The organism is Brenneria roseae subsp. americana (assembly GCF_003115815.1).
GTDB classification, from domain to species: domain Bacteria; phylum Pseudomonadota; class Gammaproteobacteria; order Enterobacterales; family Enterobacteriaceae; genus Brenneria; species Brenneria roseae.
The window spans coordinates 173015-253877 of sequence record NZ_QDKJ01000007.1; the positions used below are offsets into that span (position 1 = coordinate 173015).

The 80863-nt window shown below is 53.0% G+C and carries 74 protein-coding genes and 1 pseudogene (1 of these 75 only partly in view); 31 read left to right on the top strand and 44 right to left on the bottom strand.

Annotated elements, in window-relative coordinates; all coding sequences use genetic code 11:
* The 5 genes from B4923_RS10965 to ibpA form a co-directional block, all read right to left on the bottom strand.
* Positions 1-634, bottom strand: the beginning of a protein-coding gene (locus tag B4923_RS10965; protein WP_109054403.1) for a sensor histidine kinase. 980 nt of this gene lie to the left of the window's left edge; the window shows 634 of its 1614 coding nt (coding positions 1-634); its start codon is at positions 632-634; its stop codon lies off the left edge, out of view.
* Positions 635-786: 152 nt separating this feature from the next.
* Entirely contained in the window at positions 787-2199 is a 1413-nt protein-coding gene (locus B4923_RS10970) for a DASS family sodium-coupled anion symporter (protein WP_109054404.1), read from the bottom strand.
* Between the two features lie 590 nt (positions 2200-2789).
* Complete coding sequence (locus tag B4923_RS10975; protein WP_109054405.1) at positions 2790-4448, bottom strand: putative transporter; 1659 nt, start codon at positions 4446-4448, stop codon at positions 2790-2792.
* Between the two features lie 249 nt (positions 4449-4697).
* Entirely contained in the window at positions 4698-5153 is a 456-nt protein-coding gene (gene ibpB / locus B4923_RS10980; RefSeq protein ID WP_109054406.1) for a small heat shock chaperone IbpB, read from the bottom strand.
* A 144-nt stretch (positions 5154-5297) separates the two neighbouring features.
* Positions 5298-5711 (bottom strand): small heat shock chaperone IbpA, encoded by a 414-nt coding sequence (gene ibpA, locus B4923_RS10985; protein ID WP_109054407.1) that lies wholly within the window; start codon positions 5709-5711, stop codon positions 5298-5300.
* A 277-nt stretch (positions 5712-5988) separates the two neighbouring features.
* Between ibpA and B4923_RS10990 the strand changes: the two genes are divergently transcribed.
* Together B4923_RS10990 and B4923_RS10995 are read left to right on the top strand one after the other, a co-directional pair.
* Positions 5989-6354 carry a YceK/YidQ family lipoprotein gene (locus tag B4923_RS10990; RefSeq protein WP_109054480.1) on the top strand — a complete coding sequence of 122 codons (366 nt, stop codon included), beginning with the start codon at positions 5989-5991 and terminating at the stop codon, positions 6352-6354.
* A gap of 288 nt (positions 6355-6642) precedes the next feature.
* Complete coding sequence (locus B4923_RS10995) at positions 6643-8247, top strand: ABC transporter substrate-binding protein (RefSeq protein ID WP_109054408.1); 1605 nt, start codon at positions 6643-6645, stop codon at positions 8245-8247.
* A gap of 21 nt (positions 8248-8268) precedes the next feature.
* Here the strand turns inward: B4923_RS10995 and B4923_RS11000 are convergent, their stop codons facing one another.
* A complete protein-coding gene (locus B4923_RS11000; RefSeq protein ID WP_170116044.1) occupies positions 8269-8976 on the bottom strand; it encodes a GntR family transcriptional regulator in 708 nt (235 codons plus the stop codon).
* A 194-nt stretch (positions 8977-9170) separates the two neighbouring features.
* Between B4923_RS11000 and B4923_RS11005 the strand changes: the two genes are divergently transcribed.
* The 6 genes from B4923_RS11005 to B4923_RS11030 are packed head-to-tail and all read left to right on the top strand — an operon-like array spanning position 9171 to position 14623.
* Positions 9171-9767, top strand: a complete 597-nt coding sequence (locus B4923_RS11005; RefSeq protein WP_109054410.1) for a peroxidase-related enzyme — start codon at positions 9171-9173, stop codon at positions 9765-9767.
* Between the two features lies 1 nt (position 9768).
* A complete protein-coding gene (locus B4923_RS11010) occupies positions 9769-10974 on the top strand; it encodes a MalY/PatB family protein (protein WP_170116045.1) in 1206 nt (401 codons plus the stop codon).
* Between the two features lie 21 nt (positions 10975-10995).
* The gene (locus tag B4923_RS11015; protein ID WP_109054412.1) at positions 10996-11733 is read left to right on the top strand and encodes an aspartate/glutamate racemase family protein; all 738 of its coding nucleotides are present in this window, start codon (positions 10996-10998) and stop codon (positions 11731-11733) included.
* 28 nt (positions 11734-11761) lie between these two features.
* On the top strand, positions 11762-12883 hold the full coding sequence (locus B4923_RS11020; protein ID WP_109054413.1) for an NAD(P)/FAD-dependent oxidoreductase: 1122 nt from the start codon (positions 11762-11764) through the stop codon (positions 12881-12883).
* Positions 12843-13151, top strand: a complete 309-nt coding sequence (locus tag B4923_RS11025) for a (2Fe-2S)-binding protein (RefSeq protein WP_109054414.1) — start codon at positions 12843-12845, stop codon at positions 13149-13151. The genes B4923_RS11020 and B4923_RS11025 overlap by 41 nt, the downstream gene beginning before the upstream one ends.
* Positions 13148-14623, top strand: coding sequence for an NAD(P)/FAD-dependent oxidoreductase (locus tag B4923_RS11030; RefSeq protein WP_109054415.1), 1476 nt, complete (start codon positions 13148-13150; stop codon positions 14621-14623). Before B4923_RS11025 ends, B4923_RS11030 begins: the two co-directional genes overlap by 4 nt.
* Positions 14624-14703: 80 nt before the next feature.
* Here B4923_RS11030 and B4923_RS11035 read toward each other — a convergent pair whose 3' ends face one another.
* Both B4923_RS11035 and B4923_RS11040 read right to left on the bottom strand, forming a co-directional pair.
* A complete protein-coding gene (locus tag B4923_RS11035; RefSeq protein ID WP_109054416.1) occupies positions 14704-14940 on the bottom strand; it encodes a hypothetical protein in 237 nt (78 codons plus the stop codon).
* 34 nt (positions 14941-14974) lie between these two features.
* Positions 14975-15331, bottom strand: a complete 357-nt coding sequence (locus B4923_RS11040; protein ID WP_170116046.1) for a NirD/YgiW/YdeI family stress tolerance protein — start codon at positions 15329-15331, stop codon at positions 14975-14977.
* A gap of 212 nt (positions 15332-15543) precedes the next feature.
* Here B4923_RS11040 and B4923_RS11045 point away from each other — a divergent pair, with 212 nt between their 5' ends.
* Genes B4923_RS11045 through B4923_RS11055 form a run of 3 tightly spaced genes read left to right on the top strand, consistent with a single transcriptional unit; the run spans position 15544 to position 18020 of the window.
* Entirely contained in the window at positions 15544-15897 is a 354-nt protein-coding gene (locus tag B4923_RS11045; RefSeq protein WP_170116047.1) for a PepSY domain-containing protein, read from the top strand.
* Positions 15898-15922: 25 nt separating this feature from the next.
* The gene (locus tag B4923_RS11050; RefSeq protein ID WP_109054419.1) at positions 15923-16585 is read left to right on the top strand and encodes a response regulator transcription factor; all 663 of its coding nucleotides are present in this window, start codon (positions 15923-15925) and stop codon (positions 16583-16585) included.
* Positions 16578-18020 (top strand): sensor histidine kinase, encoded by a 1443-nt coding sequence (locus B4923_RS11055; RefSeq protein ID WP_109054420.1) that lies wholly within the window; start codon positions 16578-16580, stop codon positions 18018-18020. The genes B4923_RS11050 and B4923_RS11055 overlap by 8 nt, the downstream gene beginning before the upstream one ends.
* Positions 18021-18159: 139 nt before the next feature.
* Here B4923_RS11055 and yidA read toward each other — a convergent pair whose 3' ends face one another.
* The 3 genes from yidA to B4923_RS11070 form a co-directional block, all read right to left on the bottom strand.
* Positions 18160-18978 (bottom strand): sugar-phosphatase, encoded by an 819-nt coding sequence (gene yidA, locus B4923_RS11060; protein WP_109054421.1) that lies wholly within the window; start codon positions 18976-18978, stop codon positions 18160-18162.
* A gap of 186 nt (positions 18979-19164) precedes the next feature.
* Complete coding sequence (locus B4923_RS11065) at positions 19165-20607, bottom strand: 6-phospho-beta-glucosidase (RefSeq protein WP_109054422.1); 1443 nt, start codon at positions 20605-20607, stop codon at positions 19165-19167.
* 67 nt (positions 20608-20674) lie between these two features.
* A complete protein-coding gene (locus B4923_RS11070) occupies positions 20675-21016 on the bottom strand; it encodes a PTS lactose/cellobiose transporter subunit IIA (protein WP_109054423.1) in 342 nt (113 codons plus the stop codon).
* A 262-nt stretch (positions 21017-21278) separates the two neighbouring features.
* Here B4923_RS11070 and B4923_RS11075 point away from each other — a divergent pair, with 262 nt between their 5' ends.
* The 3 genes from B4923_RS11075 to B4923_RS11085 all read left to right on the top strand — a co-directional run bounded on the left by B4923_RS11075 (position 21279) and on the right by B4923_RS11085 (position 26125).
* Positions 21279-22295, top strand: a complete 1017-nt coding sequence (locus B4923_RS11075; protein ID WP_109054424.1) for a LacI family DNA-binding transcriptional regulator — start codon at positions 21279-21281, stop codon at positions 22293-22295.
* Positions 22296-22594: 299 nt separating this feature from the next.
* The gene (locus tag B4923_RS11080; RefSeq protein ID WP_109054481.1) at positions 22595-24601 is read left to right on the top strand and encodes a methyl-accepting chemotaxis protein; all 2007 of its coding nucleotides are present in this window, start codon (positions 22595-22597) and stop codon (positions 24599-24601) included.
* A gap of 333 nt (positions 24602-24934) precedes the next feature.
* A complete protein-coding gene (locus tag B4923_RS11085; RefSeq protein WP_109054425.1) occupies positions 24935-26125 on the top strand; it encodes an MFS transporter in 1191 nt (396 codons plus the stop codon).
* Between the two features lie 144 nt (positions 26126-26269).
* On the opposite strand, the gene B4923_RS11095 is transcribed toward B4923_RS11085, so the two are convergent.
* Positions 26270-29038: a winged helix-turn-helix domain-containing protein gene (locus tag B4923_RS11095; RefSeq protein WP_109054427.1), complete on the bottom strand. Its 2769-nt coding sequence runs from the start codon at positions 29036-29038 to the stop codon at positions 26270-26272.
* 192 nt (positions 29039-29230) lie between these two features.
* On the opposite strand from B4923_RS11095, the pseudogene B4923_RS11100 reads away from it, so the two are divergent.
* Both B4923_RS11100 and B4923_RS11105 read left to right on the top strand, forming a co-directional pair.
* Positions 29231-29422: pseudogene (locus B4923_RS11100) on the top strand (dihydrolipoyl dehydrogenase); the annotation flags it as partial.
* A gap of 40 nt (positions 29423-29462) precedes the next feature.
* The gene (locus tag B4923_RS11105; RefSeq protein WP_109054429.1) at positions 29463-30242 is read left to right on the top strand and encodes an acetoin reductase; all 780 of its coding nucleotides are present in this window, start codon (positions 29463-29465) and stop codon (positions 30240-30242) included.
* Positions 30243-30394: 152 nt separating this feature from the next.
* Here B4923_RS11105 and gyrB read toward each other — a convergent pair whose 3' ends face one another.
* The 4 genes from gyrB to dnaA all read right to left on the bottom strand — a co-directional run bounded on the left by gyrB (position 30395) and on the right by dnaA (position 36555).
* On the bottom strand, positions 30395-32812 hold the full coding sequence (gyrB, locus tag B4923_RS11110; RefSeq protein ID WP_109054430.1) for a DNA topoisomerase (ATP-hydrolyzing) subunit B: 2418 nt from the start codon (positions 32810-32812) through the stop codon (positions 30395-30397).
* A gap of 18 nt (positions 32813-32830) precedes the next feature.
* Positions 32831-33916 (bottom strand): DNA replication/repair protein RecF, encoded by a 1086-nt coding sequence (gene recF, locus B4923_RS11115; RefSeq protein ID WP_109054431.1) that lies wholly within the window; start codon positions 33914-33916, stop codon positions 32831-32833.
* A gap of 133 nt (positions 33917-34049) precedes the next feature.
* A complete protein-coding gene (gene dnaN / locus B4923_RS11120) occupies positions 34050-35150 on the bottom strand; it encodes a DNA polymerase III subunit beta (protein ID WP_109054482.1) in 1101 nt (366 codons plus the stop codon).
* Between the two features lie 4 nt (positions 35151-35154).
* Complete coding sequence (dnaA, locus tag B4923_RS11125) at positions 35155-36555, bottom strand: chromosomal replication initiator protein DnaA (protein ID WP_109054432.1); 1401 nt, start codon at positions 36553-36555, stop codon at positions 35155-35157.
* Positions 36556-37255: 700 nt separating this feature from the next.
* On the opposite strand from dnaA, the gene rpmH reads away from it, so the two are divergent.
* The 5 genes from rpmH (at position 37256) to mnmE (ending at position 41124) form a co-directional block, all read left to right on the top strand.
* Positions 37256-37396: a 50S ribosomal protein L34 gene (gene rpmH, locus B4923_RS11130; protein ID WP_004093983.1), complete on the top strand. Its 141-nt coding sequence runs from the start codon at positions 37256-37258 to the stop codon at positions 37394-37396.
* Positions 37397-37414: 18 nt separating this feature from the next.
* Positions 37415-37774 (top strand): ribonuclease P protein component, encoded by a 360-nt coding sequence (gene rnpA / locus B4923_RS11135; RefSeq protein WP_109054433.1) that lies wholly within the window; start codon positions 37415-37417, stop codon positions 37772-37774.
* Entirely contained in the window at positions 37738-37995 is a 258-nt protein-coding gene (gene yidD, locus B4923_RS11140) for a membrane protein insertion efficiency factor YidD (protein WP_009115145.1), read from the top strand. The genes rnpA and yidD overlap by 37 nt, the downstream gene beginning before the upstream one ends.
* A gap of 2 nt (positions 37996-37997) precedes the next feature.
* Positions 37998-39632, top strand: a complete 1635-nt coding sequence (yidC, locus tag B4923_RS11145; RefSeq protein WP_109054434.1) for a membrane protein insertase YidC — start codon at positions 37998-38000, stop codon at positions 39630-39632.
* A gap of 127 nt (positions 39633-39759) precedes the next feature.
* Positions 39760-41124, top strand: a complete 1365-nt coding sequence (gene mnmE, locus B4923_RS11150) for a tRNA uridine-5-carboxymethylaminomethyl(34) synthesis GTPase MnmE (RefSeq protein ID WP_109054435.1) — start codon at positions 39760-39762, stop codon at positions 41122-41124.
* 240 nt (positions 41125-41364) lie between these two features.
* Here mnmE and B4923_RS11160 read toward each other — a convergent pair whose 3' ends face one another.
* On the bottom strand, positions 41365-42321 hold the full coding sequence (locus tag B4923_RS11160; RefSeq protein WP_109054436.1) for a LysR family transcriptional regulator: 957 nt from the start codon (positions 42319-42321) through the stop codon (positions 41365-41367).
* Between the two features lie 110 nt (positions 42322-42431).
* On the opposite strand from B4923_RS11160, the gene B4923_RS11165 reads away from it, so the two are divergent.
* On the top strand, positions 42432-43262 hold the full coding sequence (locus tag B4923_RS11165; protein ID WP_109054437.1) for an SDR family oxidoreductase: 831 nt from the start codon (positions 42432-42434) through the stop codon (positions 43260-43262).
* Positions 43263-43342: 80 nt separating this feature from the next.
* Here B4923_RS11165 and B4923_RS11170 read toward each other — a convergent pair whose 3' ends face one another.
* The 4 genes from B4923_RS11170 to B4923_RS11190 form a co-directional block, all read right to left on the bottom strand.
* Positions 43343-43747 (bottom strand): RidA family protein, encoded by a 405-nt coding sequence (locus B4923_RS11170; protein ID WP_109054438.1) that lies wholly within the window; start codon positions 43745-43747, stop codon positions 43343-43345.
* A gap of 295 nt (positions 43748-44042) precedes the next feature.
* Positions 44043-44870 (bottom strand): arginase family protein, encoded by an 828-nt coding sequence (locus B4923_RS11180; protein WP_109054440.1) that lies wholly within the window; start codon positions 44868-44870, stop codon positions 44043-44045.
* 138 nt (positions 44871-45008) lie between these two features.
* Positions 45009-45881, bottom strand: coding sequence for a DMT family transporter (locus tag B4923_RS11185; protein ID WP_109054441.1), 873 nt, complete (start codon positions 45879-45881; stop codon positions 45009-45011).
* A gap of 236 nt (positions 45882-46117) precedes the next feature.
* Positions 46118-46969, bottom strand: a complete 852-nt coding sequence (locus tag B4923_RS11190; protein WP_109054442.1) for an SDR family oxidoreductase — start codon at positions 46967-46969, stop codon at positions 46118-46120.
* A 129-nt stretch (positions 46970-47098) separates the two neighbouring features.
* On the opposite strand from B4923_RS11190, the gene B4923_RS11195 reads away from it, so the two are divergent.
* Positions 47099-47455: a winged helix-turn-helix transcriptional regulator gene (locus tag B4923_RS11195; RefSeq protein ID WP_109054483.1), complete on the top strand. Its 357-nt coding sequence runs from the start codon at positions 47099-47101 to the stop codon at positions 47453-47455.
* 131 nt (positions 47456-47586) lie between these two features.
* Positions 47587-48012 carry an organic hydroperoxide resistance protein gene (locus tag B4923_RS11200; protein ID WP_109054443.1) on the top strand — a complete coding sequence of 142 codons (426 nt, stop codon included), beginning with the start codon at positions 47587-47589 and terminating at the stop codon, positions 48010-48012.
* A gap of 118 nt (positions 48013-48130) precedes the next feature.
* Here the strand turns inward: B4923_RS11200 and B4923_RS11205 are convergent, their stop codons facing one another.
* From B4923_RS11205 to B4923_RS11215, 3 genes are read right to left on the bottom strand one after another with little or no spacing between them, the layout of a single operon-like run.
* Positions 48131-48790, bottom strand: coding sequence for a DUF799 domain-containing protein (locus B4923_RS11205; RefSeq protein ID WP_109054444.1), 660 nt, complete (start codon positions 48788-48790; stop codon positions 48131-48133).
* Positions 48787-49146 (bottom strand): DUF4810 domain-containing protein, encoded by a 360-nt coding sequence (locus B4923_RS11210; RefSeq protein ID WP_109054445.1) that lies wholly within the window; start codon positions 49144-49146, stop codon positions 48787-48789. Before B4923_RS11210 ends, B4923_RS11205 begins: the two co-directional genes overlap by 4 nt.
* 20 nt (positions 49147-49166) lie before the next feature.
* Positions 49167-49838: a CsgG/HfaB family protein gene (locus B4923_RS11215; protein ID WP_109054446.1), complete on the bottom strand. Its 672-nt coding sequence runs from the start codon at positions 49836-49838 to the stop codon at positions 49167-49169.
* Positions 49839-50543: 705 nt separating this feature from the next.
* Here B4923_RS11215 and aegA point away from each other — a divergent pair.
* From aegA to B4923_RS11230, 3 genes are all read left to right on the top strand, one after another.
* Positions 50544-52565: a formate-dependent uric acid utilization protein AegA gene (gene aegA / locus B4923_RS11220; RefSeq protein WP_109054447.1), complete on the top strand. Its 2022-nt coding sequence runs from the start codon at positions 50544-50546 to the stop codon at positions 52563-52565.
* Complete coding sequence (locus B4923_RS11225; RefSeq protein ID WP_109054448.1) at positions 52565-53083, top strand: 4Fe-4S binding protein; 519 nt, start codon at positions 52565-52567, stop codon at positions 53081-53083. The genes aegA and B4923_RS11225 overlap by 1 nt, the downstream gene beginning before the upstream one ends.
* A gap of 343 nt (positions 53084-53426) precedes the next feature.
* Entirely contained in the window at positions 53427-54170 is a 744-nt protein-coding gene (locus B4923_RS11230; protein ID WP_109054449.1) for a 4'-phosphopantetheinyl transferase family protein, read from the top strand.
* A 109-nt stretch (positions 54171-54279) separates the two neighbouring features.
* Here the strand turns inward: B4923_RS11230 and B4923_RS11235 are convergent, their stop codons facing one another.
* On the bottom strand, positions 54280-55617 hold the full coding sequence (locus B4923_RS11235) for an NCS2 family permease (RefSeq protein ID WP_109054450.1): 1338 nt from the start codon (positions 55615-55617) through the stop codon (positions 54280-54282).
* A gap of 398 nt (positions 55618-56015) precedes the next feature.
* Between B4923_RS11235 and yieH the strand changes: the two genes are divergently transcribed.
* Complete coding sequence (gene yieH / locus B4923_RS11240) at positions 56016-56681, top strand: 6-phosphogluconate phosphatase (RefSeq protein ID WP_109054451.1); 666 nt, start codon at positions 56016-56018, stop codon at positions 56679-56681.
* A gap of 5 nt (positions 56682-56686) precedes the next feature.
* Here yieH and B4923_RS11245 read toward each other — a convergent pair whose 3' ends face one another.
* From B4923_RS11245 to B4923_RS11255, 3 genes are all read right to left on the bottom strand, one after another.
* Complete coding sequence (locus tag B4923_RS11245; RefSeq protein ID WP_109054452.1) at positions 56687-57415, bottom strand: amino acid ABC transporter permease; 729 nt, start codon at positions 57413-57415, stop codon at positions 56687-56689.
* A 1-nt stretch (position 57416) separates the two neighbouring features.
* Positions 57417-58169: an amino acid ABC transporter permease gene (locus B4923_RS11250; RefSeq protein WP_109054453.1), complete on the bottom strand. Its 753-nt coding sequence runs from the start codon at positions 58167-58169 to the stop codon at positions 57417-57419.
* 106 nt (positions 58170-58275) lie between these two features.
* Complete coding sequence (locus B4923_RS11255; RefSeq protein ID WP_109054454.1) at positions 58276-59112, bottom strand: ABC transporter substrate-binding protein; 837 nt, start codon at positions 59110-59112, stop codon at positions 58276-58278.
* Positions 59113-59423: 311 nt separating this feature from the next.
* Between B4923_RS11255 and B4923_RS11260 the strand changes: the two genes are divergently transcribed.
* Complete coding sequence (locus tag B4923_RS11260; RefSeq protein ID WP_109054455.1) at positions 59424-59933, top strand: Lrp/AsnC family transcriptional regulator; 510 nt, start codon at positions 59424-59426, stop codon at positions 59931-59933.
* A 40-nt stretch (positions 59934-59973) separates the two neighbouring features.
* Here B4923_RS11260 and B4923_RS11265 read toward each other — a convergent pair whose 3' ends face one another.
* Both B4923_RS11265 and B4923_RS11270 read right to left on the bottom strand, forming a co-directional pair.
* Complete coding sequence (locus B4923_RS11265; protein WP_109054456.1) at positions 59974-60990, bottom strand: 1-aminocyclopropane-1-carboxylate deaminase; 1017 nt, start codon at positions 60988-60990, stop codon at positions 59974-59976.
* A 222-nt stretch (positions 60991-61212) separates the two neighbouring features.
* Positions 61213-61698, bottom strand: a complete 486-nt coding sequence (locus B4923_RS11270; protein WP_109054457.1) for an Lrp/AsnC family transcriptional regulator — start codon at positions 61696-61698, stop codon at positions 61213-61215.
* A 224-nt stretch (positions 61699-61922) separates the two neighbouring features.
* Here B4923_RS11270 and B4923_RS11275 point away from each other — a divergent pair, with 224 nt between their 5' ends.
* A complete protein-coding gene (locus tag B4923_RS11275; RefSeq protein ID WP_109054458.1) occupies positions 61923-62936 on the top strand; it encodes a DMT family transporter in 1014 nt (337 codons plus the stop codon).
* A gap of 39 nt (positions 62937-62975) precedes the next feature.
* Here B4923_RS11275 and B4923_RS11280 read toward each other — a convergent pair whose 3' ends face one another.
* The 14 genes from B4923_RS11280 to glmU form a co-directional block, all read right to left on the bottom strand.
* Positions 62976-63905 (bottom strand): LysR family transcriptional regulator, encoded by a 930-nt coding sequence (locus tag B4923_RS11280; protein ID WP_109054459.1) that lies wholly within the window; start codon positions 63903-63905, stop codon positions 62976-62978.
* 163 nt (positions 63906-64068) lie between these two features.
* A complete protein-coding gene (locus B4923_RS11285) occupies positions 64069-65505 on the bottom strand; it encodes a M20 family metallopeptidase (protein WP_109054460.1) in 1437 nt (478 codons plus the stop codon).
* Positions 65506-65741: 236 nt separating this feature from the next.
* Positions 65742-66632 carry an ATP-binding cassette domain-containing protein gene (locus tag B4923_RS11290; protein WP_211313946.1) on the bottom strand — a complete coding sequence of 297 codons (891 nt, stop codon included), beginning with the start codon at positions 66630-66632 and terminating at the stop codon, positions 65742-65744.
* Complete coding sequence (locus tag B4923_RS11295) at positions 66629-67618, bottom strand: ABC transporter ATP-binding protein (protein WP_109054461.1); 990 nt, start codon at positions 67616-67618, stop codon at positions 66629-66631. The genes B4923_RS11290 and B4923_RS11295 overlap by 4 nt, the downstream gene beginning before the upstream one ends.
* Before the next feature lie 10 nt (positions 67619-67628).
* Positions 67629-68561 (bottom strand): ABC transporter permease, encoded by a 933-nt coding sequence (locus tag B4923_RS11300; RefSeq protein ID WP_109054462.1) that lies wholly within the window; start codon positions 68559-68561, stop codon positions 67629-67631.
* Between the two features lie 9 nt (positions 68562-68570).
* Positions 68571-69488, bottom strand: a complete 918-nt coding sequence (locus B4923_RS11305; RefSeq protein WP_109054463.1) for an ABC transporter permease — start codon at positions 69486-69488, stop codon at positions 68571-68573.
* A gap of 74 nt (positions 69489-69562) precedes the next feature.
* Positions 69563-71095, bottom strand: a complete 1533-nt coding sequence (locus B4923_RS11310) for an ABC transporter substrate-binding protein (protein ID WP_245929556.1) — start codon at positions 71093-71095, stop codon at positions 69563-69565.
* 703 nt (positions 71096-71798) lie between these two features.
* Entirely contained in the window at positions 71799-72545 is a 747-nt protein-coding gene (phoU, locus tag B4923_RS11315) for a phosphate signaling complex protein PhoU (RefSeq protein ID WP_109054464.1), read from the bottom strand.
* Positions 72546-72557: 12 nt separating this feature from the next.
* On the bottom strand, positions 72558-73334 hold the full coding sequence (pstB, locus tag B4923_RS11320) for a phosphate ABC transporter ATP-binding protein PstB (protein WP_109054465.1): 777 nt from the start codon (positions 73332-73334) through the stop codon (positions 72558-72560).
* Between the two features lie 51 nt (positions 73335-73385).
* On the bottom strand, positions 73386-74273 hold the full coding sequence (gene pstA, locus B4923_RS11325; RefSeq protein ID WP_109054466.1) for a phosphate ABC transporter permease PstA: 888 nt from the start codon (positions 74271-74273) through the stop codon (positions 73386-73388).
* The gene (gene pstC, locus B4923_RS11330) at positions 74273-75232 is read right to left on the bottom strand and encodes a phosphate ABC transporter permease PstC (protein ID WP_109054467.1); all 960 of its coding nucleotides are present in this window, start codon (positions 75230-75232) and stop codon (positions 74273-74275) included. The genes pstA and pstC overlap by 1 nt, the downstream gene beginning before the upstream one ends.
* A 147-nt stretch (positions 75233-75379) precedes the next feature.
* Positions 75380-76420 (bottom strand): phosphate ABC transporter substrate-binding protein PstS, encoded by a 1041-nt coding sequence (gene pstS / locus B4923_RS11335; protein ID WP_109054468.1) that lies wholly within the window; start codon positions 76418-76420, stop codon positions 75380-75382.
* Positions 76421-76704: 284 nt separating this feature from the next.
* Entirely contained in the window at positions 76705-78534 is a 1830-nt protein-coding gene (gene glmS, locus B4923_RS11340) for a glutamine--fructose-6-phosphate transaminase (isomerizing) (protein ID WP_109054469.1), read from the bottom strand.
* Between the two features lie 189 nt (positions 78535-78723).
* A complete protein-coding gene (gene glmU, locus B4923_RS11345) occupies positions 78724-80094 on the bottom strand; it encodes a bifunctional UDP-N-acetylglucosamine diphosphorylase/glucosamine-1-phosphate N-acetyltransferase GlmU (protein WP_109054470.1) in 1371 nt (456 codons plus the stop codon).
* 218 nt (positions 80095-80312) lie between these two features.
* Between glmU and B4923_RS11350 the strand changes: the two genes are divergently transcribed.
* Entirely contained in the window at positions 80313-80765 is a 453-nt protein-coding gene (locus tag B4923_RS11350) for a VOC family protein (RefSeq protein ID WP_109054471.1), read from the top strand.
* Positions 80766-80863: the final 98 nt, after the last annotated feature.

Below are 80863 nucleotides of genomic sequence, written 5' to 3' on the forward strand. Positions count from 1 at the left end.
TGGATATTTCGAACGGTTCAAAGCCCAGCATAATCCGTTTGAGCACCTTCACCAGAATCAAGGTTCCCAACCAGCCAACCAGCGCCCCGGCAAGGATGGCCCACGGGATCATCCAGCGGTTATCACTGATAACTTTTTGCACGCTGGTCAATGCAATGCCTAGCGCAACCACGCCGACCTGCCGATGATCGTAGTCAAACACTGGCGTAAACACCCTCAACGCCGGATCAAGCGTGCCACGGTTAATCGAGGTGTTTTCCACCCCCAGCAGCGAGGGATAAATGTCGCGACCGGCAAAATATTCACCAATCCTTTCCGGTTCCGGATGACTGTGACGAACGGTATCCATATCGGTGACGGTAACGAAGAGCAACTGATTACGCTGACGGACCATTTCTGCCGCCCTTTGAACGTCATCCGGATTTCCAAAGCCCTTCAGGTCATTAATAACCGCAGGGGAAGCAGCAAAGGTACGGGCAATCGAGAAGGCTTTTTCCCGCAGATGATCTTCTGATAATTGATTGATGCGAAAAAACAATAAGGAGTACACCATCAACAATACTGCGCCAAGCACAACAGAAACCATTAGAAACACCGACGTCCCTAACTTCAACGGTGCTTTTTTCTTGCTCATGTCGCTCTCCAGAATAACCATCATGACACCGTTATCTTATACTGTTTCGCCACTTTTCGCGTATTGGGATAAACGCGCCAACCACGGGTGGTTGAGCGCGTTATATGAGAAAGGAACTAGAATAAAGCTGAAGACAAAGGCGCTATCTGGCCTTACCAGAAACCAAGCAGTTTCCACCACATGCCGCCCACACCAAACCAGATTGGAATGATGACCAGGCTGACAAAGAAACCAATCTTCCACCAGGTGCTCAGCGGCACGTAACCACAGCCAAACAGAATCGGCGCCGGTCCACTGGAATAGTGGGTCGTGGACATAAACAGGTTACTGAAAATACCGAAAACCAGCACGGTCAGCATCGGTGGCGCACCTGCCGCCAGCGCAATCGAAACAAAAATCGCATACATCGCGCTGATGTGGGCAATCGCACTCGCCATCAGATAGTGGCTGTAGTAGTAAACCAGCAGCAGCAGGCCGAGCATCGGCAGCCAGTGCATACCGCTTACCGCATTACCTGCCAGCCCCCCCATCCAGGCAATCAAACCCAATTTATTAAGCTGTCCTGCCAGCGTCATCAGCACGGCGAACCAGACAACGGTGTGCCACGCTTCCTTTTCACCGACCACGTCATCCCAGGTCAGGGCTCGGCTGAGCAGCAGCACACTCAACCCCGCCAGCGCCGTCAGAGTGGCATCAATGTTCAGCGTAGAACCTAGTACCCAGAACGTCACCAGACCGACGAAGACACCTAATACGACCCATTCATCGCGGCTCATCGGCCCCATTTCACGCAGCCTTTCGACAGCAATAGCGCGCATTTCTGAGGTTTTCTTCAGTTCCGGCGGATAGAAGCGGTAAATCAGATAAGGGATCAGCGCCAGTGACAGGAAACCAGGCAACAGCGTGGCCAATGCCCAATCGGTCCAACTGATATGAATACCGAACTGAGACGCCAGCTTGGCAACCATCGGGTTGCCCGCCATGGAGGTCATGAACATCGCCGACGTTACGGCGTTACACTGGAAAATGGACTGCACCAGGAAAGCGCCGATACGACGCTGCGTGCCTTTTTCCGGCGTTGAGTCATACGCTTCGGAAATGGAGCGGAACAGCGGCGTGATGATCCCGCCACAGCGTGCGGAGGTGGAGGGCATGGCGGGCGCAAACAGTAAATCGGTGAATACCAGTCCATAAGCCAGGCCCAGCGAGCTATTACCCAGTTTACTGATAAACAGCAGACCGATACGGCGGCCAAAACCGGTCTTAATAAATCCGCGGGAAATAAAGAACGCGCAGGCAATCATCCAGATGGTCGGATCGCTGAATCCCGCCAAAACTTCTTTAATGGATAACAGACCGAGGATTGCGACAGACGTCAGGCTGAACATTGCCATGGCGCCGAGAGGATAAGGCGAGAGAATCAGGCCGACAACCGTGGCAATAAAAATCGCCATTAAATGCCAGGCATCGGGTTTAACCCCTTCAGGAACCGGGAGTAACCATAACCCACCGGCAATACAAAGTATGATCAGGAGCTTTAGCAACCTGCTACTATTTGCAGACATAAGAACACCACTCTTCATTAAAACGAATTCTCTAATTCACGACGGATGTCCCGTGCGGAAGCGTTGGTGTTTCTTTTATTCTTCCTTCATCATCCAGCAGGTTAATGTGATATTAACGAGCACAACAGGAAACATCTGTGGAAAAAAAGGACGAGAAAATAATCGGTCAGGGTACTTTTCTCGTCCTATCAAATCGAATAACTAATGAAAATATAATATTATAAAGCGATCTGAAAATAGCATTACTTTAATTACTAAATGTGATTATTAGTTTATTTATTAATTCTTTTTTAGGATAATGAGTAAAATAAAAAACCTTTAAATTCAATAATAATTGACAATTAAAGAACATAAAATTAACTTGAATCCGCCTTACAAACCCAATATAAAAATCACATTATGTGAAAGGGCGTTATATTCCTTTTTACCGCCAACCATTTATACAAATTTATTTATTTTAAACACAATATTCCCATTAAATAAAAATAATTAAGGAGAGGAATTTTCCCCTCCTTAATTGGCTTTATTTTTTATCCTGACGATAACATTTCAGCACGCTTTTTAAGCTAATTGCTTTCCCGCCGTGTGCGCTACATCGCCCAGAACAGAACGGCCAGCAGTTGGGGTGACATAATGCGTAAAAACATCGCCAGCGGATAAACCGTGGCATAGGAAAGCGCTGCGGCGCCACTGCTGGAATGCAATCCATTCGCAAACGCCAGCGCCGGCGGATCCGTCATTGAGCCGGCCAGCATGCCGCACAGCGTCAGATAATTCATATTGCCGACCGTTCGCGCCAATACGCCGACAATCAGCAGCGGAATAATGGTAATCATAGCACCGTAGCCGATCCACCACAGCCCATCGCCATACAACAGGGTGTCGATAAAATCACCGCCGGATTTCAGCCCCACCACCGACAGAAACAGCACAATGCCCAGTTCACGCAGCGCGAGGTTAGCGCTGGGGGGCATAAACCAATACAGCTTACCAATGCCGCCGATTCGCCCAAGGATCAGCGCGACCACCAGCGGCCCTCCCGCCAGCCCCAACCTTAAAGCGACGGGAAACCCCGGAATAAACAGCGGAATAGATCCTAGCAGAACGCCCAGACCAATCCCGATGAATACCGGCAACATTTGTACCTGCTGAAGCTTCTGCTGCGCGTTTCCCACGATATCCGCCACGGCATCAATGGCGGACTTTCGCCCAACCAGATTCAGGATGTCCCCGAATTGCAGACTGGCATTGTGACTGGCGACCAGTTCGACGCCAGCACGGTTCAGGCGGGAAATGACCACATCGTAGTTTTGCTTCAGGTTCAGCTCACGAATCCGGCGCCCCAGCACCTTCTCGTTGGTCACGACCACCCGCTCAACATGCAAATCGGTACCACGGGTCGATAGCGATGTATCCACTTCCTGACCGATCACCAATCGCGCCTGTTCCAGATCGTTTTTCGTCCCGACCAGATGCAAATAATCACCCTGTTGGATCACCGTCGCCGGAGAAGGCACCATCAGCTCATCGCCACGCTTCAGGCGAGAGCACACGATCGTGTCATTGTTCAAAATGGGAACATTCTGAATCGCCAGCCCCTGTAAATTGGCGTTCGTTACCGACACGTTCATCGTAAGCAGCTGTTCATGATGCTGCCCGCTGTGGTTTTCAAACTGTTTTGCCTCCGCATCGATCGCCACGCGAAACAGAACCCGCAACAGCCATATCACCAGCAGGATGCCGCAAATCCCCAGCGGGTAAGCCATGGCGTAGCCCATGCCCATTTGATTTACCATCGCGCTGCTGGAGCCGAGATCGGTCAGGATTTGCTGACCCGCGCCAAGTGAAGGCGTATTCGTGACGGCACCCGAGAAAATCCCGAGAATAATGGGAAGAGGAACATTGAAAATTTTATGAATCCCGACGGTTACCAGGCAGCCGAGAAATACCGTCAGAATGGCAAAACCGTTGAGACGCAAACCAGAAACACGCAAAGAAGAGAAAAAACCCGGACCGACCTGAATACCAATGGAATAGACAAACAGAATTAAGCCGAACTCCTGAATAAAATGCAGCATGTCGCTATTCAGCGTGAACTGATAGCTCTGGGCAAAATGCCCGACGATGATCCCTCCGAACAAGACCCCGCCAATCCCTAAACCTACACCGTAAATCCGCCAGTTACCGATCCATAAGCCCAGAACAGCTACCAGCGCCAGCATACTAACGGTAAGCGCGATATCACTCATACCCTGTATCCTTTTTGTGCGGACTTATCCTCTTGAGAAAAAAACAAAAGCCGACAACTCGTCTGAGTTTGGGCTTTTACTGCCATTGATTCTGTCAGAACGGTTCGGGGGGAAACGTGGCGGGCAGCACAAAAAAAGCCGGAAGCGTTTTTTGACGTCGCATCGGGGACGGCGGGCCATAAAAAATGCCCGCGGCTTAGCTAAGTCGCGGGCACAATAAACAAAACCGGGATCGTTAACGCCGTCGGATTACCCGTTAGATTCACTCTCTTCGGCTGACTGGGTTAACGCCGGCCGGCTACCGCCAATCGCAATCCGCTGCGGTTGCAGCGCTTCCGGTACTTCACGCACCAGATCAATGTGCAACAGGCCGTGTTCAAAATGTGCGTCGGAGACATGCAGATGCTCCGCCAGGGTAAAACTCAGAGAGAATGGCTTCAACACCAGCCCCTGATGCAGGTATTCCACTTTTTTCTCTGCCGGCGTCGGGTTGCCTTTCACCGTCAGGCGCGGGCCTTCTACCTCAATATCCAGTTCGCTTTGCTGGAATCCCGCTAAAGCCAGTGTGATGCGATAATGGTTATCGTCTTTTTTCTCAATGTTATACGGAGGGAACTCAATCGGTTCCTGACCGCCCATCGAACTGGCTAGTTTGTCGAAACCAATCCACTGACGCAGCAGCGGTGATAAATCATAGTTACGCATAATATTTACTCCTTCTGTGAAGCGAGACAATCTCTCCCGGTCGCGACGAAGCGCGGCTGGGTTCGCCCCCATTCGGCGGACGAAACAGGTTTAATCATTTGTTTTACTGCCATACCGTCGCCACTGACGGCAGGTCAACGTCGGTTATTTGATTTCAATCCGACGCGGCTTCATCGTTTCCGGCACGATACGCTCCAGATCGATATACAGCAGACCGTTTTGCAGATTGGCGCCTTTCACCTGGATATGCTCTGCCAACTGGAACTTGCGTTCAAAATTGCGCTCGGCAATGCCTTGATACAGGTAGTTGCGGGCCGTTTGTTCACCAGCATGCGCGCCTTTCACAATCAACAGGTTGTCATGCGCGGTAATATCCAGTTCCTGTTCGGCAAAACCGGCGACAGCAATGGCGATACGGTATTGGTTTTCGTCAACCAACTCGACGTTGTACGGGGGATAGCCGCCATTACTTTGGGCCTGACCGCTTTCCAGCAGATTAAACAGGCGATCAAAACCGATAGCGGAACGGTAAAGCGGAGAAAAATCAGGGTTACGCATAAAACAGCCTCCTAAAATATTCAGCGAGGATTAACAATCAGCCTTCCATCAGGACAGGCGCCGCCTGAACAGATACCCTTACGGCATATCCTTTTTGTCAGGCTTATCATCAATATGGTGACCCCTCTCAGACTTTCAATGGCGTGAAAAGAAAAATTCGTGCTTTTCATGCAAAATTCACCCATAAATCGAGTGTTATCACATACACTCAATAATGCGACAGACAAGGTACCGTCGCATAACAACTGCCTATCCCCGGATGGACGATACGATTATCATGCGAAAAAAGACCATGCTGAAAAGTGCCTTCTTCTCTTTCATCATCACCGGCAGTGGTATTGCGTCGCTCAGCGGCTGTTCCAGCGTGATGACGCACACGGGGGGAGACCAGGGATATTACCCCGGTACGCGCGCCAGTATGAATATCTTGCGCGATGACGATACCAGTTGGGCGATGATGCCGCTGGTGGTGCTTGATTTGCCGTTTTCCGCCGTCGCCGATACGCTGTTGCTCCCCTATGACTATTACCGGCTGGGGAGTAATAACACGTCTATGCGCGAACGCGTTTTACACGGCGAGCAAGAGAATCAACCGACCGATCCACAGACCGTATCCCCTCCGCCGGCTCACCATCCGCTTTAAGCCCGCGGTTTACCCCCTTATGCGGGCCGATCTTCTGCTCATCATGCCGTCGTAACGACAGCGATTTTTCCCGCTATCCACGTTCAATCCGCCCGCACAGCAAGGCCTGCGCGCTTTTGCAGTTTCTGAGAATCGTTATCCCATAAAGTTTATACAATATAAAATATATATTTGTTAGGTTGAATTCTGTTCACAAGCACAAGCCAATACCAATAGCGCCCAACCACTTTCAAAGTGCAGGAAGTCCGGAAAGATGGCAGGGCAGAACAGAATTCATCAGGGGGTTTTATGTCATGGTTCACCCAACTGTCCCGCTGGGGACGATATACATTACTGGTTTTAAGTCTGACGGCGGCGCAGGCTCTGGCCGATACGCCGCAACGTGGCGGCACGCTGACGTTAATACTCTCCAGCGAACCCTCTTCACTGGTCTCTTTGGCAACGGTGGCGCAGCCGGCCATCGCCGTCAGCGGCAAAGTCAGCGAAGGTTTGCTGACATACGACTACGATCTCAACCCGCTACCGCAGTTGGCGACGTCCTGGGAAATCAGCCCGGACGGCAAAACGTATACGTTTCATTTGCGTAAAGGCGTGAAATGGCATGACGGACAGGACTTCACCTCGGCGGATGTCGCTTACTCCATTCAATTGCTGAAGAAAGTGCACCCGCGCGCCAGCAGCACTTTTGCCAACGTGGCGGATATCAAAACGCCCGACCCGTTAACCGCCGTGTTTGAGCTTTCCCATCCCGCTCCGTATTTACTTCGCGCATTTGCCGCGGGCGAAACGCCAATTATTCCCAAACATATTTACGACGTTGCCGGCACGGACCCGTTGAAAAGCGCCAACAACAACGCGCCGATTGGTACCGGCCCGTACATATTCAGCGAATGGGTGCGCGGCAGTCACATTGTGTATAAACGCAACCCGAACTATTGGGATAACCCGAAACCCTATATCGATCAGCTGATTGTGAAATTCTCGCCGGATGCCGTTGTGCGGTCGCTGGCGCTGGAAACCGGTGAAGCGGATATCGCCTACCGGACTCCGGTCGCCCTGAGTGATATCGCGCGGCTGAAAAAAGAGGGGAAACTGGGCTTTGAAACCAAAGGGAACAACTACTCTTACAGCGTGGCGTCACTGCAATTCAATCTGGACAACCAATACTTTAAGGATCTCAGAGTACGTCAGGCGTTTTCACACGCGATCGATCGTGATGCGCTGCTGCGAATCGCCTATTTTGGGCAAGGCGTCGTCACCGCATCGCCTATCGCTCCCGGATTGAAAACCTTCCACGATCCATCGCCGTCGCCTTATCCGTTTGATATCGATGCCGCCAACCGTCTGCTTGATGAAGCGGGTTATCCACGCGGCGCCGATGGCGTCCGTTTCCCTATCACCCTCGACTACAACACCTATGACGACGCGTTTCGCCGTATTGCTGACTTTACCCGCTCGTCATTGGCAAAAATCGGGGTGGCGATAACCCTGCGCTCATCCGATATTTCCACGCACACCAAACGCGTTTACACCGATCGCGATTTTTCACTGGCCGTTGGCATGTTCGCCAATCTGTACGATCCGACAGTCGGCGTACAGCGTCTTTACTGGTCGAAGAATTTCCGCATCGGACTGCCATTCTCCAATGCTTCCCACTACGTCAATCCGGAAGTCGACCGCTTGCTGGAAGCCGCACAGACGGAAAATGATCCCGCAAAACGTATCGAGCAATTTAACGCATTCCAGAAAATCGTGATGCACGACGCCCCGGATATCAACCTGATATCGCCGCTGTTCATCACCATCTACAACCCGCGCGTGCACGATCACTCGCTCACCGCCGATGGCGTGGAAGGGAATTTATCGGGCGTGTGGGTGGAGCCTAAACGCTAAGGTGTTTGCTGGCAGGCGGGGTTATTCTCCCGCCTGCTCGCGCAGCGAAAAACGCGCGCCGTTCAGATGTTGCGAAAGCAGCGCCGCACCGCGTTCGCCATCCTGCTCGACGATGGCGCGCAGAATTTCCGCGTGCTCTTCCGCCACCACTTTCCAGTCGCCACGGCGATCGTTAAGCTGGTTACCTTTAAAACGGATACGGTAAAGACGGGCATTCAGATTGGCATGCACCTCGATCAGTGTCTCATTGTGCGAGGCGCGTACCAGCGCCAGATGAAACGCCTGATTGGCATGAAAATAGCGCAGTGACTCGCCTGCGTTGAACGCCGCCATCAACGCTTTTTCATGCTGCTGCAACACCTTGATATCGGCTGGCGTCGCATGCCGGGCCGCCAGCCTCCCCGCCAGTTTCTCCATTTCGGTATAGACCACCAGCATATCTTCCACTTCACGCGCATCCAGCGATGCCACAACCACCCGTTTGTTTGGCTTCATATCCACCAGACGCTGGGCCGCCAGCATTTTCAGCGCTTCGCGCAGCGGCGTCTGGGAGATTTGCAGGGTTTCACAAATCGACTGTACATTAATGGGATCGCCGGGCTTCAGGATGTCCTGAATAATTAAATCGCGCACATAATCCGCCACCTGATCAGTGAGCGGCCGACGATCTACGGTTACCGCGGGAAGCGTAACCACGCCATCCTGTTCTGAGTCATTCATCTGTGCCATAGCGTCCTCAATGCCGCCAGCATCCCCGATTCCTGACGGATATTCACCGCAGAAAATCCCACACGGCATATGCAATAAATGGGAATGGATAGCTGATAAAGTTTATACAATATAAAATATATATTTGTTAATTTGACTGCAACTTAGCCAACGGACGTTGGCTTGTCAACGTCAAAAAACAGAAGGAATTTCCCATGAGTAAGCCCCGTAATGAATCTGGCGAACAACCGGCTTCCCTTTCATGGCTTAAACTGGCGGAAACACCATTGACCGGCGACGTTCTGGACGTTATCGAGCGTACCGCAGCCAAAGTCGGCCACCGCCGCAATACGCAATTGATTCTGGCTCATTATCCAGATTTGCTGATTGCGCAAGACGCGCTCAGCCGGGCATTGAACCAGCCGCAAGACAGCGGACTAACCGCGCAGGAAAGAGAGTTAATCGCCGTCGTCGTCAGCGCCGAAAATCGCTGTGCTCCGTGCGTTTTCGCCCACGCCGCCACGCTGCGCCAGATCAGCGGCGATCCGGTGTGGGTTGGTCAGATTGAAGTCAACTATCGCCATGCGTCGCTGACCTTACGCGAGCGGGCATTGGCCGACTATGCCCGGCAAATCACCCAGGCGCCGCAAAATATCGAGCCGGAACATCTGGACGCACTACGTCAGGCCGGGTTGACCGAGCGGGATATTCTGGACGCGGCGGCCATCGCCAGCTATTTCAATTATAGCAATCGTCTGAACAGCGCACTTGGCGTCAAGCCCAATGTCGAAGCCTATCTGGACGCCCGTTAAAATGAGTTCATCCTTTGATTCTCGTTTGGCCCAGCAGTTCGCCGAGCAAAATATCCTGCCGCTGGACGTCCTGCGCCGTCGGCAAAGCATGAAGTGGCAACATTATGCGCTCGATATTTTACCCGCCTGGGTCGCGGAAATGGATTATGCCCCGGCACCGGCGATTACCGATGTTCTGCGCCACTGGCATCAGGATCAGGACACCGGCTACCCTTACCGCCAGCGCGATCGCGCCGAACACGCGCTGGCTCGGGCGTTCAGCCGCTATATGCAGCGGGACTTTGGCTGGGAAACCGATCCGACAAACGTGCTGGCGGTAAATGAACTGGTTCAGGCGGTTTACCTGCTCCTTCTGGCATTCAGCGAGCCGGGCGACGGCGTGTTATTGCAAACGCCCAGCTACCCGCCTTTTTACGATGCCATTCGCGAAACCGGCAGGCGCTTACAGGCCAGTCCGCTGGTGGATAACGGACAAGGTTACGAAATCGATTTTGACCATCTTGAGCGCCAGATCGACGCCAGCACGCGCATTCTCCTGCTATGTAATCCCCATAACCCTACCGGACGGGCCTTTCGTCGGGAAGAGCTGGAAAAACTGGCGGCGCTGGCAGAAGCCCATGATCTGCTGGTGATCGCCAATGAAATCCATGCCGATCTGGTTTTACCGGGTCATCAGCATATTCCGTTTGGTTCGCTGCGCCCGGATCTGGCATCCCGCACCGTGACGCTCAATTCGGCCAGCAAAAGCTTTAATATCGCGGGATTACGCTGCGGGCTGATGTACTTTGGCGACGGCGAGCTAAAACAGCGCTTCACCCGGCGGCTTCCCGCCAAAGTGCTCGGCTACCCTTCCGGCGTTGGCATTGATGCCACCGTCGCGGCATGGGATCGCGGACAACCCTGGCTGACGGGCTTACAGCACTACCTCTACGAGCGCCGCGAGCAGGTGATCGCCACATTACAACACGCTTTGCCTGCCGTAAAAGTGTACGCATCGCAGGCAACCTACTTTGCCTGGCTTGATTTCAGCGCATTATCGCTGCCCACTGCGGCGGGCAGCCATTATCTGCGACACGGCAAACTGGCGCTCAGCGCCGGGGAAACGTTTATTCCATCTGGCGGGTCGTTCGCCAGACTCAATTTCGCCACGTCAAAGCAGATTTTGCAGCAGATACTGGAAACGCTGATCGACGCCACGCCACACTGAGACCGCACCGGAGAGAAAACGATGAGCAACGATCCCCGTCCTGACCGCGCCACCTCCGCTACCGTCGGGATCCTGATGGTAAAAACGCATTTCCGTCGCTATCTGGGTGACATTGGCAATGCCGAAACCTGGTCCTTCCCCGTACGTTATCGCGTGGTGGAAGAAGCCATCCCCCAACGGATGGGGCATCTGGATCAGCACAATCTGTTGGAACCGTTTAAGCGGGCGGCGCAATCGCTGATTGATGAAGGCGTCGACGGACTGACCACCAGCTGCGGTTATTTATCCTATTATCAACAGGAACTGGCCGCCTGGTCGTCGGTGCCGATCGTCACCAGTAGCCTGCTTCAGTATCCTTTGGTGGAACGATTATTACCGGCGGGAAAACAGCCGTTGATTCTGACGTTTGACGATCGGACGCTGCGGGGAGATTATCTGGAAAAAGTCGGTATCCCGACTCAGGCCGCCGTGACCGGCATGCCGCCGGATTCGGAATTTGTCCGTTCTATCCGTCAGGGGGATGACGGCGTTTCCTATGTCACGCTGGAACAGGAAGTGCTGGCAATGGCCAGGCAGGCGCTACTCCGCTTTCCCAACACCGGCGCGCTGGTGCTGGAATGTACTAATCTCGCGCCGTTCAGTGCCTCGCTGCATGACCATCTCGGTCTGCCGGTATTCGATACCGTTACGCTGGTGAACGGGTTTCAGGCGGCATTACAGCCCAGGGCTTATGATGGCGGTGAAAAATGGTGTATTTAGTCAACGAACATCGGCGGTGTAACCCGCGATGAACGATCGGCATTACGATGTTGTGGTCATCGGCGGCGGAATTGTCGGTCACGCCGTGGCTTATGGGTTGAGCCAGAAAAAAATCAGCGTAGCGATTTGTGATGGCGGCGACAGTGATTTTCGCGCCTCTCGCGGTAATTTCGGTCTGGTCTGGGTGCAAGGCAAAGGGCTGACATGTCCGCCGTATAATGAATTATCCCGGCTGGCCTCCCAGCAATGGCCGGATTTCGCCCAGCGCCTACAGACAGAAACCGGTATCGATTGCGGCTTTCGCCGCCCCGGCGGATTGAATATCTGCCTCAGCGCCGACGCGCTGGCGCAGGCTGAGCAGGCAATGCGGCAATTGCAACGCGGCAATCCCTCATTCTGCTATCAGGTTTGGGATTCTGCGACGTTACGCCGGCATGTGCCGGTCATTGCACCACAGGTGGCGGGCGCCATCTATTCCCCTCATGACGGCCACGCCAATCCTTTGCTGACGCTGCGGGCGCTGTCGCACGCGTTTATACAGGCCGGCGGCCGCTACTTTCCCAATACGCCGGTCAACGACATTGAGCGCGACGGCGCCAATTTTCGCCTGCATACCGCACAGGGAGAAATCCGCGCCCGGCGGATCGTGTTGGCGGCGGGACTGGAAAACACCCGGCTCGGCATGCAGGTGGGTTTACCCATTCCGATCGAACCGGTACGCGGACAGGTGCTGGTCACCGAACGTCTGGCGCCCTTGATTGACTATCCCAGCAACATGTTGCGTCAAACGCAGGAAGGCACGGTGATGATCGGCGACTCACATGAGCATGTCGGCCTGAATAACGGTACGCGGCCGGATATTCAACGTGGTATGGCGCAGCGAGCGCTGACCGCATTCCCCGCGCTGGCCAATGTACGTATCGTGCGCACCTGGGGAGCATTGCGCATCATGACGCCAGACGGTCTGCCGGTATACGACACGTCCGATAGTCATCCCGGCGCGTTTGCCGTCACCTGTCACAGTGGGGTCACGCTGGCGGCGTTACACAGTACTCTCCTGCCCGACTGGATACTCGGCGGGAAACTTCATCATCTTTTTGAGGCGTTCAATGTCCAGCGATTTACTCTTTCACCCTCTGCCGTCAGTTGACGCCACGGTTGTCACCATTTGGGTTAACGGCAACGCATTGCCGGCGCGATCTGACTGGACGATCGCCGCGGCGCTGCTCGCCAACGGCTTGACGGCCTGTCGGACAACGGCCATTGATGCACAGCCTCGCGGGCCTTTCTGCATGATGGGAAGTTGTTTCGAATGCCGGGTTACCGTCGATGACGTACCGAACATTCAGGCCTGCATGACGCCAGTGCGTGCCGGCATGCACATTGCGTTTCCACAGGGAGCCAGGACAGTACAATGAATACGACTGACGCGATGATGCAAACAGCAGATGCACACTCTTTTGAGCCGGACGCCTCCCGCACACCCGACCTCAAGCAGAATAACATCGATTTATTGATCGTCGGCGCCGGTCCCGCCGGGTTAAAAGCGGCGCAGGAGGCCAGTCAGGCAGGGCTGAGCGTCTGGCTGGCGGATGAAAACCCGCTGCCGGGAGGACAAATCTATCGCCACGTCACCCGCTCGCCCATCAGCCATGCAGACGCCATTTTCGGCCCCGATTACCGTGCCGGACGTCAATTGGCCGGACAGGCATTTTCGCCGCGGATTCGCTATCTGCCCAACACGCTGGTCTGGCAAATCACGCCGGAGAAACAGGTTTTCCTGCTGGAAAAAGGCGAGACCACCCGTAACTATCAGGTTCAGGCACGCTTCGTTTTGCTGGCGGTTGGCGCGCAGGAGCGCACGTTCCCGATGCCGGGCTGGACGCTGCCGGGCGCCATGACCGTCGGCGCGGCACAATTGCTGATGAAATCCGCCGGTCTGTTGCCGCCGGCAAAAAGCGTACTGGTGGGAAACGGCCCGCTATTGCTGCTGTTTGCCACGCAGGTTATCCGGGCAGGCGGGCGTATTCAGGCGATTCTGGACACCAGCACGCCGCGCCATTACCTGCGCGCCCTGCCGTTTCTACCCTCGGCCCTGCGCCACACGTCAGGCTATCTGTACAAAGGCTGGCAGCTGTTGCGCGAAATAAAACGGGCGCGTATTCCTTATTTCTCCGGAGTCAGCAATCTGGCGATCGAAGGCGAAGCGCAGGTGAGCGCCATCGGTTTCACCCGACGGGGTAAAACGCACCGGCTGGAAACCCCCACGGTGCTGAGCCACATTGGAGTGACGCCCGCCACCCAACTGGCCAATGCCATGGGCTGCCGGCTGCAATGGAACGCGCAATATCAATATTGGGAACCCTGCCTGGATGCGTATCTACAATCCAGTCAGCGGGGAGTTTACATCGCCGGCGACGCCAGCGGTATCGTCGGCGCCGCGGCGTCGGCGCTGAGCGGACACCTCGCCACGTTGGGTATTTTGCAGGCCGCGGGCGTCATCAGTCTTCAGGAACGGGACAAACAGGGGCATGATTTACAGGCAGCGTTGCACAAGGAACTGACCATCAGGCCCTTTCTTGCCGCGTGCTATCCCGTACCGCAAGCGGCTTGCCAACCCGCGGATGATGTGATGATTTGCCGTTGCGAACAGGTCAGCGCCGGTGATATTCGTCTGGCGGCTAAAATGGGATGCAGCGGCGCCAACCAGCTCAAAGCCTTTACCCGCTGCGGGATGGGACCGTGTCAGGGACGCATGTGCGCGCAAAATGCCGCGCAGTTGCTGGCTCATACGCAACAGCGCGATATGTCGGAAGTGGGTTATCAGCGCAACCGCTTCCCCATCAAACCCATTACGCTGGCTGAACTGGCCCAGAGCGGGGAAGAGTAACGAAATCAGGCACAGCCACGACCAAAAGCGGCTTGAATCCGTTAATTTCACCCATGCCGGCAATGCGACGTCAAACCGCTTTATATATCGTGATGCGTTTTTTTCCATACTATCATTCTGGATGACATCGCTTGCCAGACAGCGCGATCGTTGCTGTTTTTCCACCTCGGCATCCCAGCGGAAACCATCACCTTATTGAGGACGCCGTGTTGGGCCAGCAACATCCGACCGGCCAGTTCCAGTTGATCGGCCTGCATCAACGGCACCAGTGAGATTCGCAGCAGCATCAATCCGGCCAGAACAAGACGGTAGCACATGTCCTTCCCTCCTCACCGTTCAGCACGGAAGCGCTCAGTCCGCGACCCGAATATTCATTACCTTTATCTTGTTAAAACTAACGAATTCCCGATCATATTTTCCAGCGATCTCAATGGTTGATTTATCATCGATTCGAAGATTGATCGGCCACCGTTTGTGATCGATTTTGATTAAAATCGTTCCCGTGCCATCACTGAATTCATACAGATCGTCATAATAGGCCGCGCGTCTGATGATATTGCCTTTCAGAACCACGTAGTCATGGTCGCGCCCATATTCAAGCAGCGTTTTGACGGAAGTGGGTGAGCCATTGGGGCCGATATATTGCGCCCAGGCAGCGGAACTGCTGATGGCCAGAATGAAGGCGCCAATAATAAAATGTGATTTCATGTTATATCCCTTCTGGTTAAACGCGGTGACAGTTACCGCAGAAAGCGACGCTGTCGCTGCTATGGGAAAAGAATAAATGAACGAAAATGAACGGCAGGTGAATACTGAAAAAGGCGCTCGGCGGCGAATACACGCCACCGCGGCATTGTTCATGTCAGGTTCATTTTCATGTTGTCAAAATGTCCTATGCGTTCTCTGCCACAGGTACGGATATGAAAAAAAGCGGATTTTCGCGCTACCTCTCTCTTTACCCAATACTGTTTATGGTTGCTCCGACCCTTCATGCCGGATCGGCTTTGGCAGGGGACAAACACGAGCAGGATTTGGCTCGCTCGGCGTTGCAGTCAGGCCAGGCGATCCCTTTTGCCACCGTGCAGTCGCGGCTGATGGAGGAGTGCCAGTGCCAGGTATTGGAAGCCAAGCTGCATTCTGAAAAGAAACATGACGACAAATGGTTTATCTACGAGATTAAAGCCATTACCCCGAACGGGCGGATCGTAAAGCTGGAGATGGACGCGCGTTCCGGCAATATCCTGCGCATGAAAAACAAGGGCTGGAAGAATTGAGAACAAAAATAAAGGGAGCGTGCAGATGAAGATCCTGGTGGCGGAAGACGACATGACGCTGCAAAGGCAGCTTGTCGAGATGCTCAAAACCGCAGGTTATGTTGTAGAGGCCAGCGCCGACGGGCAGGATGTCCATTATCTCGGCGATACGGAAGACTTCGACGCCGTATTGCTGGATCTCGGCCTGCCGGTGATGGACGGGCTGAACATACTCAGAAAATGGCGTGAATCCGGGCGCAATATGCCGGTACTGGTGCTGACAGCCCGGGGCAACTGGCATGAAAAGGTCGCGGGTATTGACGCCGGCGCGGATGACTACCTGACCAAGCCGTTTCATGCATCGGAACTGCTGGCTCGCGTAAGGGCGCTTATTCGCCGCGCCGCCGGACTGGCATCATCGGTGTTGAAGTGTGGCGCCGTCACGCTGGATACGCGCAACGGCAGCGTTACCTATGAAGAAAAGCCCGTTGCCCTCACCAGTCATGAATATAAACTGCTCGAATATCTGATGCATCGGCCAGGACGGCTCATTTCACGAACCGAGTTAACGGAGCATATTTATGCGCAGGATTTCGATCGGGACTCAAACACCATCGAGGTATTTGTTGGACGCCTGCGTAAAAAACTTCATCCTTCCATCATCCAGACCGTAAGGGGACTGGGCTATCGGCTGATCGACAATGAATAGCCAGACTAGCGCGGCTCCCGACCGCAAACGCGCGGGATCGCTGCGGGTCCGCCTGTTTTGGACCACCGTGGGAGGGATAGCGCTGGCGCTGTTGCTTTCCGGTCTAGCCCTGACGACCCTGTTCAGAGATCATGTCGTAAACCAGTTTCAGGCGGCGTTGACGCGCCAGTTGGATCAACTTTTGGTGACGCTCGAGTTCGATGAAACCGGTCATCCGGAAGTCGATGCGACAGCGCTGTTTGATCCGCGCTTGCAGAAACAGTATTCCGGCTTTTACTGGCAGATAGATGAATTTCCTGACGCGGGTTCTCCCGTCATTGGCATACTGCGCTCTCGTTCGTTATGGGATGCCAATCTCTCTTTGCCGTTTGATAACCACACGCCGCCTCCCGGCGAACTGGCCGTCAGTGAAACGGTAGGGCCGGCGGGAGAGTCTCTGCTCGTTCTGCAACGCATTGTCTCCTCGCCAGACTCGCCGGGCCGCCACTACCGCCTGATCGTCGCTGGCAATCTGCGTTTCAATCTGGAAGCCACGGAGCGTTTCGGCCGCGCGCTGGCCCTTGCCGAAATCTTCCTGCTGCTGCTGTTAACCCTGTCAGCCTGGGCTCAGGTAACCATCGGCCTTAAGCCGTTGAAGGCGCTACAGCAGGCGCTCAAATCCGTGCGGGATGGCGCCCCCCAGATGGCAGGCCGTTTTCCACAGGAAGTGCAGCCGTTGGTTGACGATTTCAATCAGGTGCTCGCCGCCAATGCAACCGCCGTACAACGGGCCCGCACGCAGGCCGGCAATCTGGCGCATGCGCTCAAAACGCCGCTGACGATTCTTGAGAACGAGGCCGATCAGGCACAGACCCGCCACGGCAGCATTCCTCCTGAAATCATTAAGGAGCAGCTCGCTCAGATACGTCGCCATATCGACTGGCATCTGATGCGGGCAAGGGTGGCCGCCGTACACGGTTTGTCCGCACAACAAACCAACGTAACGGAAACGGTGTCAGGTTTACTGAGGGTGCTGGACCGCGTGTTCGCTGACAAACCGATTCAGGTGAGCATGCAAGCGCCTTCCCAACCCATCTGGTTTGCCGGCGAAGAACAGGATTTACAGGAAATTGTGGGCAACCTGCTGGAAAATGCCTTCAAATGGTCTCACTCCAGCATTACCGTCACCCTGTCAATGCGACCGCAGGCGCCTGACTGGCTGGAAATCCTGATAGAAGATAATGGCCCCGGCATCGCCGTTTCACGACTGAAAGCCGTCACACAGCGTGGAGTAAGGCTGGATGAAAACACTCCGGGATCGGGATTGGGTCTGGCCATTGTGCAGGACCTGATCCAGCTCTACGGTGGCGAGTTTGAACTGAAAAATCTGAACGGCGACCAGGGCGGTTTACGTGCCCGGGTTTGTCTGCCAGGCGCCCGGGTGAACAGGGCATAGCGGCGCTGGCAATGCGTATACTCAGGGCGGGGGACGAGTCTGCAAGCCAAAGTCGGCGGGGATATCGCAAGACTCGTGCTCCGATTCACATCATTAACGCAATAAACAAAGAGTTATAATAAGTTACCGGATTTCCGCCCTATTCAGGATTAAGCACAAATTTCTCAATCGCATAGGCCACGCCATCTTCCTGATTGGTTTTGGTCACAAACTGGCTGATGGCTTTTACCGCTTCGGTGGCATTCCCCATCGCAACCCCCAATCCGGCATATTCCAGCATGGCCAGATCGTTTTCCTGATCGCCCAGCGTCATCACATTGTCGCGCGTAATACCGAGGTGTTCCGCCAACATTTTCACCCCTTCGCCTTTATTGACGCGCTTATCCAGAATTTCCAGATAATATTCGGCGCTTTTCATGATGGTGTAACGCTCAAACGCTTCCGGCGGGATTTGGCTGATAGCCCGATCCAGCACCGGCGGCTCATCAATCATCATGACTTTCGGGAATGTCAGATTACGGTCCATCTCTTCCACCGCACGGTATTTCAGCGGCATACCGGTCAGATGCGCCTCATGGACGGTATAACGGCTGATATCCTTGTTGGCGGTATAGACGAAATTGAAATCCAGCGCATGGAAATGAACATTCAGCTTACGGGACAGCGCTTCAAAATAGAGATAATCATCAAAGCTCAGCGTCGTTTGCGCTACACAGTCGCCATTTCTCGCACGTTGCACCAGTGCGCCGTTATTGGTGACGCAAAAGCAATCTTCCTGCTGTAAATCCAGTTCCGCCAGATAGCGTTCCACACCAATGAACGGACGGCCAGTCGCCAGCACCACCTGAACGCCTTTCTCTCTTGCCGCGGCGATAGCCGCTTTCACTGCGGGAGAAATTTGATTTTGCGGCGTCAGCAACGTCCCATCCATATCAATTGCGATCAGTTTTATAGACATAATTTTCTCAGCATTAATTACCTGCTTTCATGCTAACGCGATTCAGCGCTGAAGTCGCCAGTGAAATGCGGCATGATGGCGCCCCCATGACAGACAAAGTAAAAAGCCGCGCCGGCCGCACGGCTCACGTCGAGAACAGTCCCCATCAACGGCTGAAATGAGGATGGTCATCGTTACGTTTTCTCTCTATAGCTCAGCGCCATTGCTGGCAATCACCTGCTTATACCAGTTAAAACTCTTTTTACGGGAGCGCCGTAACGTCCCGGTACCATCATCATGTTTATCCACATAGATAAAACCATAGCGCTTACTGTACTGCCCGGTGGTAAACGAAACGCAGTCGATACAGCCCCAGGGGGTATAGCCCATCAGTTCGACGCCGTCTTCCAGCACCGCTTTTTTCATCTGCTCAATGTGCGCCTTAAGGTAATCGATACGGTAATCGTCATGGATTTGTCCATCGGCTTCTACCTTATCAACCGCACCAAAGCCATTCTCGACGATGAACATCGGTTTTTGATAACGCTCGTAGAAGCTGTTCAGCGTGTAACGCAGGCCCACCGGATCAATCTGCCAGCCCCATTCCGATGCGGAAACGTGCGGGTTTTTCACCGCGCCCGGAAAGCCCGCGATAGCATCATCAACGGCCTGATTTTGAGCGACATGTTGTACGGCATTACTCATGTAGTAGCTGAAGCCCAGATAATCGGTGCAGCCGTCTCGCAAAATTTCCTCATCTTCCGATTGCATATCAATGTGATAGCCTTTTCTGGCCCACGTTTTCAAAATATACGCCGGGTAATATCCACGTAATTGCACGTCACCAAACAGATGACGTTCACGCATCGCTTCCTGCGCATACATCACATCATCCGGATGGCACGACCACGGATAGAGCGGCACCAGCGCCAGCATGCAGCCAATTTTGAAGTCAGGATTGATTTTATGCCCCAATTTCACCACTTTGGCGCTGGCCACAAACTGATGATGCAGCGTCTGGTACATGGCCTGTTCAGGATTCTCGTGCCCGGTGAACACCACGCCGGAACAACAATAACCAAACAGCGGATAATGCCAGTTACGCTGATTATTGATTTCATTAAAGGTCATCCAGTATTTCACTTTGGATTGGTAGCGCTTCATCACCACTTCGCTGTAGCGCACAAAGAAATCCACCACTTTACGATTGAGCCAGCCGCCATAGTGTTTAACCAGGTGATACGGCATCTCGAAGTGGGAAAGCGTGATAACCGGCTCAATGTTGTGTTTCAGCAGTTCATCAAACAGATCGTCATAAAATTGCAGCCCGGCCTCATTGGGTTCCAGCTCATCCCCGTTGGGGAAAATACGGGTCCAGGCGATGGAGGTGCGGAAGCATTTGAAGCCCATTTCCGCAAACAGTGCAATGTCCTGTTTATAGTGGGAATAGAACTCCACCGCCTGATGATTCGGGTAACTGAACCCAGGCTGCACGCCATCGGTAATCACACGATCCACGCCGTGCGCGCCGCCGGACAATACGTCACAAATGCTGACGCCCTTCCCACCTTGATCCCAACCACCTTCAACCTGATGCGCCGCTACCGCGCCGCCCCACAAAAAGTCTTTCGGTAATTGCTGAATAGACATCTCATATCCTTTTTAGGTTATGTCGAAAATCGACATACGCCGTTGAAAAATCAGACTCGACGAAAAATCATGGGCCGCGAACGATATCGCCCTGTTTCAGAGCGGCCAATTCCCGGTGCAAATAAACCAATTCCTCCACCAAATCGCGGCAAAGCATCGCGTTCATCAGGTGGTCCTGCGCATGAACCAGAATCAGATTGACCGGAATTTTCCCGCGGCCTTCATCCGCGCCAATCAATGCCGTTTGAATATGGTGAGCCTGACGAGCCGCCACGGATGCCGTACTCAGCATCTGCTCTGTTTTTTCCCAGTCATGTTCTCTGGCTGCGCGCAGTGCTTCCATGGCGCCCGAACGCGCCTCTCCGGCATAAATAATCAGTTCCATGACGGTGTTTTCATCAAGTTCCATCAGCCACTCTCCCCGATTTTCACTGTCTCTTTTTGCTGGTCCAAAAGCTGACGTTTATCATTCAAGCAACATAGAGAACAATATGCAACCGGTTTCATGGTGAGTTTCATAATCTTTGAACGCGATCATAAACAGACGCGCTTTGTGATAAAACGACGACGTTTATTGCTTCATGATGATAAAAAGGATGAATTTTTCTTTATAATGGCGGGCGCGTTTTATGTTAACACTACGGCCAGTAGCCACTTTTTAGGAATAAAAAATGATAACCATGCTTGATGTAGCCAAGAGAGCAGGCGTATCAAAAGCAACCGTATCACGCGTGCTGACAGGGAATAACTACGTCCGTCAGTCCACCAAAGACCGGGTTTTCAAAGCCATCGAAGAAATGGGATACCGGCCGAATTTGTTGGCGCGTCAACTCGCCACCAACAAATCCCAGAGCATTGGCCTGGTCGTTACCAACACCTTATATAACGGCCCTTATTTCAACGAATTACTCTTTCAGACAGCAACCATGACCGAGCAGCACGGACGCCAGTTAATCCTTGCTGATGGCAAACACAGTGCGGAAGAAGAGCGGCAGGCTATCGAATTTCTGCTCGATCTACGCTGCGATGCGGTCATCATCTACCCGCGTTTTCTGTCCATTGCCGCGCTGGAAAGCATCATCGAGCAGCACGAACAGCCCATTATGGTGGTAAACCGGAAACTGAACCATCATGAGGAAAACGGCATCTGCGCCAACCATCAGCTGCACTGCTTTGACGCCGTTACTTACCTGATTGATCAAGGACATCGGGATATTGCGTTTATCCTTGGCGCGTCAGGATCGCCCACGGGGGAGAGCCGCCTTGCGGGTTATCGGCAAGCACTGGCGGCACAAGGGATAGCCTGCAATGACGAACGGCTGGTTGAGGGCGACTGGACGCCGGAAAGTGGTTACGCCGCCGTGAAAACGCTGTACCAACGAGGTGTTACCTTCAGCGCACTGGTAGCCAGTAATGATGATATGGCCATTGGCGCGGCAAAAGCCTTTCGCGAAAAAGGGATCACGATACCGGATGATGTTTCTCTGCTGGGATTCGATGACCTGCCGATGGCTTCCTGGTCGCATCCGCCGCTGACGACCGTACATGTCCCGGTTGCAGAAATGATTAAACGCACGCTTGAGAAACTGCTTTGTATGCTGGACGGTAAAATCGCCACGCCTTCTCCCACCTTTCAGGGGTCGTTGATCATTCGCGAATCGGTTGGTAAAGGCCCGGCTGCTCGCTAGAACCCTCATTCCCTTCATTGTCATGCGTGACCACCCGACAGGCGTATTTCATCATTCGATCCTGCCTTTATGCCTGCGCATCATATTAAAGATATATGAAACTTCACGTTTTTTTTGTAAACAAGTTAAAGCCATAGCCCTTCAGGCCGATGATATTGATGTGACTCGCGTCACAAAAAAAATGACACAGATCACATAAAGGAATTCCAAATAATACTGAAGGACACAGTAACTGATTGATTTTTATGTAAACAAAAAGCGCCATACAAGCGCTTATATCCCGGGGGGATATTATGCATATGTCAAATAAATTATTTCCAATTGAACACAGCAATCAAACCATCGTTTCAACCCACACTCCTTCAATAAAAAGAAAGCTCAGTACACAGCTGTTGATGTTATCCATGGGTATCGTCACTATTGCCCTCGGCTTCATCCTGACTATCGGCTTGCTGATCTGGCAATCCAGCCAGCAGCAAAAGACCATCGCTCAGCAATATCTGGAGCAAACGGCGTACACCAATAGCTATCTGATTCAACAAAAGCTGGATCTGGCCATCTCCGCCTCGCGCAATCTGGTCCAAAGCGTCATCAGTTTGCAGGAATCTGGTAATGCCGATCGCAAAATCGCAGAAACACTGCTGAAGAATGCATTGAAAAGTCATCCGGATTTCCTCTCCATGTCACTGGCATGGGAACCGGATGCCTTTGATGGGAAAGACCAACTCTATGCCGGACAACCCGATCAGGACCCTAATGGGCGATTTGTCCGTTATGTTGATCGTGATAATGCGGGAAATATTGCCCTGCATAATCTGGTTGATTATGAGACCCCCGGCAGCGGCGATTACTATCTGTTGCCGAGAAAACTTCAGAAAGAAGTGATTCTGGAGCCGTACAGCTACCCTTATAACGGCGTCGATGTGTTGCTGACGTCTTTGGCCGTTCCGATCATGATAAACAATAAGTTTTATGGTTCGGTCACGGCGGATTTTGCCCTGGATACGCTGCAACAGCTGACAAATCAAATTAAACCCTATCAAGGCACCGGGTATGCACAGCTTCTGTCGCACACCGGAGCATACATTTCTCATCCCGATCCAACCCGGATTACCAAAAAAATCGAGGATGATCCAACGCTGCTGGAACACGTGACTACCGGCAATCCATACCATATCGAGCAAGACAATCCGGTGTTAAATACCCCGGCGTTCGACGTTTATGTTCCAGTAAGCATTGGAAATACCGGCACGCCGTGGATGCTCGGCCTGTCAGCGCCGGTGGATGTGGTGATGGCAGAAACGGCGCGTCAGCGTAATCTGGCCTTACTGCTGATGGTGCTCAGCATTGTGGTTGTCTCCGGTATTCTGGGCGTAATCTTTATCCGTAAAGTGGCGCGTCCCATTGGCGGTGAACCCGCTCAGGCCGCACAAATTGCGCTGTCTGTCGCGCAAGGCGATTTGACCAACACTATCCCGGTGCAGGCCAAAGACCAGAGCAGCATTTTTTACGCCATGTACACCATGCAGACGCAGCTGAGAGATATCGTGGATCAACTGATCACCACCAGCGAATCCGTCAGCCACGGAGCAACCGAAATCACCGCGGGCAACACGGATCTGGCCTCACGTACCGAACAGCAGGCGGCGGCACTGGAAGAAACGGCAGCCAGCATGGAGCAGATTACGGCGACCGTGAAACAGAATGCGGATAATGCGCATAACGCGACGAATCTGGCTCAAAACGCCGCGCAAATCGCGCAAAAAGGCGATGCGATCGTTGGTCAGGTTGTTAACATCATGGGAGAGATTGACGACAGCTCGAAGAAAATCGCCGAGATAACCAGCATCATCAGCGGTATTGCCTTTCAGACCAATATCCTGGCGCTGAATGCGGCGGTGGAAGCGGCCCGGGCCGGTGAACAGGGACGCGGCTTCGCCGTTGTTGCCAATGAAGTACGCAACCTTGCCCAGCGCAGTGCGGATGCCGTGAAAGAGATTACCGGACTTATCGCCGAATCCGCCAGCCGGGTGGACAATGGGGTTTCACTGGTGCAAAACGCGGGCACCACGATGCAGGAAATGCTGGAAGCCGTCTCGTCAGTCAAAGACATCATGGATGAAATTGTTTCGGCATCGGACGAACAGTCGCGCGGTATCAGTCAGGTCACACAGGCGGTTCACGAAATGGATGGCGTAACCCAGCAAAACGCCGCATTGGTACAGGAGGCGTCCGCCGCCGCGGCGTCACTGGAAGATCAGGCCAAACGGCTCGCGCAAACCGTGCAGGTCTTCAAGCTCTCCTGATCGTTCACCGGCTGCCTCCGCCAGCCCGGAGGCACCGCGCAGCGGCATAATTCAGCCGGAAGCCGGGGTTCATAGGGGGCTGGCGTTTGAGCCCTCTATTGTCGGGCGCGTACTACGATATAGTATAGAAATGGCGGCATTGTGGCGCACGAAACTGCGCTTGTCAGGGAAGGCGCCCTCGGTTGCCGTCTTCCGGCAACTCGAATTATTTAGAGCATAGGACGCTAATAATATGAACAATATGTTAATCTTGTTCCCTATCTGCCCCAGGGAGCGACGCCCTGTTGTTGTGTCTTCTCTCTCGATAACCCAACCTAATCCGCTATAAATAAAATGAAATTGATAAAACTTCCGCTACTGGCGCAAATTTCATCGGCCCATCTGGTGAGTCACTTTCACATGATGGTGTTGCCTGCCCTTATTCCTTTGCTGTCAGAGCAGCGGGATATCAGTTTCGTCCAGTTGGGTTTCGCCCTTAGCGTGTTCAACATCGTTTCCGCGTGCGTACAAACCCCGATTGGCTTTGTGGTCGATCGCATCGGCGCCCGGCGTACCCTGATTGCCGGCCTCACGCTCGGCAGCCTGTGTTTTCTTTCGCTGAGTTTTTCCAACAGCTATGCCTGGCTGATTGCGTCCATGGCGCTAGCCGGCGTTGCCAACGCCGTCTATCACCCGGCGGATTATGCCCTGCTATCACGCGGAATCGACGAGAAACGCATGGGGAGAGCGTTCTCCGTTCACACTTTCTCCGGCTTTTTCGGCACCGCCATTGCCCCCAGTATTCTACTGACGGTTGCCGCTTTCAGCGGCATTGACAGTGCGTTTATCGTTTCCGGCATCATTGGGCTGGCGACGGTTCCGTTGTTATTAACGGAAAGCGACCGCCCGGCCCGCGTTTCGAATGCAACGCAGGGCGCCAAACCGGCAGACAAGCCGCGGATACCGCTATTTACCCTGCCAATCATGGCGCTGCTGGTGTTATTCCTGTTGTTAAACCTGAGCACCGGTTCGATTCAGAATTTCTCGGTGACCGCCTTTGTCACCGGCTACGATTTGCCTTTATCACAGGCCAACGTAGTGCTGACGGCCTTCCTGTTTGCCAGTGCTTTTGGCGTATTGGCTGGCGGCGCGCTGGCGGATAAAACCCGCCGTCACGGCCTGGTAGCGACCGCCGCATTGGCATTAACCGCCGGCCTGATCAGCATCGTCGCCATTTATCCGCTGCCGGCATCGGTATTGATTCCACTGCTGGCTATCGCAGGCTTCCTGTCCGGCATGATCGCGCCATCACGCGACATGCTGGTACGCGCCGCGTCACCCGTCGGTGCGGAGGGTCGTGTTTTCGGCATCGTTTCCACCGGCTTTAACATTGGCGGGGCGACCGGTCCGGTATTGTTCGGATGGTTGCTCGATCATGGTTATCCGCGGGCCATTTTCTGGTCGGCGGTGATTTTTATGCTGATTACCGCACTTATCACGCTGCGGCAGGAACTGCGCGGCGCCAGACAACGCGCCATTGCCTGATCAAAACAAAACCAAAGGTAATCGCGTTCCCGTTAGTGGAGAATATCTTACGGCATTCTCCACCAATATCGGCTATCAGGCCTCGGATACCGGGCTCGGCTATGGTCAGGAGTTATCAATACGTTGCGGGCATTACCAGAAAAATCAATTCAGCAAACGCCATTCCCGCGCCTGATTAATCGCTTGAATGCGGCCGCTCACCTGGAGTTTTTCATATACCTGCTTCAGGTGCCATTTTACGGTCTCAACCGAGATGCCCAGCGAGCGGGCGATACCTTTGTTTGAATAGCCATCTGCGATCAACTGTAGCGTTTGTTGCTCTCGTTCGGTTAAGCGCCGGCACTGAGACTGGGCGAGATCGTCTTTATCCGGCGAACGCCCTGCGTCGTCAGCGGCCTTTTGCAGTAATGCCGCGGCCATGTTGGCCAGTTCACTATTGGGCGCCAGTTTCTTGCGGACATGGTTTAGCAGAGGCAACAGGTCTGGGCCCGCATCCAACAGGCTACGCTGGAGTTTTTGCTGCATCGCCCGTTGTAACGACGGTTTGAAAACCGCCCCCGCTTGCTCTTCCTCTCCTGCCCGCCATAGCGCGACCGCTTGCAGCACCCTTAAACGTAAGGCAGATAACCATTCCCCGCATTGTTCCTGCTCGTTTGCCAACGAGTGAATGATGTCGGCAGCCGCCAGCGGGTCGCCATCGGCAATAAGCAAACGGCTCTGGCTTAAGCGAAGATGATGGGAAATCACTTTCAGACCCAGCGTATCTTTCTCTGACCCGGCTTCTCCGGCTAACGTCTGCAACTGACCCAGCAGGAGTCTGGCGCCGTCAACATCCCCTTGCCGGAGACGAATCGTCAGCTTCTCTGCCAGCAGCGGCACCCTCGCCCGGGACCATCCCCGGCTAATAGTCAGTTTTTCAGCATGAAACAGCAACGGCTCTGCTTCCTCCGGCTGGCCGCTTAGCTGTGCCTGACGCGCCAGGATGATATAACACCGGCTGAGGCCATCGGGCGGAGAGAAGCTATCGATCATCTCCAGCCGCAGAGTGAGCAACGCATCAATCCGGCCCACCTCCCCTTGCTCCCAGGCGATTTCAGCCAGAATAGGCGCAAGCGTTGCACTGCTACTGGAATGGGGCCCGGTATGCTGTTCCGCATAACGCAATGCCTGAGACGCCTGACGCTCGGCTTCCAACAGATTGCCCTGACGGAGATAGCCCTGAGCCACAACAAAAGCACGGTAAACCTCAACGAACAGGTTGCGGCTCACTACTTTTGTGCCGGGCATGCGGCATTGCACATCCAGCGCCTTTTCCGGACGTAGATCCACCAAATGACAATAGCTGAGAATATTGCATACCAGGCCGTCAACCCAGATGTCGCCGCAGGGCACTTCCCGCAGTAACGGCCCAGCAATGGCAATACTTTGAGGAATATTTTCAGCGAAGGCTTCGCAAATGGCCCGCACCACGCGCAACTTAACCCAGGTGCTGTGGGCCAGATCGTCGCGGTTGGCTTCAACCAAGACGTCTAACGTATCAAGCAACTGGCGGGAATCGTTAAAACGAAAATGATGCGCCAGCGCCCAGGCCAGGTTGAGTTGCAGGTCGATGCGGGTAGGGTCCGGACTGGCGGGCAGATAGCGCATCCAGCGCACCAGCGTATCAATGTCTCCTTCCTCGGCCAGTGATTGCGCCCCCGCCTCGGCATGCTTACTGCCGGTTTTGCCTGCGGCCAGGGTGTGACGCACCGCTTCAGCCCACAACTGTTGGCCGGCAAACCAGTTACCGGCCCGCTCATGCAAGACCCGGCTATCTTTATGCGCGGCGTGTTGCAACCGGTTAAGCAACGTATCGCGCATAAGCGGATGGTAACGGAACCAGAATCCTCCTTCATCCAGCGCGGAAAGAAACAGATTGTGCTGTTCTATCCAGGCTAACATCGCCTCACCGTTGTTCCGTCCGGTCACGGCATTGCACAACGCGGGATTAAGACGATTGAGAATAGAGGTACATAGCAGGAAATCGAACACATCGGGTGGCAACGGTTCAAAAATCACCTCTTCCAGATAGCGGGTGATAGTCCGTGAACCTTCACTCAGGCTGTCCATAAAGTGGCTGGCGTTGATGCGCCACTCGGCTGATAGGGTGGCGATCTTCATACCCGCGATCCAGCCTTCGGTCAGAGAGATAAGGCGCTGAATATCCTGTTTTCTCGCCGTCTGCGGCGCTGAATCCATAAAGTAGGCGCTGGCTTCCTCGCAGGTGAAACGCAGGTCATTATCGTATATTTCTGCCAGTTGCCCCTGAACCTGCAAACGGCTCAGCGCCAACGGGGGACGGAAACGGCTACCGATAATCAGGTGCAAAGAAGAGGGAGCATGGTTAAGGAGGTATGCCAGTCCGTCATGTATCTCACGGTCGCTGATGCCCTGATAGTCATCCAGAATCAGGTAAAGCGGGTGCGGACAACGGTGTAATTGATTAATGAGCTCCGCCAGGAACATCGAAAAATCAGCGGGTAGATCCCCCAGCAGATACCGCCGAAAGGCGGTGCTCCAGCCATTATACAGCGGCCGCAACGCTTCCAGCAGATAGCGCATAAATAACAGCGGCGTGCTGTCGTCGTCTTCAAGGCTTAGCCAGGCGACCGCATCGCCCTGCTGCTGGCGGCGGCGATACCACTGCGCAAGCAGCGTGGTTTTGCCAAATCCTGCGGCGGCGCAAACCAGCGTCAGGCTGCATGACTCTGCTTCATCAAGCCGTTGCAATAAGCGATCGCGCTGCAACAACCTCCCCGGCGTACGCGGGGGCGTAAGTTTGGTGAGGATCAGCGGTAGCTTGCGCGTAAAGCGAAAAGGCTCTTCATTAGCGAATGCCGCAAGCGGGTAATGTGTTGGGGGCAAGAGCTCCATACGTGCCAATACCTCTTTATTCAGTCTGAATTTTAAGTGTACCCAATGGAGGTAAACGAAACCAAGATTAACCCGCAATAACTTGTCCCCACCCGGATTTGTCCCCCTTCCTCCCCATTACCCCCCCACCAGAGGGGGTATGCCGCGTTTGCGGGCGCCTATAAAGTAAATTGTCTGCCGCAAGTGGGGCAAGAACCGGGTGAACTACCCGGCGCACATATGGTGGGAAACGACGCAACAGAACAAATTCAGGGCCCTGGCATCGCTCATACGCTTGAGGCGACGGATGAAAGTTTGCCTGGGGTGATTTTTGCGCACCCTACGCTGTCGGAAGCGATGCACGAGGCCATTCTTGCGGCTAATGGCCGGGCATTGCATCAGTAATCATTGGTTTTTTTTAATCAGTACGAGGTGGATACAAAATATGGCTATCGAAAATAAAGTAGCGTTGGTAACCGGCGCCGGGCAAGGTATTGGACGTAGCATCGCATTGCGTATGGCCAGAGATGGCGCATCGCTGATGCTGGTTGACGTTAACCGTTCCGGGCTGGATGCGGTAGCCGCCGAGGTGGAAGCATTGGGGCGTAAAGTAGCAACCTTTGTTGCTGATATTACCGATCGTGCTCAGGTTTATGAGTCTATCGATCTGGCCGAACAACAATTGGGCGGGTTTGACATTATTGTCAACAATGCAGGCATGGCGCAGGTGCAGGCACTGGCTGACGTTACCCCGGAAGAAGTCGATCGCATCATGCGGGTCAACGTTCAGGGGACGCTCTGGGGGATTCAGGCTGCGGCGAAGAAATTTATCGACAGAAAACAGAACGGCAAAATCATTAACGCCTGTTCCATTGCGGGTCATGATGGCTTTGCCTTACTCGGTATTTATTCGGCAACGAAATTTGCCGTGCGCGCGTTGACGCAGGCCGCGGCCAAAGAGTATGCCAGCCGGGGAATCACGGTGAATGCTTATTGCCCGGGTATTGTCGGTACTGGCATGTGGCAGGAGATCGATCGCCGTTTCTCAGAAATTACCGGAACGCCTCTTGGCGAAACCTACAAAAAGTATGTTGACGGCATTGCACTTGGCCGCGCAGAAACGCCGGATGATGTGGCAGGTCTGGTGTCGTATCTGGCCGGGCCGGACTCTGACTATATCACCGGACAATCTATCCTGATTGATGGCGGTATTGTTTATCGTTAAGCCTTTCTTCCCAAGCCGCTTTCGCCGGGGAAAGCGGTTTTTTAGTCTTTACCGAATGGCGCAGAAATCTCGCCACAAAATCGACACCAATAATAAGCCGGCATCCTGTCGGGCAGGATGCCGGCTTAGTCAGTCATATGACGAAAGGGATATCAGATATCGATATTCATCGCCTTCAGCGCGTTCTCTTCGATAAACGCACGGCGAGGTTCAACCGCATCCCCCATCAGCGTGGTAAACAATTCATCCGCCGCAATCGCATCTTTAACCGTAACCCGTAACATACGACGGCTGGTCGGATCCATGGTGGTTTCCCACAGCTGTTCCGGGTTCATTTCTCCCAGACCTTTATAACGCTGGATAGCCAGACCACGACGAGACTCTTTCACCAGCCAATCCAGCGCCTGTTCAAAACTGGCTACCGGTTGACGACGCTCACCACGCTCAATGTAAGCATCTTCTTCAATCAGGCCACGCAGTTTTTCGCCCAACTGATTCAGCTTACGATACTCGCCACCGGCGATGAAGCTTGCTCCCAGCAGATAGTCGGTATCCACGCCGTGGGTACGTACGCGCAAAGCCGGTTCAAATATCTGACGTTCCCGATCTTCACGAAGCACGAAGCTATAGGCGCTGCCGTGCACTTCCTGTTCATTCAGGCTGGCAGCCAGCGCTTCAATCCACGACTGTACTTTTGCCCGATCGTTCAAATCCGCTTCAGCCAGCGTCGGCTGGTAGATTAAACAATTGAGCAATGCACGCGGGAACCGACGCTCCATACGGCCAATCATTTTCTGCACCGCGTAATGCTCGGAAACCAGTTTCTCCAACGGTTCGCCAGCCAGCGCCGGGGCGTGAGCATTGGCGTGCAACGTCGCCCCGTCCAGCGCCAGCGCAATCTGGTACTGATCCATGGCTTCATCGTCTTTGATGTACTGCTCTTGCTTACCTTTCTTCACCTTGTACAACGGCGGCTGCGCGATATACACGTGACCACGTTCAATGATTTCAGGCAGTTGACGATAGAAGAAGGTCAACAGCAGCGTACGGATGTGAGAACCATCGACGTCGGCATCGGTCATGATAATGATGCTGTGATAACGCAGTTTGTCCGGGTTATATTCATCCCGGCCGATGCCGCAACCCAGCGCCGTAATCAGCGTCGCCACTTCCTGTGAAGACAGCATCTTGTCGAAACGCGCTTTCTCAACGTTCAGGATCTTGCCTTTCAGCGGCAGAATCGCCTGATTCTTACGGTTACGTCCCTGCTTGGCGGAGCCGCCCGCCGAGTCCCCTTCCACCAGGTAGAGTTCGGACAGCGCCGGGTCGCGTTCCTGACAGTCCGCCAGTTTCCCCGGCAGACCGGCCAGATCGAGCGCCCCCTTGCGACGTGTCATATCACGCGCCTTGCGCGCCGCTTCACGGGCTCGAGCCGCATCAATGATTTTTCCCACGACAATCTTGGCGTCCGATGGGTTTTCCATCAGATAGTCCACCAGCTTCTCGTTCATCAACGATTCAACCGCGGTTTTCACCTCGGAAGAAACCAGCTTGTCTTTGGTCTGTGAGGAGAATTTGGGATCGGGTACTTTCACCGATACCACAGCAATCAGACCTTCACGCGCATCGTCGCCGGTGGCGCTGATCTTGGCCTTTTTACTGTAGCCTTCTTTATCCATGTAGGTGTTCAGCGTACGGGTCATCGCGGCGCGGAAACCGGCCAGGTGCGTCCCCCCGTCACGCTGCGGAATGTTGTTGGTAAAACAGTAAATATTTTCCTGAAAACCATCATTCCACTGTAACGCCACTTCAACGCCGATATCGTCTTTCACCGTGGAGAAATAGAACACGGTCGGGTGGATTGGCGTTTTATTCCGGTTGAGATAATCGACAAACGCTTTGATCCCGCCTTCATAGTGGAAGTGATCGGCCTTGTCTTTTTCACGCTCGTCAATCAGGCGGATCGATACGCCGGAGTTCAGGAACGACAGTTCACGCAGACGCTTGGCCAGAATCTCATATTCGAATTCCACCACGTTGGTGAAGGTTTCCAGACTCGGCCAGAAACGGACCGTCGTACCGGTTTTCTCGCTATCGCCCACCACTTTCAGCGGTGCCTGGGCGACGCCGTGGCGATAGGTCTGTTCATGGACTTTGCCTTCGCGGCGAATCACCAGCTCCAGTTTTTCAGACAGGGCATTAACGACCGACACCCCGACGCCGTGCAAACCGCCGGAGACTTTATAGGAGTTGTCATCAAACTTGCCGCCGGCATGCAGCACCGTCATGATCACTTCCGCGGCGGATATCCCTTCTTCTTCATGAATACCGGTAGGAATACCACGGCCATCATCCTGTACCGAGACGGAGTTATCAGCGTGGATGGTGATGACAATGTCTTTACAATAGCCAGCGAGTGCCTCGTCGATAGCGTTGTCCACAACCTCGAATACCATGTGATGCAGACCGGTACCATCATCCGTATCGCCGATGTACATTCCTGGGCGTTTACGTACCGCATCCAGCCCTTTCAATACCTTGATACTTGAGGAGTCATAAGAATTCGACATCAACGTTTCCCGCTCATTTTAGTCCTGTGATTGAACCGTTATTTTACCCTGTTCCACGCGGAACATCTTGCCCTTTTCACCAACCATGTCGTCTATCTGTTCCGCGCTGACTGCGCTCACAAATACTTGTGCATGAGTGGCTTTTAACCGTTCAGCCAGCAAACGGCGGCGGGTACTATCCAGTTCGGAAGCAAAATCATCGATCAGATACAGACAGCGCAGTCCGTTCTGACGGGTGAGGAACTCACCCTGGGCCAATCTTAATGCGCACATCAGCAGCTTTAGCTGACCGCGGGATAACATATCCTCAACGGCCACGCCGCTGGCGCGGATGCGAAAGTCGGCTTTATGTGGCCCAAGCGCCGTATAACCAAGCATACGGTCGCGTTCAAACTGCCGTTCCAGCAGTTCGGCATACTCACTCTCTTTGTCCCAACCTCGCTGGAACGAAAACCCGAGAGAAAACTCAGGCAGGAATTGCATACAGGTCGCAGTGATATCTTCAATAATCGCTTCACTGTACTGCGCCCGCCATTCGCTGATACGTTGAGCCAAAGGCGCCAATTCCTGATCCCAGGCCCTGAGTTGACCATAATGGCTCACCTGACGCAGCGCCGCATTACGCTGACGCAGCAGGCGTTTCATATTGCTCCAGGCGGAGAAAAAACCGGGTTCGTTGTGAAAACAGCCCCAGTCGAGAAAAGCACGGCGAAATTTCGGCCCGCCATTTAGCAGGGTAAAACCTTCGGGTGTAATAAGCTGAATCGGCAACAGCTGCGCGAGCTCGGCCACTTTATGGCCATCGCTGCCGTCAATGCGCACTTTACTGTCTCCCTGACGGTTTTTACTCAACCCGACAGACCGCTCTTTTTCCGCGCTGTCGATACGGCCGTGCAATATAAATTCATCCCGATCGTGGCGGATAACGCGCGCCGCCTGCACGCTGCGAAACGCCCGGCCATGTCCCAGCGTATAAATCGCTTCCAGCACGCTGGTTTTGCCACTGCCGTTCGCCCCGACCAAAAAGTTAAAGCCGGGTGCCAGCGCCAGATCGGCCGCTTCAATATTACGGAAATCTTTAATCAGAAGACGAGTAAGCGCCATGCGACTACTTCATGTGGTCAAAGACGTGATTGTCGCAGACAGAGTGGGAACGGGCGCCGCGCCGAACCCATGTCCGCGGCAATAGCGAACACGGCCAATCCCAATCTGGCAAGTAAAATAGCCCGCCATAATACTAGAGGCGCATGGGCATAACGACATAGGCTGCCGCCCGACTGGCGCCATCTTCAATCTGCACGCTGGAAACAGAGTCGGTCAGCAACAGGCGAACATCCTCGCACTTCAGCGCGTTCAGTACGTCCAGAACGTAGCTGACGTTGAACCCGATCTCCATCTCGGTCCCCTCATACTGCACATCCAGAATCTCTTCCGCTTCTTCCTGTTCAGGGTTATTCGCGGTGATCTTCAACTGGTTGTGGATGAGGTGCAAACGTACGCCGCGGAACTTCTCATTCGACAGAATGGCGGCGCGCGAGAACGCTTGCTTGAGCAAATCACAGCTGGCTTCCAGCGTTTTATCCGGGTTTTTCGGTAAAACGCGGCGATAATCAGGGAAACGGCCGTCAACCAGCTTGGAAGTAAAGATAAAATCACCGACATGCGCACGGATATTGTTACTGCCGATTTGCAGTTGCAGCGGCGTATCGCCGCCATCCAGCAAACGAACCAGCTCCATCACGCCTTTACGCGGCACAATCACCGAATGCGACGGCAGAGACTGTCCTACCGGCATGGCGCAAACGGCCAGTCGATGACCGTCGGTCGCGACCGTGCGCAATTCTTCGCCTTCGGTTTCAAACAGCATGCCGTTAAGGTAGTAACGCACATCCTGATGCGCCATCGAAAACTGCGTGGCCTCAATCAGACGCTTCAACGTGGCCTGCGGCAGTGAGAATTCTACTTCGCTCTGCCAGTCATCCAGATTGGGAAAATCCGCCGCAGGCAGGGTCGATAGCGAAAAACGGCTACGACCGGAGCGCACCAGCATGCGATCGCCATCCAGCATGATGGTGATTTCCGCACCGTCCGGCAAACCACGGCAGATATCAAACAGTTTACGGGCAGGTACCGTCGTCGCGCCCGGCTCATGCGGTTGCGTAAGCGCGACTTTGGCCACCATCTCCATCTCGAGATCGGTACCGGTCAGTGACAACGCGCCTTCGGTCACCTGTATCAACAGGTTGCCCAGAATAGGTAACGTAGGTCGACCGCCCAACGGGCTGCTGACCTGCTGCAATGGCTTTAACAGATGTTCGCGTTCAACAATAAATTTCATCATGTTATGAAGATAGGGTTCTGATTAAATTGGAAAAATCTTCTTTGATGTCGTGACTTTCCTCACGCAGCTGTTCGATTTTACGACAGGCATGCAACACCGTAGTATGGTCACGTCCACCAAACGCATCGCCGATTTCCGGCAGGCTATGGTTGGTCAGCTCTTTGGCCAGCGCCATCGCCATCTGACGCGGGCGCGCCACTGAACGGGAACGGCGTTTAGACAACAGATCGGCAACTTTGATTTTATAATATTCCGCCACTGTCTTCTGAATATTGTCGATAGTAACCAGTTTTTCCTGCAATGCCAGCAGATCGCGCAGCGCTTCACGCACAAAATCAATCGTGATGGAACGGCCGGTAAAGTTGGCATTGGCGATAACCCGGTTCAAGGCGCCTTCCAGCTCACGAACGTTGGAGCGCAGGCGTTTGGCGATAAAGAAAGCCACTTCGCCGGGCAGACGAATATCGTTTTCATCCGCTTTCTTCATCAGAATCGCTACGCGCGTTTCCAGCTCTGGCGGTTCAATGGCAACGGTCAGACCCCATCCAAAACGGGATTTCAGACGATCTTCCACGCCGTTGATCTCTTTCGGATAGCGATCGGACGTCAAAATGATTTGCTGATTACCTTCCAGCAGGGCATTGAACGTATGAAAGAACTCTTCCTGAGAACGCTCTTTGTTGGCAAAAAACTGAATATCATCAATCAGTAACGCATCGACAGAGCGGTAATAACGTTTGAACTCTTCAATCGCATTGTTCTGCAACGCTTTCACCATATCCTGAACAAAGCGTTCAGAATGCATGTAAACCACTTTCGCGTTAGCTTTGCGGGCAATAATGCCGTTGCCTACCGCATGCAACAAGTGCGTTTTCCCCAGCCCCGTGCCGCCATACAAAAACAGCGGATTGTAGGCGCCGCCCGGATTGTCGGCGACCTGACGGGCAGCGGCGCGCGCCAGCTGGTTTGACTTACCTTCAACAAAGTTATCAAACGTATGCTTGGGGTTCACATTGGAACGATAGGTATGTTCAGCCTGCACCGGCGAATTATCCCAGCTTGGGCGTACCGGCGCCAAACGGGTCTGCGATACGGCGGCCATACTAACATTACCATTATTATGGTGATTGACCGGCTGGCTCACGGCCTGAACCAAAGGTTTGCTCCCAACCTCAAAACGCAGCAAAGGGGCGTCCATCCCGCAAAAATCATTGAGCAATCCATTGATGTTATTCAAATATTTATCACGAACCCAATCCAGAACGAAGCGATTAGGGGCGTAGAGCGCCAGAGTGTTATCACTCAGCTCCGCCTGTAACGGGCGTATCCACATACTGAATTCTGTGGCAGGTAACTCATCCTGCAAACGGGCAAGACACTGCTGCCAAAGCGAAAGCGACACGGCGGACTCCACTCGAACAAGAACGATCAAAAAGAAAAGAATAAGAAACGTTATTTATGTGACTCATGATTTTGGCGCCCTCTCCCAGCCAACGCATGGAAGACAGACGCACCGCGTTACCCATAAGCGGTTTACCGTGACGATCCCGACGAAGGATCGCCAACGGGACGGCGGATCATAACCTAATCCGGAGAAGAGATCCTCCCCTTCTGCACAGTTTCGATCCTTTTTATCCACAGGCTATTCTTATAGCAGCCCTGTGCGACAAACTATAAAGATCGGATTCTGCTGACCTTATGCCAGCCGGTGCGGGACGTGCTCAAGAATAAACCCGATGATAAGATCGTTACGGTGACCGCGATCATGATCTTGCGGGAGAGATCGTCGTAGGATCCTTGCGCTTTATTATAGAGTCCGTATAATTCCCTGCCCGCGCGTCCACGCCTGTTTTCTGTGCTCGGCCAGACAGAAATCCCAAAAATAATTGGCATGGCTGGCAGGTAAAGTGTGATGTTAATTGACTCGGGACTGTACAATTATTACAATCCCGCCTCTTTCAGTTATATATGATTGTTATATGCGATTGAGGCGTCGGTCACTGTCACGCCGAGCAGCCAAACGCGTTTACTGTGAAGTCGTGTTTATTCCCCGCACCAGCAGGGATGGACCGTTAATTATCCAAGTTTAGGTAGAAATCGCCATGAAACGCACTTTCCAACCGTCCGTATTGAAGCGTAACCGTAGCCACGGTTTCCGTGCTCGTATGGCCACTAAAAATGGTCGTCAGGTTCTGGCCCGCCGTCGTGCGAAAGGCCGTACTCGTCTGACCGTTTCTAAGTAATAAAAGCTAACCCACCGAGTGGTTAAGCTCGCTTTTCCCAGGGAGTTACGTTTGTTAACTCCCAGCCATTTCACTTTCGTCTTCCAGCAACCGCAACGGGCTGGCACGCCGCAAATCACTATCCTCGGCCGCCTGAACACGCTGGGGCATCCCCGCATCGGTCTTACCGTCGCCAAAAAGCATGTCAAACGTGCTCATGAACGCAATCGGATTAAACGCCTGACGCGCGAAAGCTTTCGCCTGCATCAACATTCATTGCCATCAATGGATTTTGTGGTAATTGCGAAAAAAGGGGTGTCTGAACTGGATAACCGAACACTGACGGAAGCGTTGGAAAAACTATGGCGTCGGCACTGTCGTTTGGCTCTCGCCTGCTGATCGGGTTGATACGCGGTTATCAACTCGTTATCAGTCCGTTACTTGGACCACATTGCCGGTTCCGGCCAACGTGTTCACAATACGGAATTGAGGCAATACGCAGGTTCGGCATGATAAAAGGCAGTTGGTTGACGCTCAAACGCGTATTAAAATGCCACCCTTTGAACCCTGGTGGTGATGATCCCGTACCGCCAAAAACCGACAATAACAGAGAACATTAACGATGGATTCGCAACGCAATCTTCTTCTCATCGCTCTGCTATTCGTGACCTTTATGATCTGGCAAGCCTGGGAAACGGACAAAAATCCGCCGGCGACCACGCAGGCCATACAGCAGGCGACGAATGCAGCAACCGGCGATGCTACCAATCAGGGCGTACCGGCCAGCGGTCAAGGTCAACTGATCACGGTGAAAACCGACGTGCTGTCTTTGACCATCAATACCCGCGGTGGTGACATTGAGCAAGCACATCTGCTGACTTATCCGGATACGTTGGGTTCAGATAACCCCTTCCTGCTGCTGGAAACCACGCCAGAGTTTGTCTATCAGGCGCAAAGCGGTCTGACCGGCAAGAACGGCCCGGATAACCCGGCGAATGGTCCGCGTCCATTGTTTACCGTCACCCAGGATCATTTTGACCTGGCTGAGGGTCAAAACGAACTGCGCATTCCGATGACCTACACCGCAGAGGACGGCGTTGTCTACACCAAAACGTTTGTTCTGAAACGTGGCGACTATGCGCTGAATGTTGACTACAGCATCGACAACGCCAGTGCGCAGCCGTTGGAACTGACCCTGTTCGGCCAGTTGAAGCAATCCATCGATTTACCCAAACATCGCGACACCGGCAGCAGCAACTTTGCCCTGCATACTTATCGTGGCGCCGCGTTCTCTTCCAGCGAAGATAAATACAAGAAATATAGCTTCAGCGACATGGATGAGAACCTGAACATCACCACCAACGGCGGCTGGGTCGCCATGCTGCAACAATACTTTGCTACCGCATGGATCCCGACAACCGCAGGCGACAACACATTCTATTCGTCCCGGCTGGGCAATGGACAGGCGGCTATCGGCTTCAAATCCACGCCGGTTGTCGTACCGGCAGGCAGCCAGCAAAATCTGAACGCGACCCTGTGGGTTGGCCCGGAAATTCAGGACAAAATGGCCGCTGTCGCGCCACATCTGGACCTGACCGTGGATTACGGCTGGCTGTGGTTTATTTCTCAGCCGCTGTTTAAACTGTTGAAATTCCTGCACGGCTTTATCGGCAACTGGGGCTTCTCCATCATTGCCATCACCTTTATCGTGCGCGGTATCATGTACCCGCTGACCAAAGCGCAATACACCTCCATGGCGAAAATGCGCATGCTGCAACCCAAACTGCAGGCGATGCGTGAGCGTATTGGTGACGACAAACAGCGCATGAGTCAGGAAATGATGGCGCTGTACAAGTCAGAAAAAGTTAACCCGCTGGGCGGCTGTTTCCCGCTGTTGATTCAGATGCCAATCTTCCTGGCGCTGTACTACATGCTGATGGGCTCCGTTGAACTGCGTCATGCGCCGTTCGCCCTGTGGATTCATGACCTGTCCGCACAAGACCCGTACTACATTCTGCCGATCCTGATGGGCGTGACGATGTTCTTCATTCAGAAGATGTCGCCGACTACCGTTACCGATCCGATGCAGCAGAAGATCATGACTTACATGCCGGTCATTTTCACGGTGTTCTTCCTGTGGTTCCCGTCTGGTCTGGTGCTGTACTATATCGTCAGCAACCTGGTGACAATCATTCAGCAGCAGCTGATCTACCGTGGTTTGGAAAAACGTGGCTTGCATAGCCGCGAGAAGAAATAAATCCCGGGATTGCCACGACAATAGCGAAAACAAGGCGGTCATTGACCGCCTTGTTTTTTATCGGCTGCGTTTCCCGCAACGACACGTAAAATAGCCTGACAACAGGTGCCAATACAGAGAGAACATCATGAGTCATACCGATACCATCGTTGCCCAAGCCACGCCACCGGGACGCGGCGGGGTAGGTATTTTACGCGTTTCCGGGCAGTCGGCTTCAGCCGTAGCCGAAGCCGTTTTGGGCAAACTTCCCAAACCGCGTTACGCCGACTATCTACCGTTTCGGGATGCTGATGGCACGACGCTCGATCAGGGTATTGCTCTCTGGTTCCCCGGCCCGAACTCCTTTACCGGTGAAGACGTGCTGGAACTACAGGGGCACGGTGGCCCCGTCATTCTCGATTTGCTGCTGAAACGTATTCTGACGTTGCCCAACGTGCGTATTGCACGCCCTGGCGAGTTCTCTGAGCGCGCATTTCTTAACGACAAACTCGATCTGGCGCAGGCCGAAGCTATCGCCGATTTGATTGATGCCAGCTCCGAACAGGCCGCGCGTTCCGCGCTGAATTCGTTACAGGGGGCTTTTTCCGCCCGTATCAATCATCTGGTTGAAGCGCTAACGCACCTGCGAATCTACGTTGAAGCCGCCATCGACTTTCCGGATGAAGAAATCGATTTTCTCTCTGATGGCAAAATTGAAGCACAGCTCAACAATGTGATGGACGACTTGGACGCAGTCAGAACCGAAGCGCATCAAGGCAGCCTGTTGCGTGAAGGAATGAAAGTCGTGATTGCCGGGCGGCCCAACGCCGGCAAATCAAGTTTGCTCAACGCGTTAGCCGGCAGAGAGGCCGCCATCGTGACCGATATTGCCGGCACCACCCGCGATGTCTTGCGCGAGCATATTCACATCGATGGCATGCCGCTGCATATCATTGATACCGCAGGCCTGCGCGACGCCAATGATGAAGTGGAACGTATCGGTATTGAACGCGCCTGGCAGGAAATAGAACAGGCTGACCGTGTGTTATTCATGGTGGATGGCACCACCACGCAGGCGGTGGAGCCCGCCGCTATCTGGCCCGAATTCATGGCGCGCTTGCCAACAACCCTGCCGATTACCGTGGTGCGTAACAAAGCCGATATCACCGGCGAGAAGCTGGGCATTGAGGATGTGAATACTTACTCACTTATTCGTCTTTCCGCGCGTACCGGGGAAGGCATCGATACGCTGCGCGATCACCTCAAACAAAGCATGGGATTCACCAGCAACACTGAGGGTGGCTTTCTGGCACGTCGCCGCCACTTGCAGGCACTGGAACAGGCCGCCCAGCATCTGGTTCAGGGTAAAGAACAACTGGTAAGCGCCTATGCGGGCGAGTTACTGGCTGAGGAACTGCGTCTGGCTCAGCAGGCTCTGAGCGAAATCACGGGCGAGTTCACTTCCGACGATCTTCTGGGACGTATTTTCTCCAGCTTCTGTATTGGCAAGTAACGGTTAGTCTGTAAGCGCCCACTTACTTCCACCGATCCCGCATAGCTGCCTTGTTGTGCTGATGATAAGAGATGCCGTCAGCGCTGGCTTCCCGGTCGGCGATGAAAATCCTTCTCAATTCAGTCGCGACTATGCCCGGATATTCGGCATGCCTCCGGCCAGGCATGCCAGCCAGACGAGACGGCAAATTACCCGGATACGCGCAGGGCCTGCGTGACACGCCGCAACAGCGGCTGCGTTTCAGCGTGGCTGGACGGCGGTCGGGGATTTGCGTAGAGGCGTCGACGGAGCCAGCTCGTCGAATTGATGGCGTAGCGCCTGGATCGTATCGATCAAGGCCCGCAGGGTCGCCGGAACGTGGCGATTGCCGGGAAAATACAGCGACAGCCCCGGTATCCGGGGACACCAATCTTCCAGCACGCTAACCAGACGCCCATCATCCAGCGCGGCGCGGGCATAGGGTTCCGGCATGTAGGCGATGCCAAGACCCTTGATGGCGGCTTCCAGCATCAACGGGTTGCTGTCGAGCGTCAGCGTACCGGGCACGTCGATCTCCACCACCTGTCCCCGCTTGCTGAACTCCCAGCGGTAGCGCTTGCCGCTGGGCAGACGCTGCCGGATGCACTGGTGCTGGGTAAGCGCATCGGGCACTTCCGGTGCGGGCCGTGCGGCCAGGTAGCGTGGTGAGGCCACCGCCAGAAAGCGGATGTCCGGCCCGAGGGGGATCGCCACCATGTCCTTGGGCACGGCTTCGCGCAAGCGGATGCCCGCGTCGAACCCCTGATCAACAATGTCCACCAGGCGTCCCTCGGCGACGAGATCCAACTCGACGCTGGGATAGCGCGCCAGAAATTCCGGCACCACCGTCCGCAGCAGCAGACCGATCGCGGCATCGTTGCCGTTGATGCGCAGTTGCCCTTGCAGATTCCCTTGTTCGCCGGTGACTTCCTCCAACGCCGCATCAAGATCGCGCATCAGCGGATCGAGGCGGCCCAGCAGGCGCTTCCCTGCTTCGGTCAGGGACACGCTGCGCGTCGTCCGATGAAACAGGCGGACTCCCAGGCTATTTTCCAGGCCCTGAATGGTATGGCTCACTGAGGGGCGGGCGATCCCCAGCAAATCGGCAGCACGTCGAAAGCTGCGGTGCTCGGCGACCGCCATGAAGGCTTTGAGATCAGATAGCGTCGGTTTGCTCATTGGTAGTTTTTATACACCAACCCATACAGTTAATTGGCTCTTATCGTAACAATGATATGGCCATATGATCTAATCCTGTCACCCACCTATTTCTTATTTTGGAGTCTGTCATGAGCAAAACCTGGTTCATTACCGGAACATCGGCCGGTCTCGGCCGCCTTCTCACCGAACGTCTGCTCGCCCGCGGCGATCGAGTGGCTGCCACGGTGCGTCGTCTTGATACACTCGACGATCTCGTCGCGACTTACGGTGACCGGCTGTGGGTCGCCAGGCTCGACATGACCGATGCGGACGCGGTGCGTACCGTGACCGATCGTGCCTTTGCCGCTCTCGGCCGCATCGATGTCATCGTGTCCAATGCCGGTTATGGCATCCTCGGCCCGGCGGAAACCGTGCCTGATGAACAAATCCGCCAGATCATCGATACGAACCTCATCGGCTCCATCACGCTCATCCGCGCCGCGATCGCGCACTTGCGCAATCAGGGCGGCGGGCGTGTGTTGCAAATCTCCTCGGAAGGGGGGCAGATCGCCTATCCTGGATTCAGCCTCTACCATGCCACCAAATGGGGTATCGAAGGCTTCGTCGAGGCGTTAGCCAAGGAGCTGGAACCCTTCGGCATCACCTTCACCCTCGTGGAGCCGGGGCCGACCGCCACCAATTTCAAGGCCGGCCTGGTCCGCCCCGTCACGCCGACGGTCTACGACGGCACGCCTGCCGACGACGTGCAGCGCGGCATTGATTCGGGCGCGTTCGCCGTCACCGGCGATGCAGACAAAGTGGTAGATCGGATGATCGAAATGATCGATGCGGATACGACGCCGTTGCGTCTGACGCTCGGGGCATCCGCCTTCGACAATATCCATGCCGCGCTCCAGCAGCGGCTCGCGGCTCTCGACGCACAGAAGGACATTGCGTATTCGGTGGAGTTGGATCGATAAATGAGTGCAGTGATGGAGGAGGACCACATCCCGCAGTCGCTCCTGAAGACCTTTAAGTAGCGCAGAAGGGTCAGGCTGGCTTATTTCGTACCTTCAGGCAGGCGTGCGACCACCTTGATCTCGAATTGGAAGCCATAAAGCCATGTGACGCCAACCCCCGTCAGAGTTGGGTATGGCGCATCGCCCCAGTATTCCGGCAGCACCTTCCAGACGGTGTCGAGCGTGGACTGAGGATCAACAAGAAACACGGTAACATCGACTACGTCATCGAAAGTGCAACCGCCGGCCTCAAGCACCGCATTCAGGTTGTCGAAGGCACGCCGGATCTGTGCTTCCAGTTCTGGCTCCGGCGAGCCATCATCCCGGCTGCCGACCTGGCCCGAGACAAAAAGAAAACCGTTCGAGCGGACGGCGGGTGAATAGCGGTTGCGTTCGTACAGGGCTTGTCGCCCGGCAGGAAATACGGCATCACGGGATATAGTCATGGCAGGGCCTCTCTATTTTGTGTGCTCGGACCGGGATAGCGACCGAGCAGAAAAATCAGAATGTTGGCGAAAATAACCAAGGCGATTGATGTCAGGAGAATGTGCCGATAGCTCTTGACTTCCGAGGTAGCGTTTCGGCTGCCGTCATTCTCTTGATGTGTTGACATCAGCGATGTTAGCAGCGGCAAATGATCCACCAAGAGCATAACCGCATTCGTGCAGCCTGAAAACGTCATTCCCTCTGGAACAAACGGCACGGCAACAGTGCCGGGGACATTATGCGGTGTGCTGCGGTCTACTTATTCAATCCATTAATCATCGGGCTCAAGGCATCAAGCAGTGAAGCAGGAGAAACCGGAGTAGCGTTTTCAGTCTGAGAAATCTGAAACTCAGCGAGTTCTGCGCCGACGATGTCATTTTCCGCAATGACCTGACAGAGATGATACAGGTCATCCAGTGACAATCCTCCCGGAACCTCATATTCCGTAGGTACGATACCGGGGTTCAGGACATCACAATCCAGATGGATGTAAACCGCCCGGCCATTGATAGCGCAACGTAATCTTTCAACCAGCCCGTCACCTGCCGGCACCCATTGCAATTTACCGTCATCAATCAGCTTTTGCTCCGGCGGATCGATATCACGCGCGCCCACCAATATCACCGCCGATAAATCCAAACCGCTGCCTAAACCTGAATCCCATAAACCAACCGGCCCCGCGATGGAAAAACCGCCGAGATAGCCCGTCGCAGAGGTGCGTGGCGTATTCAGATCGGCATGAGCATCAAGCCAGACTACGCAAGCGTCGGGATGATGACGGGCAACCACCGGCAATGTTGCCAGTGATGACGCGCATCGACTGGATGCCGTAAGGGGTTTACGCTTTGCGGTGAAAAGACGATCGAGGCGCGCAGACAAGGCATTCAACGAAGGTCTGGCGGCGTCCAGCGCGTCCTGCCATCCTCCGCGGCGACTCATCCCTCCCGATGCACCGACAATTTCAGGCGTTAAGCTTAATCTTTCCGCCAGCAATTTGCCGATCGCCATCGCGCCGGGCCTCGCCAGATCGTTACGATCGCCTACCGCCCCCTGAAATATCGTTATCTGGATTTTACTGTTCATCGGACTCTCCTTCGTCATGAATGGTACTGTTGGCTGACTGCGTCGTCTTTTTGTACAAACTTATCATGTAGCCTGGGCGCAATGAAAATCCCCGTTAATGGTTCGACCACAAATACACTGTCAGTAGCGCTTTCTCGACTACGAGCGACCAAGCAGCATCACGCCGGCCACCAACACCAGACAGCCTGCCAGCCGCCAAATCCCGACGGGTTCACGCAGGATGAACATACCGAGTAGTACTCCGACCATCATCGACATTTCACGTGCCGGAGCGACAACGCTAAGCGGCGCGCCCATTTGCAGCGCTACGAGCACAAGAATATATGAGAGGGGGGAAAGAATGCCTACCGCAATCGCGATCATCCATTTCCCTCTCATCAGTTTGAGCACCTCATGGCGATGGGTGGTTAGCCAGGGCAGCAGCATCACAAAGCGAACGGTTTGCGAACACCAGTCCAGGATTACGGGATGGATTCCCAGCATCTTGACACCGTATGCGTCAACGACGGTATAGCCGGCAATCATCCCCCCTGTCGCCGTACCCCAGCGTATCCCTGCCTGTGCGGCGGGCTGTCGAAACCTGACGAAACTTCCCTGGCTGGAAATCAACACGATGCCCGCCACGATCGCGCCGAGACCCGCAACACCCGATATTGTTGGTTGTTCTCCAAATAAAAGGAATGCCCCGATCGTAGACAGCATGGGAGCGGAACCACGGGCGACGGGATAGATAACGGAGAGATCGGCGACCAGATATCCGCGTTGCAAGAACAGGCTGTAGGCCAAATGCACCCCACCGCTTAAAACTACACAGACGATGACGAAAGGATCCCATCGCAGCGTACTTGTAACAAACAGCCAGACCACCCAAGGCGCGTAACAGATACAAGCGATGCCGCTGTAGGCAAAGACGAAAGCAGCGCCCGCCGAAGCGGCGCGTTTAGCAAGCAGGTTCCATATAGCATGGATAAGCGCGGCCAGAACGACCAGCGCAAAAGTGAGAAAGGACATAATCACTCCGGTTCAAAAAGCCATAGAGAAGACTCGACGTCTCCTCCTCTGGGCTTTTCTCCCTCGGGTGCAGCTACGGCAAAACCGCAGTTTCTACAACGCTCGGACCAGACAACAGCGCTTGGACGCCGTTCGGAACCCTAGTTGTCACTCAGTCGATGCGATAAATCTTAGCCGCAATCGCCGCGTCTCGCAAACAGTACTCACCGTCAACCGGACGACTGCGGCCCAACCTGCTACTGAAGCGCCGCTTTCACCACCGTCGCCAGAGGTGTCGTTGCCCGCCCAATCAGGCTGCTCAGCTGATGGCCCTCATCAAACAGCGCTCCTTTGGATGCGCCGGTATCGGAATCGGCAATAATACCGGCAAAACCTTCCGGCACGCCTGCGCCAACCAATACCGCCTTGTATTCATCTTCCGGCAGATTTTGATAACCGATATTCTTGCCAGACTGTTTGCTGATCTCAGCCGCCAGCTCTGCCAGCGTATAAGGCTCATCGCCCGCGAGCTCATAAATCTTGCCCGCCTGATTTTCCTGCGTCAGAACGGCCACAGCGGCGGCGGCATAGTCAGCGCGCGTAGCGGAGGCTATCTTCCCTTCGCCCGCACTACCGATAAAGACACCGTGCGCTAATGCGGCCGGTATGCTGCCGGCATAGTTTTCCGTGTACCAACCGTTGCGCAGTACAACATGTGGCAGGCCAGATTGTTTTAACAACGCTTCCGTTTCACGGTGTTCAGCCGCTAACGCAAGTGGTGAAGCATCCGCATGCAGCAGGCTGGTATAAGCCAATAATTGTACTTTCGCCTTTACCGCGGCCTCAATCACATTGCGGTGCTGGCTGGCGCGCCGCCCTACTTCGCTGGAAGAAATCAGCAGCACCTTATCAACACCTTGCAGTGCGGAAAACAGCGCTTCTGGCTGATTATAGTCAGCCGCTTTCACCTGAACGCCGCGAGCGGCTAAATCGGCCACTTTATTCACGTCCCGCACCAGCGCCAGAACTTCATGCGCCGGAACCTTATCCAACAGTTGTTCAATGACCAGGCGGCCCAACTGGCCGGATGCACCCGTAATTGCGATCATCGTTAAGTTCCTTTCTTTGATTAACACAGACAGGCATAATACCCACAAGGCTAACTTTAAGTAAGTACGCACATAAAGGTAAGTATAGTGACCGGAAAAATAAACGATGCAGATCCTTCTGTCGCTGTGATGCTTAAGGGCAATCTTTTCGCTGAAAAGTGCCCGTCTCGCCAGGTTCTCAGCCACGTCACCAGCCGCTGGGGCGTGCTGATACTGGTTGCACTCATGGATGGTACGCACCGTTTCAGTCAGCTGCGGCGCAGAATAGGGGGGGTCAGCGAACGTATGCTGGCTCAAACCTTACAGTATCTGGAAAACGATGGGTTTATCCTGCGCACGGCTTATCCTGTCGTCCCGCCGCACGTGGAGTACAGCCTGACCCCATTGGGCAGAGAAGTGAGCGAAAGAGTCAGAGTGCTGGCAGGCTGGATAGAGGATAATATCGATATTATCGTCACCGCTCAGCAGAACAATGCCGCCCAATAAGCATGAAGCTCGCCGTGGGAACGCCATCATCAAAAACAGACCGCCTGATAGCCGTAACCTGAAAGACTCCGGGTAGAGATACGCCATATGGTCTACGCTTAAACCTGTTCTCGTAAACCACAGGAGAAAGTATGTCTATCGAAAAAGTTCTCTATGTTGCTCATGCTAAAGCGACGGGTGGGCGCGATGGTCGCGCCGTTTCATCAGACAACCATCTCGATGTGAAGCTCGATGTGCCAAAAGAGTTGGGTGGCGGCGGCGGTGCAGGCACCAACCCTGAACAGCTGTTTGCCGCAGGTTACTCTGCCTGCTTTCTCGGGGCGCTGAAAAGCGTAGCCTCCAGTGAGAAAGTCTCTCTGCCGTCTGATACGTCTATCGAAGGCAGCGTCGGCATCGGCAAGATCTCAACCGGATTCGGCATTGAAGTGGAACTGAAAATCTCCATTCCCGGCTTTGACAAAGCCAAAGCGGAAGCACTGGTGCAAAAGGCGCATACCGTTTGTCCCTACTCAAACGCCACGCGCGGCAACATTGACGTCACGCTGACGCTTGTTTAACCGGGTTCAGTCAGTGGAGCGGCACTAAATTCAGTGCCGCTAACGGGGATCAGGTTATCCGGAACACAAAAAACGCCGCCCAACTGAGGCGGCGGCGTTTTTACTAACCATAAATAACTTAGTAGGTTTCTTTACCGTATTGCAACGAGCGCGGGCCGTAGAGCATACCGCGAGGGTGTCCGGCGGCAAGCAGGCGTCCGCTAGTGATACCAGCAATATCATGCCCTTTATCACTCATCGTACTGGCAATCTGGTCAATGGCAGCCTGCACCAGCATACCGATAATACCGGCACTGTTATTTGACTGCTGTTCATCGCTGGATGCCGTCGCGCTGCCACTCCATAGTAATTTACCGTTTCTCAGGTCAACCAGACGCGCATCAGCCGTCACACGGGTTTCACTATTGATGACGATATATTTGGTGCCGTACTCTTTTACATCCAGGTATAACGCGGCATCCGCACCAAAGATTTGATGAAGTTTCGACACGTTGACAGCCTGAATATCCTGCGCTGTCGTCAGCCCGTTTTGTCTGAAGGTTTCTTCAACCACCGCAACAGGCAGCACATAGTATCCAGATTCCGCCAACGGATATGTCACCTGAGACAGCATGCTGTAACTCGCTTTCACATCTGGAGAGTGGTTGACCGGCGGTAACACCAGGATAGATCGGGGTTTGCTTTCCTTGAACGCAGTGTAATCATAAGGCACTGGTTTGGCGCACCCGGTCAATACCAATGCACACAACAGACCACATAATCCTAAAATACGATTCATTTGATATTTCCTTTATTTTTACTCAACAGAAAGTCCATGAACGGTGCTGATTCCGGGAAATGCGCTTTTTCAGTTTCAAACTGTTGGCGCGCTTCCACATCGTGGCCAGTATTGGCGTACAGCAAGCCGAGTTGAGCGTAAAGTCCGGGGGGAACAGGTTTGTTTTTTGCTTTCGCTTTTTCTATCGATTCTTTCAGGGAAGCAATCTGCTCTTCTGGACTGACTTTATCCTGTTGATAATATTCATAAAGCGTCGGCTGGTATTTTTCCCAATGATAAATGGTTTGCGGTTCAGAGGCACAGCCAGCCAACACTGCCGCTGCCAACAGCAGGACAATTTTCTTATGAGATAACATGTGTATATCTTCCTATTCCATTAGTTAGTCGGGCGCCATGCACCACTTTCAATACCATTAACCAGATTGTTTACTGCTTCGCGGATCGCCAGATCCAGCACTTTACCGTTTAACGTAGAGTCGTAGCTGGCCGTTCCGCCAAAACCAATGATTTCGCGGTTTGACAACGTATATTCACCCGCGCCCTGTACGGAATAAACGACTTCAGAGGTTTGCACATTCACCACGTTTAACGTGGTCTTAGCGTAAGCAACCTGAGTTTTACCACGCCCAAGAATGCCCCACAGTTGATGATCGCCAACTTCTTTACGGCCGAATTCGGTTACATCGCCAGTGATGACATAGGTCGCGCCTTTCAGCGTCTGCTGTTGCCCTTTAATTCCAGCTTCAGCTTTCAACTCGTCCATGTTGGTACGGTCCAGAACATTAAAGCGGCCGCTTTGTTGTAAGTGACTAACCAGAATGGTTTTAGATTGATTACCCAGGCGATCGACACCATCAGAGAAAATGCCGTTCATGTAGTTAGAACGGTTTTCAAATTTTCCGACGGAAATAGGGCTGCGAACCCCCTGATAAGGCGTGCTGTAAGAAGTGACTTTCTGCGCTTCAACAGTACGGGATGACTCAGTTGCACATCCGCTTAACAGGGTCGTAGTCATTAAAAAAGAACAAAAAATAACCTTTTTATTCATGATGTATCTACCTTGATGAAAATCCATTGACGCTGAGCAGAGCTCTGTTATTAGTTCACAACGAAAATGTCATGAATGGCTATTCAACTCCCGTGATGAATACCGCCGTTGAATAGCATGCGATATTATGAGTATTGTAAGTAAAAGTAACCACTTATTTCTTCACTCAACCAGCAAATAAATGACCCTTTTACTTTACGTTCAGAAACCGATCGTTCGAGTAAAAACCGGGTAAAAATCAAGGTGTTCTTTAAGGTAACATAAAGGTAAAAATCGGATGACAACTAACTGAATCGATTCACTATTTTTTCATTACATTCTTTTACATTAACCAGCTTTTTACATGCGCTACATCAAAGTAACAGCGCATCAAAATCATTAGGATGAAAGTAATAAATGGGGGGATAGTTGTATTTTCTCCTGACGAGATCCTTGCCAACCCCTTCCAAACCACTTTCTGGGTGACCAGACAAAAAATCGAACGCTAAACAGCAGAAAATGCCGTTCTGGATGTGAGTAATTACTTACATTTGACGCATTCGTACGCAGCAAAAATACGCCAGATATACCCAATAGATTTATGACGGGCATCCATGCTCGACCCCTGTGGGCCGTCGCATCTGCAACTTGAAAGATGAAGGGTATAGGCTGTTTGGGCTTCGTCGCCTCTGTGTTCCTTTTAGGTATATTGTGTCGGGAGAGGTTATGAATAGGTTTGTTATTGCCAATGCTCAGGATTGTATGGGTTGTCGCGCCTGTGAAATCGCCTGCGTTATTTCACACAACAATGAACAATACCCAACCAGCGCCGGGCTGTTCCAGCCCAGAATAAAAGCCTTCAATACCCACGAACTGCGCTCTGCGGTTACCTGCCGCCACTGCGAAGACGCGCCCTGCGCCAGCGTTTGCCCGACTCAGGCGCTGGTGAGAAAAGACAATAGTATTCAACTCATTAAAGAAAGATGTATTGGTTGCAAAACCTGTGTGCTGGCCTGCCCGTTTGGCGCCATGTCGATTGTCACCAACGCCACGACTCGCGCCACGACGGCACATAAATGCGATCTCTGCGCCGATCGCCCGCAGGGACAAGCCTGTGTGGAAGCCTGCCCGACACAAGCCCTGCAATTGGTCAGCGAACAAACTCTGGAAGCGCGCCGTCGTGAAAAGCAGCAAAACATGGCACTGCGTTCATCAGCACATTGGCAGCGAGCCATACCAGCCGGTAAAGCCGAGTCACGCAACCCGTTGAATCGCAGGAAAAACTGGCCTCGGTTCGAGGCAGAAAAAAAACCGCTGACACAACGAAAAACCACGTTTGATGAAATCTATCACGGCTTTACGCCTCAGCAGACGCAGGATCAGGCAGATCGCTGCCTCTCCTGCGGGAAACATTCCATCTGTGAGTGGACCTGTCCTCTGCACAACAATATTCCGGAATTGCTGAAACTGGCCAAACAGGGGCGGATTCTGGAAGCCGTCGAACTGTCTCACCAGACCAGCAGCCTGCCGGAAATCTGCGGCCGGGTTTGTCCGCAAGATCGGTTATGCGAAGGTTCCTGTACGCTGGGTAAAGAGTACGGTGCCGTCACCGTCGGCAACATTGAACGTTATATTACCGACACCGCCATGGAAATGGGCTGGATTCCGGACACAACGCAGGTTGCGCCCAGCGGCAAGCGCGCCGCCATTATTGGCGCAGGGCCGGCGGGATTGGCCTGTGCCGATGTCCTGATCCGCAATGGCGTTCAGGCTGTAGTATTCGATCGTCATCCGGAAATTGGCGGCCTGCTGACATTCGGCATTCCTCCTTTCAAACTGGATAAACAAGTGCTGACTCGCCGCCGTGAGGTTTTCAGCGCGATGGGCATTGAGTTTCAATTAAATACCGAGGTAGGCAAAGATATTTCACTCGCCCAGCTCCTGAACGAGTTTGATACGGTCTTTCTCGGCGTGGGAACCTACCGTTCGATGAAGGCAGGTCTTGAAAATGAAGATGCGCCCGGCGTTTTCGATGCGCTGCCGTTCCTGATTGCCAATACCAAGCGCGTGATGGGATTACCCGAGCTTGAAGACGAACCCTATATCTCTATGGAGGGAAAACGGGTTGTGGTGCTGGGCGGTGGAGATACCGCCATGGACTGTCTGCGCACCTCGGTCCGTCAGGGGGCCGTGTCCGTCACCTGCGCCTATCGCCGCGATGAAGCCAATATGCCCGGCTCGAAAAAAGAGGTGAAAAACTCGCGGGAAGAAGGCGTTGAATTTATGTTCAACGTACAACCGCAGAAAATTTGCCTGAATGAACAGGGAGAAGTCTGCGGCATCAGTCTGGTTCGCACCGAACTGGGCGAACCCGATGCCAGCGGGCGTCGCCGCCCCCGTCCCATTCCGGGGTCCGAATTTGTACAACCTGCCGATGCCGTCATTACCGCTTTCGGCTTTCAGGCACACAGTATGCCCTGGCTGGAAGAAGCAGACGTCGCGCTGGATAGCTGGGGACACATTACCGCGCCAGCCAGTGGGCGTATTCCTTGCCAGACCAATCACCCGCAGATCTTTGCCGGAGGCGACGCCGTGCGCGGAGCCGATCTGGTGGTCACCGCGATTGCCGATGGCCGTAAAGCGGCAATGGGGATGATTGAAGCCATGGGATTAAAAACCCGCCCATCAGCCATGCCGGCAACGTCGCTCGTATCCGATTTCAACTCATCCCGAGAGGAAACGCTGTAATGAATCAATTCGTTATCGCCGATGCGGAGAAGTGTATCGGCTGTCGAACCTGCGAAATAGCCTGTGCGGTGGCACACGCTGGCGGCAATAGCGCGAAACTGCGATCCACTCACTTTTTTCCCCGCTTAAAAGTGATAAAAAGCGCAAGCGTCAGCGTACCCGTTCTTTGTCATCAGTGTGAGAACGCCCCATGCGCCAGCGCTTGTCCTCATGATGCGCTGGTCCGCGACCATGACAGTATTCAGGTGATCCAGTCACGCTGCATCGGCTGCAAAAGCTGCGTCATCGCCTGTCCTTTCGGGGCCATCAACATCGTGGTAACCAGTGAACAAGCCACGGCGACGAAAAGTGAAGCGCATAAATGCGATTTATGTGTCGGCGTTGCTGATAGCCCTTCCTGCGTCAAGGTCTGTCCAACATCCGCACTCAGGCTGGTGACATCGGATGAATTGCATCAGAGAACGTATGAGAAGCAGCGACGTTCGGCGCAAGGTTACCGGGATATCCGGCTGTTTTAGCCGTGGGGTGATGACATTCCCGACCATTACAGTCATTCCCGCGCACAAAAATATCCGGGATGTTTATACGAGGATAAAAGCCCCTGAAATAGGCGGGTAACCGGTGGCGCGGTTTCTGAAACCCTGCGCTGACGTTGAGCACTCACAGGGATGAAGGGATGGATACCGGAAAATCGTTGCACTTAATAAAAAATAATCGCCGATTTATCCGCCGATTTCTCTTTAGTTCATATATTAGTCTGATAATATGCATCTGATATACCCTGTTTGACCTAGGCCGGGTATCTGTCTCTGAGTAAGATCCAACCGAATCGTAATTTTTATCATTATCACGGAGTGAACAATGACCTGTCATTTTGTCAGGTGGACCAGCACGGAAGCGCTTTCCGATCTGCGAAGATTATCAGATGAACTCATTTCATCGACGCAGGGCTTTTCAGCCAAGCGCCGCGAGCGCTATTTGAAAAGCCGGGCGTTGCTGGCGGAGATGATGTTCTACTTTTTTGGCTATCCGCGATTACCGCCTTTGCTTTCATCCCCTGACGGTCGCCCCTACTTTGCCGATCCCCAGCTTCCCAACTTCAGCCTGGGCTACGCGGGCAATACCATTGCCATTCTGTTGAGCGAAGACGGTTTTGTCGGTATGGATATCGAAATTGTGCACGTTCGGCCCAATAACCAGACCCCGCCTCATATGCAGGCCCAGACGCTGGCGGAGAAAGCCTGGATTGATGCGCAACGCGATCCCCTTGAGGCCGCCACACAACTGTGCACCATTCGCCAGTCCTTGATGAAAATCCCCGGCCTGAACGGCAGTCGCCCGGAAAACCTTAAACTGCATCCCGCATCCGGACGGCTGCGGTCAAACGGGGTGCCCGCCGTTGAAGTGATCAGTGATATTGATGATTATCTGGCATGGGCATGCGCGCATGTTCCAACGCTAAATCGGCTGGTAATGTGGGAATACGCATCGGAATCAGGGGTGAAGAAGACGGGAGAAATCGTACACCAACAGCGTCAGTCTGTACGTTATATGAAACTGACCAGCCACACGATTGAAAAGGCGACCTCCGCCTTGTCTCAGTAGCACACGACACCAAACGCCCATCCGATCCCGGAGGGGCCGGCGCATTGCAATAAATTAAAACGCGGTCTGAACAACGGCCCCGGGGGAAAATCCCCGGAGCCAAAGGAAATTAATGCGCGTCGATAAAAATGATTTTTAACAGGAACAGCAGCGCGACAACCACCACGCATGGGCTGATTTCACGCCAGCGGCCCGTTGCCAGCTTCATCACGCAGTAAGAGATAAAGCCTAATGCAATACCCTCGGTAATCGAGAAGCTAAACGGCATCATCACGGCCGTAATAAAAGCCGGTACGGCTTCCGTTAAATCATCCCATTTCACCCGCGCCAGACTGGATGTCATCAACACGCCAACGTAAATCAGCGCGCCAGCCGCAGCGTAAGCCGGCACCATCCCCGCCAGCGGCGACAGGAAGATAACCAGCAAGAACAAGAGGCCCACGACAACCGCGGTCAACCCGGTACGACCGCCAACGGACACCCCGGAAGAGCTTTCGATATAAGCCGTTACCGATGACGTACCGATAAAGGAGCCGGCGACAGAGCTGATGCTGTCCACATACAGCGCCTGCTTCATGCGAGGGAACTTGCCACGGGCATCCACCAGACCGGCTTTATCCGTCACGCCGATCAGGGTGCCGGAAGAGTCGAACAGGTTAACCAGCATAAAAGAGAAAATAACCCCGGACAGACCCAGATTCAGTGCGCCGGCCAGGTCAACCTGTCCCACGACGGAGGTCACGCTGGGCGGCATCGAGAAGACGCCTGAAAACTGAACGTCACCCAGCAGCAGGCCAATTGATGTGGTCACCACGATAGAAACCAGCACCGCCGCATGAATATTACGAGACGCCAGAGCCACAATAATGAAGAAACCCAGTGCGCCCAACAGTACGCTGTGCGACGTCAGATTACCGATAGTCACCAGCGTTTCAGCGTTAGGCACGATAATGCCGGCGTTTTTTAACCCCATCATGGCGATAAACAGACCGATACCGCTGGCAATACCAAGACGCAGGCTGAGTGGAATATTGGCAATCATCCAGTAACGGATCTGGAAAACCGTCAGCAAAAGGAAACCGATTGCGCCCCAGAAAATAGCACCCATGGCAACCTGCCATGAAAGCCCCATGGCTCCGACCACCACAAACGCAAAGAAGGCGTTCAGCCCCATCGCCGGCGCCAGCGCCACCGGCAGGTTAGCCAGCAGGCCCATCAGGATACTGCCGAATGCCGCAATCAGACAGGTGGTGACAAATACCGCTTTGGTATCCATGCCAGCCGCGCCCAGAATTTGCGGGTTAACAAAAACGATGTATACCATCGTCAGAAATGTGGTGAAGCCCGCTATCGTTTCAGTTCGTGCGGTAGTGCCATGCTGCTGTAACTTAAATACGCGCTCCAGCAAGCCTTGCTCAGAAGCACGACCAGTTTGTGATTTATTCATTATCAACGATCCAATGAAGGGAATGATGGTCGTCGCGTATCCTATAACAAAATGCTGTCTATATAGCGCTGATTCCTCATTTTTTTTCATTCTATAAGAACAACCTATCTATACCCTAAATAATTCGAGTTGCAGGAAGGCGGCAAGGGAAGGACAAATTCGGCGGGAACGAATTTGAACAGCCAACGGCTGGCCTTCGGTGAGAGACAGGATGTCTCTCATTAATCCCGATGAGCTTACTCAGGTAAGTGATTCGGGTGACTGAGCGCAGCCAACGCACATGCAACTTGAAGTATGACGGGTATATAGACTGAAAAGATGACGGGTTGTAGTCGCAATATTGAGCCAGTTGGTTAAAGTAGGGACTGACTTTTTAATTTCATCGATAAGGATCCTTCATGTCCCGTATTGAGTGCGTATTCTTTGACTGTGACGGCACACTGGTAGATAGCGAAGTGTTGTGCTGTCAGGCTTATGTGAATGTTTTTATCCCTTATGGCGTGGAGTTATCTGTGGATGAGGTGATAAAAACCTACAAGGGCGTGAAGCTGCACGAAATTATTGCCCGTATCAGCCAGCAATACGGGCTGACGATATCCATGGAAGAGGCCGAGCGCCATTATCGGCAAGACGTTAAGCGCCTGTTTGACGAATCGCTGCGGCCGATCAATGGGGCGCGCGAGCTGGTTCAGTCGATCAAGGTACCGATGGCGGTGGTGTCCAACGGCCCGGTCAGCAAGATGCAGCAGTCGCTGGGACTGACCGATATGCTCAAATTCTTTGGCGACCACCTCTACAGCGGTTACGACCTGCAAAAATGGAAGCCCGATCCCGCCGTGATATTCTATGCCGCCGAGCAAATGCAGGTGCCGGTTCAACACGGTATTCTGGTGGAAGACTCGCCATCCGGCGTCCAGGCCGGTATCGCCGCCGGGATCCCGGTTTTCTACTACTGCGCCGATCCGCACAACATGCCGATTCACCACCCGCTGGTCACCCCATTTGATGACATGAAGGCATTGCCGCAGCTATGGCGGGAAAGAGGCTGGGATATCGTGTCGTAATGTCATCAGGCCGGCGTGTTTCGCCACCGTAACCACGAGCGTTTTGGCTGTTTTTCCTGCTGGCTAAAGCGCTTGTTAACCCCGTTTGCCAGCAGTTCCAGAGACAGACAAAACACAAAATAGACCAGCGCGACAAACAGGAACACCTCCATGGGGTAAACCATGCTGCGATTATTCACCTGTGTCGCCAGGAACGTCAACTCACCCACGCCGACGATGTAAGCCAGCGACGTATCTTTAATCAGGGAAATCCATTGGTTGATAAACGACGGCACCATCATCCGCAGCGCCTGTGGCAAAACGATAGTCCACAAGACTTCCCAACGCGTGAATCCCAGCGATAAACCCGCCTGCCACTGTCCGCGGCCGATCGCGACAATCCCCGCTTTTACGCCGTGGGCCAGATAGGCCGACGCAATCAGCGCCAGTGCGCACACAACCGTGGTGATCTCCGGAATATCCACGCCAAAGAGAATCGGCAGTAGAAAATAGGTCCAGAAAATCAGCATGATTACCGGAATGGCCCGGAAGAAACCAAGAATCGTCGCCAGAATCGCCGCCCATACGCCGCGGGACATGGCCAACGCAATCCCCATGATCGTGCCCAGCAGTGCGGAGACGATGCCCGCCAGCAGACTCATCAACAGCGTCAGCGCCGCCCCGCCGAGCGGGCCGTCAGGAAAGGTGCCCCACATCAGGTAGCTGAAGTTGTCGGTAATAATCGTAAAATCCATCTCAGTGTCTCTCTGCCAGATTACGTTGCTGACGCCACATACCCCAACCTTCCATCAGCGCAATAATCGCGATGTACAGCACGGTAGCGACGCCAAACGCCTGAAAAGTACGCAGGGTTTCAGTTTCCACCTGACGCGAGGCGTAAGACAGTTCGGCGACGCCGATCGCCATCGCCAGAGAAGAGTTCTTGATTACATTCATGTATTGCCCCAGCAACGGCGGTAAAGCGATTCTCAATGCCTGTGGCAGCACCACATGACGCATGGATTGCCAAACCGTGAGCCCCAGCGCCTGTGCCGCATATTTTTGTCCGCGCGCCACGCCGCCAATGCCTGCACGGATTTCTTCCGCAATAAAAGCGCTGGAATAGAGCGTCAGTCCAAACAGGCCGGCCAGAAATTCAAATGATGGCCACGCCAGGCTTATCCCGAACAGGGTGATGTCATGCGGCGTATTCAACCACTGCATCATTACCGAGGGAAACAGTTGGCCTGCGCCGAAATACCAGAAAAAAAGCTGTATCAACAAAGGGGTATTACGGAAAAGAGAGCTGTATGCCATCACTGCATAGCGTAGCGCCTTCACCTGGCTATCTCTGGCCGTCGCCAGTAAGAAGCCCAGCGAGGTCGCCAGAACGATCGTACAAAAGGAAATCCACAGCGTGATCAGAAAACCTTGCCAGAGCCAGCCAAGATAGTGAGGGGCCAGCAGCCATTCCTCAATGTATTGCAGTGCCGTGTTTGTCAGTTTCATAAGCCGCTAATTTTATCAAGCACACGCCATAAACAACAATTATTACCATAAAACAAAGCGCCCCCTGCAAAGCAGAGGGCTAAAAATGACGTCGTCAGTCTAAAAATCAGGCTTTCGGCTGCTGATCCAGCGGGGCGAAAGTGAAATCACCACGCGGCTGCGCTGATTTTGTCGCCGGTCCAAACCAGCGATCGTAAATCGTTTTCGCCTCACCCTGTTTTTCCAGATTCAACAGGGTTTCGTTAACTTTCTCCGTCAGGCGCTCCTCGTCTTTAGGAATACCAACACCTTGATATTCTTTGGTAATGCTAAAAGGAGAAATCTCAAAATCGGCTTTTTGCGCATCCGGCACGTTAGCCAGCAACCCGACCAGTTTCGCATCATCCTGAGTAATGGCTTGAACGTTGCCGTTGCGTAACGCAGCAAACGCCAGCGGCGTGTCATCATAGGAGATCACCTTCGCGGTAGGATAATGCTCCCGCAGCGTAATTTCCTGCACCGTGCCTTTATCCGCACCGATACGCAGCGCCCTAATGTCCTCCGGCGTTTTCAGAACCCCTTTACGGGCAATGAATTTCTGTCCGGTTGCGAAATAGGGAATGCTGAAATTAACCTGTTTGGCACGCTCATCGGTAATGGTAAAGTTTGCAGCGATCAGATCCACCTTATTGGAACTGAGCAGCGGAATACGGTTGGCTGGGTTAGTCGCTCGCAGCTCCACCTTCACGCCCAGCGCCTTGCCAATCTCTTCGGCAATGTCAACATCGTACCCCACCAGCTTTTTGCTCTGCGGATCGACGTAACCAAACGGTGGGTTGCTGTCAAAAACCGCAATCCTGACCACGCCTGCTTTTTGAATATCGTCCAGCTTATCCGCCTGCGCCACACCTGAAAGAGACGCGAATCCCGCCATCAATGCCAATGCCACAATACGTTTTTTCATTCCCAGCCCCTGAGCGTTTAAGTGATTGATTGCAGGCTATCAGCAGGGAGAAAAACCGGGAAATAACATAAACAGCTATAATATAACCTTATGTTACATTGGGTTTCTGGCAGATTATTCTGACAGATAACGTGCGATTGTCCGTATTTATTGGCACCAGAAACCGCCGCCACGGCGGATGCGATTTATTGCGTTCAGACAGATGATTTTCTTATTTTTATTAACCCCATGACTAAAAACCCGTAGATTAATTATCTGAATCGATGTGATAACAAAATCAAACATCGCCATACGCCAGTAGGACGTCCTGAATGAAAGAGAAAACCCCGAGCACCCTACCTTCGGCAGACGATAAGAAGTCTTACGAACTGGACCGTTTTGATACCGCGATCCTGCGTATTTTGCAGGCCGACTCTTCCATCTCCAACGTCGCACTGGCGGAGAAAGTCAATCTCAGTCCGCCAGCCTGCCTGAGGCGGGTTGAGCGACTCAGGCAAATTGGCCTGATAAAAGGATTTGTGGCGTTACTGAACCCGGCAGCGCTTAATGCTGGTCTGGTGGTATTGATTGGGGTGGTGCTGGATCGTTCGACGCCAAGCTCATTTGAAGATTTTGAGGCTTCCGTCCAGAAGATCAGCGGCTGTATGGAGTGTCACGTGGTGACGGGCGAGTTCGATTACATTTTGATGATCAGGACAAAAGACAATCAGAGTTTCAACCGCCTGCACGCGGAACAATTGCTCTTTCTGCCCGGCGTTCGTCAGATCCGTTCCTTTATTGGGCTAAGGGAAGTGCTTTCCACCACGCAACTGACGTTCTGAAAAAGCTCAGGCCCGATAGTCGGGCCTGACGTTCCGCAACTCAGCCATTACGGAAAATATAGCTGTAAGCGCTCAGTGCCGGCGCCCCGCCCAGATGGGCATACAGAACTTTCGATCCCTTCGGAAACTCACCGTTGCGGATCATACCAATCATGCCCTGCATGGATTTGCCTTCATACACCGGATCGGTCATCACCCCTTCCATACGGGCGCACAAACGTATGGCTTCCAGCGTACCTTCATTCGGCAGACCGTATTCAGGGCCACCATAGCGGGTATCCAGCACCACATCCTCTTCAGTGATTTCCCGGCCCAGTTCGACCAGATTGGCGGTGTTCTGCGCAATACGCAGAATCTGCGCTTTGGTTTTTTCCGGTTTTGCCGATGCATCAATGCCGATAACGTTCCGTGAGCGGCCATCTGCGGCGAATCCGACGACCATACCCGCCTGGGTACTGCCGGTAACGGAACACACCACGATATAGTCAAACTTGAAGCCCAGTTCTTTTTCCTGCTGGCGCACTTCTTCGGCAAAGCCGACGAAACCTAAACCACCATAGGGATGCTCAGAGCAACCGGCAGGGATCGGGAACGGGTTACCGCCATTTTGTGATGCTTCTTCCATGGCGTTTTTCCAACTTTCACGAATACCAATATCAAAACCGGCGGCATCCAAACGAACATCCGCGCCCATGATACGGGATAATTCTATATTACCGACGCGATCATAAACGGCATCGGCATAATTAACCCAGTTCTCTTGCACCAGAATACATTTCATTCCCAGATGCGCAGCGACAGCGGCAACTTGTCGCGTCTGGTTAGACTGAATACCGCCAATAGAAACCAGCGTATCACAACCTTGTTCTAATGCTTCCGGAATAAGGTATTCCAGTTTACGTATTTTATTTCCGCCGAATGCCAGACCACTATTACAATCTTCACGCTTGGCATATATTTCTACATCCCCGCCTAAATATTCACTGAGCCGTTTCATTGGCGTAATAGGAGAGGGGCCAAAAGTTAATGGATAACGTGGGAATTTTTCCAGATTCATAATAAGGCTCCGGTAAATAATGGGTAGAATTAGCCGCAGGTTGTGAATATTTCGCAGGGAAATACCGTCACGCCATGTGGTCATATTACCTAATATCGAATGAATTTAAATTGCTAAATCATTCCGATTTTTTCATAAAAATTTCATAAAAAACCAACCATCAATGAAGTAATTTCCCAAAAAACAGAAAAAACGAAATAAAATTAACACCACTCTATCCATCTACGGCAGCATCATCCCTTCCGGGGGTAAAGGCAGTGTCGTTTTGTAGCGAACCTGCTTAAGCGCAAAGCTGGAGCGAATATTGGCTACGCCAGGAATTCGCGTCAGATGATGAAGAATAAAGTGTTCTATCTCATTGATATTTTTAACAAGAACACGAAGAAGGTAATCCGCATCGCCCGTCATCAGATAGCACTCCATCACTTCCGGACACGCCGAAATAGCCTGTTCGAACTGCTGCAACGCCGCTTCCACCTGCCGATCCAGACTGACATGGATAAACACATTAACATGCAGCCCCAGACGCTCGGGCGAGAGCAGCGTGACCTGTTGGCGGATAAGGCCGAGTTCTTCGAGCGCTTTCACCCGGTTAAAACAGGGGGTGGTGGAAAGATTCACGGCACGGGCCAGGTCAACATGAGTGATCCTGGCATTTTCCTGCAACTTATTAAGGATACTGATATCGGTTTTATCCAGTTTACGCATAAAAGAAAACCTTTACTGTCAATGAACGGTTGATCGAAAAAATCATTCTGAAAATAAACATATCACAGCGAATAACAGAAAATATTTCCGTCAGAAAAATAATAAACTGGTTTTATCCCATCTTCTGGCAACCTTATTTTTTTGTTCTGAAAATCAGAGCTGTTTTAGATATTAAAAACTGAAGGTTAGCCATCAAGATATTTTATGACGAACGGAAATATAAAATGATTTATCCCTCGTTAAGAAATAAGAAAATTATCTGGCAAAAACAACCATTGGCCGCAATATTGCCAGCGGGATTATCACTACATCAGGTTGGCGGCCTTTTCCTGCTGCTGCTGGCCATTCTGGTCTGGGGAACCAATTGGCCGGTCATGAAGCTCGGTCTGGAGCATATTACTCCGCTCTGGTTTTCCGCATTACGCTTCGCATTAGGCGGATTGTGTCTGTTCTTTATCCAGATCGTGACCGGCACGCTAAAGCTGCCCAAACGTCGGGACATCCCGCTGTTATTCAGCGTCGGACTGCTGCAAATGCTGAGTTTTACTGCGCTGGGCGCCATCGCCATGATCGAGATCCCCGCCGGGCGCTCCGCGATTCTTGCCTATACCACCCCACTGTGGGTATTGCCAGGCGCTATTCTGTTTTTCCGGCAAAAAGTAACCCGTCAGGAACTGATGGGGACGTTGATGGGCATCGCAGGGGTCGCCATTCTGTTCAATCCTCTGACGCTGGACTGGACGGACAGTAACGTGCTGTGGGCCAACGTACTGCTGTTACTCGCATCGCTGTGCTGGGCCATTTGCATTCTGCATCTGCGTTATTACCGGGGAGCCTCCAGCGCTTATCATCTCGCGCCCTGGCAAATGCTGATTGCCACCCTCCCCTTGATTATCATCGCCTGGTACAAAGAAGGCCCTTATACCGGGGACAACTCCGCGCGTTTATGGGAAATTTCGCTGTTTGTCGGGCCGCTCGCCACCGCGTTCTGCTTCTGCGCGGTTAACGCGGCAAGTCAGTGGATCTCCAGCACCAGCATGGCATCCTCCATGCTGTGCGTCCCGCTCGTCGGGCTGTTTATCTCCGTGGCGTTTCTCGGTGAGTCGTTAACGCCGGGATTAGTGCTGGGCGTCACCGCCATTGTTATCGGCATGCTGGTCGTCACGCTGAACAAATCACGACCGGCTGCGAAACAGGCCGCCTTACTGCCAATCAAACCGCAACCAGAACCGGACTGACGCACATGATGCCGATGTACCTGTTTTGCCGGAGAATCATCATGCCTGAAGTTGGTACTCCTGACGAAACAGTGCATCCTGCATCACCAGCTCATCGTGTAAGAAATCAAAAAAGCTTCTCAGCACCGCAGTCACCGGTTTGTTGACCTCCGTCTGGATCAGCAAAGCCCGCTGGCCCAACTGCTCCAGACTGACGGACTTCACCTGCAAACCATCACGCCGGGCGCTGTATAACACGGAGAAATGACTGCATATGGCGATCGCATTCGGGGTATTAAGCAAAAAGGTATACAGAGTCGAAAAGTGATTGCAGGTAAAAACGGGATCGATGAAAACACCGCTCATACGACATGAGAGATCAAACAGTTGGCGCACCGTTGCCGCCTGATCGGGCAGAACGACAGGAAACGCATTAAGGTCAGCCAGCTGAAAATCCCTGGACGCCAGCGGGTGATCGTCCTTCATGACCACCATAAACGGAGCGGAAAATGACGACATCACCTTAATACCGTGTTCAGGGGACAGGCTGAACTTCAGCGCCACATCGCATTCACCGTGGCGAACCAGTTCGGGAACCTGTCTGGCGCTGCCAACCGTCAGTACAAAATTGACCTCGGGATGCTGTAGCCGGTATTTCGCCAGCAGCGTCGGCAACAGATTGAACGCAATACCATCGGTACACACGATGCGAATCGTGGTTTGACGGGAAGATTTTAGCCCCTCAATTTCAGCAATCGCCAATTCCATATCGACGATACTGCGGCGGACATGATTTTCCAGAATATGCCCGGCATCGTTCAGGATCATACCGCGGGCATGGCGCTCAAACAAAGGCACCCCCAGACGGGTTTCCAGCATCTGGATCTGCCGACTGATCGCCGAGACGGCCACAAACAGCTGCTGGCTGGCCGCGCTCAGTGACCCGGTGCTCGCCACCGCCATAAAATAACGAATTTCGTTGCTATGCATGAGCTCTCCGCCTTGTGTTTAACGATGACTCAACCGCAATAGGCTCATCATAGACAAATGCGGATCGGGAGAATAATACTCATCTGTTCTGGCTGATGGTTCAATACCGTTTCGGCGTGAGGCGGCATCCATGCGCCTCGTCCCCGACAGCCAACCAGCTGATTTATAGCGCCGCTACCGACTGCGGTTTCTCCATCTGTAAACGCGCTTTGGCGATATCCGCCCCTTGTTCCGCCAGATCCCAGAACAGGCCGGCCATGATTTTGAGCGCCTCAAGCGTCATATCAACTAAAATATGTTCGTTCGGGGCATGCTGGGAACATGCCGGGTAAGAGTGCGGCACCCACAGCGTTGGCAATCCCAGCGTCTCCGAAAAGCAGGCATTGGGTAGCCCCCCGCCAAAGTTAGGCAATACCGCCACCTTGGCACCGACCGAATGCTGGATTGACGTCATGCCCCATTCCACCCACGGGTCATTAAGATTCAGCCGGGTGGCCTTGTAATGACTGGCATCGTTCATTATTTCGACATCTTCAAAACCGTTAGCATCAAGATGGCGTCGAATATGCCGGGTAAAATTCGCCACGTCGCAGCCCATAACATAGCGCATATGGCAATGCGCTTTCGCCTGCGGCGGGATAGCATGGGCCGGTTTATCCGGATTGCCGGTGACGAACGCCAGTACATCCAGCGTATTCCAGCCGTAGACTTTCTCGGCGGCGGTCAGACCGGGTTCTCCCCATTGGGCGTCGATGACCGGATCTGTCGGCCCGCCGCCCAATTCAATATCCGACAGCACTTGACGCATGTTATCGGAGAGCGCAGGAGGACGAAGACCCGGGATCAGGATCCGGCCATGCTCATCCACCATGCTGGCAATCGCGTGAGCCAGTCGAATTCCCGGATTGCTCAACAGACCGCCCCAGTTACCGGAATGGTGGGCGCCTTCGCGTAAATTCAACTGTAGCTCGAAGTTGAACACTCCGCGGGACCCGAGAAACAGCGTTGGCCGGGAGGCTGACACCCGCGGGCCGTCCGAGGCAATGAACAGATCGGCGGCCAGCCAGTCGCGGTATTGCTCGCAGATCGCGTCCAGCCCCGGTGAACCATCTTCCTCGCCCATTTCCAGAATGATTTTCACGTTGTAGCCCAATTGGCCACCCCGGGCTTTCAATACCTGTTCCAGCGCCGCCAGATTAATGGTGTGCTGACCTTTATTGTCCGCCGTGCCGCGGCCATACCAGCGATTATCGTCTTTAACCATTTCCCAGGGCGATAAACCTTCACGCCACTGTTCATCGTATCCCCGCACAACATCACCGTGGCCGTAGGTTAACAGCGTCAATTCCGCCTGAGGCTCAATGCGTCGGGCCAGTAAAAAAGGGCTTCTTTCGTTAACCGGGTTTTCAACCAGCAGGCATTCAAATGACAGGGCCTGCAACGTCGGGATCATTTCATCCGTCAGATAAGACATCAGAAGCGGCCCACTGTCAGTGTTCTGACTTTCCGTTCGAAATGCCACCCGGCGCGCCAGCGTCTCTTCGAATTTTCCTGAACCAAAATAATCAACGGTTGCCTGGATCATCTCTTCACGCTTCATATTCAGTCTGTCCTCTTTTCTGGATATTCATGGATCGCAGTATGCCTGGAGCAAACACAAGCATGCCTGTTTCAGCAATACTTTCCGGCGTATTACCGCGCCTGTTATTCGGCCCCGGGCAAGCCATTTATTTCCGCTCAATCACGGGGGAGACGCTCGCAGGGAGGTCTCTCCCCGAGGCAAACCCGGGGAAATCAATCTTTCTTTGAACGGTATGCGTATCGTGCGTTTATAAATTAATGGCGTTCGATATCGGGAATACCCAACCCGGGCTCTGGCGTCAGCACGGAAGCCAGCAGCGATCGGGTATAGGGATGCTGCGGCGAGTGAAAAATCTGCTCACGCGTTCCCTGTTCAACAATCGCCCCTTTCTGCATCACCGCCACATGATCAACCAGATGTTCCACCACCGACAGGTTGTGGCTGATGAGCAGATAAGTGAGGCCAAACTCCTGTTTGAGCTCAAGCAGCAAATTGAGGATCTGCGCCTGAACGGAAACATCCAGCGCGGAGGTCGGTTCATCACAAATCAGAATGTCGGGCCGCATAATCAGCGCACGGGCAATCGCCACGCGCTGACGTTGACCGCCGGAAAGCTGGCCGGGATACTGGCTGTGCGTACGGGCAGGCATGCCCACTACGTCCAGCATCTCTTTGACGCGCGCTTTTCTTTCATCCGGCGTGCCGATCCCATGAAGGTTCAGGGCCACCTCCACAATATCGGAAACGGTCCGCCGTGGATTCAGAGACGAATAGGGATCCTGAAAAATAGGCTGGATACAGGATGCCATTTCCTTGCGCTGGCTGACGTCAATTTCGCGCCCTTCAATCAGGACATTGCCGGATGTGGGCTCCAGCAACCCCAGCAGCATTTTTGCCAACGTGCTTTTTCCACATCCTGACTCCCCCACCAGGCCGAGCGTTTCGCCCCGACGCACGCGCAAAGAGACGTTATCCACCGCGCGAATTTCACCGGCGCGGGAAAACAGGCCGCGATTCAGTCGAAACACCCGGGTCAACGCACACAGCTCCAGTGCAATATCATCATTACCCGGAATATGCGTTGGCAACACGGCAGGTATCGGCTCGTAATTGATGCCAGCATGTTGATTCACTTGACTGTTCATGCCACCTCCGCCTTCTTCAACGCCCGAACGCAACGCACTTCATGATGGGATGTCACCTGAACATAAGGTGTTTCCTGACTACAGGCATCGCTGCAATGGGAACAGCGATTACTGAACGCGCAGCCTGTTTGTACCCCAACCAGGCTGGGCACCACGCCGGGAATCGCCTTCAGCGGCTGCCCCGGCACGGTTTTTCCCTGCACGGGAATACAGTCGAGCAACGCGCGGGTATAGGGGTGCTGTGGCTGAGTAAACAGTTCCATCACCGGCGCGGTTTCTACAATCTGTCCGGCATACATCACCGCCACCCGATCGGCGATACGCGCCACGACGCCCAGATCGTGAGTAATAAAAATCACCGCCGTACCGAGTTCCTGCTGAAGCTCACGCAGCATCCGCAGAATCTGCGCCTGAATCGTCACGTCCAGCGCGGTGGTGGGTTCATCGGCAATAATCAGATCCGGTTCGCACATTAGCGCCATCGCAATCATGATGCGCTGCCGCAAACCGCCGGAAAGCTGATGGGGGTACTGGTTCAGTCGGGCGGACGCCATCGGGATCCCGACCCGCTCCATCAGATACACGGCCCGGTCTTTGGCTTCCGCCATCAATACCTTACGATGCGCCATCAGGGTTTCACAGAGCTGATTACCCAGGGTGAAAGAGGGATTGAGCGACGTCATCGGCTCCTGAAAAATCATCGACATCTGATCGCCGCGCAGCGCGGTGATATCGCGTTTTTTCATCGAGAGCAAATCCATCCCCTTGAAATGCATACTGTCGGCCATGCGTACCGCTTTGCGCGGCAGCAAGTCCATCAACGCCAGCGAGGTCATGGATTTACCGCAACCGGATTCACCCACCAGACACAGCATTTCACCCCGCTTTACCGCAAAATCAATACCCCGCACCGCGTGCAGCGTCCCCCGGGACGTGGGCAAATCAACCCGCAGGTTTTTTACATCCAGCAAAATGTCATTCTTCATGGCCATTTCCTCAGTTACGTCCGTCCAGCGCGGTAATATCCCGCAGGCCATCGCCCACCAGATTGATCCCCAACACCACGACCGCCAACACAATGCCCGGAATCAGGATCACCCAGGGTTGAAAGAACATGTAAGCCTTGCCTTCCGCGATCATCAGCCCCCAGGACGGCATCGGAGGCTGAACCCCGAGCCCAAGGAAGGAAAGCGTCGCTTCCAGCAGAATGGCGTGCGCAATTTCCAGCGTCGCCACCACCGTCAGCGGCCCAATCAGATTGGGCAGAATTTCACGCAGCATGATGAATAACGACGATGCTCCCAGCGTTCTGGCCGCGGCGATAAACTCAGCCTCACGCAGTTGGCGGGTAACCGACCGTGAAACAATCAGAAAACGGTCCCACAACAGTAATCCGAGCAGCAGAATGACCACCTTGACCGATCCGCCCACCAATGCGGCTGTCGCCAGCGCCACCAGAATGACCGGCATCGAGAGGCGAACGGTCAGGATATAGCTGACAACAGAATCCACCCGGCCGCCAAAGTAGCCCGCCATAACCCCCAGCGTGACGCCGATAAATCCCGAAACCACCACGGCGACCAGCCCGATAATCATCGATACCCGCGCGCCATACAGCAGGCGGCTCAGATAATCGCGCCCCAGCTTGTCGGTTCCCAGTACATACTCCCAGCTTCCTTTTTCATGCCATACCGGAGGGATCAGACGCTGGCTGACATCCTGCGCATAGGGATCGTGCGGGCTGATAAAAGGGGCGAAGATCGCCGCCACGATAACGACGCCAAGAATAATCAGGCCCAGCATCATGCTGTGATGTCCCAGTATCGTCCCCAGCCAGCGTCGCATGGGGGTCGGTTCCGGAGCCAATCCCGATTCGATAACCGGCGTTTTTTCTGCCAGTGTTGAAGAAAGTGATGATGACGTTTTCATGGAAGCTCCTTATTGGGTACGTAAGCGCGGATCTAACGCCGCATTAAGGACATCCGCCAAAAATGTCAGCCCGATATAAAACACTGAAATAATCAATACGATGGCCTGCACCACCGGGAAATCATTACGCGAGATGGAATCCCACGCCAGTTGCCCCAATCCCTGTAGCGCGAAGATGGATTCAATCACCACCGAGCCGCCCAACATAAAGCCCAGTTCAACCGTGGCCAGCGCCACCACGGGAATGATGGCGTTACGCAGACCGTGTTTCACAATCACCTTGAAGGTGCTCAACCCTTTTGCTCGTGCGGTGCGGATATAATCCGAACCCAGCACATCCAACATGCCGGAGCGGGTCAGACGCATCAGCGACGGCATTGCGTAATACCCTAATGCCACCGCCGGTAACACAAAGTTGTGCCAGCTGGTGTTCCCTGCCACCGGCACCCATTTAAGCCCAACGGCAAAGATGAGAATCAGGATCAGGGCAAACCAGAAGTTCGGCATGGCCTGACCGATAACCGAAATGAAAATGGAGCATCTGTCGATCCAGGTATCACGAAACACCGCCGCCAGTACGCCAAGCGGTATTGCCACGACCAGCGCAAGCAGCAGGGAAACCACGCCCAGTTTGAGCGTAATCGGCATTCTTTGACCAATCAGCTCCATGACCGTATTTTCAAAATAGAAAGAACGCCCGAAATCGAAATGCAACGCCGACCACAACCAGTGCATGAACTGCGTGGTTAATGGCTGATCCAAACCATATTGCACCCGGATACTTTCAACCACGTCAGCGGACGCGTCAGGCCCTGCTATAGCCGCCGCCAGATCGCCGGAAAGGTTCAAGAGAGAGAAACTGACTACTGCGACGGTAAACAGCACCGCCAGCGCAACCAGAAGCCGATGTAAAATGTAGATAATCATGAACGGTTCCTCGTTCTCGCCAGATGCCTATGGAAACCGGGAATCAATACGATGATTAATTCCCCGGCAACGTTTTACTTCCAGCTGGCCAATGCAAAACGCGGCAATTCATCCGGCCAGCTATCGAAGTTCAGATCGGAGGTAAACGCATAGTTTGTTGAATAGGAAAACAAGGGGGCCAGATAGGCCTGAGAAGAAATACGACCCAACAAGTCGGCATATTGCGCACTACGCTGTTTGGGATCGATAACTTGGTCGGCTTTTTCCAACATGCCGGTGACTTCAGCATCCTTCCAGATATCATCGCCTTGACCGCCAAAGTAAGGCGTGACAAACGCGGAAGCATCGTTAATAGAGTACGAACCCCAGGTACGTATTCCGATTGGCGCTTTACCGGAAATCAGATCGGCCGACATCACCGTATATTGCACATAATGCAGGCGTGCGCGGATTCCGACTTTGCGTAAATCGCCGATGATCGCTTCAGCATAATCACGTTCACGATAAGCCCAGATATCGGTATCAAAACCATCGGGATAGCCGGCTTCGGCCAACAGCTGTTTAGCCTTTTCCGGGTTGTAATCGTACTGAATCACGTTGCTGGTATTACAGGCTGTCTGAGCATGGAAACAGGCGGAATAAACCGGCTGACTGCCGCCGCGCACCAGATTATCGACAATTCCCTTACGGTTAATGGCGTAGTTAATCGCCTGACGGACGCGCAGATCCTTCAACGGCGCGCCTTCGGGACCATTGGCATTGGTATTCAGCGCCAGGAAGCCCACCCGCATGGTTTCACCGCTCTTCACCGTGACGTTCGGCATCACTTCCAGTGAGGGCATTTGATCCGCAGACACCCGCCAGATCCAGTCAACTTGCCCGGTCATCAACTGCGCCAGCCGGGTTTCCGGATCGCGGATAACAACAAATTTCAGATTGCCGATTTGGGGTTGTCCGATCGGGCTATCTTTAAAGTAGTCGGGATTCTTTTCCATCGTGACACCCTGGCCCGGCGTAACGCTGGTTATTTTGTATGGGCCGGTGCCGATAGGCGCTTTGCTGAAACCCGCCAGTTTGACCTGTTCGAAATATTTGGCAGGAAGAATCGGCGTTGGACCGGACAAATACTCCAGTGCCGCCGGGAACGGTTTCGTCAGATGCAGCTTTACCGTGTAATCATCCACCTTCTCGGTTTCTTTTATCCAGTTAACGCTCTGCGGCATCACCGAACCCGTATTATCACCGGCAATATTTTTAAACGTATAAACCACATCGTCAGCGGTAAAATCATCACCATTATGAAATTTGATGCCTTTACGCAAACGAAGCACTAATACTTCCGGCGAATCCCATTCCCAGCCAGCCGCTAACTGAGGTTCGTATTCACCGGTTTTGGGATCGCGATATATCAGACGGTCCCATACCAAATTTGAAAGAATGACGCCTTCACGCAGGGTATTGTGATAAGGGCTAACATTCTCTACCTCGTTATCCGAGGCATAAACTAACGTGTCGTTTTGTTTTCCCGCATAGCTGTGTGATGCGAAACCCATCAGTAACGCGGATAAAGCATATTTCTTTATCAGTCTTGCCAGGGAACGAGTCATGCTATTCTCCATACCATCAATGAAAAAATAAAATAGCGATACCCCATAGATTTCAGGATGCAGCAAGGCAGCTATTGTGCCCCCGGACGCTGAGACAACGCAGTGACCGGGATGGGTGGCAAACTGCCGCTACGCCTGCAACGAGAAAGATGAAGGGTAAATGTTGAGTCTCCACGATGTATTCATTGCAAGACTGAAGCCAATCGACGGTTTATATCCTTACTGATTTTAGGCGATACCTTTCTAAAAATAAGAAACCGCAGGCGTGACGTGCTTTATTTTTGAATACTGCATGTCAATAAATTAAAAACTCAATTTTTAATATAAGATTTTCTTTTTTACTCACGGTTCGCTGATAGTGCACGTCATGTTGATGTTGCACTATATAAAAGCAAAACAGGGTTATTGCACTGAAAAACACTAGGTCGATTAAATATAAAAATAAATTATATTTAGACCGTAAAAACGGATTTAACGAAAGAAGAAACCTGGAGGGAAAATATTTTTACCACCACAAAAAATGCGCCTATCAAGCTCATTCAAAATAGCATTTGTTTATCTTACACCGACGCATTTCTCTAACATAAAGGGCTGAAAAAAGAAAAACGCCCGGCAATGAACCGCACCTAAAAAGTTGGACACCAACTGATTAAGGCGCAGTTTACCGCAGAGCGTTTTCCAGAAAAAACAACGGCGAATAATATTATTCGGCGTCGGCGTCCTTTGCGTCTTTCGCATCCTTTGCAATCAACAGCTTTTCCAGTGCGTCGCCGCCCAGATGACGGAAATCCTGTCCTTTAACGAAATAGAAGATAAATTCGCAGATATTCTGACAGCGGTCGCCAATACGCTCGATGGAGCGGGCGCAGAATAACGCCGTCAGCACGCTTGGAATGGTACGGGAATCCTCCATCATGTAAGTCATCAGCTGACGTACAATGCCCTCGTATTCCTTATCGACTTTCTTATCTTCACGGTAGATACGAATCGCTTCGTCCAGATCCATACGGGCAAAGGCGTCCAGTACATCATGCAGCATTTGCACCGTGTGCCGTCCCAGAGATTCCAGACTGACCAACAGCGGCTGGTGCTGATGAGAGAATTTCTCCAGCGCGGTACGGCATATTTTATCAGCCACATCACCAATGCGTTCCAGCTCGGAAATCGTCTTGATGATCGCCATAACCAGACGCAAATCACTGGCGGTAGGCTGACGCTTGGCGATAATCCGCACGCAGGCTTCATCAATGGCCACTTCCATCATGTTAACCTTGGCGTCGGCTTCCACCACCCGCTGAGCCAGTTCCCCATCCTGATTATGCATCGCGGTGATGGCATCGGTCAGCTGTTGTTCCACCAGCCCGCCCATGGTCAATACCTGGGTTCGGATATGTTCCAGTTCCGCATTAAACTGACCGGAAATATGTTTGTTCAGATTCAGATTATCCATAATGCTTCCTAATCAACCGTAACGGCCGGTGATGTAATCTTCAGTCTGTTTCTGCCGTGGTGCAGTAAACAGGGTGTCAGTATCGCTGAATTCAATCAGTTCACCCAGATACATAAACGCAGTATGGTCCGAGCAACGCGCCGCCTGCTGCATGTTGTGGGTAACAATAACCACGGTGTAATCTGTTTTCAGTTCAGAAATCAGCTCTTCAATTCTGCTGGTGGAGATCGGGTCGAGCGCAGAGCAGGGTTCGTCCAGCAACAGAACGTCCGGACGAATCGCAATACCACGCGCAATACATAAACGCTGCTGCTGACCACCGGACAAGCTGTACCCGCTCTGGTGCAACTTGTCCTTGGTTTCATGCCACAATGCCGCTTTGGTCAGCGCCCACTGCACACGTTCATCCATATCTGCACGGGAAAGCTTTTCAAACAGCCGCACGCCAAACGCAATATTGTCGTAAATCGACATGGGGAACGGCGTCGGTTTCTGGAAAACCATACCGACTTTCGCACGCAGCAGCGCGATGTCCTGCTTATCCGTCAGGATGTTATTGCCATCCAGCAGGATATCGCCTTCGGCGCGCTGCTCCGGGTAAAGCTGATACATTTTATTCAGGGTTCGCAGCAGCGTGGACTTCCCACAGCCGGAAGGACCGATAAACGCCGTAACCTGATTAGTGGCAATATCCAGCGTAATATCTTTTAACGCGTGGTATTTCCCATAATAAAAATTCAGATTACGGACCTGGATTTTGCTGGTGGATGTCTTTGTCGCCATACTCATCAAGACTTCTCTCTTTTACACCGGCGCTGCCAGGCAACGCCTTGAATTTGTTTAATGTTTCTTGGCAGAAAAAATAACGCGCGCCAGAATATTAAGCAGCAGAACACACAGGGTGATCAGCAGCACGCCAGCCCAGGCCAACTGTTGCCACTCCACAAACGGACTCATGGCAAATTTGAAGATGGTGACCGGCAGGTTAGCGATAGGGTGCATCAGATCCGTACTCCAGAACTGATTCGACAGCGAGGTGAACAGCAGCGGTGCGGTCTCCCCCGCAATACGCGCTATCGCCAGCAAAATCCCTGTCATAATGCCGGACACCGAGGCTTTCAAAGTGATGGCGGAAATCATTTTCCACTTCGGCGTACCCAGCGCATAGGCCGCTTCACGCAGGCTATCCGGCACCAGCTTGAGCATGTTTTCCGTGGTGCGGATAACAATCGGAATCTGTAACAGCGCCAGTGCAATCACCCCAGCCCAGCCGGAGAAATGTTGCATTTTTGCCACTACCAGCGTGTAGACGAAAAGCCCGACCACAATTGACGGCGCCGAGAGCAAAATGTCGTTAATAAAACGAATTACTTCAGCAATCAATGATTTACGACCATACTCCGCCAGATAGATACCAGCCATAATACCAAGCGGCGTCCCTATCACCGTGGCCCACAAAATCAGCAATCCGCTTCCGACAATGGCATTCGCCAATCCGCCACCGGCGGTATTAGGCGGCGGCGTCATTTCGGTAAATAACGCCAGCGACATCCCGTCAACCCCTTTGGTAATGGTTGAGAACAGGATCCAGACCAGCCAAAACAGACCAAAAGCCATGGTGATCATCGATAAACACAGCGCGATACGGTTCTTATTCCGCCGCCAGGCCTGCATTTTGAGCCGTGAACGCGCCAGCTCCGCTTCTTGTTCCATGCCTAACGCAGTCATCAATGCGCTCCTTCATTTTTTGTCAGACGCATAATCATCAATTTTGAACACGCCAGAACAATAAAGGTAATCACAAACAGGATCAGACCCAGTTCCATCAGCGCCGCCGTATGCAGACCTGATTCGGCTTCAGCAAACTCATTGGCCAATGCCGACGTAATACTGTTGCCCGGCATATACAGCGATGCGCTATCCAACTGGTAGGTATTACCGATAATGAAGGTCACCGCCATGGTTTCCCCCAACGCGCGTCCCAATCCCAGCATAATGCCGCCAATCACGCCATTTTTGGTATAAGGCAGAACAATGTGCCAAATCACTTCCCAGGTGGTGCAGCCAATACCGTATGCGGACTCTTTCATCATCACCGGGGTTTGTTCAAACACATCACGCATCACCGCAGCGATATAAGGAATAATCATGATGGCCAGGATCACGCCGGCCGCCAGAATACCGATACCAAAAGCCGGGCCAGAGAATAGCGTTCCCAAAATCGGAATACCCGACAGCACATTACCCACCGGCTGTTGGAAATATCTGGCAAACAACGGAGCGAAAATGAACAAGCCCCACATGCCGTAAACAATACTCGGGATGGCGGCCAGCAACTCAATGGCAACGCCCAGAGGACGCTTCAGCCAGTTTGGCGCCAGTTCGGTCAGAAACAGTGCGATCCCGAAGCTAATGGGGATCGCAATAATCAGAGCAATTAGTGAGGTAACAATTGTGCCGTAGATCGGCACCAGAGCCCCGAATTGTTCGGCAGGCGCATCCCACTCCTTCGTCCATAGAAAAGCAAAACCAAACTTTTCAATGCTGGGCCAGGACGCCACAATCAGGGAAACAATAATGCCCCCCAACAACAACAGCGTTATCAACGCAGCCAATTTTACCAGCGCGCCAAAAATGATATCGCCGTGTTTTCCAGGGGCCTTGATAGTTGGCTTATACTCAGCCATGCGTCTCTCTTCTCGATTTAACTGCATTTGATAGCACAGAAGCTGCTTAAGGCGGAGAGGTCATGCCACCTTCCCGCCCTGATACAACCTTTAACCTTTCAGCGAACGTCCTTGCAATCCAGCGCAAAGAATATCGAAGAAATAATTTTAATATAATGCCTTACCGCTGCTGTCTTTGACCTGCGTTTTCCATGCGGCACGAATTTGCTCAACGACTTCGTTAGGCAGCGTGGCATAATCCAGCGCCGTGGCTTGCTCGCCACCTTTATTATAAGCCCAGTCGAAGAACTTCAGCACTTCAGTCCCTTGTTCCGGTTTTTCCTGTGCCGTTTGTACCAGGATAAAAGTGGTAGAGGTGATTGGCCAGGCATCCGCGCCTTTCTGGTTCGTCAGATCCTGAGCAAAAGATTTGCTCCAATCCACGCCTTTAGCGGCATTACTGAAGCTGGCGCCGGTCGGGCTGACAACGTCGCCGTCTGCGGAAACCAGTTTGGTGTAAGCCAGGTTATTCTGCTTGGCGTAAGCATATTCCACATAACCAATGGACCCCGGCAGACGCTGAACGAACGCCGCGATGCCATCGTTGCCCTTGCCACCCAGACCAGTCGGCCAGTTTACTGTAGAACCCGCGCCAATCTTCTCTTTCCATTCAGGGTTAACTTTCGCCAGATAGCTGGTGAACACGAAAGATGTACCGGAACCGTCCGCACGACGAACGACGGCGATATCCTGATCCGGTAGTTTGGCATTAGGATTCAATGTCGTAATAGCAGGATCGTTCCATTTTTTGATTTTGCCCAGGTAAATATCACCCAGCGTTTTGCCGTCCAGCGTTAAATCGCCGGATTTGATACCCGGAATGTTTACTGCCAGCACCACACCACCGATAACGGTAGGGAACTGGAACAAACCGTCCTGAGCTAATTTGTCGTCAGCCAGCGGAGCATCAGATGCACCGAAATCTACGGTTTTGGCAATAATTTGTTTTACACCACCTGAAGAGCCGATCCCTTGATAGTTAACTTTATTACCAGTTTCCTTTTGATAGGAGTCAGCCCATTTAGCGTAAACTGGCGCAGGAAATGTCGCACCAGCGCCGGTGAGGTTGGTAGCAGCAAAAGCGGATACCGCTGTCAGTGAAAAACTTGCCGCAACGATACTGGCAATTGTGGTACGCATCAGTTTCATAATCCCTCCTGTGGGATACTGGAAATGTAGACCCAGAGTCGTTATTAATCAGAGTGTAGTTTGCAGGAGGAAAAATAGGACAATTCAGTGACAGTAAAATGTACTTAATGTGACGGTTTTATGACAAAGAAGACATTTATAACCTAACGTCGGCAACAGAACTGTAGATATAAAACGTGGACAAGGAAAATTGAACGGATCATTCAGGATAATACGCTGGTCAAAAAGATGAATGAAGGTAAATAACATTCGTTATTTACCTTCATTTTTCAGTCCGTTATCAGTTATTCAACCGTTACCGACTTGGCCAGGTTACGCGGCTGATCGACATCAGTACCTTTGATCAGGGCAACATGATAAGACAGCAACTGTAGCGGTACCGTATAGAAAATCGGTGCAATCACCTCTTCAATATGCGGCAGAGGAATAATTCTCATATTCTCGCTGCTGGTAAAACCGGCATCTTCGTCGGCAAACACATACAGCTCGCCACCGCGCGCGCGAACTTCTTCAATATTGGATTTCAGTTTTTCCAGCAGTTCGTTATTAGGCGCTACGACCACGACCGGCATATCCGCATCGATCAACGCCAGCGGACCATGTTTCAGTTCGCCAGCCGCATAGGCTTCCGCATGGATATAGGAGATTTCTTTCAACTTCAGCGCCCCTTCCATCGCGATCGGATACTGATCGCCACGACCCAGGAACAGCGCATGATGCTTATCAGAGAAACCCTCTGCCAGAGACTCGATGAGCTTATCCTGCGACAGCATTTGCTCGATTCGAGCGGGCAGCGCCTGCAAACCGTGTACGATATCATGCTCAATTTTGGCATCCATACCGCGCAGACGACCAATACGGGCCACCAGCATCAGCAGAACGGTGAGCTGGGTAGTAAACGCTTTGGTAGAAGCCACACCGATTTCCACACCGGCTTTGGTCATCAGTGACAGATCGGACTCACGCACCAGCGATGATCCCGCAACGTTACAAATGGCCAGTGAGCCCAGATATCCCAGCTCTTTAGACAAACGCAGCGCTGCCAGCGTATCTGCGGTTTCACCTGACTGAGACAGGGTAATCATCAGGCTATTCTGCCGTACCGCCGGTTTGCGATAGCGGAATTCGGAGGCGATTTCCACATCACACGGAATCCCCGCCAAAGCTTCAAACCAGTAGCGGGAAACCATACCTGAATTGTAAGACGTGCCGCAGGCGATGATCTGAACATGCTGCACTTTCGCCAGCAGTTCATCCGCTTTCGGGCCTAATTCGGAAAGATTGACCTCGCCGTGACTGAAACGCCCTTCAAGGGTGTTCTTGATGGCCATCGGCTGCTCGTAAATCTCTTTCTGCATGTAATGACGGTAGGCCCCTTTGTCACCGGCATCATAATTGACTTTCGATTCGATTTCTTCGCGCACGGCAAGCTGGCCGGATTTATCAAATACGCGAACGTCACGGCGGGTGATTTCCGCCACGTCACCCTCTTCCAGAAACATAAAGCGGCGGGTAACCGGCAACAGCGCCAGTTGGTCAGAAGCAATGAAGTTTTCCCCCATGCCACGACCGATAACCAGCGGACTACCGGAACGAGCGGCAACCAGTACGCTCGGGTCACGGCTATCCAGAACCACCATGCCATAAGCACCGCGCAGTTGAGGGATCACACGCTTAACCACGTCAACCAGCGAACCGCCCTGCTTTTGCTCAAAGTGAACCAAATGGGCAACGACTTCGGTATCCGTTTCCGACACAAAACGATAACCGCGTTCAATCATCAGCTCACGCAGGGGTTCGTGGTTTTCAATAATCCCGTTATGGACGATGATTATGTGTTCAGAAACATGCGGGTGAGCATTTTCCTCAGAAGGTTCACCGTGCGTTGCCCAGCGAGTATGGGCAATACCCGTACCGCCATGCAGCTCGTGTTCCTCGGCAGCCTGAGCCAGCATCTGAACTTTACCCAAACGACGCAGGCGAGAAACTCGCCCTTCACCGTCAACCACAGCCAGACCCGCCGAGTCATAGCCACGATATTCCAGGCGGCGTAAACCTTCTAACAGAATTTCTGCAATATCACGTTGCGCAACAGCGCCTACAATTCCACACATCGATTGTTGTTCCTATAAAAGTGACATATTGTGTCACCTGAGATGTCTTAGACCTGATTGTCCCGGTTTTTCCGGGTTCCCCGAGCCTTGTAGAGAGTTGGGGATTATTATGTTTTTCCCTGTACTTTCGAATGGCAAAAGCACAGGACAAAACGGCCTCCGTCGCTCACGGAGGCACAGGATTAGAGATTATGCCTTCTTCACCGGCCGTTTCCAGCCTTTGATATGCTGCTGCCTCACACGGCTGATCACCAAATCGTTTTCTGCCACGTCGCTCGTAACGGTGGTGCCCGCACCAATAGTGACACCGCTAGCCACATTGACCGGCGCCACCAGTTGGGTATCGGACCCGACAAACACATCATCACCAATAATGGTTTTATGTTTATTGGCGCCGTCATAGTTACAGGTAATCGTACCTGCACCAATATTAACATCAGAACCAATCTCTGCATCACCCAGATAGCTAAGATGACCCGCTTTCGAGCCTTTTCCCAAACGCGTTTTTTTCAGTTCGACAAAGTTACCTACGTGGGCGCCTTGCGCCAGCTCCGCACCGGGACGCAGACGGGCGAATGGCCCTACGGTACAGTCAGCGTCCAGAACGGCATCTTCCAATACTGAGTATGGGCTGATTTCGCAATCATCACCAATCACGCAATTCTTAATTACGCATCCCATACCAATTTTGACGCGGTTACCCAGTTTGACGTCACCTTCCAGCACCACATTGACATCAATCGTCACATCACGACCGTGCACCACATCACCGCGCAAATCAAAACGGGTTGGATCAAGCAGCATGACTCCCGCCAGCAGGAGTTTTTCCGCCTGTTCGCGCTGATAAACACGCTCTAACGCCGACAACTGTAAGCGGTTATTCACGCCTTCAACTTCGCTTAAACGCGCCGGATGAACCGTTTCAACCTGATTGCCTTCGGTCGCGGCCATGGCAATGATATCGGTGATGTAATATTCACCCTGCGCATTATTGTTATTTAACCGCCCGAGCCAGCGTTTCAAATCTTTGCCGTTAGCGACCAGAATACCGGTGTTGATTTCGTTAATCCGGCGTTGTTCTTCGCTGGCATCCTTATGTTCAATAATCCCCACAACAGCACCATTTTCACGCACAATACGACCATAGCCCGTCGGATCGTCCAGCTTTACCGTCAGCAAACCAATTCCACCCTGTGGCTTTGCCTGTAACAACCGGCCCAGCGTTTGCGGTGAAATTAGCGGCACATCGCCGTATAACATCAGAATATCTTCATCGTCAGCAAAGTAGGGCGCAGCCTGCTGCATGGCATGACCGGTCCCCAACTGCTCGGCCTGTAATACCCAATTTAATGCCGGATCGGATAGCTCGCGCTTCAGCAAATCGCCACCGTGGCCGTAAACCAAATGAACATGCTGCGCACCCGTTGTCATCGCGGCGTCAATCACATGCTGTACCATGGGTTTACCCGCTAACGGGTGCAAAACTTTGGGAAGATCGGAATACATGCGGGTTCCTTTACCAGCAGCAAGGATAACCACACTCATAGCACTATTCGACATAAGCATCCTGACAAAAACTGATTGGCAGACAATCAAAAAGAGTGGACAAGGTAAGCCCGTTACGGCCCATATGGTCAGAGTTTACCGAAACTGGCGCATAACGCGGACAATTTTTCGTGAGTTTTTTCTGAAAAGATCAACACTGAATAAGTAAGTTTAACGAATGCCTGCTTTCGCTGGCATGAAACGAACGCAGCGTTATAACAAAGGAGCGGGATATGGTGAATGTGGTGGGTATTGATCACCTTGCCATTCGCGTGAGTGATTTGGAACGGTCGAAACATTTTTATGATCGCGTCCTCAGCTTCCTGGGGTTCACGATTGAGTGGGAGTTTGACCGCGTGATCGGCTGGAACAATGGCGAAACCATGTTCTGGATTACCGAGGCAGACGCGCAAGGCCGTAAACACCAGCACCGGACAGGTGATGTGGGATATCATCATTACGCATTCGAGGTAGAGAAGCGTGAGGATGTTGATGCGCTTTATATCTTTCTTCAGCAAGAAAGCGTGACGATCGTGGATGCGCCAGCCGACTATCCTGATTACGGCGAGGGGTATTACGCGGTTTATTTCCTTGATCCAGACGGATTAAAGCTGGAGGTGATGTTTTTTCTGGAAAAACAGAAGCGACGCGCACTGAAGGCTGCTCGGCGACATCCTGACGCCTAAAAAACGCCGGGAGCATTTTTCAACGTCGCTTGCGACGGGCAGGACGCCGGTCGTAAAAAACCACCTGCATAGCAGGTGGCATTGATTTCGCCCCATAG

Excerpts from the sequence above, each read along its gene's own strand:
- ibpA (WP_109054407.1), bottom strand. The coding sequence starts at position 5,711 with ATGCGTAACCCTGATTTTTCTCCGCTTTACCGTTCCGCTATCGGTTTT.
- B4923_RS11070 (WP_109054423.1), bottom strand. The coding sequence starts at position 21,016 with ATGGAACTTGATGAAAACACCGTCATGGAACTGATTATTTATGCCGGA.
- pstA (WP_109054466.1), bottom strand. The coding sequence starts at position 74,273 with ATGACTGCGTTAGGCATGGAACAAGAAGCGGAGCTGGCGCGTTCACGG.
- aegA (WP_109054447.1), top strand. The coding sequence starts at position 50,544 with ATGAATAGGTTTGTTATTGCCAATGCTCAGGATTGTATGGGTTGTCGC.
- B4923_RS11260 (WP_109054455.1), top strand. The coding sequence starts at position 59,424 with ATGAAAGAGAAAACCCCGAGCACCCTACCTTCGGCAGACGATAAGAAG.
- B4923_RS11045 (WP_170116047.1), top strand. The coding sequence starts at position 15,544 with ATGAAAAAAAGCGGATTTTCGCGCTACCTCTCTCTTTACCCAATACTG.
- mnmE (WP_109054435.1), top strand. The coding sequence starts at position 39,760 with ATGAGTCATACCGATACCATCGTTGCCCAAGCCACGCCACCGGGACGC.
- B4923_RS11225 (WP_109054448.1), top strand. The coding sequence starts at position 52,565 with ATGAATCAATTCGTTATCGCCGATGCGGAGAAGTGTATCGGCTGTCGA.
- B4923_RS11255 (WP_109054454.1), bottom strand. The coding sequence starts at position 59,112 with ATGAAAAAACGTATTGTGGCATTGGCATTGATGGCGGGATTCGCGTCT.
- B4923_RS11305 (WP_109054463.1), bottom strand. The coding sequence starts at position 69,488 with ATGATTATCTACATTTTACATCGGCTTCTGGTTGCGCTGGCGGTGCTG.
- yieH (WP_109054451.1), top strand. The coding sequence starts at position 56,016 with ATGTCCCGTATTGAGTGCGTATTCTTTGACTGTGACGGCACACTGGTA.
- B4923_RS11165 (WP_109054437.1), top strand. The coding sequence starts at position 42,432 with ATGAGCAAAACCTGGTTCATTACCGGAACATCGGCCGGTCTCGGCCGC.
- B4923_RS11035 (WP_109054416.1), bottom strand. The coding sequence starts at position 14,940 with ATGTGCTACCGTCTTGTTCTGGCCGGATTGATGCTGCTGCGAATCTCA.
- B4923_RS11250 (WP_109054453.1), bottom strand. The coding sequence starts at position 58,169 with ATGAAACTGACAAACACGGCACTGCAATACATTGAGGAATGGCTGCTG.
- B4923_RS11160 (WP_109054436.1), bottom strand. The coding sequence starts at position 42,321 with ATGAGCAAACCGACGCTATCTGATCTCAAAGCCTTCATGGCGGTCGCC.
- B4923_RS11350 (WP_109054471.1), top strand. The coding sequence starts at position 80,313 with ATGGTGAATGTGGTGGGTATTGATCACCTTGCCATTCGCGTGAGTGAT.
- B4923_RS11030 (WP_109054415.1), top strand. The coding sequence starts at position 13,148 with ATGAATACGACTGACGCGATGATGCAAACAGCAGATGCACACTCTTTT.
- pstB (WP_109054465.1), bottom strand. The coding sequence starts at position 73,334 with ATGAGTATGGCGACAAAGACATCCACCAGCAAAATCCAGGTCCGTAAT.
- B4923_RS11230 (WP_109054449.1), top strand. The coding sequence starts at position 53,427 with ATGACCTGTCATTTTGTCAGGTGGACCAGCACGGAAGCGCTTTCCGAT.
- B4923_RS11300 (WP_109054462.1), bottom strand. The coding sequence starts at position 68,561 with ATGAAAACGTCATCATCACTTTCTTCAACACTGGCAGAAAAAACGCCG.
- B4923_RS11105 (WP_109054429.1), top strand. The coding sequence starts at position 29,463 with ATGGCTATCGAAAATAAAGTAGCGTTGGTAACCGGCGCCGGGCAAGGT.
- B4923_RS11075 (WP_109054424.1), top strand. The coding sequence starts at position 21,279 with ATGATAACCATGCTTGATGTAGCCAAGAGAGCAGGCGTATCAAAAGCA.
- B4923_RS11295 (WP_109054461.1), bottom strand. The coding sequence starts at position 67,618 with ATGAAGAATGACATTTTGCTGGATGTAAAAAACCTGCGGGTTGATTTG.
- gyrB (WP_109054430.1), bottom strand. The coding sequence starts at position 32,812 with ATGTCGAATTCTTATGACTCCTCAAGTATCAAGGTATTGAAAGGGCTG.
- yidA (WP_109054421.1), bottom strand. The coding sequence starts at position 18,978 with ATGTCTATAAAACTGATCGCAATTGATATGGATGGGACGTTGCTGACG.
- B4923_RS11065 (WP_109054422.1), bottom strand. The coding sequence starts at position 20,607 with ATGTCTATTCAGCAATTACCGAAAGACTTTTTGTGGGGCGGCGCGGTA.
- B4923_RS11270 (WP_109054457.1), bottom strand. The coding sequence starts at position 61,698 with ATGCGTAAACTGGATAAAACCGATATCAGTATCCTTAATAAGTTGCAG.
- B4923_RS10995 (WP_109054408.1), top strand. The coding sequence starts at position 6,643 with ATGTCATGGTTCACCCAACTGTCCCGCTGGGGACGATATACATTACTG.
- B4923_RS11235 (WP_109054450.1), bottom strand. The coding sequence starts at position 55,617 with ATGAATAAATCACAAACTGGTCGTGCTTCTGAGCAAGGCTTGCTGGAG.
- B4923_RS11275 (WP_109054458.1), top strand. The coding sequence starts at position 61,923 with ATGATTTATCCCTCGTTAAGAAATAAGAAAATTATCTGGCAAAAACAA.
- B4923_RS11000 (WP_170116044.1), bottom strand. The coding sequence starts at position 8,976 with ATGGCACAGATGAATGACTCAGAACAGGATGGCGTGGTTACGCTTCCC.
- pstC (WP_109054467.1), bottom strand. The coding sequence starts at position 75,232 with ATGGCTGAGTATAAGCCAACTATCAAGGCCCCTGGAAAACACGGCGAT.
- B4923_RS11215 (WP_109054446.1), bottom strand. The coding sequence starts at position 49,838 with ATGAATAAAAAGGTTATTTTTTGTTCTTTTTTAATGACTACGACCCTG.
- B4923_RS11200 (WP_109054443.1), top strand. The coding sequence starts at position 47,587 with ATGTCTATCGAAAAAGTTCTCTATGTTGCTCATGCTAAAGCGACGGGT.
- yidC (WP_109054434.1), top strand. The coding sequence starts at position 37,998 with ATGGATTCGCAACGCAATCTTCTTCTCATCGCTCTGCTATTCGTGACC.
- B4923_RS11245 (WP_109054452.1), bottom strand. The coding sequence starts at position 57,415 with ATGGATTTTACGATTATTACCGACAACTTCAGCTACCTGATGTGGGGC.
- B4923_RS11180 (WP_109054440.1), bottom strand. The coding sequence starts at position 44,870 with ATGAACAGTAAAATCCAGATAACGATATTTCAGGGGGCGGTAGGCGAT.
- pstS (WP_109054468.1), bottom strand. The coding sequence starts at position 76,420 with ATGAAACTGATGCGTACCACAATTGCCAGTATCGTTGCGGCAAGTTTT.
- B4923_RS11020 (WP_109054413.1), top strand. The coding sequence starts at position 11,762 with ATGAACGATCGGCATTACGATGTTGTGGTCATCGGCGGCGGAATTGTC.
- B4923_RS11170 (WP_109054438.1), bottom strand. The coding sequence starts at position 43,747 with ATGACTATATCCCGTGATGCCGTATTTCCTGCCGGGCGACAAGCCCTG.
- B4923_RS11050 (WP_109054419.1), top strand. The coding sequence starts at position 15,923 with ATGAAGATCCTGGTGGCGGAAGACGACATGACGCTGCAAAGGCAGCTT.
- ibpB (WP_109054406.1), bottom strand. The coding sequence starts at position 5,153 with ATGCGTAACTATGATTTATCACCGCTGCTGCGTCAGTGGATTGGTTTC.
- B4923_RS11185 (WP_109054441.1), bottom strand. The coding sequence starts at position 45,881 with ATGTCCTTTCTCACTTTTGCGCTGGTCGTTCTGGCCGCGCTTATCCAT.
- B4923_RS11095 (WP_109054427.1), bottom strand. The coding sequence starts at position 29,038 with ATGGAGCTCTTGCCCCCAACACATTACCCGCTTGCGGCATTCGCTAAT.
- dnaN (WP_109054482.1), bottom strand. The coding sequence starts at position 35,150 with ATGAAATTTATTGTTGAACGCGAACATCTGTTAAAGCCATTGCAGCAG.
- yidD (WP_009115145.1), top strand. The coding sequence starts at position 37,738 with ATGGCGTCGGCACTGTCGTTTGGCTCTCGCCTGCTGATCGGGTTGATA.
- B4923_RS11265 (WP_109054456.1), bottom strand. The coding sequence starts at position 60,990 with ATGAATCTGGAAAAATTCCCACGTTATCCATTAACTTTTGGCCCCTCT.
- B4923_RS11280 (WP_109054459.1), bottom strand. The coding sequence starts at position 63,905 with ATGCATAGCAACGAAATTCGTTATTTTATGGCGGTGGCGAGCACCGGG.
- B4923_RS11285 (WP_109054460.1), bottom strand. The coding sequence starts at position 65,505 with ATGAAGCGTGAAGAGATGATCCAGGCAACCGTTGATTATTTTGGTTCA.
- recF (WP_109054431.1), bottom strand. The coding sequence starts at position 33,916 with ATGGCGCTTACTCGTCTTCTGATTAAAGATTTCCGTAATATTGAAGCG.
- B4923_RS10990 (WP_109054480.1), top strand. The coding sequence starts at position 5,989 with ATGCGAAAAAAGACCATGCTGAAAAGTGCCTTCTTCTCTTTCATCATC.
- B4923_RS11290 (WP_211313946.1), bottom strand. The coding sequence starts at position 66,632 with ATGAACAGTCAAGTGAATCAACATGCTGGCATCAATTACGAGCCGATA.
- B4923_RS11210 (WP_109054445.1), bottom strand. The coding sequence starts at position 49,146 with ATGTTATCTCATAAGAAAATTGTCCTGCTGTTGGCAGCGGCAGTGTTG.
- B4923_RS11080 (WP_109054481.1), top strand. The coding sequence starts at position 22,595 with ATGTCAAATAAATTATTTCCAATTGAACACAGCAATCAAACCATCGTT.
- B4923_RS11025 (WP_109054414.1), top strand. The coding sequence starts at position 12,843 with ATGTCCAGCGATTTACTCTTTCACCCTCTGCCGTCAGTTGACGCCACG.
- B4923_RS11015 (WP_109054412.1), top strand. The coding sequence starts at position 10,996 with ATGAGCAACGATCCCCGTCCTGACCGCGCCACCTCCGCTACCGTCGGG.
- B4923_RS11040 (WP_170116046.1), bottom strand. The coding sequence starts at position 15,331 with ATGAAATCACATTTTATTATTGGCGCCTTCATTCTGGCCATCAGCAGT.
- glmS (WP_109054469.1), bottom strand. The coding sequence starts at position 78,534 with ATGTGTGGAATTGTAGGCGCTGTTGCGCAACGTGATATTGCAGAAATT.
- B4923_RS10975 (WP_109054405.1), bottom strand. The coding sequence starts at position 4,448 with ATGAGTGATATCGCGCTTACCGTTAGTATGCTGGCGCTGGTAGCTGTT.
- B4923_RS11195 (WP_109054483.1), top strand. The coding sequence starts at position 47,099 with ATGCTTAAGGGCAATCTTTTCGCTGAAAAGTGCCCGTCTCGCCAGGTT.
- B4923_RS11085 (WP_109054425.1), top strand. The coding sequence starts at position 24,935 with ATGAAATTGATAAAACTTCCGCTACTGGCGCAAATTTCATCGGCCCAT.
- B4923_RS10970 (WP_109054404.1), bottom strand. The coding sequence starts at position 2,199 with ATGTCTGCAAATAGTAGCAGGTTGCTAAAGCTCCTGATCATACTTTGT.
- B4923_RS11010 (WP_170116045.1), top strand. The coding sequence starts at position 9,769 with ATGAGTTCATCCTTTGATTCTCGTTTGGCCCAGCAGTTCGCCGAGCAA.
- B4923_RS11190 (WP_109054442.1), bottom strand. The coding sequence starts at position 46,969 with ATGATCGCAATTACGGGTGCATCCGGCCAGTTGGGCCGCCTGGTCATT.
- rpmH (WP_004093983.1), top strand. The coding sequence starts at position 37,256 with ATGAAACGCACTTTCCAACCGTCCGTATTGAAGCGTAACCGTAGCCAC.
- glmU (WP_109054470.1), bottom strand. The coding sequence starts at position 80,094 with ATGTCGAATAGTGCTATGAGTGTGGTTATCCTTGCTGCTGGTAAAGGA.
- B4923_RS11205 (WP_109054444.1), bottom strand. The coding sequence starts at position 48,790 with ATGAATCGTATTTTAGGATTATGTGGTCTGTTGTGTGCATTGGTATTG.
- B4923_RS11005 (WP_109054410.1), top strand. The coding sequence starts at position 9,171 with ATGAGTAAGCCCCGTAATGAATCTGGCGAACAACCGGCTTCCCTTTCA.
- B4923_RS11055 (WP_109054420.1), top strand. The coding sequence starts at position 16,578 with ATGAATAGCCAGACTAGCGCGGCTCCCGACCGCAAACGCGCGGGATCG.
- B4923_RS11310 (WP_245929556.1), bottom strand. The coding sequence starts at position 71,095 with ATGACTCGTTCCCTGGCAAGACTGATAAAGAAATATGCTTTATCCGCG.
- phoU (WP_109054464.1), bottom strand. The coding sequence starts at position 72,545 with ATGGATAATCTGAATCTGAACAAACATATTTCCGGTCAGTTTAATGCG.